This is a genomic window from Pseudonocardia sediminis (assembly GCF_004217185.1).
GTDB classification, from domain to species: Bacteria; Actinomycetota; Actinomycetes; order Mycobacteriales; family Pseudonocardiaceae; genus Pseudonocardia; species Pseudonocardia sediminis.
This window is the reverse complement of record NZ_SHKL01000001.1, coordinates 5,340,753-5,452,716: the sequence shown is the minus strand read 5'-3', so window position 1 is coordinate 5,452,716 and position 111,964 is coordinate 5,340,753. Positions and strand designations below refer to the sequence as shown.

The window sequence follows — 111,964 nt, the reverse complement described above, 5'->3', positions numbered from 1 at the left end:
CGAACCAGGCCCGCAGCTCCAGCTGACGTCGCGGGGCGGCCAGCAGGCCGAGCAGCCGCACCAGCTCGGGGTCGGGGCCGTCCGGTCCGGCCAGGCCCCGGTCGCGCAGCCCGGCCAGCCCGTCCGCGGCGATCCGGCGGCGCTCGGCCGCGGTCCGGCCGGGCGAGGGCAGGCGCAGCACGACCGGGGTGGGGCCCAGGCGCAGCTCCTCCCACAGCACGTCGAACTCGACGTCGGTCAGGACGTGCCGGGTACCCGTCGCGGTGAACGGGCCCGGGACGGACGGCCCGGGAACGATCTCGTTCCGAGCAGTCAGCGGCTCAGCCACGGTGACGCCAGGGGTCGTCCGGGCGCAGCACGGGCGGGGCTCCCGGGTCGGTGCGGCCGCTCCCGTCGTCGCCAGTCTCGGACGGCGGCGGCGCGGGCCGGTGGTGCCCGGACGCGGGGCCCGTTCCGGCACCACCGGGGTGTGCGGGGTCGTGGCCCGCGGGCCCGGGCAGGGCGCCGGCGTCGGCGGCGTGCCGGTCGACCATCGCGCGCCACGCCGGAGGCCGGCTGACCCGACCCGGGGCGCCCGGCGCCGCACCCGCTCCGCCGGGCGCCATCGGTGTGACGGCGTGGTCGCCGCCGCCCACGGCGGGGCCGCCTCCTTGTGCCGGGGAGCCGCCTCCCGGCGCCGTGGAGCCGCTTCCCGTCGCCGCCGGGCCCCCACCCGGGCCGGACGGTGAATGAGCCGCGCCGTGACCCGTCCCCGGGACGGTCGCCGAGCCGTGGCCGACCGTGGCGCCGGCGTCCGGGACGGTGTGCGAACCCGGCGTCGTGGTGGTGAGTGCGTCGGCGGCGATCCGTTCCGGCATGCCGGTCCCGTCCGCGCCGAGGGCGGCGGAGCCCGGAGCGGTGCCGGTGGACGACGGGCCGGTCCCACCGCCCTGCGGGCCGCGGCCGGTGGTGGTGGTGCGGTCCTTCGTGGACCGTCGGCTCCGGTCGGTGGCGGTTCCACCGGGGAGGCCGGACTGCCCGCGCTGCCCGCTCGTCAGGCGACGACCCGACGGCGGCCGGTGCGCCGCCCCGCTCGGGACGGTCGCGACCGCTGCTCCGGTCGAACCGGTGCCGCCCGCGACGGGGGCGGCTCCGGAGCCGGGGGCGGTCGTCGGGGTGCCGGGGGCGGTCGGGCCGGCCCCGGAGGGCTGCGGTGTCGTCGCCGCACCGGGAGCCTGCGCGGAGTTCGTGCCGGACGGCGCCGGACGAGCCGCCGTCCCTGTCGTGCCACCCGCCGTCGTGCCGCCTGTTGTCGCGCCGCTCGCGGTGCCGCCCGCCGTGGTCGCACCGCTGCCCGGAGGTACGTCCACGGTGGGGGAGACGCTCCGTCGCGCACCGGTGGCCGCGCCTCCGGTGACCACCCCGGCGGCCGCGCCCGCCGCTCCGGCCGCGACACCGCCCGCGGTGCCGCCCGCGCCGCCGGATCCGGACGACGGCGGTGTCGCAGTGCCTGCGTCGGCGCCCGACGCGGACACCGCCACCCTGATCCCCGGCCCGCCTGCGCCAACACCACCGGCCGCGACCACGACGGACACGGCGGGCGGGGCACCCCACGTCCCGAACGCCGCCCCGACCTCCCGGCTGTCCTCGGTGTAACGCTGCATCAGCTCCACGGCCCGTTGCGCGCCGTTGCCGGCGCTCGTGTCCGCGGCGGCCCAGTCGGTGAGCAGCGACGGGTCCGTCGCCGCCGGCGCGACGTCAGGTGGTGCCGCCGCGCCGGGGGCCGGCATCCGTGCCCGCAGATCCGCGGCCAGCCCGGCCTGCGCGCCCAGCCCGTCGGCGGTCCGGCGGGCGCCGTCGGCGGCCTGCCCGGCCCAGTCGGCCAGCCGGGACAGCCCACCGTGGGCGCCGTCCGCGGCGTCGCCCGCCCACCCGGCCGGCAGCGTGCGGGCCTGCCCGCCGAGGTCGAGGTGCAGGACGGCCAGCGTGGCGGCGGTGCTCCGCCAGGCCTGCTCGGCGCCGGCCGAGCCGGCGGCGCCCGGGCCGTCGGAGACCATGCGGTGGATCTCCTGGTGCGTCATCCCCTGCCAGCGCGGTTCGTCACCTGAGGATGCGACGCCCCCGGCGGGTGCGGGTGTGGGAACTGGTGCGGGCGGCGCCGGGGCGGTCATCGCGCGGTGTCCCAGGACGCGGCCACGGTGTCCTCCGCGGCGGTGTAGCTCCGGTCGGTCTCGCCCAGGCCGTCGCGGACCCGCTCCAGCTCGGCCCGGTAGGCCGCGATCGCGCCGAGTGCCGGGTCCGGGCCGTCGGTGCTGTGCCGGGCGTAGGCCGCCGCGCCGGCCGCGCTCACCGGGTCACCCAGCCAGGGGCGGGGCAGACGGGCGTCGGCCTCCAGACCGCGCACGGGAGTGGCGAGACGGGCCAGCGCGTCGTCGAGCGCGGAACGCAGCCGGGACACGGCCTGCGGGTCGACCCGCAGGTCGGGGGCCGGGGCGGCGGACGTCGGGGCGGCCGGGGAACGGTCGGGCATGGGTCCCTCGCAGAGGACGGGTGGACGGTCTGCGCCAGGCGCGCATCGTCACGGTCGGCGATGCGGGACCCACGCTAGGGCCGCACCCCGACGATTCCGGCCTCCCGGACCGATATCCGTAGCGATCGCGAACGGCCCGCGCCGGAGAACAGGGGCGACCGGGCCGGGCACGACGACGCCCCCGTCGGCCCGGTCGCGATCCGGGCCGACGGGGGCGTCGGTGTCGTGCGGTCCCGGCCCGCCTCGTCGGATGGACGGGCCGGGCAGGGGTCTAGCAGGCCGCGAGGACCAGCGGCTCCGGGCAGCACACCTGCAACGTGCACAGGGGTGTCGCGCGGATCCGGTCGTCCACCTCCGTGACGGAGGTCGTGCCCCTGAACGGCCACCGTCCGGCGAAGCGCTGGAGGTACCAGTAGCAGAACAGGTGGTCGGGCTCGTCCGGGTCGGTGACGAACACCGGTGCTCCGCCGAGCCCTTGGACCCAGCTCGCGTAGGCGTTCGTGACCTGTGCCGGCGGGCGCGCGGCCCGCCGGGTGCTGAGCCAGTCCTCCGCCCGGCTGCGCCAGTTCTCCAGCGCGGTCGGGTGCAGGGTGGCCCCGGGTAGCTCCCGGATGTTCGCGGAGAACGTGCTGACCACGGTCCCGTCCCCGGTGTGTGCGGCCGAGGCGAGTGTGAGCAGCGAGTGGGGGCCCGGGATCGGGCCGTCGGTGTGGATGTGGGTGGTGACGTAGAACTGCATGGGGGGCATGACGGATCCCAGTCGTCGAGAAGATGAGTCGATGACTGCTCACGGCGTGGCTGTGCCGACGTGGTGAGCGGATCCGCGGCGCGGTCCATCCCGCGTGGCGGAAGAAACCGGGCCCCGTGGAGCGGACACACGGGTCACTGCGATCGCTGTGTACTTGTGCAGTGCGACGCGAGGCAGTGGTTCGTACCTGGCGAGCGAAAACGTTAGGTCGCCTGCGGCACTTCGTCAACGATCGGGTACCGGAGATCGCGCAACGGGTACCCGGACGGCCACCGGTGGCTAGGGTGATCACGCCCGGCCACGCGAACCGACGGGGAGACGACCATGGACAGGCGCCGCCCCGACCCTGTGGAGCGGCCGTGAGCGGACGGCACCGGCGTCGCCGCCGGCGGTGGGTCCCGGCCGCGTGCGCCGCGGCGATCGCGGTGCTCCTGGCCGCCGCGGTCTACTCGGTGGTGACGCTGTCCTCGACGTCGACGGTCGCGGCGCCGGGTGACGCCGGCGAGCCCGGTGTGTTCGACCGGACCGCCACCGTCTCCGGGGTCGTCGACGGGGACTCGTTCACGATCGACGGCGGCGGCGTCGTCCGGGTGCTGGCCGCGGACTCCTGCGAGATGCGTACCGACGCTGGCCCGGCCGGCCGCGCCGACGCCGAGAGGGTGCTCCTCGGCGCGACGGTGTCGTTGCGCCGCGAGCCCGCCGCCGTGAACGACGCCGACCGCGACGGCCGTCTGCTGCGCTACGTCGAGGTCCCCGGGCTCGGCGACCTCGGCTCGTTCATGGTGCAGCGCCCGCACACGGGCGCCTACCGGGGCGTCAACGACGCCTCGCCGGAGTACCTCGACGGCCTGCGCGCGCTCGACCGTGACGGGAGGCGCTGCATCGCGAACCTGCCCGGCCCGGAGGAGAAGCCGCAGGTCGACTACCCGGACTGCGCCGCGGCCGCCGCGGCGGGCCAGGGCGCGATCTACGTCGGAGATCCCGGCTACAGCCGCCGCCTCGACGGCGACGACGACGGCGTCGCCTGCGAGTGAGGCCGCCCCGGGTGACTCCGTGTCGGGTGCCTGCGGGTCAGGTCTGCGGGTCGTCGGCCAGCAGACCGGCGACGAGGATGTCGCTGCGGACGTCGTCGGCCAGCCACGCGCCGCGCAGGCGTCCCTCCGGTACGAAGCCCAGCGACCGCGCGATCCGTTCGGAGGCGACGTTGGGCTCCGCCCAGCCGTAGCCGATCCGGGCCAGGCCCAGACCGCCGAAGCCGAACCGGACCACCGAGCCCACGGCCGTGCGGGTCATCCCGCGGCCGCGGGCCCGCTCCAGCGCCCAGCAGCTCACCTCGGCCGTACCCATCGGCAGGTCCAGGTGCTCCAGGGCGACCTCGCCGAGCATCTCGCCGGTGGTCGGCTCGCAGACCGCCCACGTGGCGCGGGTCTCGTCGGCCCAGCCGGCGATCCGCTCGGCGACGTAGGCGGCGACCGCCGCCGACGTCGGGTCGGGGCGGTGCCGCCAGCGCCGGATCTCCGGGTCGACCGCGGACTCCAGGACGGCCGGGCGGTCGTCCACCCGGTCGTCGGCCCGCAGTGCCCGGAGATACCAGGCCCCCGCATTGATCTCCACGGGGTCCATCGGCGTGTCCTGCCTCAGTCCTTGATCTCGCAGATCACGGTGCCCTGCGAGATCGAGGCACCGGACTCGGCGTTCAGGCCGGTGACGGTGCCGTCCTTGGTCGCGGTGACCGGGTTCTCCATCTTCATCGCCTCCAGGACGACGATCAGGTCGCCCGCGGAGACGGTGTCGCCGTCGGAGACCGCGACCTTGATGATGGTGCCCTGCATCGGGGCGGTGACGGCGTCGCCGGAGGCCTTCGCGCCGCCGCCCTTGCCGCCGCGCTTGCGCGGGGCCGCCTTCGCCGCGCCGCCGTTGCCGCCGCCCCCGCCGAGGGCGAGGTCCCCGGGCAGCGACACCTCCAGGCGTCGTCCACCGACCTCGACCACGACGGTCTGACGGTCCGAGGACTCCTCCTCGGCACCCTCGCCACCCTCGAACGGCGGGACGGTGTTGTTCCACTCGGTCTCGATCCAGCGGGTGTGGACGGTGAAGTCCTCGGCCGACTCCGAGGAGAACGCCGGGTCGGAGACGACGAGGCGGTGGAACTCCAGCACCGTCGCCATGCCCTCGACCTTGAACTCGTCGAGCGCACGACGGGCGCGCTCGATCGCCTGCTGACGGGTGGCGCCGCGAACGATCAGCTTGGCCAGCAGCGAGTCGAACTGCCCGCCGATCACCGAGCCGTCCTCGACGCCGGCGTCCATCCGGACACCCGGCCCGGCCGGGTACCAGATCTTGGACACGGTGCCCGGCGCCGGGAGGAAGTTCCGGCCGGCGTCCTCACCGTTGATCCGGAACTCGATCGCGTGCCCGACCGGCGTCGGGTCGCCGTCGATCTGGAGCTCCTTGCCCTCGGCGATCAGGAACTGCTGGCGCACCAGGTCGAGCCCGGTGGTCTCCTCGGAGACGGGGTGCTCGACCTGCAGGCGGGTGTTCACCTCCAGGAAGGTGATCATCCCGTCCTCGCCGACGAGGAACTCGACGGTGCCGGCGCCGTAGTAGCCGGCCTCCTTGCAGATCGCCTTGGACGCGTCGTAGAGCGTCTGTGTCTGCTCCTCGCTCAGGAACGGTGCGGGCGCCTCCTCGACGAGCTTCTGGAAGCGGCGCTGCAGCGAGCAGTCGCGGGTGCCGACGACGATCACGTTGCCGTGCTGGTCGGCCAGGACCTGCGTCTCGACGTGGCGCGGGCGGTCCAGGTAGCGCTCGACGAAGCACTCGCCGCGGCCGAACGCCGCGGTGGCCTCGCGGACGGCCGACTCGTAGAGCTCGGCGATGTCCTTCTCCTCGCGCGCGACCTTCATGCCGCGCCCACCACCACCGAACGCGGCCTTGATCGCGACCGGGAGGCCGTACTCCTTCGCGAAGGCGATCACCTCGTCCGCGTTGGCGACCGGGTCGTTCGTGCCCGGGACGAGCGGGGCGCCGGCGCGGGTGGCGATGTGCCGGGCGGTGACCTTGTCGCCGAGGTCGCGGATGGACTGCGGCGACGGGCCGATCCAGGTGATCCCGGCGTCGATCACGGCCTGGGCGAAGTCGGCGTTCTCGGACAGGAAGCCGTAGCCGGGGTGGATGGAGTCGGCCCCGGCCTGCTTCGCGGCGCCGATCACCTTGTCGAAGTCCAGGTACGACTCGGCCGCGGTGGAACCGCCCAGGGCGAACGCCTCGTCGGCGACGCGGACGAACATCGCGTCCCGGTCCGGGTCGGCGTAGACCGCGACACTGGCGAGGCCCGCGTCCTTGGCAGCACGGATCACCCGGACGGCGATCTCTCCACGGTTGGCGACGAGCACTTTGCGCAGTGCGGGCACTTTTCGATCTCCTCGCGGTCATGACGACTCGCCGGCCCGTAGCTCCGGCGCGTGGGTTACCGGGGAGTGTAGGAGTACGCCCCCGGTTCGCTCGCGACAGGAGATGTGGCGCTCACAACGTCGTACCCCGACGGGTGGCGCACGTCACGATCATGATCGTTTCAGAAGGTGCCGCAGGGCGGCGTCCGCGCGGGAGCGGCGGCGGGGCGCGGACACGCCGTCGTAGCGCAGCGCGGCCTCCCGGGCGGCGAGCTCCCGTGCCGCGCCGGGGGTGAACCGGGCGTCCGACCGCAGCTCGCGGGCCAGGTCCCAGCCCTCGCGCAGGGCGTCGGTGGGCGCGACGGCGTCGAACCGGGCGGCGAACGTCGGTGTCCAGTCGGGGCCGAGGGCGGCCGCGAGCAGTGGCCACGCGGCGGCGGCCTGCCCGGCGCGCTTGCGCAGCAGCGCCCGCCGGGTGGCGGCGAGGCGCTCCGGATCGAACCCGATCGGGTCGGGCCCGCCGGCGACGAGCGCCTCGACCAGCGCCGCCTGACGGGCCGCGAGGTCCCCGCTCATCCGACGAGCCCGGCGGTGTGCCCGTCCCCGGTCGGGGCCGGCGTTCCCGTGACGGCGGCGATCGCGGCCAGCTCGGCGCGCAGCTCGGTGGCCGGCGGGTAGCGGCCGTCGCGTTCGAGCATCACCGGCGGCACGGACGGGCACCGGTCCACCAGGTGCCCCAGCAGGTCGAGCACCGGTCCGGGCAGCGCGTCGGTGTGCGTGTCGTGGTAGAGCCCGTCGTGGACGGCTCCGCCCGCGACGTGGCAGTAGGCGACCCGGTCCAGCGGCATCGCGTCGAGCACCGCGCGGGCGTCCTGGCCGCGGTTGAGCGTGTTGGCGTGGATGTTCGCGACGTCGAGCAGCAGCAGCGCGCCGGTGCGGTCGAGCAGCCGGGTGAGGAACTCGGGCTCGCCGAACTCGTCGTCGGGCCAGTCGAACAGCGCCGCGATCGGTTCCACGGCCAGCGGGACGTCGAGCTCGGTCCGGGTGCGTGCGATGTTCGCGGCCAGCACGTCCAGGGCCTCGCGGGTGCGGGGCAGCGGCAGCAGGTGCCCGGCCTCGCGTCCGCCGGCCCGGACGAACGACACGTGCTCGCTGACCAGCGGCGCGTCGAGTGCCTCGGCGCAGGCGGCCAGGTGTGTCACCCGCCCCGCGTCGACGGGCTCGGTGCCGCCGAGCGACAGCCGAACGCCGTGCGGGATCACCGTCGTCCCGCCCGCGGCCAGCGACCGCAGCGGGACCGGCACGTCACCAGGGTTCAGGGATTCGGCGATGACCTCGCAGAACCCCAGCCCGGTCGTCCCGGCCAGGACGGACGCGATCTCCGGACGCCAGCCGACGCCGGTGCCCTCCGGATCCTTCGTCATCGTCGGTCCCCTTCCGATGGTGGCGACGACACCGCTCCCGCAACTCCACACCCCCCGGTGGCGGAGCTGCGGGAGCGGACCCCTCGTCGAGGCCGCGGCTCAGCCGCCGCAGCCCCCGCCTCCACCGCCGCAGCCGCCACCCCCGCCGCCGCAGCCACCCCCGCCGCCGCCTCCGAAGAAGCCGCCGCCGGAGTCACCACTGCCGACGTAGGTGCCGCCGGACCAGCCGCCCCCGCCGCCGAGCGCGGCACTCTGCTGGGCCTCGAGCTCCTCGGCGAACGCCGGCTGTGCGGCGACGAGCGCGCCGACGCCGAACACCCCGACGCTCAGTGCGGCCGCACCCGCGCCGACCGAGCCCCAGTCCGGGTGCATCGACGGCGAGAGCGCCGCGTGCCGCTCACGCTGCTCGGCCAGGACGACGTCGCCGGCCGACGTGCGCTCGGGCGTCCGGAGCAGCAGCGCCAGGAACACGCCCCCCACCAGCAGCATCGCCAGGATCATGTAGCCGACCGGGCGACCGTTCGCGGTCCCGGCCATCACGCGGACGAGCCCGAGCAGCAGGACCGCGAGCATCCAGAACGCGGTGCCGCGATGCCGGTTGCGCGCGGCCTCGGAGAGCAGCAGCCCGGTCCGGACGAGCCGGTCCCGGATCTCGTCGAGCTCGGAGTCGACCCCGGCGGCGTGGACGAGACCACGCCGGCGCGTGAGCCGGGTCGTCGCGGCGTGGATCGCGCGCTGCAGCCGGGTGCCGTGCGCCGGAACGGGCCCCCCGGCCCGGACCATGCCGGCGACGCCGTCGCCGGTGGTGATGCTGCCGTCGACGCGCATGGCGCTCAGCGCCGCGTAGACGGCCAGGTCCCGGCCGCCGTTGAGGTAGGCGACGTCTTCCGGCCGGCTGTCGAGCTCACCGCTGCCGGCCGGGACCCCGGCCCGCAGCGTGTGTCGTACCCGGAGGATCGCGCCCAGGGTCACCAGGGCGATCACCGCGTACACGAACAGGAACGTGGAGCCCGAGATCCCCCAGGTCTCACCGGTGAGGTTCGTACCCATCCCAACCACCCCCTGTGGTGTCGGTTGTTCGACACGTCACAGTGTGGGCGGGGACACGCCGACCCACGCCGAACTTCACCAAGCTTTGAGGTTCGGCGTGGGCCTTTCGCGTGGGGGAGTCGCCTGCGTCAGGCGGTCGCCGCGCGCACCTGGTTCTTGATCCGGGCGAGCATCGCGGAGATCCCACGCAGCCGCAGTGGGCTCACCGCCTCGCCCAGCCCGAGGTCGGTGTAGAAGTCGTCCGGCACGTCGAGCACGGCCTGTGCCGGCTCCCCGTCCAGACCGGTGACCATGATCGAGGCGAACCCGCGGGTGGTCGGTGCCTCCGGCGGGGCGGAGAAGAACAGGTGCACCGGGCGCTCGCCGCCCTCCTCGACCTCGACGGCCAGGAACAGCGGCGACTGGCACTCGTGCACCTGCTCCATCGAGTCCGCACGGTCGGCGAAGCGCTCGGGCAGGTCGGGCAGCTCCCGGGAGAGCTCGAGCAGCATCTGCAGCCGGTCCTTCGGGCCGACCGCGGAGAAGTCGTCGACGAGTTCGGCGAGCTGAGGGGGGAGGGTCACGCCGAGCCCCGCTCCGACCCCTGCACGATCGGGACGCGCACGGCGTTGCCCCACTCGGTCCAGCTGCCGTCGTAGTTGCGGACGGTGTCGAACCCGAGCAGGTGCGTCAGCACGAACCAGGTGTGGCTGGAGCGCTCGCCGATCCGGCAGTAGGCGACGACGTCGTCGGACGGCGTCAGCCCCTGCTCGGTCTGGTAGATGGCCTCCAGGTCGGCGCGGGACTTGAACGTCGCGTCCTCGGCCGCGGCCCGGGCCCACGGGACGCTCGCCGCCCCCGGGATGTGCCCGCCCCGGACCGCGCCCTCCTGCGGGTAGTCGGGCATGTGCAGCTTCTCGCCGGAGTACTCCTGCGGGCTGCGGACGTCGACCATCGCCCCCTTCCCCGAGGAGACGAGCCCGAGGTGGGCGACGACGTCGTCCTTGAACGCGCGGATCCTCGAGTCGTCACGCTCGATCACCGGGTAGTCGACCTGCTCCGGCTTCGGGGCGTCGGTGGTCATCTCGCGGCCCTCGTCGGCCCACTTGGCGCGGCCGCCGTCGAGCAGGCGCACATCCTCGTGACCGAACAGGGAGAACACCCAGAGGGCGTAGGCGGCCCACCAGTTGTTCTTGTCGCCGTAGACGACGATCGTGGTGTCGCGGGTGATGCCGCGCTCACCCATGATCTGGGCGAAGCGGGCGCCGTCGACGTAGTCGCGGGTCACCGGGTCGTTGAGCTCGGTGTGCCAGTCGACCTTGACCGCGCCCGGGATGTGGCCGGTCTCGTAGAGCAGCACGTCCTCGTCGGACTCGACGACGGCCAGGCCGTCGGAGCCGAGATTGTCGGCCAGCCACGCGGTGGTGACCAGGCGCTCCGGGTGCGCGTACTCGGCGAGCTTCGGATCGGTGTCGTTGGGCAGAGCCATGGCCGCGAGGGTAGTACCGGCTCCGCCGCGGTGCCCGCCGCCGCTCACCTTCGTCGCACGAGCGCTCCGTTCGCACGGCGGGGGTGGACGGGCGGAGCGCTCGCGCGGCTCCTCAGACGGGGATGTCGGAGATGTCGCCCTCGTCGCGGGGGCCGAAGATCCGGCGGTCGGACTCGGTGATCCGCAGGTCGTTGATGCTGGCCTCGCGACGGGCCATCAGCCCGTTCTCGGCGAACTCCCAGTTCTCGTTGCCGTAGCTGCGCCACCACCGGCCCTGCTCGTCGCGGCACTCGTACTGGAAGCGCACCGCGATCCGGTTGCCGCCGAACGTCCACAACGACTTGCGCAGCGCGTAGTCGAGCTCGCGGTCCCACTTGCCCTGTAGGAACTCCACGACGCCCTGACGTCCTTCGATCCAGGTGTCACGGTTCCGCCACACCGTGTCGACGGTGTAGGCGAGCGCGACCTTCTCCGGGTCGCGGGTGTTCCACGCGTTCTCGGCGGCGAGCACCTTGGCGCGGGCGCTCTCCTCGTCGAACGGCGGGAACGGGGGACGGGACTCCGACATCGGTTCTCCTCGGTGTGGCAGCCGGACGGATCATGCCCTCGCGCTCTCCCGGGTGGGTGAACGGCGTGTGACGGCTCAGCAAGCGACTCTCAGGGGTCGACGCTCGGCGGTCGGCTCTCGGGGGTCGGCTCTCAGCGGCGCCAGAGCTCGACCGGGCTCACCCCGACCCCGCCGAGCAGGCGGCGCAGCAGCGGCAGGCTGATCCCGATCACGTTCGACGGGTCGCCGTCGAGCCCTTCGACGAACCAGCCGCCGAGCCCGTCGAGGGTGAACGAGCCCGCGACCTGCAACGGCTCGCCGCTGGCCAGGTAGGCCTCCAGCTCGTCCGGGGTCGGATCGGCGAAACGCACCCCGGTGACGGCGTGGCCCTCGGCGACCCGGTCGATCTCGCCGTCGGACAGGCGCAGCACGGTGTGCCCGGTCAGCAGCTCCCCGGTCCGCCCGGCCATCGCCTTCCAGCGCTCGCGCGCGGTGTCGACGTCGTGCGGCTTGCCGACCAGGTCGCCGTCGATGTGCAGCATCGAGTCACAGCCGACGACCAGGGCGTCGGGGTGGTCGTCGCCGATCCGGCGGGCGACCGCGGTGGCCTTCGCCCCGCCCAGCAGCGTGACCTTCTGCTCCGGGGTGGCGTCCGGGTTCGCGTCGAGGAGGGCGTCCTCGTCGACATCGGAGACCTCGACGAGCGGATCCACCCCCGCCGCGCGCAGGACACCGAGACGGGCGGGGGAGGCGGACGCGAGGACGAGACGCACGACGACGGACCCTAGCGGTGGCGCACGACGGTCGTCGGATGCCGCCACGGTCCACCCGGATCCCGAGACCGCGGTTCCGGGCGCCGCGAACCCCGGTCAGACGGATCCCGGCCCTGCGATCGTCGCGAGGTGCGCGGGCCCGGCCCTGCTCACTCCCGTCGCCGTCACGGCCGGCCCGGCCCCGGCGGCAACGGTGCGGAGTCACCGGTCTTCCGGGCCACAGGATGATCGGCACTCCGGCAGCGATCCGCGACAGCCATGACGCTCATCGCCGCCGAGGATCCGATCATCGTCAAGCCGGGCGGAGGTCAGCCGCCGACGAGACCGTGCCGGTACGCGTAGCTGACGGCCTGGGCCCGGTCGCGCAGGCCGGCCTTGGCGAAGACGTGGTTGACATGCGTCTTCACCGTCGCCTCGCCGACCACGAGACGACGGGCGATCTCGGTGTTCGACAGGCCCTCGGCGATCAGCGCGAGCACCTCGATCTCGCGGGGGGTGAGCCCGTCCGGCGGCGGCCGGTCCACGGCGGGTCCGCCGGATCCACGTCCGGCCACGATCCGGGCCAGCACCCCGGCGTCCACGGTGGAGACGCCGTCGGCGGCCGAGCGCAGGGCCCGGCCGATGGCTTCGGCGTCGGCGTCCTTGGACAGCCAGCCCGCCGCGCCGGCCTGCAATGCGTCGAGGACGGACTCGTCGTCCACATAGGTCGTCAGCACCACGACCGCGGTCCCCGGGTGCGCGCTGCGGACGGCGGTGGTGGCCGCGACGCCGTCGCCCGCGGGCATCCGAAGGTCGGTCAGCAGTACGTCGGGGGACAGTTCGGCGACCAGCGCCACAGCCTCGTCGCCGCCGGACGCGGTGCCGACGACCTCGATCCCGGGCAGCAGGCCGAGCACGGTGGCCAGCCCGTCGCGGACGATCCGCTGGTCGTCGGCGAGCACCACGCGCAGGTCGGTCACGGGTCGATCCTGCCGGGCGATCCGGTCGCGCGTCCGGCGGCTGACGTCGCCCGGTCCGGGACGGTCCCGTGATCCACCGGACGATCCGGGACGGTCCCGTGCTCCGCCGGACGGTCCGGGACGGCCGGATGGGCCCGCCCGCGCCCGGGGATGCCGTCGACGGCGGGAGGAGCGCCATCGGTCGTGGTACCCGCGCCCTCGGCGCCGTCGCCCTCGGCTCTTCCGGTCGTCGCGGGGCCGGTCGCGAACCCGGTCGCGGCGGGCCCGATTGTCGCGGGGCCGGTCGCGGCGGGGACGCCGGTGTCATGGCAGGGCAACCGCAGGGTGACGCGCCAGCCGTCCGCGGTCGGCCCGGTCTCCAGCTCGGCGCCGACCAGCGCGGCCCGCTCGCCCATCCCGACCAGGCCGGACCCGTGTCCGTCGTCCGGAGGCGTGGGCTCGCCCGAGACGTCGACGACCTCCAGCTCGGCGATCCCGGCCCCGGACGCGGCGGGAGAGTCGCCCCGGCGCAGCCGCACCGTCACCGGAGCGCCGGGGGCGTGCTTGCGCGCGTTGGTCAGTGCCTCCTGCGCGGTCCGCAGGACGGCCTCGCCCTCCCGGGCACCGAGCCGGACCTCCGGGTCGATCTCGACGGTGGTGCACGGGTGCGCCTCGGCCAGCTCGCGCAGCTCCGCGCCGACGTCGACCGGGCCCGGCCCCTCCCGCAGCGCCCGCACCGCCCGCCGGGCCTCGGATATCCCGTCGCTGGTCAGGCGCTGGGCCCGCTCGATCTGCGCGATCGTGTCCGGCGCCGCACCGTCCCGGATCGCCATCAGCCGCGCCCCCTGCAACTGGACGGCGAGCGCGGAGAGTGAGTGCGCCAGGACGTCGTGGACGTCCCGGGCGACCCGGGCGCGGTCGGCGATCGCGTCGGCGCGGGCGTGCTCCTCGCGGGCCCGTGCGTCGGCGACGAGGGTCTGCTCGTGCTCCTCGGCCCGGCGCATCGCGTCCCGGCGGGCCATCCCGAACAACATCATCATGACGACGCTGCCGACGACGAGGAGTGCGTCCCAGAGCGACTCGTACGGGCCGACCACCAGGGCCAGGCAGACCGCGATCGCCGTGACGGCCCCGATCGCCCAGCGCCCGGGCAGCCGGATCCCGGCCACGAACGCCGCGAGCAACGGGAACGAGGCGGACGTCGTCCAGCCGGCGGAGCCGAACAGCAGGACCAGGCCCCCGCCGGCGACCGCGGCGACGGTCACCGCCGCCTGCGGGACGGGCAGCCGGGGCTGCCACGCGAACACGAGCCAGCCCGCGACCGCCGGGACCAACCCGAGGTAGAGCCAGGACGGCGACACCTGCTGCCCGCGGACGCCGAACAGGAGAACCAGGACGATCGGCAGCCAGAGCAGCATGATGATCCGGCGCGGCGCGCCGGCGAGCGGCGCGGAACCGTACGGTCGGTCTCGTCCCGGAGCAGCGGAGGACGGTGTCACCGTTTCACGATGACACAGTCCCTCGCCGGACGGTCGGATCACAGTGCGGCGCCGGCCCGACGTCCGGCGACCGGACGGACCGGGCGCCCGTCGGCGGCGACCCGGCGGCGCAGCACCACGGCCTGCACCGCGAGGCTGCCGCCGAACACCAGCGCCGACGTCGCGGCGATCAGGGCTCCGGCGCCGGCGGAGTCGCCCACGAGCGAGGCCCCGACCCGGACGGCGATCGTCAGCATCCACGCTCCCAGCAGCGCGGCCGACCCGCGGCGGTAGAGCCAGCCGTCCCGCGACTCCAGCCGGAACGCGTACCCGCGGACGATCCCGAGCCCGGCGGCCAGGACGAGCTCGACGGCCAGCAGCGCGATCCCGAGCCCGGTCACCGGTGGGTGTGTCGCGGCGAGCGTGGCCACGCCGATGCCGATGATCACGAACGGCAGGACGATCTCGCGGTTCCCGGCGGCGACGAACCGGCCGGAGAACTGCTTGTAGAGGACGAGCCCGACGATGGCGACGGTGACGAGAACGGTGGTGAGATCCATGCCGACCACGATCGCGCCGCAGGCCCCCCGACCGCGTCGGCCCGGGAGCCGATCCCGGGTGGAACCGGCCCTCCACCCCCGGGTGGACACCGGCCCCGGACGCACTCGTGGCGCCTCCGTGTCGTCGCGCGACACGGAAGCGCCATGAGTGGTCGGTCAGGGGAGGGCGGGCCTCAGCGGGGCAGACCGGAGGCGCGCCACGCACCGGGTCCTGCGTGCAGCGGGGCACGCAGCAGGGCCGCCGGGTGCGACCACAGGTCCGGTGCGGACGGTGCCGGGTCGCCCCCGGAGGCACTCGCCGCCGCGGCGACGACCGCCGTCAGCGCGGCCAGCTCCGCGTCGTCCGGACTGCCGCTGACCACCCGGAACAGCGCACGGCGCTCCTCCGGGGTGGCCTCGGCCGCGGTGTCCTCCGGAGCCGTCTCGTCGCCGCTCACAGTCTCGCCGCTCACAGGGGGATGTTCCCGTGCTTGCGCGTCGGGCCCTGCTCCCGCTTCGTCTCCAGCAGACGCAGCGAGCGGCCCACGTAGCCGCGGGTGTGCGACGGCGGGACGACGGCGTCGATGTAGCCCCGGTCGGCGGCGATGTAGGGGTTGCAGAGGGTGTCCTCGTACTCCTGCTGCAGCTCCGCACGCTTGGCCTCGAGCTCGTCGCCCTCCAGGCCCTTGAGCTCCTTGCGGTAGAGGATGCTCACCGCGCCGGACGCCCCGGTGACGGCGATCTGCGCGGTCGGCCAGGCGATGTTGACGTCCGCGCCGAGGTGCTTGGACCCCATCACGTCGTAGGCGCCGCCGTAGGCCTTGCGGGTGATCACCGTGATCTTCGGGACGGTCGCCTCGGCGTAGGCGTAGATCAGCTTCGCGCCGCGGCGGATGATCCCGTTCCACTCCTGGTCGGTGCCGGGCAGGAAGCCCGGGACGTCGACGAAGGTCAGGATCGGGATGTTGAACGCATCGCAGGTCCGCACGAACCGGGCGGCCTTCTCGGAGGCGTCGATGTTCAGGCAGCCGGCGAACTGGGTGGGCTGGTTGGCCACGATGCCGACGCTGCGGCCCTCGACCCGGGCGAACCCGATGACGATGTTGGGCGCCCACAGCTCCTGGACCTCGAGGAAGTCCTCCTCGTCGACCACCCGGTTGATCACCTCGCGGATGTCGTACGGCGAGTTCGCCGAGTCCGGGATGATCGTGTCCAGCTCGCGGTCGGTGTCGGTGACCGAGTCCTCGACCGATCCGCCGGTCGGCTCCGGCGCCGGGTACGACGGCGGCTCGGACAGGTTGTTCGACGGCAGGAAGCCCAGGAGCTCCTTGACGTAGTCGATCGCGTCCTGCTCGTCGGAGCCCAGGTAGTGCGCCACGCCGGACTTGGAGTTGTGGGCACGGCCGCCGCCGAGCTCCTCCATGTCGACGTCCTCACCGGTGACGGTCTTGATCACGTCCGGGCCGGTGATGAACATGTGGCTGGTCTCGTCGACCATCACGGTGAAGTCGGTCAGTGCGGGGGAGTACACCGCGCCACCGGCCGACGGGCCCATGATCAGCGAGATCTGCGGGATCACGCCGGAGGCGCGGACGTTGCGGGTGAAGATCTCGCCGTAGAGGCCGAGCGCGACCACGCCCTCCTGGATCCGGGCGCCGCCGCCGTCGTTGATGCCCACGACCGGGCAGCCGATCTTGGCGGCGAGGTCCATCACCTTGACGATCTTCTCGCCGTAGACCTCGCCGAGCGCTCCGCCGAACACGGTCGCGTCCTGGGAGAACACGGCGATCGGACGGCCGTCGATGGTGCCGGTACCGGTCACCACGCCGTCGCCGAACGGGCGCTTGTTCTCCAGGCCGAAGTTCGTCGACCGGTGCCGGGTCAGGGCGTCGAGCTCGACGAACGAGCCGGGGTCGAGAAGCTGGTCGATCCGCTCACGGGCGGTCTGACGGCCCTTGGCGTGCTGCTTCTCCACCGCCGCGTCGGACGTGGACCCCACCGCGTCGTCGAAACGCTGGTAGAGGTCGGCGAGCTTCCCCGCCGTGGTGTGGACATCAGGCTCGACGTCGGGGGCGGCGTCCGGGTCCCCCATCGGCTCCGTTGCGGCGCTCATGGCTGGGGAGCCTAACCCGGTGATCGCTTCCGCTCCGGGGTGACGTGCACCGCAGCCCGGGGAAGCACCCGGCTGCGTCACGTGGGTGACCAGAACGGGACCGATCGGACGGCTGCCGCTACGGTGCGCGGTGATGGACGCCGACCCCGCGCCGCTGGACCCCTGGTCCCTGCGCAACACCGTGCTCCGCCCGGCCGGCGGGTGGAACGCGCTCGACGTCGTCGAGCAGACCGGGTCCACCAACGCCGATCTGCTCGCGGCGGCCGCGCGCGGTGCCGAGGACCGCACGGTGCTGATCGCCGAGGAGCAGGTCACCGGACGGGGGCGGCTGGACCGCCGCTGGACGTCGAAGGCCCGGTCCGGTCTGACGATGAGTGTGCTGTGGCGTCCCGAGGGCGTCCCGGCCGACCGTCTCGGCTGGCTGCCGATGCTGGCGGGGGTGGCGCTGGCGGACGCGATCCGCGAGCTCGCCCCGGACCTGCAGGTCGGCCTCAAGTGGCCGAACGACCTGCTGCTCGGACCGGCCCGCGGCAAGGCCGCCGGGATCCTGGCCGAGATGACGGCCGTCTCCGGCGGTGGGCCCGGCGTGGTGCTCGGGATCGGGCTCAACGTCTCGGCGAGCGCCACCGACCTGCCGTGGGGCGCGACCTCGCTGGGCGCGCAGGGTGTGACGGCCGGACGTCCGGAGATCGCGACCACGCTGCTCACCCACCTGTACCGGCGGGAGGCCGGCTGGCGCGAGACCGGCGGCGACGCCGACGCGTCCGGGCTGCGCAGCGACTACCGGGCCCGGTGCGCGACGCTCGGGTCCCAGGTCCGGGTCGAGCGCCCGAACGGCGACGCGCTGCTCGGGACGGCCGAGGACGTCGACCCGCACGGACGCCTGCTGGTGCTGCCGGCCTCCGGTGACCGGGTCGCGGTCGCGGCCGGCGACGTGGTGCACCTGCGCCCCGCGGACCACCCCGACCGCTGACTCCCGCGGTCGGAGGGTTCACCCGACCCGTCCGCGCGCGTCACCGGCCTCCCACCCCGGGCGCGGCTACCGTGGGACACGTGGCCTATCCCGATGACCTGCTGGTCGAGGGCGAACGGGTCGCGCTGTACTCGCACCCGCACTGGCGGATCTGCGTCGGTCCGGCCGCGGTGTTCCTGCTCGCCGTCGCCGTCGCGTCGTTCGCCGGCGCGGTCGTGCGCCTGCAGACCTGGGCGCCGTTCGGCTGGCTGGCCCTGGCGGTGCTCGCGGCGGCCGCCGTCGCCCGCTGGACCGTCGTCCCGCTCGTGCGCTGGCGCAGCACGCACCTGGTGGTGACCAACCACCGTCTGCTGGTGCGGGAGGGGGTGTTCTCGCGCAGCGGGATCGACGTCCCGATCCACCGCGTCGACTCCGTCCGGACCCGTCGCACGCTGGGCGAACGCCTGGCCGGGTGCGGCACGCTGCTCGTCGACGCCGGGGGTGAGGAGCCGATGCGCTTCGCCGACGTCCCGGACGTCGAACGGGTGCAGGCCCTGCTGCACCGGGAGATCAGCCGCGACCTGGAACGACGGCGCGAGGCTGCGGTCGAACACGCGCCGGTGGAAAGATCGGCGTCGTGAGCCAGACCGGGCCGCGCGCCCTTCCGATGACGGTCGCCGAGCCGGGCCTGCCCGAGCGTGTCGAGATCTACGAGGTCGGACCGCGCGACGGGTTGCAGAACGAGTCCGCTGTCGTGCCGGTCGCGGTGAAGGCGGAGTTCCTCGACCGCCTCGCCGACGCCGGTCTGCGCACGCTGGAGGCGACGAGCTTCGTGCACCCGAAGTGGGTGCCCCAGCTCGCCGACGCCGCCGAGCTGCTCGACGTCCTGACCCGCCGCGACGGCCTCGACTACCCGGTGCTGGTGCCGAACGAGCGCGGCCTCGACCGCGCCCTGGAGGCGGGGGTGACGCACGCGGCGGTGTTCGCCAGCGCCACCGAGACGTTCGCGCAGCGCAACCTCAACCGCTCCCTCGACGAGCAGTTCGCGATGTTCGAGCCCGTCGTCACCCGCGCCGTGGAGAACGGGCTGCGGGTGCGTGCCTACGTCTCGATGGTCTTCGGCGACCCCTGGGAGGGCGGCGTCGACCCGGCGCAGGCCGCCGCGGTCGGCGAGCGCCTGATGGCCATGGGCTGCGACCAGCTCTCGCTCGGCGACACGATCGGCGTCGCCACACCGGGGCACGTCGGCGCCGTCCTCGACGCCTGCGGCGCCCTGGGCCTGGGGCCGGAGACGCTGGCCGTGCACTTCCACGACACCTACGGCCAGGCCCTGTCCAACACCCTCGCCGCACTGCGCCACGGCGTGACGACGGTCGACGCCAGCGCGGGCGGGCTCGGCGGCTGCCCGTACGCGGGGTCGGCGACCGGGAACCTCGCCACCGAGGACCTGGTCTGGATGCTCGACGGCCTCGGCATCGCTCACGGCGTGGACCTCGACGCCCTGGTCGCGACGAGCGTGTGGATGGCCGGGCACCTGGGGCGACCGTCGCCGTCGCGGGTGGTCCGGGCGCTCACCCCGGCCGCGGACCGAGGGCCGTACCCGGAGTAGGTCATATGCTCGGAGCATGCCGCCCGTCAGGTCCCGTCGCGCCGAGTACACCGAGTCCACCCGGGACGCGGTGCTCGACTGTGCGGCGACCCTGTTCTGCGAGAAGGGCTACGGGTCGACGTCCCTGGACGAGGTCGCGGCCGCCGCGCGGGTGACCAAGGGCGCGATCTACCACCACTTCGCGAACAAGGCCGCGGTGATGACGGCGCTGATCGACCGGCTGGAGCGGGCCGGTCACGACCGGCTGCACGCGCGTTTCGTCGAGCTCTCGGCGACCACCGACCCGGCGACGGCCGGCCTCGCGGTGATCGACGAGTTCCTCCTCATGTGCTCCGACCCGGTCTACGGCGGCCTGGTGTTCCGGGAGGCGCCGATCGCGCTGGGCTGGCAGGCCTGGCGGGCGTGCGAGGAGGAGTACGCGATCGTCCTGATCCGGAACGTCCTGCACGAGATGGAGCGCGCGGGCACGATCCCCGGTCCGGTCACCGGGACCCTGGTCAGCATGGTGTTCGGCATGCTCGGGACGACCGGTCAGCTCCTCGCCGAGACTGCGGAGTCCGAACGCCCGCGGGTGCGCGACGAGCTGCGGGCGACCTACGTGGCGTTCCTGGCCGGGCTGGCCCTGGGCGGCTCCTGAGCTCGTCTTGCCGATCCGGCAAGGCCCTTTGCGCAGCGGTGGCGTCGCGGACGAGGGTGGTGCCCATGACCGATGACATCGCAGCCGGACCGTCACCCACCGCCGACGGGTACGCCGGGGATCCGGCGGTGGCCGCGGAGTGGGACCGGATGTACGCCGACCGGGAGCAGCTCTGGAGCGGTGCGCCCAACGGGGCGCTGGTGGCCGAGGTCGCCGATCTCGCGCCCGGACGGGTGCTCGACGTCGGCTGCGGCGAGGGTGCCGACGCCGTCTGGCTCGCGCGCCGTGGCTGGGATGTGACCGCGCTCGAGGTCTCCGGCGTGGCGCTGGAACGGGCGGCCGGGCATGCCAGCGACGCCGGGGTGACCGTCCGCTGGGTGCACGCCGGGCTGGCCGAGTCCGGGCTCCCGCCGGCGTCGTTCGACCTGGTCTCCGCGCAGTACCCGGCCCTGCTCCGCACCCCCGACGCCGCCGCCGAGACGGCGTTGCTGGCGGCCGTCGCACCCGGGGGTCTGCTGGTGCTGGTCCACCACGCTGGGATGGAGGACCACGAGCCCGAGGACGGTCGCTTCGACCCGGCCGACTACGTCTGGCCGTCGATGGTCGCCGCCCTGCTCGGCGACGACTGGGCCGTCGAGGTCGACGAGGAGCGGCCCCGCGCCGACGCACCCGAGGACGGGGCCGGCGCGCACCACACCCACGACGTCGTCCTGCGCGCCCGCCGCCTGCGCTGACGCCGCCCTACCCGACCCGGGCGAACAGGGTGACGAACCGGGTGACGAGCAGCGACGTCGGGGGTGCGGCCGTGCCCGCGACGGTCGGGTCGGAAGACCTCGAAGTCCTCCGCCAGATCCGGCACGAGGGTGGCGAACACCCGCGAGTCGACGCCGCCGGGATGCAGCAGGACGAGCGGGTCGCCCGTCCCGGTGCGGTCGTAGTGGGTCTCCACCTCGCCGAGCATCACGTGGTCCGACATCTCGCCCCCGCCCCGCCTCGCCCGTCGCGCCGACTCCCGAACCCAGACCCGACGGGCACGACCGAGTTGCGCCGAACGGCCGTGCGGAGCACCGACGGCCGGTACTCTCCCGCCCGTGACCAGCCCGGTGCCCCGGATCACCAACCCGGCCCTGCAGTCCTCCGTCGACGACGTCCTCATGCAAGTCGATCGGGACACGGTGCTGAAAGCGCGCGACGTGCTCCTGACCGAGGCGGCCGAGTTGGACAAGCAGCTCAGCGTCGTCATGAAGAAGCCGGCGTCGACGCCGCTGCCGGGGCGAATGGGCGAGCCGGGGCACGGGGTGTGGATAGGGCGCTGCAGTGACGATCCGGTTTCCGGCCCGGCTCAGCTGTCGTTCAACACAAAGATCGAAGCGATGTTGCAGCCATGCTCGGCCTATATCGCCGATCTTCGACTGGCCGGTGAGCAGTTGGCCGAGGCTGCGAGGCAGTACGGACACACCGATGACGCCATCTACAAAGACTTCAAGAGGACTGACACCGGCAAGCTCGACGGACCCGTCTCGTGAGGATGCGAGGCTCGGTCGTCGGCGTCTTCCTGGTGTGCACGTTCCTGTCGGCCTGCTCCACTCCGGGGTCATCGAGTAGTCGGTTTCCTACCCGACCCGGTGAATTGCCCGTCGGAAGTACCACTGCCTGCGACACGCTGAACAACGCCCAGCGCGAGGTCCTCAACGCCGGGCCGGGCACCGTTGACCCATCTGAGGCTTCGGACCCAACAGCGAGCTCTTGCTCATGGGGGTCAAAGCAGGGTGAGTTCTGGAGCGTCCGCGTGCAGCCGCAGAACCCGATCGGTCAGTTCGATCCGCAGGATCCTCTTTTCGTCGGGCAGAGCGAGGGCTATCAGGACCCACAGATCATCACCGTCGATGGATACGGGGCCGTGCAGTTCCGGTATTCGTTGACGGGAGACGATCCGAGTTGCAACCTGGCGGTCGACGCCGCCCCTAACGCAACAGTCGTCCTGACATACTCCGACAACGTGACGAAGGCTCCCGGTCTGCCCACGACGGGGATCGAGCAGCGATGCGAGAAAGCCGCGCAGCTCGCATCGATGGTGATCACCACGATGCGCTCCCGCGCCGCGGGCTGACCCCGTTCAGACCTCTCGGACGCCGAACATCCCGGTGAACCGCGCGCGGTAGACCACGTCGTCACCGCGGTGCATGAAGGCCCGGAGCGTGATGAGCCCCATCTCCGGACGGCTGCGCGATCGGCGGGCCTCGACGACCTCCATCGAGGCGTGCAGCTCGTCCCCGGCGAAGACCGGGAGTGGCCAGGCGATCTCGTCGCCGCCGGGGGATCCGAGGGCGGTCGAGCGCAGGAGCAGCTCGTCGACGTAGGCACGCATCCACAGCGAACCGGTGAACCACCCGGACGCGGCGAGCTGCCCGAAGACGGACTCCTTGCCGGCGGCCTCGTCGAGGTGGAACGGCTGCGGGTCGAACCGCCGCGCGAACTCGATCATCTCGTCGCGGTCGATCACGACGGTCCCCAGGTCGAACACCCGGCCCGGGGTCAGGTCCTCGAAAGCGATCTCCGGCACGCCGGTCACGGTATCCGTGACGACGACGAACCGGTCGCGGAGGGGATCCGGATCACCGGACCGAGAGTCACGCCATGGTTGTCGCATCGCCATCTCGTGACACTCGACGTCGCGCCGCCGGCCCCTCGGGATCGAGCGTCACGAAGTGGTCGGGCGGTGCGCCGTTTCGTGACGCTCGGCGGGCGTCGGCGGGCCTACCGGCGTCGGGCCGACCTCCGGCGTCGGGCCCGGCGCCGGGTCAGGCCGAGCGCAGGGCGGCCAGGGCGGCGTCAGGCCGGGCGCAGGGCGGCGAGAGCGGCGTCGTGCAGGAGGCCGTTGCTGGTCAGGGCGTGGCCGCCGGTGACGGTGTCGGCGCCGGACAGGTCCGTCATCCGGCCACCGGCCTCGGCGACGATCGCGGCCGGTGCGGCCAGGTCCCAGGTGCTGGCGGCCGGCTCGGCGACCAGGTCGATCACTCCCTCGGCGACGAGGCAGTGCTGCCAGAAGTCGCCGAACGCGCGGGTCTCCCAGCAGGCGTCGGCCAGGGCGAGCCAGCCGGGTAGGGCGTCGTTCTCGCGGAAGGTGTTGAGGTTCGTGGTCGAGACGTAGGCGTCTGCGAGGTCGGCGACGCCGGACACGGAGATCCGTCGCGGCTCCTCCCCGGTCCCCGCGGCCCAGGCGCCGGACCCGGCCGCGGCCCACCAGCGCTGCCCGAGTGCCGGGGCGCTGACCACGCCGAGCGACGGCCGCCCGTCGACGGTCAGGGCGATCAGCGTGGCCCACACCGGCATGCCGCGGGAGAAGTTCTTGGTGCCGTCGATCGGGTCGAGCACCCAGCCGCGGCCGTTCGCCGAGGTGCCGGTGTCCCCGCGCTCCTCGCCGAGCACGGCGTCGGCGGGCCGCTCGTCGCCCAGCACGGCGCGCAGGGCGTCCTCGGCCGCGGTGTCGGCGTCGGTCACCGGGGTGCGGTCGGGTTTGCGGTCGACCTTCAGATCGGCGGCGCGGAAGCGGGGCAGCGTGATCGCGTCGGCGAGGTCGGCGAGCCGCAGGGCGAGCTCGAGGTCGTGGGTCAGCGAGGTGTCACGGGCGTCGTCCACGTCGGCCGAGCATGCCAGGCCCGTTCCGGCGCGCGGACGCCGCAGCGGCCTATGCTCGCCATCGTGACCACCGTCGTGCTGGCCGAGGACGACGCGGCCATCGCCGAACCGCTGTCCCGGGCCCTGCAACGCGAGGGCTACGAGGTGCAGGTCGTCGGCGACGGGCTCGCGGCGCTCGACCACGTCGGCCGCGTGCCGGTCGACCTCCTCGTGCTCGACCTCGGGCTGCCCGGCATGGACGGGCTGGAGGTGTGCCGGCGGATTCGCACCGACTTCGCCGACCTGCCGGTCCTGATGCTCACCGCCCGCACCGACGAGGTCGACTTCGTGGTCGGGCTCGACGCCGGCGCCGACGACTACGTCTCCAAGCCGTTCCGCCTGGCCGAGCTGCTGGCGCGGGTCCGCGCGCTGCTGCGCCGCCGCACCCAGGACGTCGTCGAGGTGGACGGGCTGCGGATGGAGCTCTCCGGCCGTCGCGTCCTGCTCGACGGTGACGAGGTGACGCTCGCGAACAAGGAGTTCGAGCTGCTCCGGGTACTGATGCTGCACTCCGGGCAGGTCGTGACCCGCGAGGAGATCCTGCACACCGTGTGGGGCGACGCGGACATGAAGTCGTCCAAGACGCTGGACATGCACATGTCCTGGCTGCGCCGCAAGATCGGCGGCGAACGGCGGATCGCGACCGTGCGCGGCGTCGGCTTCCGCTTCAACCACGACTGATCGGACGAGAGACGTGCGCCGGCGGATCCTGCTCTCCACGCTCCTCGTCGTCGCGATCACCGCGCTCGCACTCGGCGGCCCGCTCGTCGTGGCCACGTGGCGACTGGTGGAGGACTTCACCCGCGCCGAGCTGACCCAGCGCCTCGAGCAGCTCACCGAGAGCCTGGAGGACAACGTCGACCAGGTCCCCGACCCGGCGACGATCGAGCTGGCCATCCCCGCCAACAGCCGTCTGGAGATCGACCGGGTGGACCGGCCGTCACAGGTGTTCGGGGTCCCCGAGGTCACCGACCCGGTCGTCGAGTCGCTGCCGTTCGGACCCGGCGGGACGATCACCCTCGCCCAGCCGAAGTCGGTGATGCGGGCGCAGCAGACGCAGGTCGTCGCCGTCGTCGCGCTGCTGGTGCTGATCTCGGTGACGAGCGGGGCGATCGTCGCGACGCTGACCGCCCGCCGCCTGGCCGAGCCGTTGCGCGACGTCGCGGCCCGCGCCGCGCGCCTCGGGGCGGGGGACTTCCGCCGCGCACCGGCCCGCTACGACATCGCCGAGCTGGACCGCGTCTCCGAGGTGCTCGACAGCTCCGCGACGGCACTGGCCCAGCTCATGCAGCGCGAACGGGTGCTGGTCGGCGACGTCTCGCACCAGCTGCGCAGCCGGATCACCGCCCTGCAGCTGCGCCTCGACGAGCTCTCCACCCACCCCGACCCGGACGCCCGCCGCGAGGCCTTCGCCGCGATCGAGCAGACCGAGCGCCTCTCCGCCGTCCTCGACGAGCTCCTCGAGGCCGCCCGCGCCGCCCGCGCGGCGGGGGCCGAGCCGATGGATCTGAAGGAGGAGCTCGACGCCGTCGCCGACGAGTGGCGCGGCGCCCTCACCGCGGCCGGGCGGTCGCTGCGGGTGCGCGCCCCGGAGGGGATGCTCGCCCGGGTCACCGCCGCGAGGGTGCGCGAGGCGGTCGGCGCGCTCGTCGACAACGCGATCCAGCACGGCGAGGGCCCGGTGACGATCAGCGCGCGGGCCGGGGAGAACGCGTTGCTGATCGAGGTCAGCGACACCGGCCCCGGGGTCCCGCAGGACCTCGTCCCGCACGTGTTCGACCGGGGCGTCTCCGCTCAGTCGTCGACGGGTCTGGGACTGGCCCTGGCCCGGGCGCTGGTCGAGGCCGACGGCGGACGCCTGGAGCTCTCCCGCGCCCGCCCGCCGATCTTCCGCATCTACCTCCCGGCGGCGCGTACCGACGACGTCGTCGGCCAGGCGCACCAGGCCAGCAGCCCGCGCTGATCCGCGACGGGACGGGCCCGTCCGCGGCGGCGCCGACCCTAGGCTCGGGTCATGGACGAGGTGGTGCACGAGTGCGCCGATCTCCTGTTCGGCACGGTCGTCGTCGCGGTCGACGTCGGCCGGGGGATCGTGAGGGTGGAGGGCGAGGCCCTGCCGTCGGCCGTCATCGAGCGGACGGCCGAGGTGCGCCACCAGCCGTACGTGCCGCTCGGGACGCGGGACCCCGGCGCGGTACGGCTGACGGTCGGCGGGGCACGGGAGTGGGTGCGGCCCTCCCGCGGGCGGCTCAGCCGCCGTTCCTATCGCGTGCGCGCCCGGCTCGGCACGGCCGACCTGCTGTTCACCCCGTCGTCGCCGACGAGCTCGAGGCTGGTCCGCGGTACCTCCTACCGCGGGGACAACGAGCTCGGCGTGGCCGAGCGGATCACCGGCGGACTCGTGACCGTGGACTGGAGTCCGGAGGTCCGCGTACTCGGGGCGACGGTGCCCGCCGCGTCACCGAGCCCGGCCGAGGCGGCCGTCCTCTACGCGCTGGCCGCGGCCTTCGGCACCGGCGCCCGGTTCCTGCTCGGCGCGATGCTCGAGGGAGCCGGCGACGCCGCGACCCCCTGGTGACGCGAGGCCGTCGGTCGTGCGTCGATCTCAGTCCGGTGGCGGCGGGACCTGACGGCGGACGTTCTGGTCCGGGAAGACGTAGCGGCGGAACGCCCACCAGCGGAACGCCATCCCGACCAGCGTGCCCAGGATCTGCCCGGACAGGAAGTCCGCGACCTCCTGGGTGAGCAGGCTGACGAACGGCTCCTGCAGGTGGAACAGGTAGCGCGACGCGGCCAGCGGCGCGGTGTAGGCGACCACGCCGAGCCCGCTGATCACGAAGAACAGCAGTGCCTCGTGATGCCGCTCGCGCCCGCCGCGGGTCCGGAACGACCACTCGCGGTTGAGAACGTAGGAGACCATCGTCGCCACGAGTACCGCGATGATCTTGGCGGTGAGCGGCTTGGTGTCCAGGAAGGTGGTCTTGAGCAGCAGGAACACGACGGTGTCGATGATCCACGTGGTACCGCCGACGAACAGGAACTTGACCAGTTCGCGGTGCTTGATCGCGACGTCACGGTACGGCTGAGGGATGCGCGCGAGCGCCGTCTCCACCACCGTCACTCGAACGATCGTGCCAGAGCGCGCGATCACGACGCCGCCCGACCCGTGGCCCCCGGGTGCGCAGTGCCGCGCACCGCGCGCACTACGCTGGCCGTCTTGTGAGCAGCGCGAGCGGCAGCAGCCCGACGCCCGAGGGCGTACCCGAGCCACCCGGCGCACCCGGGGCGGTGCGTGATCCGGGGTCGATGCCGGTCGTCGGCATGGTCGGCGGCGGGCAGCTGGCCCGGATGACGGCCCAGGCCGCCGTCGCGCTCGGGCAGACCCTGCGGGTGCTCGCCGCGTCCCCCGGCGACCCGGCCGCCCGCGTCACCCCGGACGTCGTCACCGGCGACCCCGACGACGTCGCCGCGCTGCGACAGCTCGCCCGCGGCTGCTCCGCGGTCACGTTCGACCACGAGGGCGTCCCGCAGGCCTCGCTCGCCGCGCTGGAGGCGGCCGGGGTGCCGCTGCGCCCGTCGCCGTCGGCGCTGGAGCACGCGCAGGACAAGCTCGTGATGCGGCGGCGGCTGTCCGCGATGGGCGTGCCCGTCCCGGCGTTCGCGCCCGTGGAGGGCCCCGCCGACGTCGAGGCGTTCGGCGCGAAGCAGGGCTGGCCGGTCGTGCTCAAGGCCGCCCGCGGTGGCTACGACGGCCGCGGCGTCTGGTTCCTGCGCGAGCCGGACCCGGAGCTGGTGACGAGCCTGGTCGAGGCGGGCACGCCGCTGCTGGTCGAGCAGGCCGTCCCGATGCGCCGCGAGCTGGCCGCGCAGGTGGCGCGCTCGCCGTTCGGGCAGGCCGCGGTGTGGCCGGTCGTCGAGACCGTGCAGGTCGACGGCCAGTGCGCCACCGTCCTGGCCCCCGCCCCGGGCCTGGACGAGGACACCGCGCTGGCGGCCCAGTCCCTGGCACTGCGGGTCGCCCGCGAGCTGGACGTGACCGGGCTGCTCACGGTCGAGCTGTTCGAGACGGACGAGGGCCTGTCGGTCAACGAGCTGGCGATGCGCCCGCACAACTCCGGGCACTGGACGATCGAGGGCGCTCGGACCTCGCAGTTCGAGCAGCACCTGCGCGCGGTGCTGGACTACCCGCTCGGCTCCACCGCCCCGACCGCCAAGGCCGTGGTGATGGCCAACGTGCTCGGCGCACCGGAGGCGCCGTCGATGTCGATGGACGAGCGGCTGCACCACTGCTTCGCGCGCTTCCCGGACGCGCGGGTGCACCTCTACGACAAGGGCGAGCGCCCGGCCCGCAAGATCGGGCACGTGACGGTCCTGGGCTCCGACCTCGAGGCCGTGCGCACCCGCGCCGAGCTGGCTGCGACGTGGCTCGCCACCGCGACCTGGGCCGACGGGTGGTCGGTGCACGACGGCGTCGCCGGCACCCCGCCCGGCCACGAGATCGAGGAGTCCGGACGTGGCTGAGCAGGGTGCGCCCCGGGTCGGTGTGATCATGGGAAGCGACTCGGACTGGCCGGTGATGGGCGCCGCCGCCGAGGCGCTCGCCGAGTTCGACGTCGCCTACGAGGTGGGCGTCTACTCCGCGCACCGCACCCCGCAGCGGATGCTCGACTACGCGACGTCGGCCGTCGACCGCGGCCTGTCGGTGATCGTCGCCGGGGCCGGCGGGGCGGCGCACCTGCCGGGCATGGTCGCCTCGGCGACGCCGCTGCCGGTGATCGGTGTCCCGGTCCCGCTCACGACCCTCGACGGCCTGGACTCGCTGCTGTCCATCGTGCAGATGCCGGCCGGGGTGCCGGTGGCGACGGTCGCGGTCGGCGGCGCGCGCAACGCCGGACTGCTCGCGGTGCGGATCCTCGCCGCGACCGAACCGGCCCTGCGTGAGCGGATGGCGACGTTCCAGGCGGAGCTGGCGCAGTCGGTCCTGGAGAAGGACTCGGCGTTGCGGGACAAGGCTTCCGGCGCCTGATCCGTGGTTCGGAACGGGTGCCCGATGGGCCGTTCCGGTGATCCGCGGAGACGTCCGGATTTCCCGTGGCGCGCAGGCCGGATCCGGTCGTAGTGTGGCCGTACACAGGAGAGGAGGTGGTCCCGCGTTGAATAGCTGCAGGACGTGTGAGGTGGCTGTCCGCTAGCACCACGTTTGCTCCGGGGCTCTGCTCTACGGCGTAGGCCCCCGGCGACGGTCGTGGAAACCGGTGTGGTGCCGGTGAGTTCCAGGCGGTCACCCGTGATCCCCGGGTCCGAGCCTGTCCAGCTCGGTGACGCACCTGATGGTGCGGCCCGGGGATCACGCATGTCCGGGCCGGCGTCCTCTCAGCCGGTCCGCTGCTCCGGCGGCCGGCCCTCCAGCGCCCTCGCCGCACGCTCCAGACGTCGCGTCACGTCCTCGAGTCCCGGCTCGGCCCCGAGCGGCAGCATCGGCGCGACCCGGCGGAAGTGCTCCCGGCAGGCGTCGACGTCGGACGACCGGCCGCCGTCGGCCAGCCAGCGCCGCAGCGCCTGGTTGTGCGCGGCGACGATCGCGGCGGCGCTGACCGCGGCGCGCAGCTCGCCGTCCGGGACGTCGGTCAGGCGTGCGGTCAGCTCGCGGGTGAACAGCCGCCGGTAGTGGTGCACCGACGCGGCCTCCCGGTCGCGCAGCGCCGGCACGTCGTGGACCAGGCGGAACCGGCGGCGGGCGACCTCGGCGTCGTCGAGGTAGAGGTCGAACACGGTCTCCGCGGCCCGCAGGACCAGCGGGAGCAACGGCTCGGAGGGATGCGCCCCGGCGAAGACCTCGGCGATCCGGGCCAGGCCGAGCTCGTGGTCGGGGGAGAGCGCGTCCTCCTTGCCGCGGAAGTAGCGGAAGAACGTGCGCCGCCCGACGCCGGCCGCGGTCGCGATGTCGTCGACGGTCGTCTCGTCGTACCCGCGCTCGTCGAACAGCGCCGCGGCGGCGGCGACCAGCTCACGACGCACCTCGGCACGGCCCTCCGGGGACCGCCCGCGCCGTGTGTTGACCGTCTCAGTCATGGCACTGAGGGTAGCAATGACATTTGCTGGTGGCACGCAGTGCCGTTACTCTCGGTTGCAACTACACGTGACGACGACGAGGACAGGGCGAATGAACAGCGACTTCGACAGCTACCGGCTCAGCGACGAGCACGAGGCCCTGCGCGAGGCCGTGCGCGATCTGGCCGAGAAGGAGATCGCGCCGCACGCCGCCGAGGTCGACGAGCAGGGCCGCTTCCCCTCCGAGGCCAGGGACGCGCTGGTCAAGGCCGGTTTCCACGCGATCATCGTCCCGGAGGAGTACGGCGGCGAGGGTGCCGACGAGCTGGCCGGCTGCATCGTGATGGAGGAGGTCGCCCGCGTCTGCGCCTCGTCCTCGCTGATCCCCGGCGTCAACGGTCTGGGGCTGACCCCGATCCTGCTGTCCGCCTCCGACGAGCTGAAGAAGCAGGTCCTCCCGTCCATCGCCTCCGGCGAGTCGATGATCAGCTACGCCCTCTCGGAGCGCGAGGCCGGCTCGGACGCCGCCGCGATGAAGACCCGCGCCCGCCGCGACGGAGACGAGTGGGTCCTCGACGGCACCAAGTGCTGGATCTCCAACGCCGGCGAGTCGGACTGGTACACCGTGATGGCGGTGACCGACCCGGAGAAGAAGGCCAACGGCATCTCCGCGTTCGTCGTGCACTCCGGCGACCCGGGCTTCGAGGTCGGGCCGAAGGAGCGCAAGCTCGGCATCCACGGCTCGCCGACCCGCGAGATCTACTTCCAGGGCTGCCGGATCCCGTCCGACCGGATCATCGGCAAGGAGGGCACCGGCTTCAAGACCGCCCTCGCGACGCTCGACCACACCCGCCCGACGATCGGTGCGCAGGCCGTCGGCATCGCGCAGGGGGCCCTCGACACAGCGATCGCCTACGTCAAGGAGCGCTCGCAGTTCGGCAAGAAGATCGCCGAGTTCCAGGGCCTGCAGTTCATGCTCGCCGACATGGCGATGAAGGTGGAGGCCGCGCGCCAGCTCGTCTACGTGGCGGCCTCGCGCGCCGAGCGCGGCGAGAAGAACCTGGGCTTCATCTCCTCCGCCGCGAAGTGCCTCGCTTCGGACACCGCGATGAGCGTGACGACGGACGCGGTGCAGCTCCTCGGCGGCGCCGGCTACACCCGCGACTTCCCGGTCGAGCGGATGATGCGCGACGCGAAGATCACCCAGATCTACGAGGGCACCAACCAGGTCCAGCGCATGGTCATGGCGCGGTCGCTGCTCAAGTGACCCTGCCGTGAGGGGACCCTTCGGGACGCGTGCCGTCCCCGGGGGTCCCCTCGCGTCTGTCTAGCGGCGGAAGGACTCGACCGTCACCTCGTCGGCCGGGTCGAACCGGGCCGCCGACTCGGTGATCAGGTCCAGCGTCCGCCGCGACTGCGCGCAGCCGAACCCGTATTTGGCCTGCACCCGCTCGTCCGCGATCCGCATGCAGGTCCGGCTGCGGTCGAGGAAGTCGGAGACGGGGTAGCCGGAGCCCGCCGAGAAGTACTCCTCGACGATCAGCGACGGCGAGTAGTACGAGCGGGCCGACCCGTCCGGCCAGCGGACGTCGAACATCACCTCGGGCATGGACGCGACGGTAGATCGCCCGCATGACGACGACGTTTCGCCGGCCCCGCGGTCACCCGGAGGCGGGCTCGCGGAACGGGAACGAGTGGTGCTCGTGCGCGACCACCCAGCGGCCGTCGTCCTTGCGCAGCCCGAGGGTCAGCCGCAGGCGTTGCCCGGGGAGGGCGGCGAGTTCCTACCGGGGCGAGCCCACTTCGCACACGTTCGGTCGTCCGCGCACAGGGCAGAACCTATGCGAGGACACCAGAACCTGTGCGAGGTCGGACCGAGCGGCCCCGGCAGGGGCGGGCCGGCTCAGAGCAGGAAGCCGAACAGGGGGCTGTCCGGGGGAATGGGCTCGATGTGCGGGGGTGCCTCGTGCATGCGCTTGAGCAGGGCGGGGAGGTCATCGGGGGATCCCAGCTCGACGCCGACCAGGGCGGGCCCGGTCTCGCGGTTGCTGCGCTTGACGTACTCGAACAGCGTGATGTCGTCGTCCGGGCCCAGGACGTCGTCGAGGAAGCGGCGCAGTGCACCGGGCTCCTGCGGGAACTCGACGAGGAAGTAGTGCTTGCGGCCCTCGTGCACCAGGGCGCGCTCGACGATGTCGGCGTAGCGGCTGACGTCGTTGTTGCCGCCGGAGAGCAGGCAGACCGTCGTCGCGTCGCGGGGGATGTCGAGGGCGTCCGCGGCGGCGGGGGACAGGGCGCCCGCGGGCTCGGCGATGATCCCGTCGGACTGGTAGAGCGCCAGCATCTCCACGCAGATCCGGCCCTCGGGCACGGAGACGATCTCGGCGCCGGAGCCGTTGACCACGTCGAACGTGGCCCGGCCGACCTTGCGGACCGCGGCGCCGTCGACGAAGGGGTCGAGCTTCTCCAGCTCGACCGGCTCCCCGGCGGCCAGGGCCGCGGCCATGCTCGCCGCGCCGGCCGGCTCCACGCCGATCACCCGGACGTCCGGGGCGTGCTCGCGGAAGTACGTCAGCGCACCGGCGAGCAGCCCGCCGCCGCCGACCGGGACGACGAGCACGTCCGGCGGGTCGGCCAGCTGGGACAGGATCTCCCGGGCGATGGTGCCCTGACCGGCGACGGTGCGCGGGTCGTCGAACGCGGGGACCTGCGTCGCCCCGGCGGTCCCGGCGTGCTCGCGGGCCGCGGCGGCGGCCTCGTCGTAGGTGTTGCCGACGACCCGGACCTCGACGGCGTCCCCGCCGAGGCGGGCCACCCGGTCGCGCTTCTGTCGCGGCGTCGTCCCCGGCAGGTAGACGCGGCCACGGACGCCCAGGCGCTGGCAGGCGAACGCGACGCCCTGGGCGTGGTTCCCGGCGCTGGCGCAGACCACCCCGGCGGCGCGGTCGGCGTCGCCGAGCTGGGCGATCAGGTTGTAGGCCCCGCGGATCTTGTAGGACCGGACCGGCTGCAGGTCCTCGCGCTTGACCCAGACCTGCCCGCCCAGCCGGTCGGACAGGCGCGGGTTGAGCTGCAGCGGGGTCGGGCCGATGACGGTGCGCAGACGGCCGGCGGCCTCGTCGACGTCCTGGGCGGTCACCGGGTGCGGAGCGGGTGTAGCGGTCACGACCGCTTACGGTGCCACGCGGCCCGGCAACGGCCGCGACCAGGGCGGTTCAGGCGGACAGGCGCAGCGTGCAGCGCTCGGTCTCGGCCCGGTGGTCCAGGCGCGAGACGTCGGCGTGACGGCACTGCACCAGCGACGCGCCCGCGGCGAGCACCGCCAGCAGCCCCTCGCGCAGGCCCTCCGGGGTGTTCCACTCACGCGTCGAGAGCACCCGGTCACCGGCGCCCATGTCGAGTACGCCCGCGGCTTCGCGGGCGGCGGTCAGCACGTCGTCACCGGTGGCGCCGTCCCACACGACCGCGTCGGCGGGCACCGGCTCCCACGGCACGAACTCGTCGCCGTGCAGCCGCACCTCGGTCGCGAAGTCGATCACGCCCGCGGGCAGGCCGGTCAGGCCCTTGCCGAACGCGTCGAGCGACAGCGCGACCACGCCGCCCTCGGGCCCGGCGCCCAGCGCGGTGTCGAGGTGCTCGGAGTCGGTCAGCACCCACTGCGCCGTCGCCGGGTCGGTGACCAGCTCGGCGCCGCACGACCACAGCGCGAGCAGCACGCTGGCGGTCTGCCAGTGCGCGGGCAGCAGCAGCGCGACCCGGGTACCGGGCTCGACGTCGCACTCGTCGCGCAGCAGGTTCGCGGCCTTGGCCGCCCAGTTCGCGGTGGTGGTGCCGGAGAGCTCCATCCGCTCGCCGGTCGCGTCGTCGTAGTGCGTGACGAGCGGCTTGGCGGCGTTCGTACCGAGAGCGGGGGCCAGGAGGGCGTCGGTCAGGGACACGCCCGCAGGCTACGTGCACCGGCTCAGTCGATGCAGGGCACTCCGCCCGCGGTGATCGGCGGGGCGACGGGGGCGGCGGCCGGGGCCGCCGCGGCGCCCGTGGAGCCGGACGCCGACACCGCCGCGGTCCCGGAGCCGGCCCCGGGGAAGTCGGTGCCGATCAGCACCTGCACCCGTCCGGGCGCGACGCCGTCGGACTGCTCGACGCCGATCCCGCCGAGGGCTCCGGCGACCTTGCGGGCGCCCGCGTCGCCGTCGGCCCGGGAGTAGCGCACGACCGACGTGGCCCGGTCGGGCGCGTTCTCGACGGCGCCGGTCGTGATCCCGTTCTGGCTCAGCGTGCCCGCGACCTGAGCGGCCAGCCCGGTCGTCCCGGACCCGTTGCCGACGTCGGCGGTCACCGGAGCCGGCGCCGGGGCGTCGGAGGCCTCCTCGGCGGGCTCGTCCTCCGGCTCGGTCTGACGGGCGACGAAGTCGCGGACCTGGTTCTCGTCGATCGCGACGACGTCGCCGCGGGTGTTGTGCTCGCTGCCGCCGGTGGGGATGGTCAGGAAGTCCATCTTCCCGGCCGCGATGTCCGAGGCCTGCCGGGCGAACGACAGCAGGTCCCAGCCGGAGTCGATCACGACGGACTGCTGCACGACGCCGATCAGCGCGGAGAGCTTGTCCGAGTCGGTGAGCGTCCCGCCCGCGAGGATCTTGTTCGCGACGGCGGCCATGAACACCTGCTGGCGCTTGATCCGCGACAGGTCGCCGCCGGCGAGGCCGTGGCGCTGACGCACGAACGCCAGCGCGTCCGCGCCGGAGATCGTCTGCGGCCCGGCGGCGAAGTCCGCGCCGGAGAGCGGGTCCTTCGCCGGGGCCTTGAGGCAGACGTCGACGCCGCCGATCGCGTTCGTCAGGTTGTAGAAGCCGAGCAGGTTGACCTCGGCGTAGTGGTCGACGGTCAGCCCGGTCAGGTCCTGCACGGTCGCGATCAGCGAGCTGCGACCGGTCGCGGAGGACTGCTGGTCGACCTGCCTGGGGTCCTTCACCCCGTCGGCGACGAGCTTGCTCGCGGCCTCGGCCTTCGTCGCCGGGTACGCGGCGTTGATCTTGTCCTGGCGGTAGCCGGGGATGTTCACGTAGCTGTCGCGCGGGATGGAGAACGCCGTCGCGCTGGTGCCGTCGGCCGGCACGTGCACCAGGATGATCGTGTCCGAGTTCAGGACCCCGGAGTCGGCGCCGCTGCGCAGCTGGGCCAGGGCCTCCTTCGGCAGCGGGTTGCCCTGGGCGTCGGTCCGGCTGTCCACCCCGACCAGCAGGATGTTCTGGTCCCCGCCCGAGGAGCCGCCGGTGATCACGTTCGTGGTGGTGATCCCACTGGTCACGTCGTGGTAGAGCGACCACGCCGCACCGGTCACCGCGATCACGACCGCGGACGACACGGCGACGCCCACCCGCAGCCGGTGGGCCCAGCGGTCCCAGCCGGTGCCGGTCCGTGGCGGCGGTGCCGACGTGCGCCCGCGCGTCTCCCGGCGGGCGGCGGCGCGCGCCGCGGCGGCGGACCCGGCCGACGCGGTGCGCGAGGCGGAGCTCCGCGACGACGACGTCCGGACGGTGGCGGGCGAGGGCGGCCGGTAGGAGCCGGAGCGGCCCGGGAGCGGGTGCTCGGCCCGCCGGTCGGCGGAGCGCAGCCACGGGTCGCGGATATCGGTCACGGTGGTATCCGCCCCCTCTGCTGCGTCCCTTTACCGGATCACGGTCCCCGGCCGGATCATCAGGGTGCAGCATCGGCGCGCGCCCCGAGGCCCGTCCGGCCCGCGTGTCGGGACCACTCGCCCGGACGCGGGAGCGCACCCTGACTTGAGTGTGATCGGCGGTCTCGGTGGTGTCGACCGGATCGTCACTGGTCAACGGTGGTGTGGACGGGATGCGAGAGGGTGTCGGAACCACCCGGCGTCACCGTGTGTGATCTTCACGAAGGTGATCGGGTCACGGCCGCGTCGGGACCGTCGGACCCCGTCGCTAGGGTCCGGTGACGTGGACCCCTCAACCGTGGACGGCCCGGTGCGGACCTACGGCGACGAGCTGGCCGTCGTCACCGTCACCTACTCCCCGGGGAGGACCCTGGACGCGTTCCTCGACTCCCTGAACGCCGCGACCGACCGGCCGGTGCAGGTCGTGCTGGCCGACAACGGCTCCGTCGACGGCGCCCCGGAACGCGCCGCGGAGGCCCGGGAGAACGTGACGCTGCTGCGGATCGGGGAGAACGTCGGCTACGGCGCCGGGGCGAACCGGGGCGTGGCCGAGCTCGGCCCGGAGGTCGGCTGGGTGATCGTGGCCAACCCGGACCTGGAGTGGGGCCCCGGTTCGATCGACGCCCTGCTCGCCGCCGCGGCGCGGCATCCGCGGGCCGGCGCGCTCGGCCCGCTGATCCGCGAGCCCTCCGGCGAGGTCTACCCGTCGGCCCGGGAGCTGCCCTCGCTCGGCGCCGGCGCCGGGCACGCGGTGATCGGCACGGTGTGGCCGGACAACCCGTGGACGCGGGCCTACCGCCGCCCGGAGGAGCCGGCCGAGCGCACCGCGGGCTGGCTGTCCGGGTCCTGCCTTCTGCTGCGGCGCGCCGCGTTCGACTCCGTCGACGGCTTCGACTCCCGCTACTTCATGTACTTCGAGGACGTCGACCTCGGCGAACGGATCGGGAAGGCCGGCTGGCAGAACGTCTACGTGCCCTCGGCCGAGGTCGTGCACCTGGGCGGGGTGTCCACCGGCAAGCCCGAGGTGTCGGCCCGGATGCTCGCCGAGCACCACCGCAGCGCCTACCGCTACCTGGCCGACCGGCACCCCGGACCCCGGTGGGCACCGGTGCGTGCGGCGCTACGCGCGGGACTCGGGGTGCGGTCCCGTCTGGCCACCCGCTCGGCCGCCTGACGGGCCGTCGGCGGCGGGTAGGACAATCGCGTCACGAACACGTCACGGCCCGGGCATCGGGCCGCCGGGAGGGGAATCCGCGTGCAGGACGTCGAAGCGGTCGTGCTGGTCGGTGGCAAGGGGACGCGCCTGCGTCCGCTGACGCTGTCCGCGCCGAAGCCGATGCTGCCCACCGCCGGGGTGCCGTTCCTGGCGCACCTGCTGTCCCGGATCCGGGAGGCCGGCATCCGCCGTGCGGTGCTGGGCACCTCGTACCTGGCCGAGACGTTCGAGAGACATTTCGGCGACGGCTCCGAGCTCGGCCTGGAGCTGACCTACGTCGTCGAGGACGAGCCGCTGGGCACCGGTGGCGGCATCCGCAACGTCGCCGAGCACCTGACCACCGAGCACGTGATGATCTTCAACGGTGACGTGCTGGCGGGCACCGACCTGCGCGCCGTCGCCGAGACCCACCGCGAGACCTCCGCCGACGTCACCCTGCACCTGGTCCGGGTGCAGAACCCGCGCGCGTTCGGCTGCGTGCCCACCGACCGCGACGGCCGGGTGACGGCGTTCCTGGAGAAGACCGAGGACCCGCCGACCGACCAGATCAACGCCGGTTGCTACGTCTTCCGCCGCTCGGTGCTCGACACCATCCCGGCCGGACGCCCGGTGTCGGTCGAGCGTGAGACGTTCCCCGGCCTGCTCGAGGCCGGGGCCCGGGTCCAGGGCCACGTCGACGTCGCCTACTGGCGCGACATGGGCACCCCGGCCGACCTCGTGCACGGCTCGGCGGACCTGGTCCGCGGCGTCGCGCCGTCCGCGGCGCTGCCCGGGCCGTCGGGGGAGTACCTGCAGCTCGACGGGGCCGAGGTCGCGCACGACGCGTTCGTCTTCGGCGGCTCGACGGTCGGGGCCGGGGCGAAGGTCGGCTCCGGGGCGAAGGTCGAGGGCTCGATGCTGTTCGACGGCGCGGTCGTCGCCGACGGTGCGGTCGTGGAGAACTCCGTGGTCGGGGCCGGTGCGGTGATCGAGGAGGGCGCGAGCCTGCGCGACACCGTCGTCGGCGACCGGGCCGTGATCGGCGCGCACTGCGAGCTGCGGCACGGCATGCGGATCTGGCCCGACGTCCAGCTCCCCCCGCACGGTGTGCGGTTCTCCCCGGACGTGTAGGGGCGGACGTGTAGTGGCACAGCCCGATCCCGCCGGGCGAACCGGACGTCCGGTCGAGCGTGAGTGGCTCCCGCCGTTCGTCCTCGACCTCTACGGCGTGCTGTCCCCGCTGCGTCGCGGACGCGGCGACCCGACGTGGCGCACGGTCGCCGACGGCGCCACGATCTGGCGGGTCTCCACCACCCCGCAGGGCCCGGCGACGCTGGCGATCCGCCGCCGCGCCGACGGCACCGTCCGGGCCACCGGCTGGGGTCCGGGCGCGGCGTGGGAGATCGACGGGCTGCCGTCGCTGCTCGGCGCCGACGACGACCCGTCGTCGTTCACCGCGTACCACCCGATCGTCGCCGACGCCCGGCGGCGGATGCCCGGCATGCGCCTCGGCTCGACGCGCCGGATCTGGGACACACTGCTGCCGGCGATCCTGGAGCAGAAGGTCACCGGAACCGAGGCGCGCCGCTCGTTCCGCGAGCTGTGCCGCCGCTTCGGCGCCCCGGCGCCCGGGCCCGAGGGCGTCGTCCCGGCCGGGATGCGGGTGCCGCCGACCCCGGCCCGGATCCGCGCCGTGCCGGACTGGGAGTGGCACCGTGCCGGCGTCGACCACGCGCGGCGCCGCGCGATCCTGCACTGCGCCGTCGTCGCGCACCGCCTGGAACGGGCCGCCGAGCTGCGCGGCGAGGAGGGGCGGCAGCTGCTGCGGCGCGTCCCGGGCATCGGGGTGTGGACAGCGGCCGAGGTCGCGCAGCGCGCCTGGGGCGACCCGGACGCGGTCAGCTTCGGTGACTTCCACGTCCCGAACACGGTCGGGCACGCGCTGCTCGGGCACGACCTCGACGACGTCGGGATGCTCGAGGTGCTCGCGCCCTACGTCCCGCAGCGCCAGCGCGCCGTGCGCTACATCGAGGCGTCCGGTTTCCGGCGCCCGCGGTTCGGGCCGCGCTTCTCCCCGCGCGACTACCGCGACATGTGACCTGTCGCGAGACCCGACCCGCAGCGTCACGTGACCTGCAGGGTTGCCCTGCACGGTCGTCCACACGACACCGACGTAGGGTGCTGCGGGTGAAGGTCACCGTACTGGTCGGCGGGGTCGGCGGGGCCCGCTTCCTGATGGGCGTCAAGTCCGCGCTCGGGCTCCCCCCGGTGGGTGCCGGGCCCGAGGGCCACCCGCACTCCGTCGACGCCGTGGTCAACGTCGGCGACGACATCTGGCTGCACGGCCTGAGGGTCTGCCCCGATCTCGACACCTGCATGTACACCCTCGGCGGCGGCATCGACACCGAGAAGGGCTGGGGCCGGTCGTCGGAGACGTGGTCGGTGAGCGAGGAGCTCGCCGCCTACGGTGCCGACCCGCTGTGGTTCGGCCTCGGCGACCGCGACGTCGCCACGCACCTGGTGCGGACCCGGATGCTGCGCGCCGGCTACCCGTTGTCGCAGGTCACCGAGGCGCTGTGTCACCGCTGGGAGCCGGGCGTGCGGCTGCTGCCGGCCACCGACGACCGGGTCGAGACCCACGTCGTGATCGACAACCCGGACGCGGGCGGCGAGGACGCGCCTCCGCAGGTGGCGATCCACTTCCAGGAGTGGTGGATCCGGCACAAGGCCGGGCCGCCCGCGCACCGGTTCGCCTCGGTCGGCGCGGATGCCGCGAACATCCTCCCGGACGCCCGCTCCGCGATCGCCGACGCCGACGTCGTGCTCGTCGCCCCGTCCAACCCGGTCGTCTCGATCGGCACGATCATCGCCGTCCCCGGCGTGGCCCAGGCCCTCGTGGCGACGCCGGCGAAGATCGTCGGGCTGTCGCCGATCGTCGGCGGACGCCCGGTGCGCGGGATGGCCGACGCGTGCCTGGCCGCGCTGGGCGTCGAGACCAGCGCCGAAGGCGTCGGGCGGCACTACGGCGGGCGTGGGCAGGGCGGCCTGCTCGACGGCTACCTGGTGCACACCGGCGACACCGCCGAGGTCCCGGGCGCGGAGGTCCGCGAGGTCCCGCTGCTGATGACCGACACCGACGCGACCGCCGAGATGGCGCGCCGGGCGTTCGAGCTGGCCGGAACTCCCGTTGACTGATCCGATCGCGGCCGCGTTCCCCGACCACGCCAGCACCGGCGGGCTGACGATCCTGCCGATCCCCGGGCTGCCCGAGTTCCGTCCCGGCGACGACCTGGCCGCCGCCCTCGCCGACGCCGCGCCCTGGCTCGCCGACGGCGACGTCCTCGTCGTCACCAGTAAGATCGTGTCCAAGGTGGAGGGACGCCTGGTCCCCGCCCCGGAGGACCCCGACGAGCGCGACGTGCTGCGCCGCAAGCTCGTCGACCAGGAGACCGAGCGGATCCTGGCCCGGCGCGGCAAGACGCTGATCGTGGCCGGAAAGCTCGGCATCGTGCAGGCCGCCGCCGGGATCGACGGCTCCAACGTGCGCCGCGACGAGCTGGCCCTGCTCCCGGCCGACCCGGACGCCAGCGCCGCGGCCCTGCGCGGGGCGCTGCGCGAGCGTCTCGGGATCGACGTCGCCGTCGTCGTCACCGACACCATGGGCCGGACGTGGCGGATCGGGCAGACCGACATGGCGATCGGCTCGTCCGGCGTGCCGGTGCTGCACCGCTACGGCGGCGCCGTAGACGCCCAGGGCAACGACCTGCTCGTCACCGAGATCGCGCTGGCCGACGAGCTGGCCGCGGCCGCGGACCTGGTCAAGGGCAAGCTCGGCGCCGTGCCGGTCGCCGTCGTGCGCGGCATGCACCCCGCCGACGACGGCTCCGGCGCGCGCGAGCTGGTCCGCTCCGTCGACGAGGACATGTTCTGGCTCGGCACCGAGGAGGCGATCGGGCGCGGACGCCGGGAGGCGGTGCTGCTGCGCCGCAGCACCCGCGACTTCGACGACGAGGTCCCGGTCGATCCGGACGCGCTGCGCCGCGCCGTCGGCGTCGCGCTGACCGCCCCCGCGCCGCACCACTCGACGCCGTTCCGCTTCGTCTGGCTGCGCGACCCTGCGCGCCGGACCGCGTTGCTGGACGCCATGCGGGAGCGCTGGACCGCGGACCTGACCGCGGACGGGCGTCCCGCCGACGAGATCGAACGCCGGCTGGCCCGCGGCGACCTGCTGCGCCGGGCCCCGGAGCTGGTCCTCCCGTTCCGCACCGACGAGGGCACGCACGACTATCCGGACGCCGCCCGCTCCGCCGCCGAGCGGGACATGTTCACCGTCGCCGGGGGAGCGGCCGTGCAGTCGCTGCTGGTCGCCCTCGCCGCCGAGGGCCTGGCGTCGTGCTGGGTCGGCTCGACGATCTTCGTCCCGGATCTGGTGCGCGAGCATCTCGGCGTGGACGACGGCTGGCAGCCGCTCGGCGCCGTCGCGGTCGGGACGCCGGTGGAGCCGCTCGTCCCGCGCCCGCCGCGGGACCCGGCGCAGGGCCTGCTCGAGTGGTAGCCCCGGCCACCGCGGCCGCGGAGCTGTCGGCCTGGACGCCCGCCGGCGAGGCCCAGCTCGCGTTGCGGGAGGCGCTGCTGGCGTTCCTGGCCGCGCGCCCGGACGACGGCTGCGACCGCGCGTCGGTTCCCGGGCACCTGACCGCCTCGGCGCTCGTCCTCGACGCCACCGGCGAGCACACGCTGCTGACCCTGCACCCCCGCGTCGGGCGCTGGATCCAGCTCGGCGGGCACTGCGAGCCCGGTGACGCGACGTTGCGCGACGCGGCCCTGCGGGAGGCGACCGAGGAGTCCGGGATGACCGGTCTGGAGATCGCCGAGCACCCGCTGCACGTCGACGTGCACCCGGTGACGTGCTCGCTCGGCGTCCCGACGCGGCACCTCGACGTCCGGTACCTGGTGCGCGCCCCGGCCGGGGCGCGGCCGACGATCAGCGACGAGTCGCTCGACCTGGCCTGGTGGCCGGTGGACGCCCTGCCGGCGGACAGCGACACCGTCGCCACGATGGTCGCCGCCGCGCGCTCCTGAGGGACCTCGGCGCCGGAAGGAACGTCAGCGCCAGAAGAACAGGGCGCTGTAGCCGGTGGAGGCGAGCGCTGTGTCCCCGCCGACGGCGCCGAACAGGCTCAGCGCCCCGGAGAAGAACGCCGAGCTCACACCCGGCACGAACAGGATGAGCCCGAGCAGCACGAGCGGCGCCCACGGCCGCACCTGCTGGCCCAGCCGCTGCGCCGAGGCCGGCAGGTAGGGCTCCAGCGCGCCGTAGCCGTCCAGGCCGGGGATCGGCAGGATGTTCAGCACGAACGCGATCACCTGGAACAAGGCCAGCGCCGAGAGCGCGGCCGCGAGCACCAGGGGCATCGAGACGGTGATCACCAGGGCCGTCAGCACGATCCCGAGGAGCAGGTTCATCGCCGGACCGGCCACCGACATCGCCGACCGCCAGGCGCGCGAGCGGATCGCCCAGTGGTTGATCCACACGGCGCCGCCGGGCAGCGGGATGCCGCCGATCAGAAGAATGATCAGGGGCAGGACGAACGAGTAACCCACATCGGTGTATCGCCGGAAGTCGAGCGTCAGGTAGCCCTTCTGGGCGACGGAGGTGTCGCCGCCGCGGTAGGCGACGATCGCGTGCCCGAACTCGTGCAGGCACAGCGAGACGGCCCATCCACCGAGCACGACCAGCACGATCCCGGTGATCGCCAGCGCCTCCGACTGCGCGCCGGCCGCGACTACGCAGAGCACACCACCTATCACCGCAATGCCGACGAGAAGGAAAAACCAGGGACTGATGCGACGTGTGAGGGCGGGCATGTACCCAGTCTGCCGAATCGCCTAAACAAAGCTGGGTAAGGCATCACTCGTTCGGCAGAGCCGGCTTGCTTTCGACGAACCTCAGCGCTGTACTTACAGCGGTGTCATTCGCCGGTGTGTTGCGGGGAGGTGGGCGAGTGGACGACGTCGAGATGTTCATGCGCGGGATCCAGCCGAGTGGGTCCGTCGGGCTGGCCGTCATGGACCACACGGTCCAGGAGCAGGACGCGCAGGTGCTGCAGCTGCGTGATCTTCTGGAGGAGTCCTCGGGAGAGGAGATCCCGGACTGGCAGGAGCGTGCGCTCTGCGCCCAGACGGATCCCGAGGCGTTCTTCCCGGAGAAGGGTGGTTCCACCCGGGAGGCCAAGCGCATCTGCTCCGGCTGCGAGGTCCGGGCCGAATGCCTGGAGTACGCGCTGGCGCAGGACGAGCGCTTCGGCATCTGGGGCGGGCTGTCCGAGCGGGAACGCCGCCGGTTGCGTCGCGCCGCCGTCTGAGCGGGAGCGCGCAGGAGAACCGAGGTCCGGGCCGTCATTCGGTCCGGACCTTCTTCGTATCCGGGTGGCGTTCGCGCGGCTCGGAGACAACCGCGCGACGAGCGGGACGGTGCTAGTCGCCGCCGCCGTCGACCGCGTCCGGCTCGATGTTGAGGTACTCGGCGACCTGCTCGACGAGCACCTCGTGCACCAGGTCGGCCAGGTCCTCGCCGTCGCGCGCCCGCGCCTCGAGCGGGCGGCGGTAGAGCACGATCCGGGCCCGCGTCGGCATCCCGGAGTGGTCGACACCGGCCGGGACCAGGTGCGCGAGCGGCACCCCGACGTCGGCGAGCACGCCCGATCCCCACACGACCTCGTCCGGCGACGTGCTCTCCACGGCCGGCACGTCGTCGACGGCCAGGTCCAGGTCGGTGAGCTCGGGCCCCCAGCGGGACTCGATCGGCTCCAGCGCCTCGAGCACCTTCGCGTCGAACCGTTCGGCCCGTGTCCGGAACGCGGGCGTGGTGACCGGGAACATCATCCCGCGCAGCCCCCGGCCGCGGCGATCCCGGCGGCGAGGGGCGCGGCGGAGCACGCGATGTGCAGTGGACACCCGTGCAGTCTAGAGCCGTCTCCCGTTCCGCGGACCAGAGCGCGGGATCGCCCTCCGCGCGTCGGGGGGTCGGGAGCCGAACGGGCCCCGTCGCGGGCCCTGCGGTGCCCTGCGATGAACCACAGCGAGTCGCAGTGCGGCACTCGGGCGGGCAGGGGCTATCGTCGGGCGCGTGTTGAGTGTGCGGAGATGTTCACGGACGGGCTGCACCGAGCTCGCCGTCGCCACGCTCACCTATGTCTACGCCGATTCCACGGCCGTCGTCGGGCCGCTCGCCACGCAGGCCGAGCCGCACTCCTACGACCTCTGCACCCCGCACGCGCACAACCTGACCGCGCCGCGCGGCTGGGAGGTCGTCCGGTTCGAGGGCGAGTTCACCCCGCAGCAGCACGCGGCCGAGGACCTCACCGCGCTCGCCGACGCGGTACGCGAGGCGGGCAGGGTGGACCGGCCGGTGGAGATCGTCGCCGGCGCCGGGACGACGGGACGGCGCGGGCACCTGCGGGTCCTGCCCACCCCGGCCGACGACCAGTAGCCCTCACCCGCTCGGGGTACGGCTACCGGTAGGGTTCGGCGCCGTGCCTGACCTGTCGGCGATCGTGAAGGCCTACGACATCCGTGGTGTCGTGGGCGAGCAGCTCGACGAGGGCACCGCGCGTGCGCTGGGTGGGGCGATGGCCCGCCTGGTCGCGGCGGACGACCCGGCCCCGCGGGCGGTCGTCGTCGGACGCGACATGCGCGACTCGTCGCCGTCGCTCGCCGCCGCGTTCGCCGACGGCGTCACCGGGCAGGGCCTCGACGTCGTCGACATCGGTCTGGCCAGCACGGACATGCTCTACTACGCGGCCGGCTCGCTCGACCTGCCCGGCGCGATGTTCACCGCCAGCCACAACCCGGCGAAGTACAACGGGATCAAGCTGTGCCGCGCCGGGGCGACCCCGATCGGGCAGGACAGCGGCCTGGCCACGATCCGGGAGACCGCGGAGGCCGGCGTACCGGAGGGACCGGGCGGCGGCTCGGTCGAGACCCGGGACATGCTCGCCGGGTACGCCGACTACCTGCGCTCGCTCGTCGACCTGTCCGGGCTGCGCGAGCTGACCGTCGTCGTCGACGCCGGCAACGGCATGGGCGGGCACACCGTCCCGACCGTGTTCGACGGGCTACCGATCCGCGTCGTCCCGCTCTACTTCGAGCTCGACGGCGACTTCCCCAACCACGAGGCCAACCCGCTGGACCCGGCGAACCTGGTGGACCTGCAGAAGGCCGTCGTCGCCGAGGGCGCCGACCTGGGCCTGGCCTTCGACGGCGACGCCGACCGCTGCTTCGCCGTCGACGAGCGCGGTGAGGCCGTGAGCCCGAGCGCCATCACCGGGCTGGTCGCCGCCCGCGAGCTGGCCCGGGTCGCCGCCGACGGCGAGACCGACGTCGCGATCATCCACAACCTGATCACCTCGCGCGCCGTGCCGGAGATCGTCGCCGAGCGCGGTGGGCGCGCGGTGCGCACCCGCGTCGGGCACTCGTTCATCAAGGCGACGATGGCCGAGACCGGCGCCGTCTTCGGCGGCGAGCACTCCGCGCACTACTACTTCCGCGACTTCTGGAAGGCCGACTCCGGCATGCTGGCCGCGCTGCACGTGCTGGCCGCTCTCGGCGAGTACCGGGGCGCCGACCCGGCCGCGCCGCTGTCCGGGCTGATGGCCGCCTACGAGCGCTACGCCGCGTCCGGCGAGATCAACTCTACGGTGACCGACCAGGCCGCGCGCGTGGCCGAGATCGAGCGCATCTACGGCGCCCGCGACGGCGTCGAGCTCGACACCCTGGACGGGCTGACGGTCTCGCTGCCGGACGGCTCGTGGTTCAACCTGCGCGCGTCGAACACCGAGCCGCTGCTGCGGCTCAACGTCGAGGCGGCCGACGCCGGCGCCGTCGCGGCGCTGCGGGACGAGGTCCTGGACGTCGTCCGGGCGTGACGCCGCGCAGCGACCCGTACCCGCACTCCGGTGCGCCGTGGTGCGTGGAGCCGCTGACCGCGGGTAGACAGGGCCGTACCCGGTCGGCTGCCGCGCGCGTATGCGTGACGGTGGCAGCATCGGGTGGAGCAACGAACGAGGAGAACCGTGGCCGTACAGCTCGACCCCCAGCTGCTCGAGATCCTGGCGTGTCCGTGCGACGAGCACGCCCCGCTGCGGGTGGGCAGTCCGGACGACCCGTCGGCCGACGTGCTGACGTGCAGCTCGTGCGGCCGCCGTTTCCCCGTGGTGGACGGGATCCCGGTGCTGCTGCTGGAAGAGGCCCTGCCGGTCGGCGGCACGGCTCCCCGGGACGACGGGTGAGCCCGGTGCTCGACGACACGCTCCTGGCCGACCCGGGCGAGCTGGCCTCCCGCGACACCACCGGTGTGCTCCGCGCCGCCGCGACGGCCGGGGCCCAGGTCCGCTCGACCGTGCACGCCGCCGCCGAGGCGGGTCTGGACTCGCTGCGCGGGCACCGTCCGCGCGCGCTGGTGCTGCTGCGCCGCCCCGGCGTCTCCGGTGCCGTCGCCGACCTGGTGACGGCACTGCTCGGCCCGCGCTGCCCGGTCCCGGTCGTGCTGGCCGACGCCGTCCCGGGCTGGATCGGGCCGCTCGACGTCGTCATCGCCCACACCACCTCCGACAGCGACCCCGAGCTCGCCGAGTCCGTCGCCGTGGCCGTGCGCCGCGGCGCCGAGGTCGTGCTCTCCGCGCCGGACACCGGCCCGGTCGCGGCGGCCGGTGCCGGCCGGGCCCGACTGGTCGAGCCGCGGATCCCCGTGCCCGACGGCCTCGGGTTCGCCCACGTCCTGACGACGATGCTCGTCGCGGTCACCGAGATGGAGCTGCTCGAGCCGTCCCCGGCGGCCGGGCTCGAGGCCCTGGCCGACGCGATGGACGCCGAGGCCGAGCGCTGCCAGCCCGGGCACGAGCCCTTCGTCAACCCGGCGAAGCAGCTGGCCCTACGCCTGGCCGAGCACACCCCGCTGCTGTGGGGCACCGACCCGGTGGCCACCGCCGTGGCCCGCCACGGCGCGGTCGCGCTGGGTACCCAGGCCGGGGTCGTCGGGCACGCGGCGGACTTGGTCCAGGCCGGGACCGAGAGCGGGCTGTGCCGCGCGGTCGACCTCGGCGAGGCCGAGCACGACGTGTTCCGCGACCCCTTCGACGACCCGCCCGGCAACGAGGCCCCGCCTCCGCGTCTGGTGCTCCTGGGCACCGGCGAGGAGGATCCGCAGCAGGTCAGCCGGCGTCGTCTGGGCCGGGGGTGGCCGAGCGCCGACCTCGCGCACCCGATCGAGGAGGTGCCGCGCGGCACCCGGGACGCACCGCTGCTGCGCGCGGCCGTGCTCGCGGCACGGTTCGACATCGCCGCGGTGTATCTCGGCCTGGCGACGAACGCGACCGAACGGACCTGAGCCCGTACCCGCCCCGCCCGGCAGCGATACCGGGCGGGCGCGGAGCCGAGGCCGAGTAGCGAGGAGACCCGTGGAGCTGCTGGAGAACCCGGTGCGGTCCTACGCCTGGGGCTCGCGGACGGTGATCGCCGAGCTGCTCGGGCAGCCGGTGCCGTCGCCGCACCCGCAGGCCGAGCTGTGGCTCGGCGCGCACCCGGCCGCGTCGTCGACGGTGCGCCGCCGGTCCGGGGACGACGCCCGGCTCAGTGACGTCGTGTCCGCCGACCCGGCCGGGGTGCTCGGCCCCGACCGTCACGAGCGCTGGTCGGGCAAGCTCCCGTTCCTGCTCAAGGTGCTGGCCGCCGACGAGCCGCTGAGCCTGCAGGCGCACCCCAGCCTGGCGCAGGCCTCCGACGGGTACACCCGCGAGAACGCCGCCGGGATCGCGCTGGACGCACCGGACCGCAACTACCGCGACGCCAACCACAAGCCCGAGCTGATCTGCGCGCTCACCGAGTTCTCCGCGCTCGTCGGGTTCCGCGAGCCCGAACGCACCCTGGAGCTCCTCGCCGCCCTCGCCGTCCCGGAGCTGGACGGCTACGCCGAGCTGCTGGCCGGGCAGCCGTGCCCGGACGGGCTGCGCGCGCTGTTCACCACCTGGATCACGCTGCCGCAGGTGCTGCTGGACACGCTCGTCCCGGCGCTGCAGGACGGTGCGGTGCGGCTGGCGCAGGCCGACACCGGGTTCCGCGACGACGCCCGCACCCTGCTCGAGCTCTCCGAGCGCTACCCCGGTGACGCCGGCGTCCTCGCCGCGCTGCTGCTCAACCGGGTCACCCTCGCCCCGGGGCAGGCGATGTACCTGCCGGCCGGCAACCTGCACGCCTACCTCTCGGGTGCGGGGATCGAGCTGATGGCGAACTCGGACAACGTGCTGCGCGGCGGGCTGACGCCCAAGCACGTCGACGTCCCGGAGCTGCTGCGCGTCCTGGACTTCACCGCGCCCCCGCCGCCGGTGCGCTCCGGCGCGCCGGACGGGGACTGGCTGCGCTACGACACCCCGGCCGAGGAGTTCCTGCTGCGACGCTGGGAGGTCTCCGAACGGGCGAAGGTGCCGGTGCCCGGCAGCGGAGCGCGGATCATGCTGTGCACGGCCGGCAGCGCGGTCGCGACGGGACCGTCGGGCACGCTGACCCTGGACCGCGGCGTCGCGGTGTTCCTCGGCGACGCCGACACCGGTGTCGAGGTCTGCGCGGGCGAGTCCGGCGCCCACGTGTTCCTGGCCGGCGACGGGCTCTGACACCCGGCCCCGTCAGGGGTCCCCGGCGGCACGCGGGCGATAGTGTCACCGCGAAATCGCCACGACCGGGGGAGAGACACGTGTCCGCAAGCGGCGGTAACAAGGCCATCATCGCGGCGCTGCTGGCCAACGCCGGCATCGCGCTGGCGAAGTTCATCGGGTTCCTGGTCACCGGCGCCTCGTCGATGCTGGCCGAGGCGGTGCACTCGGTGGCCGACACGGCGAACCAGGGGCTGCTGCTGCTCGGCGGCAGGCGTGCCCGGCGGGAGGCGACCGAGGAGCACCCGTTCGGCTTCGGCCGCGACCGCTACTTCTACTCGTTCGTCGTCGCGCTGATGCTGTTCACCCTCGGCGCGGTGTTCGCGATCTACGAGGGCATCCACAAGCTGGAGGAGCCCGAACCGCTGACCAGCCCGATCGTCGCGCTGGTCATCCTGCTGGTGGCGATCGTGCTGGAGGGGTTCTCCTTCCGCACCGCCGTCACCGAGTCCCGCCCGCTCAAGGGCACCCGGAGCTGGTGGCGGTTCATCCGCCAGGCCAAGGTGCCGGAGCTGCCGGTGGTGCTGCTGGAGGACTTCGGCGCGCTGATCGGCCTGGCGTTCGCTCTCGGCGGCGTCGGCCTGACCGTGCTCACCGACGACCCGGTCTGGGACGCGGTCGGCACGCTGTGCATCGGCACCCTGCTCGGCGTCATCACGGTCATCCTGGTGATCGAGATGAAGTCCCTGCTGATCGGCGAGGGCGCGCTGCGGCCGGTCGTCGGCACGATCCGTCGCGAGCTCGAGGCCGGCGACGCGGTCGTCAAGTGCATCCACCTCAAGACCCAGTACCTCGGCCCGGAGGAGCTCCTGGTCGCGGCGAAGATCGCGCTGACGCCGGGGCTGCAGGTGGAGCAGGTCGCGGTCGCCATCGACGAGGCCGAGGCCCGCATCCGTGCCGCCGTCCCGGACGCGCGGGTGATCTACCTGGAGCCGGACCTGGATCGCACCCCCGTGGGCTGAGGCCGGCCTTCCGCTGCACGAACGGAGCTCCCGTCCGGCCCGAGTGCACGAGCGGAGCTCTCGTCCGGTCGTCAGTAGGTGTGCGGCGGGCGGTGGTGCTCGAAGATCAGGCTCGTGCGGGTACCGGCGACGTCGCGGTGCGCGTTGAGCGTGGTGACGAGGTCGCGCAGCGAGCCGGTGTCGGCGGTGGCCACGCGGAGCAGGTAGTCGTCCTCGCCGGCCAGGAAGTAGACGTCGCGCACCTCGGGCAGGCGCCCGACCCGCTCGACGAACTCGGCCAGTCGGCTGCGCGCGTCGGCCTGCAGGCGGACCGAGATCATCGCCTGCAGCGGGTGTCCGGTCGCCGCCGGGTCGACGTCGGCGTGGTAGCCGCGGATCACCCCGCGCTCGCGCAGCGCGCGGACCCGGCCCAGGCACGTCGACGGCGCGATCCCGACCTGCTCGGCCAGCGCGCTGTTCGGTGTGCGGGCGTCGCGTTCGAGCAGGCGCAGCAGGGCCCGGTCGGTGGCGTCGAGGGGATGCCGCACATCCTTCGGTCCGGCCTCTCTCTCGGACCCGGTTGTCGCATCATCGACGGGCACAGCGCTCTCCTGAGAATATTCGTCGGTTCTGTTGGCGTGAGACGAACACATCTTCATCCTGGAGGCAAATAGGACGACGTCCACGAGGATGAGGAGAAGCTGTGCGGGTCTCGGTGCCGAAGGAGATCAAGGACAACGAGTTCCGGGTGGCGATCACCCCGGCCGGTGTCCACGAGCTGGTCGGGCGCGGCCACGAGGTGGTCGTCGAGCGCGACGCCGGTGCCGGCTCGGCCATCTCCGACGCCGATTTCAAGGCCGCCGGAGCGCAGGTGCTCGACGACGCGGCGGAGGTCTGGGCGTCGGCGGACATGCTGCTCAAGGTGAAGGAGCCGATCGAGGCCGAGTACGGCTTCCTGCGGCCCGACCTGACGCTGTTCACCTACCTGCACCTGGCCGCGTCGCGTCCCTGCACCGACGCCCTGCTGGCCGGCGGCACCACCGCGATCGCCTACGAGACCGTGCGCACCGCCGACGGGCGGCTGCCGCTGCTGGCCCCGATGAGCGAGGTCGCTGGCCGTCTCGCGCCGCAGGCCGGGGCGTACCACCTGATGGCCAACCGCGGCGGGCGCGGCGTGCTGATGGGCGGCGTCCCCGGCGCTCCCGGCGCCGACGTCGTCGTTCTGGGGGCCGGTGTCGCCGGCGCCAACGCCGTCGCGATCGCGGTCGGGATGGGTGCGCAGGTCACCGTCCTCGACATCGACCTGGACAAGCTCCGCCACCTCGACGAGCGCTACTCCGGACGGGTCCGCACCGCCTACTCGACGACGCTGTCGGTGCGCGAGGCCGCCGAGCGGGCCGACCTCGTGATCGGCGCCGTCCTGGTGCCCGGGGCCAAGGCCCCGACCCTGGTGCCGAACGACCTGGTGGCACGGATGCGCCCGGGCGCGGTGCTCGTCGACATCGCGATCGACCAGGGCGGCTGTTTCGCCGACTCCCGCCCGACCACGCACGCCGACCCGACCTACCGGGTGCACGACACCGTCTTCTACTGCGTCGCGAACATGCCCGGCGCCGTCCCGCACACCTCCACCCGTGCGCTGACCAACGCGACGCTGCCCTACGTGCTGCGCCTGGCCGACGCCGGCTGGCGCGACGCCCTGGCCGCCGACCCGGCCCTGGCCCACGGCCTCAACGCCCACGGCGGCGAGCTGTACTCGGCGGAGGTGGCCGCGGCGCACGAGCTGCCGCACGCCGAGATCCCCGCGGCGGGCTGACGGGCGGTCCCCGCCCGGGCCGACCGGGCCGGGCGCGGTGCACCACTGTGTCCGAATCGACTTGAACCTCATGTTTTGCCCAGTTTCTCCCCGATGTCTTCCTCGGAGGCGGGGCGCGACGTAGGTTCCCGGTCCATGACGGATACCCGCCGTGGGAGCGGCATCTTCCGGACGAAGTCGGTCGAACAGGCCATCCGGGACACCGAGGAACCCGAGTTCCAGCTGAAAAAGGCCCTCGGGCCGGTCCAGCTGACGGTGATGGGCATCGGGGTGCTCATCGGCACCGGAGTGTTCGTGCTCGCCGGTGAGGCCGCCGCCCTCTACTCGGGCCCCGCGGTGTCGCTGTCGTTCCTGATCAGCGGCGTGGTGTGCGCACTGGCAGCCCTCTGTTACGCCGAGTTCGCCTCGACCGTGCCGGTCGCCGGCAGCGCGTACACGTTCTCCTACGCCTCGATGGGCGAGTTCATCGCCTGGATGATCGGCTGGGACCTGATCCTCGAGTTCACCCTGGGCGCCGCGACGGTGGCCAAGGGCTGGAGCGGGTACTTCGACAGCGTCCTCGGCGGCCTCGGGATCACCGTGCCCGAGGCGATCTCGGGCGGCCCCGGCAGCGGCGGCGTCATCGACCTGCCCGCCGTGTTCGTCGCGCTGCTGATGATGGTCGTCCTGATCATCGGCATCCGGCTCAGCGCCTGGGTGAACGCGACCATCACCTCGCTCAAGCTGCTGATCGTGGGCGCCATCATCGTGATCGGCGCCTTCTACGTGACCGGGTCGAACTGGACGCCGTTCATCCCGCCGTCGCAGCCCGCCGACTACAGCACCGACGCCGGCGTCCCGCTGCTCCTGCAGATCTTCGGTATCGACACCGGGTTCGGCCTCACCGGCGTGTTCACCGGCGCGGCGCTGGTGTTCTTCGCCTACCTCGGGTTCGACATCGTGGCGACCCTGTCCGAGGAGGTGAAGAACCCGCAGAGGACGATGCCGATCGGCATCCTGGCCTCGCTGGCCATCGCGACCGTGCTCTACATCGTCGTCTCGCTGATCTACACCGGGATCCTGCCCTACGACCAGCTCGGCGTGGAGGCTCCCGCCGCGGCGGCCATGGCGGCCACCGGCGTCCCGGCCGCGGAGTTCGTCATCTCGCTCGGCATCCTGATCGGGCTCACCGTCGTGATCATGACGCTGATGCTGGGCCAGACCCGGGTCGCGTTCGCGATGAGCCGCGACCACCTGCTCCCGCCGGCCCTGGCCAAGGTGCACCCGACGTTCCGCACCCCGTACCGGCTCACGATCATCACCGGTGTCGTCGCCGCGATCCTCGGCGGCTTCCTGGAGCTCACCGAGCTGGGCCAGCTGGTCAACATCGGCACGCTCGCCGCGTTCGTCCTGGTCTCGATCGGCGTGATCGTGCTGCGGCGGACCCGCCCGGACCTGCCGCGGGCGTTCAAGACGCCGTTCGTCCCGGTCCTGCCGATCGTCTCGGCCCTGGCGTGCCTGGCCGTCGCGCTGTTCCTGCCCGCCGGTACCTGGATCCGGTTCATCGGCTGGATGGTGCTCGGCGCGGTCGTCTACTACTTCTACGGACGCCGCCGCAGCCGCCTGGTGACCGGTGAGTCGGCCGGTGGGGTGGTCGGCGGCAGCGGCCAGACCGTCACGCGGCACCGCGACGACGACACCGACGGCTGAGAGGGGAGGCCGGGCCGGAACCTTATCGTTGCCTCAGGTCCGGCCCGGACCTCTTCCGTTGCGCGGGACAAGCGCCGTAGGTTCCCGACCCATGACGGTGACCAACCGCCCGGGGGGCGGGCGCCGGGTCAAATCGGTGGAGCAGTCGATCCGCGACACCGACGAGCCCGGCACGAAACTGAAGAAGGAACTGGGCACGCTCGACCTGATCGTGTTCGGCGTCGCGGTGGTGATCGGGGCGGGGATCTTCACCCTCGCCGCGAGCACCGCCGGCAACGTCGCCGGACCGTCGGTGTCGATCTCGTTCGTGCTCGCCGCGGTCGCCTGTGCGCTGGCCGCGCTCTGCTACGCCGAGTTCGCCTCCACCGTTCCGGTGGCGGGATCGGCCTACACGTTCTCCTACGCCACGCTGGGCGAGTTCGTCGCCTGGATCATCGGCTGGGACCTGGTCCTGGAGTTCGCGGTCGGCTCGGCCTACGTCTCCACGGGCTGGTCGGAGTACCTGCAGCAGGTGCTCGAGCTGGCCGGTCTGGACATCCCGACCAAGTTCGAGCTGGGCGGGTTCTTCACGTTCAACTGGGGCGCGCTGATCCTGGTGGTCGCGCTGGCCACGCTGCTCTACCGCGGCACGAAGCTCTCCAGCCGGGTCAGCCTCGTGATCACCACGATCAAGGTCGCGATCGTGCTGTTCGTGATCATCCTAGGCCTGTTCTACGTCCGTGCGGCGAACTACACGCCGTTCATCCCGGAGCCGGCGCCGGGGACCATCGAGTCCGGTGGCGGGATCAAGCAGTCGCTGCTGTCGTTCTTCGGCGGGGCGTCGGGCAGCGTCTACGGCTACTACGGGCTCTTCGCCGCCGCGGCCGTCGTGTTCTTCGCCTTCATCGGCTTCGACGCGGTCGCCACGACGGCGGAGGAGACGAAGAACCCGTCGAAGGCGCTGCCGCGGGGCATCCTCGGCTCGCTGGCCATCGTCACCGTGCTCTACGTCGCGGTCGCCCTGGTGCTCACCGGGATGGTGCCCTACACCGACCTCGCGACCCAGCCGGACGGCACGAAGGCGACGCTGGCCACCGCGTTCTCCTCGCTCGGGGTGGACTGGGCGGCGGCGATCATCGCGATCGGCGCCCTGCTCGGCCTCACCACCGTGGTGATGGTGCTGATGCTCGGCCAGATCCGGGTGCTGTTCGCGATGTCGCGCGACGGCCTGCTGCCGACCTCGCTGGCCAAGACCGGCTCGCGGGGAACGCCGGGCCGGGCCACCTGGCTGATCGGCACCGTGGTCGCGCTGATCGCGACGTTCTTCCCGGCCGAGGACCTCGAGCAGATGGTCAACATCGGCACGCTGTTCGCGTTCGTGCTGGTCTCGATCGGCGTGATCATCCTGCGCCGTACCCGCCCGGAGCTGCCGCGGGCCTTCCGCACCCCGCTGGTGCCGCTGGTGCCGATCCTCGCCGTCCTGGCCTGCGTCTGGCTGATGCTGAGCCTGTCGGTGGAGACCTGGCTGCGGTTCGTCATCTGGATGGTGCTCGGCGTCGCCGTGTACGTGTTCTACGGCCGCTCGCACTCGCTGGTCGGGATCCGTCAGCGCTCCGGTCAGGGGGAGGCCCCGCCGGAGACGGCCGAGCAGGACACGACCAGTCCCTGACCCCGGTCCACGCCTCAACGAGCGGCACCCTCGTCGCAAAGATTGCGACGAGGGTGCCGCTCGTTGGTTCTCGTACGGCTCAGGCGTCGGGCGCGGCGACCTGGTAACCGCCGAACTTCTCGCGCAGGGTCTTCTTGGAGAACTTGCCGACGCTGGTCTTGGGCACCTCGTCGATGAACTCGACGGCGTCGGGCAGCCACCACTTCGCCACCCGGGACTCGAGGAAGTCCAGGATCTCCTGCGCGGTGACGCTCTGCCCGTCCTTGACCACGACGCAGGCGATCGGGCGCTCGACCCACTTCTCGTGCGGGATCGCGATCACCGCGGCCTCGGCGACGGCGGGGTGGGCCATGATCTCGTTCTCCAGCTCCACCGAGCTGATCCACTCACCGCCGGACTTCACCAGATCCTTGGTGCGGTCCACCAGGCGGAACGAGCCGTGACGGTCGACCGTGGCGACGTCGCCGGTGCGCAGCCAGCCGTCGGCGGTGTACTGCTCGCCGCCGCCCTCGCCGCGGTAGTACTCCTTCGCGATCCACGGTCCGGCGGCCTGGATCTCCCCGGTCGCGGAGTCGTCCCAGGGCTGCTCTTCGCCGGTGTCGGGGTCGGCGATCCGCAGCTCCACCAGCGGCGCCGGGAAGCCCTGCCGCGCGCGGGCGTCGGCCTTGGCGTCGTCGGACCAGTCGTCCATGTGCGAGTTGATCGAGGAGACGGTCGCGATCGGAGAGGTCTCGGTCATGCCCCAGGCCTGCAGCATCGGGACGCCGAGCTTCTCGCGGTAGGCCTCCGACAGCGACTTCGGCACCGCCGACCCGCCGCAGAGCACGGACCGGATCGACGAGAGGTCGGCCCCGTCCAGGAGCGGGATCATGCCCATCCAGATCGTCGGCACGCCGCCGGTGACGGTCACCTTGTGCTCGGCGAGCAGGTCCACGATCGCCTGCGGGGTCATGTTCGGGCCGGGGAACACCACGCTCGCCCCGGCCAGCAGGCAGCCGTAGGGCAGTCCCCAGGCGTTCGCGTGGAACATCGGCACCACCGGCAGCACGACGTCGTGCTCGGACAGCGCGATCCCGTCGGCGACGAGGGTGATCAGCGAGTGCAGCAGAGCCGAGCGGTGGCTGTAGACCACGCCCTTCGGGTTCCCGGTGGTCCCGGACGTGTAGCACATGGCCGCGGCGCGGTTCTCGTCATCGACGGAGAAACGCCCGGCGAACGGCTCGGCCGCGGCGAGGAGCTCCTCGTAGTCGTGGATCCGCGGGTCGTCCGGGATCTCGGCGGACGCGCCGTCGTCGATCACCACGAAGTGCTTGACGGTCTCGAACTTCGCCACGTTCGGCCACAGCAGCGGCAGCAGGGACCGGTCGACGAACACGACCTCGTCCTCGGCGTGGTTGGCGATGTAGACGAGCTGCTCGGGGAAGAGCCGGATGTTGAGCGTGTGCAGGACACGGCCGGTGCACGGTGCGGCCAGGTAGAGCTCGAGGTGGCGGGAGGTGTTCCAGCAGAACGTCCCGACGCGGCCGTCGGCACCGATTCCGAGGGTGTCGAGCACGGTGGCCAGCCGGCGTACCCGGACCGCCCAGTCGGCGATGGAGATGGTGTCCTGACCGGTCGCGGTGGCGGTCACGATCTTCTTGTGCCCGAACAGCTGCTCGGCGCGGTGGAAGACGTGGGGCAGCGTGAGCGGCCGGTCCTGCATGAGGCCCAGCATGGGAGCACCTCCGGGTGTCGTGGATCACGGGAAACTACCGTCTCCGCGCCCCGGAATCACCGTCCGTTTAGTCCGATCTCGGTGTCCGGCAACCGGCCGTGTCGCAGAAATGGACGGTTCGGCTACTCACGGCGACGGCCCGGCGCCAGTAGGCTCGCTGCTCATGACCGATCCGAGTCCTGCCGACCCGATGGCGCCCGCGGTGTGCCTGGACGTCGGGTCGTGCTGGACGAAGGCCGTGCTGGTGCACCCGGACGGTTCGCTGGCCGGGTTCGCCGAGCACCCGACGACGGCCGAGGACGTCCTGGCCGGCGTCGACGCCGCCGTCGCCGGGGCGGCCGCGTCGTCGGGACGGCGGGGCTCGCCCGCGCCGGACGTGCTGGCCTGCTCCTCGGCCGGGGGCTCGTTGCGCCTGGCCGTCGTCGGCGTGGAGCGCCTGGCCGCGGTCGAGGCCGCGCACCAGGTCTGCCGCTCGGCCGGGGCGCGGGTGGTGCACGTGCACGCCGGACCGCTGGAGGGCGGGGCGGTGCGCGAGCTGCGCAGCAACCGTCCGGGCGTGGTGCTGCTCGTCGGCGGGTCCGACGGCGACGACCCGGAGGTCCTGCTGCACAACGCGAGCCGCCTGGCCCGGGCCCGCGGCCGCTATCCGGTCGTGCTGGCCGGGAACTCCTCGGCCCGCGACGACGCGCTGGGCCTGCTGCGCTCCACCGGGCGCACCGTCACCGCCTGCCCCAACGTCGCACCGCGGCCCGGGGAGATCGTCCCGGACGCCGCACGAGCCGCCGTCGCGGAGCTCTACTCCCGTCACGTGCTGGGCCTCGGGGCCGGACCGGGTGGTCCCCGGTTCCGCCGCCTTGTGCGCACCCGCACACCGGTCGCGGTCGGCGACGGGGTCCTCGCGCTGGCCCGGGCGGCCGGCACCGGGGTGATCGTGGTCGACGTCGGGTCCGCCACCACCGACGTCCACTCCGCGGGCCCCTACGACGCCGTCGGCCTGGCCACGGTGGAGGGCGACCTCGGGGTGCGCTCCAGCGCGGCCGGGGTACTGGTGGAGGCCCAGACCGAGGGCGTGGTGGACCCGGTGGAGGCCGACCTGCTCGCGCCCTCGGTCGCTGCGCTGGCGACGTCCGGGCCCTCGGTGCCCGCCGACCGCGGCAGTGCGGCGGAGGACCGGCGCCTGGCGGCGATCGCGTCGGTGGTGGCGCTGCGGCGGCACCTGCGCCGGCGCAGCGCCGACCCGCGTGCGGGTGAGATCGGTCTCGTCGTACTCACCGGCGGGGTGTTCCGCCAGCGTGACTCGGCGGGGCTGGCCGCGGTCGCCGAGACGGTCCGCCGCGACCCGGTGCTGATGGGTCCGCTGACCGGCGTCGCGGTCCGGGTGGACAGCGGGTCCGTGCTGGCACCGGCGGGGTTGCTGGCGTCACACGGCCGGGCCCCGGCCGCCGAGACGCTGCTGCGCGACCACCTGCTGGACTGACTCCGACCTGCGACGACGGCCCGCCCGCCGGTGGACGCGCCGGTGTCAAGGGCGTCGCCGGTACGGGTCACTTCCGGTTGACAGCACCCGGAACGTCTCGGGATCCTGGTACGGCAATCGCGTAGTCGACGGTCGAGAGGCGCTGCAGCGGGCACATGCCCGCCACGCTCGACCGATGGCCATTGCACAAGGGCGCCTGACTCGGAAGAGGAGGCTGCCCCGGTCGATGTTCCGGCCGTCCGGTCCACACCGGGCGCAGCCGAGGAACCCGGCACCGCCCCGGACCGTCTCCGGAGAGCGGGCCCGCTTCAGGGCCGGACGAGCACCACACGTGTGCCGCCGGCCGACGTTTGCCCTACGAGGAGGCGCACCAACCTTATGACCGCATCCGACACGACCAACCACCCGAAGCTGCAGCACGCGGGTGGTCTGGACTTCGCCGTCGCCGACATCAACGGCCACGAGGCCGGGCGCAAGGACATCCGCCTGGCCGAGAACGAGATGCCCGGTCTGATCGACCTGCGTCGCGAGTACTCCGAGGCCAAGCCGCTGCACGGCGCCCGGATCGCCGGTTCGCTGCACATGACCACACAGACCGCCGTGCTGATCGAGACGCTCGTCAGCCTCGGCGCCCAGGTCCGCTGGGTCTCCTGCAACATCTTCTCGACCCAGGACGACTCCGCCGCCGCCGCGGTCGTCGGCCCGAACGGCACCCCGGAGAACCCGCAGGGCGTCCCGGTCTTCGCTTGGAAGGGCGAGACCCTCGAGGACTACTGGTGGTGCACCGAGCAGCTGTTCAAGTTCACCGACGAGAACGGCAAGATCGTCGGACCGAACATGATCCTCGACGACGGTGGTGACGCCACCCTGCTCGTGCACAAGGGCGTCGAGTTCGAGCAGACCGGCGTCGTGCCGACGTTCGAGGACGACGACCTGACCGTCTCCGACGAGGAGCGCGTCGTGTTCGACACCCTGCGCCGCAGCCTCGCCGAGGACCCGCAGCGGTGGACCACGATCAACTCCGACATCCGCGGAGTGACCGAGGAGACCACCACCGGCGTCAACCGCCTCTACCAGCTGGCCGAGCAGGGCAAGCTGCTGTTCCCGGCGATCAACGTCAACGACTCGGTCACCAAGTCGAAGTTCGACAACAAGTACGGCATCCGGCACTCGCTGCTGGACGGGCTCAACCGCGCCACCGACGTCCTGATCGGCGGCAAGGTCGCGGTCGTGGCCGGCTACGGCGACGTCGGCAAGGGCTGCGCCGAGGCGCTGGCCGGTCAGGGCGCCCGCGTCCTGGTCTCCGAGGTCGACCCGATCTGCGCCCTCCAGGCGCTGCTCGAGGGCTTCCAGGTCGCCCGGATCGAGGATGTCATCCACACCGCCGACGTGGTCATCACCACGACCGGCAACAAGGACATCATCACCACCGAGCTCATGCAGAAGATGAAGCACCAGGCGATCCTGGCCAACGTCGGTCACTTCGACAACGAGATCGACATGGCCGGCCTGGGCCGCATCCAGGGCATCCGGAAGAACAACATCAAGCCGCAGGTCGACGAGTGGATCTTCCCGGACGGGCACACCATCCTGGTGCTCTCCGAGGGCCGCCTGATGAACCTGGGCAACGCGACCGGGCACCCGTCGTTCGTGATGAGCAACAGCTTCGCGAACCAGACGATCGCGCAGATCGAGCTGTTCACCAAGCACGACGAGTACAACAACGAGGTGTACCGCCTGCCGAAGCACCTCGACGAGAAGGTCGCCAAGGTGCACGTGCTGGCGCTCGGCGGCGAGCTGACCAAGCTCACCAAGGACCAGGCCGAGTACATCGGCGTGGACGTCGAGGGGCCGTACAAGCCGGAGCACTACCGCTACTGAGGTAGCCCCGCAGCTTCACCGCCGGCGCGGCGGTCGCGATCAGCGGCCGCCGCGCCAGCGTTTGCGTGATCCGCTCTCCCGGAACGTCGCCCGGGTTGGCAGGATCGACCCATGACGCCGCTCACGGTCGCCGCCGTCGACGACCACCCGGTCGTCCTCACCGGTCTGCGGGCGCACCTGACGACCCACGCCCCCGACGTCGTCTGGGTCGCGGCGGCCTCCACGGTGGACGAGCTGACGGTCGCCGCCGCGCAGGTGCCCGCCGTCGTGCTGCTGGACCTGCGCCTGGCCGACGGCAGCGACGTCGCGTCCAACGTCGAGCGCCTGCGCGAGTGGGGCGCCGCGGTGCTGCTGTTCACCACCGAGCACCGCCCCGCGCCCGTCCGCCGGGGGATCGAGGCCGGTGCGTCCGGCCTGGTGCTCAAGGGCGACCCGGAGGACCGGCTGCTCGAGGCGGTGCGGTCGGTCGCCCGCGGCGAGGCCTACGTCTCCGGCGAGCTCGCCCACCAGATCGTCAACGACCCCGCCGGGCGCGTCCGGCTCTCCGAACGCCAGCTCTCCGTGCTCGGGCTGATGGCACGCGGGCTCCCGCGACGGATGATCGCCGCGCAGCTGCACGTCACCGAGGCGACCCTGCAGACCTACCGCGAACGGGCGCTCGAGGCCTACGCCGCGCGGGGCGTCGTGTTCGACGAGCCCAAGGAACTGCCCTGGCGGGCCTACGCCGACGGGCACCTCGACCTGGACCGGGGATGAACTTCCGGGCCGGCGTCGAGGTCGGCCTGCAACGCGCCTACGCCGTCCTCCTGGTGCTGTTCGGGGCGAGCTGGGCGGCGCTGGCCGTGCAGGGACTGGGCGGGACCGGGCCGGTCGGCGGCGCGCCCCTGTCGACGGCGGCGGCCGTCGCGTTCGTGGTGACGTCGGCGGTGCTGGTGGTCCGCGGCCTCACGACCCGGCTCGGCCCGGCCGACGTCGCGGTGATGGCGCTGGTCGACGCCGCGGTGCAGGTGGCCTTCGTGCTGGAGGAGCCGGCGGGCCTGGTCGTCGGCTACCGGACGCAGCCGGGCGTCGCGGCACTGGTGCCGTTGCTGACGCTGGCGCCGCGGCGCTTCGGGATCCCCGGGGCGGCCGGGGTGGTGGGCCTGCTGGTCGTCACGTCGATCCCGGCCGACGGGGTCCTCGCCGCGTTCCTCAACGTCTGGCCGCTGCTCGTCGCGGGGTCGATCGCGGCCGGGATGGCGCCCGCCCTGCGCACGGCCGGCGCCCGGGCGGATGCCGCGGCGCGGGCCGAGCGTGACGCCCGGATCGCCGCCGACGTCGCGGGCGCGGAGCGGGAGGCCTCCGCCGAGTTCGCGCGGATCCTGCACGACGACGTCTCCGCGGCCCTGCGCGGCGCCGCCACGCCCACCGTCCCGGCCGACGAGCGCCGCGCCGAGGCCCGGCGCGCGGTCGAGGCGCTGGACGGGTCGCCGGGCACGGCGGCGGAGACCGGCGAGGTCGACCTGCGCGAGACCCTCGCCGGACTGACCGGGCACACGCCACGCCGGACGACGGTGCCGGACGCCCCGGTCCCGGTCCCCGCGGGCGTGGCCGACGCGGTCCTGGGCGCCACCCGCGAGGCGCTGCGCAACGTCGACCGGCACGCCGGTGCGAACGAGGTGGCGCTGCGGCTCGACGACGGTCCCCGTCCCCGGGTGACGATCTCCGACGACGGCGCGGGCTTCGACCCCGCGTCCACCGACGGCTCGGCGGGGATCGCCGGCTCGATCGTCGGGCGGATGGCCTCGGTGGGCGGGACGGCGACCGTCGGGAGCGCACCCGGCCGCGGGACGACGGTGACGCTGACCTGGGAGCCGGACGACCCGGAGCCGGGCCCGGCCCCCACCGGGCGGGTGGCGCTGCTGGTGGCGGCCACCGGCGACGTCCGCCGCCCGCTCTACGCGGTCACCGTCGGCTACCTCGCGATCATGGCGATGGTGGCGCTGCTGCAGCCCGGCCAGGTGCCGCAGGCCCGCTGGTTCCTGCTCTGGTACGCCGTGGTCTGCGCGCTCACCGTGCTGCTGATCGTGCGTTCCCGGACCGGGGTCGGGCCGGTGCCCGCACTGGCCGCGGCGGCGTTCGCCGTCGGCGGGGCGGTGCTCAGCGTGGCCGTCGTGCCGTACGAGGACCTGCTGACGTTCGCGTCCTGGCCGGTCGGGGCGGTGGCGCCGCTGCTGACCGTCCTGGTGATCGTGCGGCCGTCGCCGGAGGCGTTGCTCGCGGTGCTGGCGGAGCAGGCCGGCATCGTGCTGGTGCTCGCCATCGGGCCGATGGCCGGGACGGCGGTCGGTGACGTGGTCCTGTTCGCCCTGCCGATGCTGGTCGCGCCCGCGCTGGGGACGCTGATGGGCGCGCTGCTCGGGGTGACGATCCGCCGTCTGGGCCGGGCGACGATCGAGGCCAACGCCCGCCGCGCCGCCGTCGACGCCGGTGCCGCCGCGGACCGGGTCCGCAGGACGGTGCGCGACCGCCGGATCGCCGCGCTGCACGAGGAGGTGCGCCCGTTCTTGGCCTCCGTCGCGGCCGGGACCGACGACCCGGTGACCCGGCGGGCGACGGCGACCGCGCTCGAGATGGCGATCCGTGACGAGCTGCACCTGCCCGGCGTGCTCGACCGGGAGCTGCGCGCCGCCGTCGACGCCGCCCGCGCGACCGGGTGCCGGGTCGTGCTCCAGACCGCGGCGGGGGTGCGGTTCGACCCCGGCCTGGTCGCGGCCCTGCTGCGCCCGGTGCTCGGCGGGACGCCGCCCGGCGAGATCGTGCTGGGCCTGCACGACGATGACGGCGCCACCACGGCGAGCCTCGTCGTCGTGCCCGGCCGGGAGCTGGCCCCGCCGGACGGCGCGCGGGTCACCATGCGCGACGTGACCCCGGAGTACGCGTGGGTCGAGGTCGTCGTCTCCGCGTGAGCGCGCCGCCCGGTGCGGTCAGTCGTTGATCGGCGCGACGATCCGGATGTCGCGCTCGGCCCCGTTGTCGAACGCGTCGAGGGCCTTGCGGTAGCCCGCGCTCGCGTAGGCGGCCTCGGCCGCCTCCACGTCGTCGAACTCGATGATGACGACGCGGTCGCGCAGCCCGGCCTCGAACACCGCCGACGCCGTCGCGCGGGCGACGAACCGCCCGCCCTCGGCCTGCAGCGCCGGCCCGCCGAGCTCCCGGTAGGCCGCGACCTTGTCCGCGTCGTGCACCGCCCGGTAGATCGAGAGGAAGTGCGCGGCCCCCGGCGTCGCCGTCGTGCCCTCGTCGGCCTCGACGATCCGGATGTCGCGCTCGGCGCCGTCGCCCAGCGCGTCGAGGGCCGCGCGGTAGTCCGGGCTCTCGTAGGCGGCGACGGCCGCCTCGACGCTGTCGAACTCGATCAGCGTCGTGCGCTCGAGCCGCCCCGCCTCGTGGGCGCCGGCCGCCGGGCCACGGGCCAGGAACCGGCCTCCGGCCTTGCGCACCGCCGGTGCGCCCAGCTCGACGTAGGCCGCCAGCTTCTCGGGGTCGTGCACCTCGCGGAACGCGTTCACCCAGTACGCCCTGGTCATCGGTTCACCGTCTCCATCCAGTCGATGTGGTGGTCATAGGCCCACGCCGGGCCGCCGGTGGGCGGGCGGCGCTGCCAGTCGGTCAGTGTGGCGAGGCGGTCCCGGACGCGCGCGACGAGCCGGGCCGGGCCCCGCCGGTGGACCTTCGCCGCCCCGCCCAGGCCGAGGGCGACCACCGCCTCCACCCGCTCGCGGCGCAGGCGCTCGAACGCGGCGAACGCCTCCGCCGGGGAGGGCAGGTCGCGCAGGCACCGGCCCAGCACGACGCCGTCCTCGATCGCCATCGCCGCGCCCTGCTCCGACGCCGGCGGCGCGACGTGCAGCGCGTCGCCGATGACGACCATCCGGTCGGTGTGCCAGCGGGGGACGTGCGGGAGCGCGAGGTCGTCGAAGCCCAGCACGCGGTCGGCGTGCCGCACGGTGTCCCCGGCGGGGGAGTCGCCGAACAGCTCGTCGAGCAGATCCCGCGGGTCCCCGTCGCCCTCGCCGTCGGGGACGGGGATGTTGGTGAACCACGAGCAGCCCCCGGAGTGGGCGTCGCGGCGGGAGGCGAAGAACGCCCGGGCCCCCAGGTGGATGCGCAGCACCTCCGGGGGTGGCGGCTCGACCGGCGGGTCCGGGGTGAAGCCGTAGATCGTGCGGGTCCGCCCGCCCTGCGGCGCCGGGGCGTCCGGGTCGATCCACGTCCGCACCGCCGACCGCACGCCGTCCGCGCCGACGAGCGCGTCCGCGAGGACCTCGGTGCCGTCGTCGAGCCGGGCGACGACGCCGTCCTGGGTCTCGGAGGCGCCGACGACGCGGGTGTCGTGCCGGAACCGCGCCCCGGCCCGGACCGCCTCGTCGCGCAGGGTCGTCGCGAGCCGGGTCCAGAGCATCGACCGGGGCAGACCGCGGGGGGAGGCGGGGTCGGCCGCGAGCCGGTAGCTCAGCCGTTCCCCGGCGGGGGAGTAGACCTCGGTGCGCACGAGCGGGGCCGACGCGGCGATCACCGCGCCGTCGACGCCGATCGCGCGCAGCGCGTCCATCGCGTTCGGGTTCAGTCGGACGCCGGCGCCCCCGACGTGGTCGGCCGGCCGGGACTCCACGACCGTCGCCGCGATGCCGGCCCGGCGCAGCGCGAGCGCGGCCGCGTTCCCGGCGATGCCGCCCCCGGCGACCACGACGTGGGCGGTCACCGCGGCGACACCCCGCCCGCGGTGACGGTGACCGTGCTCCTCATGACCCGATGATCTCATCCCGGCCGGGTTACGGTGATCCGATGAACGGCTCGGGGGACGGCTGGGTCCGGTGCGCCCTCGGGCACCGGCACTGGGGGCTCTACGGCGCGGCCGGTCTGCTGGTGCGCCACCGCGACCCGGACTCCGGCAGCGAGTGGGTGCTGCTGCAGCACCGTGCGGACTGGAGCCACCACGGCGGCACGTGGGGCGTGCCCGGCGGTGCGCGCGACTCCGGCGAGACCGCCCGGGAGGCGGCGCTGCGCGAGGGCGCCGAGGAGAGCGACCTCGACCTGGACATGCTGCGCGAGGCGGACACCTTCGTCGACGACCACGGCGGCTGGAGCTACACCACGGTCGTGCTGCGCTCGCCGGCCGCGCCGCCGGTGGCGGTGCGGGGGATGGAGAGCACCGAGCTGCGCTGGGTGCGCACCGACCGTCTCGGCGAGCTGGACCTGCACCCCGGGTTCGCGGGGACCTGGCCGCGGGTGCGCGAGCTGGGCGCCTGAGCCGGACCGGTAGGTTCCCCGGCCGTGGGACGGCTGGTCGTGATCGAGGGTCTGGACGGGGCCGGCAAGCGGACGTTCGCCCGCGCCCTGGTCGCCGAGCTCGACACGCTCGGCGCCCGGACGACGTCGCTGGCCTTCCCCCGCTACGACGACGACGTGCACGCCGAGCTCGCCCGCGACGCGCTCTACGGCCGGATGGGCGACCTGGGCTCGTCGGTGCACGCGATGGCGGTGCTGTTCGCTCTGGACCGCCGGGCCGCGGCTCCCGAGCTGCGGACCGCCCTGGCCGGGCACGACGTCGTCCTGGTGGACCGCTACGTCGCCTCGAACGCCGCCTACAACGCCGCCCGCCTGGGCCAGGACGCCGCCGGTGAGGTGGTGGCGTGGGTGCGGGAGCTGGAGATCGACCGGTTCGACGTCCCGGTGCCGGACCACCAGCTGCTGCTCGCCGTGCCCCGGGAGGTGGCCGCGGCGCGGGCCCGGTCCCGCGAGCTCGCCGAGCCCGGCCGGGCCCGCGACGCCTACGAGAGCGACGACGGTCTGCAGGCCCGCACCGACGCCGTCTACCGGCAGCTGGCCGCCTCGTCGTGGCTGAGCCCGTGGACGGTCCTGGACGGAGCGGGGGATCCCGACACGCGTGCCCTGGCCGGGCGTCTGCTGGCCTGAGCAGCGGGGGTGGGATGCTGTGGACATGAAGTCGCGCGTGCTGGTGGTCGACGACGACCCGGCCCTGGCCGAGATGCTCACCATCGTGCTGCGGGGCGAGGGTTTCGAGACGGCGGTCGTCGCCGACGGCACCCGGGCCCTGCCCGCGGTGCGCGAGGTCGACCCCGACGTCGTCCTGCTCGACCTGATGCTGCCCGGGATGAACGGTATCGACGTCTGCCGGGCGATCCGGGCCGAGTCCGGCGTCCCGATCGTCATGCTGACGGCCAAGAGCGACACCGTCGACGTCGTCCTCGGGCTCGAGTCCGGCGCCGACGACTACGTGGTCAAGCCGTTCAAGCCCAAGGAGCTCGTCGCCCGGATCCGCGCCCGCGTGCGGCGCAACGAGTCCGAGCCGGCCGAGCAGCTGACCATCGGCGAGATCTCGATCGACGTGCCGGCGCACCAGGTCGTCCGGGAGGGCAGGCCGATCGCGCTGACCCCGCTGGAGTTCGACCTGCTCGTCGCGCTGGCCCGCAAGCCGCGCCAGGTGTTCACCCGCGAGGTGCTGCTCGAGCAGGTCTGGGGCTACCGGCACGCCGCCGACACCCGCCTGGTCAACGTGCACGTGCAGCGCCTGCGGTCGAAGGTGGAGCGCGATCCCGAGCGCCCCGAGGTCGTCCTGACCGTGCGCGGGGTGGGGTACAAGGCCGGCCCGCCGTGACAGGGTCGGCGCGTCCGTGATGCGCCGGCTGCTCCGCCGGATCGCGCGGCTCCCGCTGCTGCGACGGCTGGTCCGCGTGCTGGTCCCGGTGCGGGCGCAGGCGCACGAGCTGGGAGCGATCCTCTCGGCGTCCTGGCGGCGGTCGCTGCAGCTGCGTGTCGTCGTCTCCACGCTGGCGCTGTCCTCGGCCGTGGTCCTCGTCCTGGGCCTGGTGCTGCAGAGCGAGATCGCCGAGCGGCTGCTGCAGGGCAAGTTCGCCGGCGCGCTGGCCCAGGCCGAGGCCGGGCGGGTGGTGCTCGACAGCGACCTCTCCGGCGTCGACCCCGACCGTGAGGGCGCCCAGGACACGCTGACCAACGCGCTGCAGCGGCTGACGAACTCCGACGGCGCGAACCCCGGCTCGGCCGGTGCGGGCGAGTTCCGCGCCGCGCTGACCACCGGGGCGGGCAACGGCCCGGAGATCTCCGCGGGCCCGATCGACGACGTCACCCGCGAGCAGCGCGAGACCGTCGCCGAGGGCGGGGTGAGCCGGCAGTACACGACCGTCAACGGCGTGCCGACGCTGGTGATCGGCCAGCCGGTCGGGACCGCGGGCCGGGAGCTGCAGTTCTACCTGCTGTTCCCGCTGGACGCGGAGCAGAACACGCTCAACCTGGTCAAGTCGACGCTGATCGTCGGCGGCCTGGTGCTGATGGTGCTGCTCGCCGCGATCGCGAGCCTCGTGACCCGGCAGGTGGTGCGCCCGGTCCGCCAGGCCGCCGAGGTGGCCGAGCGTTTCGCCACCGGGCACCTGGACGAACGCATGCCCGCCCGCGGCGAGGACGAGGTCGCGCGCCTGGCCGAGTCCTACAACGAGATGGCCGGCAGCCTGGCCGCGCAGATCAAGCAGCTGGAGGACTTCGGCGCGCTGCAGCGCCGGTTCACCTCCGACGTCAGCCACGAGCTGCGTACCCCGCTGACCACGGTCCGGATGGCCGCCGACGTGCTCTACGCCTCCCGCGACGAGCTGCTCCCGGCGCTGCGGCGCAGCTCCGAGCTGCTGGTCAGCGAGCTGGACCGGTTCGAGGCGCTGCTGGCGGACCTGCTGGAGATCAGCCGCCTCGACGCCGGCGTCGCCGAGCTCGGCGCCGAACGGGTGGACATGGCCGGGGTCGTCGACAACGCGGTCGCCACCGTGCGCGGGCTGGCCGACGAGACCGGGACGCCGCTGGTGCTGATGCTGCCCGTCGGGCAGTACGTGGAGGCCGACCCGCGGCGGGTGGAGCGGATCGTGCGCAACCTGGTGGCCAACGCCGTCGACCACGGCGAGGGGCGCCCGGTCGAGGTCACGGTGGGCGGGGACGCCTCGGCGGTGGCGGTGCTGGTCCGCGACCGCGGCGTCGGCCTGCGCCCGGGCGAGGCCGACCTGGTGTTCAACCGCTTCTGGCGGGCCGAGGAGAGCCGGGCCCGGCGCAGCGGCGGCACCGGGCTGGGCCTGTCGATCAGCATCGAGGACGCGCGGCTGCACGGCGGCTGGCTGCAGGCCTGGGGCGAGCCCGGACGCGGGTCGGCGTTCCGGCTGACGCTGCCGCGCCACGTCGGCGGGCACATCTCGGCCAGCCCGCTGCCGCTGGGCCCGCCGGACTCCGACGACGAGGCGCCGCTCACCGACCCGGGCGCGGTCTCGTCGGTACCGACGCCGCCGTGGGGGACCCCCATCCCGGACCGGCCCCGGTCCCGTGACGACGACGACCGGCTGCAGCCCGCCGAGCGGGCGATCATGGACACGGGGGAGGACCGATGAGGAACAGGCTCGCGGGCGTCCTCGGCGTGGCCCTGACGGCGCTGGTGCTCGCCGGGTGCGCCAGCGTCCCGGGGCACACCTCGGTGCAGGTGCTGCGCCAGATCGGCGACAACGGCGCCGCGGCGGTGCCGTCCGGCCCGATCGACGACCGGGACCCGCTGGGCCTGGTCCGCGGCTTCGTCTACGCCTCCGGGCAGCCCGACGACCGGCACGCCTCCGCCCGCCGCTTCCTGGCGCCGCAGGCCTCGAACTGGGACGACGGCGCGTCGCTGACGATCCTCGACGAGCGGTTCGACACGGTGTTCTCCCCGGACGGGATCACCGGCGACCCGAACCGGGCCACCGTCCGGATCCGTGGCACCCGACTCGGCACGCTGGACCCGTTCGGCGCGTTCGAGGCGTCCCCGGCGCCGGTCGAGGTCGACGTCGGGGTGGTCAACCGGGACGGGACGTGGCGGATCGACGGCCTGCCCCCGGGCGTGCTGGTGCGCGGCTCGGACTTCCGGGCCAACTACCGCTCGCTCAAGGCCTGGTTCGTCGACCCGGTGCACAAGACCGTCCTGGCCGACCCGCACTACATCCCCAGTGCCCGGACCACGGCGCTGGCGACCCGCGCGGTCGAGGTGCTGCTGCACGGACCCTCGGCCGGGCTGCAGGGCGCGGCGACGACCGCGTTCCCGCCCGGGGCGAAGCTGCGCTCCAACCTCACCGAGTCCGCCGACGGCGTCGTCGTGCTCGACCTGGCCGGTGTGGACGGGCTCTCCGACACCGACCGCAGGCTGCTGGCCGCACAGCTCGCGCTCACCCTGGCCGAGGTCAGCGTCCCGCGGGTGCGGATCCTCTCCGACGGCGAGCCGCTGATCGCCGGGCGCCCGGACCTGGGCCGGGAGGACGTCGTCGACCTGGTGGCCGGGCCGCCGGCGAGCGCGCCGCTGGCCGCGATGGTGATCGAGAACGGGCGGGTGCGGATGCTCGGCGACGCCGGTGCGGACACCCCGCTGGCCGGGCAGGCGGGCAACGGGTCGTTCTTCGTGACCGACGCGGCGAGCTCGTCGCGGTCGAACCGGATCGCGGTGGTCTCCCGCGAGGAGACCGGCACCCAGCGGCTGCTGACCGGTCCGGTGGACGGGCAGCTCACCGCCACCCCGGTCTCCGGCGGGTCGCTGACCGCGGCCACCTGGAACGCCGCGGGCGACGAGGTGTGGGTGCTCGCCGACGGTGTCCCGCAACGGGTCCTGGTGCCGGCCGCGGGCCCGACGCGGCAGGCGTCGCTGGACGCGGAGGAGATCACCTCGCGGGGCCCGGTGCGCGACCTGGTGCTCTCCCGGGACGGGACCCGGGTCGCCGCGGTGGCCGGGGGACGCGCTCTCGTCGGCGCCGTGGTGACGCTGCCCGGCGGCGCGGTGTCGGTGCGCCAGGTGCGCGAGCTGCGCCCGGCGGAGCTGGACGGCGTGGTGGCGCTGGACTGGCGTGCGGGCGACCAGCTCGTGGTGGCCGCGAACTCCGACCGCCCGGTGTCGCTGGTGTCGGTGGACGGCCTGACGCTGGACCCGATGCCGAGCGTGAACCTGACCTCGCCGCTGCGGACGGTGGCCGCCGCACCCGGCCGGGCGATGTACGTGGCCGACCGGACCGGGGTGTGGAGCTTCGCCGGCGGCGACCTCGACGCGTGGCGCCAGTCGCTCGGGGCGACGTCGGACGCACGGCCGTTCTACCCGAACTGAGGTTACCCACGGGTTGTGGACAACTCCGGGGCGAGTGCCCCGGAGCGGGGAGGTCCGTCGGTCCGGCGGCGCATGCTCGCCGCCATGACCACACGGGAGCTCCTCGCCGGACTGACCGACCTCGTGCTGCCCAGCACCTGCGGCGGGTGCGGCGCGCCGGGCGGCGGCTGGTGCCCGGCCTGCGCCGACGCCACCGGCGGGCCGCTGACGGTGACGCTGCCGCGCGCCGGGCCGACGGCGGCGGCCGGCCGGTACCGCGGCCCGCTGCGCCGGGCCCTGCTCGGCTACAAGGAACGCGGCCGGCGTGATCTCGCGCCGTCGCTGGCCGGGCTGCTCGTGCCGCCGGTCGCCGCGGTGCTGCCGGTCTCGCCGCCGGGACCGGTGTGGCTGGTGCCGGCCCCGTCACGGCCGGGTGCGGCCCGGATGCGCGGCGGTGACCACGTGGCCCGGCTGGCGCGTGTCCTGGCCGTGCGCCTCGGCGCGGCCGGGCTGCCGGCGCACGTCGCGCCGGTGCTCGCCCTCGACCGGCGGGCCCGCGACTCGGTCGGCCTGGACCCGGCGCAGCGGGCCGCGAACCTGAACGGGGGCATGCGGTTCCGTCCACCCGGGGCCGGTGTCCAGGGTCCGGGGGCGGACGCCGTCGTCGTGCTCGTGGACGATGTGGTCACCACCGGCGCCACGCTGCGTGCCTGCCGAGACATGTTGCTTCGCAACGAGATCGCAGTGTCCGCGGCAATCGTGCTGTGCGATGCGACCGGGGGAGCGGCCGGGCGGGCCCCGGTGATCACCCGGGTGCCGGATAACGCTCACGGTGCGCGCCCGAAGTTGCTCCGGGATCGCTCGGGCGGGTCGGTGACAGGTATGTCCAGCGGGCGGACGAACCGCTAACGTCGTCTGAACTTCGACCCCTTATCACACGAGGAGGAGCCACCGATCGCCCGCCCGGGGCAATCGGGTCCCTGACCCCCGACCCGACCGATGAGATCAAGAACGATCAGACCTGCGACCGCTGCACGAGAGCGAGGGATGTCCGCGTGGAGATCACCGTAACCGGCCGGAACGTTGAGGTACCGGATCATTTCCGTGGCCATGTCGAGGAGAAGCTCAGCCGCCTCGAACGCTACGACCACAAGATCGTCGGGATGGAGGTCGAGCTCTTCCACGAGCCGAACCCCCGCCAGCAGAAGAGCTGCCAGAGACTCGAGATCACCGGACGCGGCGGGTGCGGTGCCGTCGCCCGCGCCGAGGCTGTCGCCGGTGACTTCTACGCCGCGCTCGACCTCGCCGTCGGCAAGCTCGCGAGCCGCCTGAGCCGCTCGCACGACCGCCGCAAGCCCAGCCGCCGGGACAAGGTGCTCGCCGGCCGCGCCGCGGCCACGCCGGGCGGTACCGCCCTGCTCGAGGAGGCTCCCCCGCTCGAGGACCTGGTGCCCGGGCCCCGGGGGCACGCCGAGCACCTCGACGACGAGTACCGGCCCGGCCGGATCGTCCGGGACAAGGTGCACGACGCCCGGCCGATGTCGGTGGACGAGGCGCTGTCGCGGATGGAGCTCGTCGGGCACGACTTCTATCTCTTCGCCGACGCCGAGTCCGGCCTTCCGTCGGTGGTCTACCGGCGGAAGGGTTACGACTACGGCGTCATCCGGCTGAACGGCTGACCCCGTGCGGTGGGGGGTCGGTCACGCCCCGCCCCCCACCGCCCACGGGGCGTCACGGTCTCCCGGTGCGACGTTCCGGCCGGTCCCGTCGCGGGGGCTGCGTACCATGACGGGAAGGTGGTGTCGCGGTACCGCGTCAGCGCGTCGCCGACGCTGCCTGCGATGACCTGACCGCGATCGTGAATGAGGTCGTGCAGTGCCCTTCCTGAGTCGTCTCCTCCGAGCCGGCGAGACCAAGCTGGTGAAACGGCTCGGCAAGATCGCCGCCCACATCGACACGCTCGAGCCGGAGATCCAGGCGTTGTCCGACGCCGAGCTGCAGGCCAAGACGGCCGAGTTCCGCTCCCGGCACGCCGAGGGCGAGGGCGAGTCGCTCGACGACCTGCTGCCCGAGGCCTTCGCCGTCGTCCGCGAGGCCGCCCAGCGCACGCTGGGCCAGCGCCCCTTCACCGTGCAGCTGATGGGTGGCGCCGCCCTGCACCTGGGCAACGTCGCCGAGATGCGCACCGGTGAGGGCAAGACGCTGACCTCGGTGCTCCCGAGCTATCTCAACGCGATCTCCGGCAAGGGCGTCCACGTCGTCACGACGAACGACTACCTGGCCAAGCGCGACTCCGAGACCATGGGCCGGATCCACCGCTGGCTGGGTCTCACGGTCGGGGTGATCCTGGCCGAGATGACGCCGGCCACGCGGCGCGAGCAGTACGCCGCGGACATCACCTACGGCACGAACAACGAGTTCGGCTTCGACTACCTGCGCGACAACATGGCGTGGAACGCCGTGGACATGGTCCAGCGCGGGCACAACTTCGCCATCGTCGACGAGGCGGACTCGATCCTGATCGACGAGGCGCGGACCCCGCTGATCATCTCCGGCCCGGCCGAGCAGAGCGCCCGCTGGTACCAGGAGTTCGCGCGGCTCGCCCCGATGCTGACCAAGGACATCCACTACGAGGTCGACGAGCGCAAGCGCATGGTCGGCATCACCGAGGACGGCGTCACCCTCGTCGAGGACCAGCTCGGCATCGACAACCTCTACGAGTCCGCGAACACCCCGCTGGTCGGCTACCTGAACAACGCCGTCAAGGCCAAGGAGCTGTTCAAGAAGGACAAGGACTACATCGTCAACGACGGTGAGGTCCTGATCGTCGACGAGTTCACCGGCCGCGTGCTGGCCGGGCGCCGCTACAACGAGGGCATGCACCAGGCCATCGAGGCCAAGGAGAACGTCGAGGTCAAGGCGGAGAACCAGACGCTGGCCACGATCACCCTGCAGAACTTCTTCCGGCTCTACGACAAGCTCTCGGGGATGACCGGTACGGCCCAGACCGAGGCCTCCGAGCTCAACGAGATCTACAAGATGTCCGTGGTCACGATCCCCACGAACAAGGACATGGTCCGTCAGGACCAGCCGGACCTGATCTACAAGACCGAGCCCGCCAAGTTCGAGGCGCTCGCCGACGAGATCGCCGAGAAGCACCGGGCGGGCCAGCCGGTGCTCGTCGGTACGACGAGCGTCGAGAAGTCGGAGTACCTGGCGCAGCTGTTGCTCAAGCGCGCCATCCCGCACGAGGTCCTGAACGCGAAGAACCACGCGCGCGAGGCGACGATCATCGCCCAGGCCGGGCACGCCGGGTCGGTCACGGTGGCCACGAACATGGCCGGTCGCGGTACCGACATCATGCTCGGCGGCAACCCCGAGTTCCTGGCCGACCTGGAGCTGCGCAGCCAGGGCCTGGACCCGGTGGAGACCCGCGAGGAGTACGAGCAGGCCTGGGACGCGGTCCTGTCCCGGATGCGCAAGCAGGTCCAGGCCGAGGCCGAGGAGGTCAAGTCCGCGGGCGGTCTCTACGTCCTGGGCACCGAACGGCACGAGTCACGGCGGATCGACAACCAGCTGCGCGGCCGGTCCGGGCGTCAGGGCGACCCGGGCGAGTCCCGGTTCTACCTCTCGCTCGGCGACGAGCTGATGCGCCGGTTCAACGGCCAGGTCGTCGAGTCGATCATGAACCGGTTCAACCTCCCGGACGACGTGCCGATCGAGGCCGGCATGGTCACCCGCGCGATCCGCAGCGCGCAGACCCAGGTCGAGCAGCAGAACTTCGAGATCCGCAAGAACGTCCTCAAGTACGACGAGGTCCTCAACCAGCAGCGCAAGATCATCTACGACGAGCGCCGCCGGGTCCTCGACGGCGAGGACGTCCAGAGCCAGACGCGCAACATGCTGGCCGACGTGATCCACGGCTACGTCCAGGGCGCCACGTCCGAGGGCTACTCCGAGGACTGGGACCTCGACAAGCTCTGGACCGCGATCGGCGGCCTCTACCCGGTCTCGGTGGGCTGGCGGGAGATCGCCGACTCCGAGGACGGGCTCGAGGAGCTCTCCGCGGAGGCGCTGGAGAAGGCGATCCTCGACGACGCCGAGGCCGCCTACGCCCGCCGCGAGGCCGAGATCGACGCCCTCATCGGAGCCCAGGGCGGGATGCGCGAGCTCGAGCGCCAGGTCCTGATGCAGGTCATCGACCGCAAGTGGCGCGAGCACCTCTACGAGATGGACTACCTCAAGGAGGGCATCGGGCTGCGCGCGATGGCCCAGCGCGACCCGGTGATCGAGTACCAGCGCGAGGGCTTCGACATGTTCGCCGCGATGCTCGAGGGCATCAAGGAGGAGACGATCGGGCACCTGTTCAACGTCACCGTGCAGGTGGCCGAGCAGGAGCCGGTGGAACCCGCCGCCGACGGCGCGGCCGCCGTGGCCGAGGCCCCCGGGCCGCCGCGGGAGGACGACACCACCGAGATCCCGGTCATCCCGGCCCGTCCGCCGATCGGTGGCGCCCGCCGCCGGGTGCCGGACGAGGACCCGAACGAGCAGACGACCGTCCTGCCGAACCTGTTCCGTTCCGGGCCGCCGCAGAACCTGCAGTACAGCGGCCCGACCGAGGACGGCGACGTCGCCCGCCGCGGCGAGGCCGCCGCGAACGGGAACGGCCGCGCGGCCGGCAACGGCTCCACCGGGGCCGGAGCCAACGGCGCCGGCGGGGCGAGCGCCGCCGACGGCGACGCGAGCGTCAACCGCGCCGAGCGTCGCCGCCAGCAGCGGGCCGCGGAGAAGGCGAACCGCCGCCGGCGCTGAGCCGTTCGACGACGACCCACGACGCCGCCCCGGGCCACGGTCCGGGGCGGCGTCGTCGTCCCGGTGCCGGAGGGTCAGATCAGGCGCACGGCCGTGCACACCCAGGTGTCCTGCCGGGCCGTGGCCGTGGTGCCCCGGCCCTGCCGGGCGGCGGTGCGACCGGCGGGGACGACATCCAGGCGCAGGGTCAGCGCACGGATGCGGTCACCGACCCGGCACACCGTCACCACCTCGGCCGCGCCCGGGTGCGGCTGCGCGACGTGCACCCGGCCGGGCGCGACCGCCCGCACCGTCGACGGCCGGCTCGCGCCCAGGTAGCGCAGCACCTCCGGGGTGACGGCGGCGGCGAGCTGCCCCGGCTGCCGTCGTCCGGCCAGTACCTCGAGCATCGACCGGACCAGGGCTCCGGCCCGCGCGTGCGGTGGCGGACCGTCCGCTGCCGCACCGGCCTTCGGGACCGGGCCGCCGGGCCCGCCCGCCGGGCCGGAGTCCCGGCCGGGAGCGGTGCCGGTGCCGGCGGCGGGCGACCCCGTGCACTCCCGGGACCAGACGTGACGGCGTGGGTGCACGGCGCCGACGGCGAGCGGTTCCGGCTCGTGCCCGGGCGCCCGCAGCCGCGGCGGCCGGGGAGCGGGAGGCGGTCCCGGAACCCGGGGGACCGGTGCCGGAGCCAGGTTCGGCGGGTCCGCGACGGGCTCGGCCGGGACGCGGGTCAGGGGTGCGACGGTCACCGGTCCAGCGTCGCTCCCCGGCCGTCGCCGGCCGCCGATCCGCGATAGTTCGTCACCATACGATAGTGCGACGAATCGTTCGGAGACGTACGGTCTGCGCCGTGAGCGACCCCTTCTTCGAGTCCCGGCCGGAACACATGCCGCTGGGCAAGCTCGTCTCGTGGGTGGGCGGGGCGATGCAGAGCTACTACCGCCGCAGCGTCGCCCGGCACGGCGTGACCGGCACCGCGATCGGTGTGCTGGGCGCCCTGGCGCACGCCGAGGGACTGTCCCAGCGCGAGCTCGCCGGGCGGGTCGGCGTCACCCCGGCGACACTGACACCGGTGCTGGACACCCTCGAGCAGGAGGGCCGGATCGGGCGCGAGCGCGACACCTCGGACCGTCGCATCGTCCGGCTCTGGATCACCGACGACGGCCGGACGCACCTGAGGACGGTGTTCACCGAGGTCGCGGCCACGTTCCGGGCGCAGATGCCGCAGCCGCCGCCGGAGCACGAGCCGATCATCCGGGAATACCTCGTCGCGGTGCTGGCCGCGGTGAGCCAGGATTCGGGATCCGGTCCGGGGCGTCACGCCGCCGGGGACGAGCCCACAGGGAAGGGAGCGGAGCGATGAGCAGCGTCGCCGTCGAGGTCACCGACCTCGTCAAGCACTACCCGAAGGCGTCCGGCAACGCCGTCGACGGTCTCTCGTTCACCGTGGGGGAGGGCGAGGTCTTCGGCCTGCTCGGGCCGAACGGTGCCGGCAAGACGACCACCGTCGGCGTGCTGACCACGCGGGTCGTACCGACCTCGGGTTCCGCCCGGGTGGCGGGGCTCGACGTGAGCGCCGACGCCGTCGCCGTGTGCGCGAAGCTGGCGGTGGTGCCGCAGCGGGTGAACCTGGACCGGTCGCTGACCGTGCGGGACAACCTGCGCTTCCACGCCGCGTACCACGGTGTCGGGCGCGCCGAGCGCAACGCCCGCGCCGACGAGCTGCTGGAGCGGATGGGACTGGCCGACAAGGCGAAGTCGATCAGCGACAACCTCTCCGGCGGGCAGGCGCAGCGGGTGATGATCGCCCGCGGGCTGATGCACCGCCCGGAGGTGCTGTTCCTCGACGAGCCCTCCACCGGGCTGGACCCGCAGGCCCGGCTGTTCGTCCACGACCAGATCGCGACCCTGCGCGACGAGGGCGTCACGGTCGTCCTGACCACGCACGACATGGACGAGGCGCACAAGCTCTCGGACCGCGTCGGCATCGTCGACCACGGCAAGCTCCTCGCCCTCGACACCCCGGACGGGCTGATCCGCTCGCTGCCGGGCGAGGCCACCGTGGAGCTCACCGTCCTGCCCGGCGGCGAGGGTGCAGACCCGCTGCTCACGGCCCTGCGGGAGCTGCCCGAGGTCGAGCGGGCCGAGGCGCTGCCCGGGTCCGGTGACGCCGCCGGGGTCCGCCTGCGCCTCTACGTCTCGGCCGACCCGTCCATGCTGCTCGCGCCCGTCGTCGAGACGGCGGGACGCCACGGTGCGTCCGTGCGGGACGTCTCGCTGGGCACGCCGACGCTGGAGGACGTGTTCATCTCGCTCACCGGAAGGGACCTGCGATGACCGCGCAGCCGACCACCCGCACCGCGCCGGGCCCGGCCCCGTCCACCCCGGGGGTGACGACGGCGCCACCGCGCCCGGGCCTGGCCTTCCTGGCCGTGCTGCGGCGCGATCTCTACGTCACCGTCCGGGAGCTGCCCTCGTTCCTGGCCCAGACGCTGATCCAGCCGTTCTTCTTCCTGCTGGTGTTCGTCACCGTGCTCGGGCGGACCGGGCTGGTCTCGCCCGAGTACGGCTCGATCATGCTGCCCGGCCTGATCGCGCTGAACGCGATGTTCGGTGCGCTGCAGGCCGTCACGCTGCCGCTGGTGTTCGAGCTGTCCTGGACCCGGGAGATCGACGACCGGCTGCTCGCCCCGATGCCGGTGTGGGCCGTCGCGGTGGAGAAGGTCGTGTTCGCCGCCGGACGGGGGCTGCTGGCCAGCCTGCTGATGGTGCCGATCGGCGTGGTCATGGTGCACGTGGACTGGCCGGCGTCCGGGCTGCTCCCGGCGTTCCTGATGGTCGTGCTGGGTGCGCTGCTCGGCGGGGCGATGGGCCTGACGATCGGCACCGCCGTGCCGCCGCGGCGGATCAACATCCTTTTCGCGGTGATCTTCACGCCGCTGCTGTTCACCGGCTCGGTGCAGTACCCGTGGCCGACGCTGTCGGACCTGCGCTGGTTCCAGGTGCTCTCCGCGCTGAACCCGCTGACCTACGTCAGTGAGGGGATCCGGGCCTCGCTGGTGCCGGCCGTGCCGCACATGCCGCTGTGGGTCTGCGTCGTCGTCCCGGTGGCCGCGATCGCGCTGTTCACGCTGCTGGGCATCCGCGGGTTCCTGCGCCGCGCCCTGGACTGAGCGGGCGTTCGTACCGCTAGCGTGCGGGACGTGCCGGAACAGGAGACCCCGAGTGGGCTGATCGTGGACTACGGCGGCGTGCTGGACGAGGGGCCGCTGGTCCTGGAGTACGCGCGCCGCGCCCGGGCGGCCGGGATCCGGACGGCGGTGTTCTCCGGCGGGCACGCCGTGCCGGACGAGTGTCACGAGGTGTTCGACCTGGTGCTGCTCGGCGCCGTGCGCGGGGCCCGCAAGCCGTCACCGGAGTCGTTCGCGGCCGCCGCGGCGGAGCTCGGCGTCCCGCCGGAGCGCTGCGTGGTGGTCGACGACATCCCGGTCAACGTCCGCGGCGCCGCGGCCGCCGGGGCGATCGGTGTCCACCACGACGACGCCTACACCACGCTCGCCGAGCTGGAGACGCTGCTCGGGGTCCCCGCCGACCCGGCCTGACGTCCGTTCTGCCCGTCGCGAGGGGACCCCTCGGGTCGCGACGGCGGGCGAGGGGACCCCTCGGGCATCCGGTCGCGCCCCTGCACACGACGACGGCGCCGCCCGCGGATGCGGACGGCGCCGTCGGTGGTCACGCCGGTGGCGTGGGTGTGCCTACTGCTGCGGCGGGGGCGGCGGAGCCTGACCCGGGGGCGGCGGCGGGGGCGCCTGCCCCGGCTGCTGCCCCGGCTGGCCCTCGCCGGGCGGCGGCCCGGCCTGCTGCGTGGTGTCACCCTCACCGGTCCGGCCGCGGGCGAACTCCGTCGCCTTGTCGATGTGTGCGTCGTGACCGGCGAACTTCGTCTTCGCCGCGTCACCGATCTTGTTCAGACCCTGATCGACCTTGTCGTCGTGCTGGCCGAGCAGGTCCTTGGCCTTGTCCAGGAAACCCATGCGGGCCATAGTGGCCCCTCCGTCAACCCCCTGCAGCCCGGGGACGTCACCCGATCGGGCGGAGGCGCGCGTGCTGCGGACGGAGGTCGTCGACCCTCGTGACGCCGATCAGCTGCATCGTCCGCTCGATCTCGGCGGTGAGGATCTCGACGCTGCGCCGCACCCCGAGCTGCCCGCCGGCCATCAGGCCGTAGAGGTAGGCGCGCCCGACCAGCGCGGCCCGCGCTCCGAGCGCGAGGGCCGCGACGACGTCGCCGCCGTGCATGATCCCGGTGTCGACGAGCACCTCGGCCTCGTCGCCGAGCTCCTGCACGACCGGCTCGATCAGCTCCGCCGGGACCGGTGCCCGGTCGAGCTGGCGGCCGCCGTGGTTGGACAGCAGGACGGCGTCCGCGCCCGCGTCGGTGACCCGCCGCGCGTCCTCGACGCTCTGGATGCCCTTGACGACGAGCTTGCCCGGCCAGGTGTCGCGCAGCCAGGTCACGTCGTCCATGGTCAGCGCGGGGTCGAACACCCGGTTGATCAGGTCGGCGACGGTGCCGTCGCTCGACTCGAGGCTGGCGAACGTCAGCGGCTCGGTGGTGAGCAGGTCGAACCACCAGTGCGGGTGCCGGGCGCCGTCGAGGAACGTCTTGAGGCTCAGCGCGGGCGGCACGGACAGGCCGTTGTGCACGTCGCGGCGCCGGTTGCCGCCGACCGGGGTGTCGACGGTCAGCATCAGCGTGTCGTAGCCGGCCGCCTCGGCGCGGGCCACCAGGTCCTTGGCCACGCTGCGGTCGCGCCAGAGGTAGAGCTGGAACCAGTGCCGCCCGTCCGGCGCGGCCGCGGCGGTGTCCTCGATCGTCGTCGTCCCCATCGTGGACAGGGCGTAGGGGATGCCCGCGTCGCGGGCGACGGGGGCGACCGCGCGCTCGCCCTCGGTCCCCATCATCCGGGTGAAACCGGTCGGGGCCAGCGCGAACGGCAGCGCCGAGCGCTTCCCGAGGATGTCGCGGGAGAGCTCGACCGAGGACACGTCGCGCAGCACCGACGGGGTGAACTCGACCGATCCCCACACCTGCCGGGCGCGGTTCAGGCTGCGCTCGTCCTCGGCTGCGCCGTCGGTGTAGTCGAACACCGCGCGCGGGGTGCGCCGCCGCGCGATCTCGCGCAGGTCGTGGATGCTCGTCGCGCGAGCCAGCCGTCGTTCGGCGGCGTCGCGGAGGAACGGGGCCGGCCGCAGCAGCGGCGCCAGATCGGACGGGCGGGGGAACCTGCGCTGCACCATGGCCCCACCCTAGGTCGGCGCGCGGCCCGCGCCGACCCGCCGGACGGGCGTCAGCGGCGGCGCAGCAGCTCGTAGGCCGCGACGGCGCCGGCGCTGGCGACGTTGAGGCTCTCCACCCCGCCGAACATCGGGATCGACAGGATCCCGTCGCACTGCGCGGCGACGGCGTCGGTGAGCCCGTCGGTCTCGTTGCCCAGCACCAGCGCCACCCGGTGGCCCAGCTCGGCGTCCATCAGCGACTCGCCCCCGGCGGCCAGGCCGTACACGGCGAAACCGGCCTCGCGCAGCTGCGCCACGCCCTGCTCGGCGGTCGGCGCGCGCAGCACCGGGGCGCTGAACGCGACCCCGGCCGAGGCCTTGACCACCAGCGGGTCGATCGCCGGGACGCCGTGGCGGGGGAGCAGCACCCCGTCCAGACCGGCGGCGGTAGCGCTGCGCAGCAGCATCCCGACGTTCGACGGGTTCGTCACCGCGTCCAGGACCAGCACCGACGCGCCGCGCCGCTCGCCGAGGTCGGACAGGAACACCGGCAGCGGCGCCATCCGCGGCGCGACGACGTCGGCGAGCACGCCCTGGTCGTGGCGGCCGTTGCCGGCCAGCACCTTCACCCGGTGCGCGCTGGCCCGCTGCAGCTCGACGCCGCGTCCGCGGCACGCGTCGGAGATCTCCCGGGCGGACCCGCCGCGGACGGTGTCGGCCAGGATGACCTTGTCCACGGTCAGGTCGGGGTCCGACAGCGCCTCGAGCACCGGCTTGCGCCCGTAGACGGTCACGAAGCGGTCCTTGGGGGAGGTCGGCTCTGCCACGCCGAGCAGCCTTGCACGCCCACGAGCGGACCCGGACGGCGCACGTAGGATCACGGCCATGCCGTCCCGGCTCTCCGCGCTCGACGCCTCGTTCCTCTACCTGGAGGAGTCCACGACCCCGATGCACGTCGGCGGGGTCTCCATCTTCCGACGCCCGAACAGCGGCTTCGACTACGACCGGCTCGTCGAGCTGATCGAGCAGCGGATCGCGCTCGTGCCGCGCTACCGGCAGAAGGTCCGTGGCGTCCCGGGCAACCTGGCCCGCCCGGTCTGGGTCGACGACGCCGAGTTCGACATCGCCTACCACGTGCGCCGCTCCGCGCTGCCGCACCCGGGCAGCGAGGCCCAGCTCACCGACCTGGTCGCGCGCCTGATGTCGCGCCCGCTCGACCACACCCGGCCGCTGTGGGAGATGTACCTGATCGAGAACCTGGAGCCGTCCGGGCGGGGGAAGACCGGCCGGATCGCGGTGCTGACCAAGACCCACCAGGCGATGGTGGACGGGATCTCCGCGATCGACATCGGTCAGGTGATCCTGGACGTCTCCGCGCAGCCCCGCGACGTCCCGGACGAGCTGTGGATGCCCCGCCCGGAGCCCTCGGACGGGCAGCTCGTGCTCGACGCGCTCGGCGAGGCCGTCACCCGTCCCGGCGAGGTGGTGGACAACGTCCGCGCCGCGGCCGGCGACGCGATGGCCACCGCGACGAAGGTCGTCGGCGCCGCCGGGAAGATCCTGACGATGGCGCGCACCGCCAGCCGCCGCGCGCCCGGGCTGCCGCTGAACGCCGAGATCTCCACCCAGCGCCGGTTCGCGGTCGCGCGCACCGACCTGGAGGACTACCGCAAGGTCCGCAGCGCCTACGGCTGCGACGTCAACGACGTCGTCCTCGCCGTGATCTCCGGCGCGCTGCGGAACTGGCTGCTCTCCCGCGGCGAGCCGGTGGTCGGGTCGTCGTCGGTGCGGGCGATGGTGCCGCTGTCGGTGCGCGGCGAGGGCGACGTGCCCAGCTCCGCGGCGGGCGGGTCGCTCGGCAACCGGGTGGCCTCGTTCCTGGTCGACCTGCCGGTCGGCGAGCCGAGCCCGCTGGTGCGCCTGCACCAGGTCTCGCACTCCATGCGCGAGCACACCGACACCGGGCGCTCGGTCGGCGCGGACACGCTCGTGCGGATCGGCGGGTTCGCCCCGCCCACGCTGCACGCGCTGGGTGCGCGGGCGGCGAGCGTCATGTCGCGGCACATCTTCAACCTGGTCGTGACGAACGTGCCCGGGCCGCAGTTCCCGCTCTACGCGGCCGGCGCGCAGATGCTGGAGATGTTCCCGGTCGTGCCGCTGGCCAAGGGCCAGGCCGTCGCGATCGGTCTGACCAGCTACGACGGCGGTGTCTACTACGGTCTCAACGGGGACCGCGACGCCATGCCGGACCTGGACGTCCTCGCCGGGATGGTGCAGGAGTCCCTCGACGAGCTGCTCGGCACGCTCCGTACCTGAGCGCAGCCCCCCGACACCTGGAGTGCCCGTGCGGATCTACCTTCCGGCCACCTGGCCGATGCTCGAGCGGATGGTCTCGACCGGGACGTTCGAGCCGCTCGGCGGCACCGCGTTCGCGCTCACCCCGAAGCTGCGCGAGTCCTACGTCGCCGGTGACGACGAGGAGCTGGAGTACGCCGCGATGAGCGAGGCCGCGCGGGCGTCGCTGCGGCTGCTCTCGGTGGAGATCGGCCTCGGCGAGACCTCCACGCCCGTGCGACGGGTCGTCGTCGCCGCCGACACCGACGACGTCACGCTGCGCCCCGACCTCGACGACGGCGCCGTCCGCGTCACCGGCGCGATCGGGATGGAGAAGATCGCCGCCGTGCACGTCGACCTGCCCGAGGCCGAGCACGCCGTCGGCGAGGCCGCGGGAGCCATCGACAAGGCCGACCTCGGTGACCTGGACGCGGAGTTCCTCGTCGGCGAGGCCGAGGACCACGACCTCGCCTGGTACGCCCCGAGCGAGGTCGCGTTCCTGGTCCAGCTGGGCTGACCCGGACCGTCAGCTCCCGGCCGCGGGGACGAGCGGGACGGGGAGCAGGCCGACCGTCTGCGCCCGGCACACGGCACCGAGCCGGTCGGACACGCCGAGCTTGGCGTAGATCCGCTGCAGATGCTTCTGGACCGTGCGCTCGGAGACGCCCAGGCGGCGCCCGATCGCGGCGGCGGTGAGGGTCCGGGCGAGCAGGCCCAGGACGGCGAGCTCCCGCGGCGTCAGGCGCAGGGCGTCCGCGGCCTCGGCGCCGGCGCTCCCGGCCGGGCCCGACCAGCGGGCGAACGCGCCGACCTGGTGGTCCAGCCCGGTGAGCAGCATCTGCAGCCGCCGCAGCGTCGCCATCTCCTGGGCGGTGAACGGGTCGCTGCGACCGAGCAGGAACCACCGGCGGTCCCTGGGCAGGAACCGGACGGGGATCGACACCTGCTCCTGCACGCCGCCCCACCGCCGGCCGAGCGCTCGCCAGTCCCGCACCGTGCGACGGTCGGCGATGCCGGACGGGACCTCGTCGACCTGCAGGCAGGACCCCAGGCCGGTCAGCCGGTGGTACCGCATGAGCGGGTGCCGGGCGTCCGACTCGTGCACGGCCCAGTGCGTCTGCTCCTCGATGTGGGGGGCGAAGTGCTCCGGGGGCCAGACCCGGCCGCCGAGCGGCCCGCCACCGTGCTGGAAGTGGAACACCGAGCCGGGGGCGTCGAAGGTCCGGACCAGCAGGCGGCACACCTTCTCGTCGGGCAGACAGGTCAGTGGTTGCGTGAGGAGGTCGGCGACGAGGTCGAGCCACTCGCCGTCGCGCTGTGCCGTGCGTGTGCCCATCGGCCGACCTCCGGCGGGCCATCCTCCGCGCCCCGCGACCCTCCCGTCGTCACCACGATTGACGAGGTTCGACGGGCCGCTGATCAGCGGTTCGGCACCGGTCGTGGCCGTCGGTGGCGCCGATCGGGACCCGCCCGGCGATCACCGGGCCGGGCCACGGAGGCCGACCCTCAGACGGGGTCAGTGAACACCGGCGTCCGCTGCTCGAAGCGGGCGGTGACGGCCTCGGCCTGGTTCGGGCTGCCGATCAGGGCGCCGATCTCGGTCTGCTCGGCGGCGAAGCCGGTTCGGAGGTCCTGACGTCCGGCGCCGTCGAGCAGGCGCTTGGCCGCGCGGACGGCGTGCGGGTTGAACCCGGCGATCTCGGCGGCCATGGCCAGGGCCTCGGCGCGCGGGTCGTCGGAGACGCGGGTGCCCAGTCCGAGCGCGACGGCCTCGGTGCCGCTCACCCGGCGTCCGGTCAGTGTGAGCTCCTTGGCGACGTCGCGGCCGACGAGCTCGGGCAGCAGCTGCGAGCCGGTCATGTCCGGGATCAGGCCCCAGCGGATCTCCAGCACCGACAGCACCGCGTCCGGGTGCACGAGCCGGATGTCGGCGCCGAGCGCGATCTGCAGCCCGCCGCCGAGCGCGTGCCCCTGCACCGCGGCGATCACCGGCACCTCGACCGCGGCCCAGGCGTGCGCGGCGCGCTGCCCGGTGGCCTGCGCCGGGCCGTCGGAGGGCGGGAGCGCGACCGAGGCCGACATGCGCTCGCCGGAGCGCATCGCCTTGAACGCGCCGAAGTCGAGCCCGGCGCAGAAGTCCGGGCCGTCCCCGGAGAGCACCACGACCCGCACGCCCGGCGCGGTCCGCAGCGCCTCGCCGGTGTGCACGATCGCGGAGAACATGCCGGCGTCGAGCGCGTTGCGCTTCTCCGGGCGGGACAGCCGGACGTCGGCGACGCCGTCGGTGATCGTGGTGGTGACGCGGGACGGGTCGATGTCGGGTAAGACCGTGTCGGTCATCGGGCTCCTCCTGCTCGGCGGCGGTGCCGTGCCCGCCCGGCGTGCGCCGAGACGATCACCCGTTGCATGCTAGGACCGACCTGCCGACGCCGCGAGGGAGCGACGCATGACCGAGACGCCCGTCCTGCACGAGGTCACCCGCGGCCTGGGGTTCCCGGAGGGCCCGGTCGCGCTCGCCGACGGCTCGGTGCTGCTGGTGGAGATCCGCCGCCGGACGCTGTCGAAGGTGCACCCGGACGGGCGGATCGAGGTCGTCGCGGAGACCGGCGGCGGCCCGAACGGCGCTGCGATCGGCCCGGACGGCGCCGCCTACGTCTGCAACAACGGCGGCTTCGACTGGATCGACCGGCCCGACGGCGTCACCGCACCCGGCCCGCAGCCCGACGACTACATCGGCGGCCGGATCCAGCGCGTCGAGCTGACCGGGCCGGACGCCGGCACCGTCACCGACCTCTACACCTCCTGCGACGGCCGTCCGCTGCGCGGCCCGAACGACATCGTCTTCGACGCCGACGGCGGGTTCTGGTTCACCGACCTGGGCAAGCGCCGCGAGCGCGAGACCGACACCGGCGCGCTCTACCACGCACGCGCCGACGGGTCCGGGATCACCGAAGTCGTGCACCCGCTGACCACGCCGAACGGCGTCGGGCTCTCCCCGGACGGGACCCGGCTCTACGTCGCTGAGACCGTCACCGGGCGGGTCTGGTGCTGGGACGTCATCGGGCCCGGGACGCTCGCCCCGCCGTCCGGGATCGACGGACCGGTCGGGCCGGGGGAGTCCGGGCTGCTGCACGGGTTCGGCGGCTACCAGGCGCTGGACTCGCTCGCCGTCGACGGCGCCGGGAACGTCTGCGTCGCCACGCTGGTCACCGGAGCGGTCAGCGTCATCGCCCCGGACGGGACGCTGCTGGACCAGGTCCACCCGCCCGAGCCGGACCCGTTCGTCACCAACATCTGCTTCGCCGGGGCGGGGTCGCGCACCGCGTGGGTCACCTCGTCCGGGCTCGGACGGCTCTACCGCTGCGAGTGGCCCGAACCCGGTCTGGACCTGGCGTTCTCGGCCTGAGCCCCGGGCGGGGGCGTCAGCCCGCCGCGGGCGGCGGGTCGACGCTGACCGGCGTGCCCCAGGAGCGGTAGCCCGCCAGGAGGTCCAGCGTCCCGGCGCCGGGGAGCTCCTGGCGGACGCGGGCGCGCACCGGGCGCTGGTCGGCGTCCACCCAGACCGTGGCGCTGATCCGGGTCAGCCCGCCGCTGACCTGGTTGGTGAGCTGGGTGCGCATCGCCGGGTCGGTCTCCGCGGCGGAGGCGCGGACCAGGTCGACGACGATCGTGTAGCGCACGGTCCGTACGCCGTCGACGTCCTCGTCGACGGCGTCGGAGACGAGGCTCGCGTCGGCGTAGCGCGACACCCCGGACAACGGGTCGGCCGTCCCGGCGAGGTTCGTGGCCAGCGTCGCGTCGGCCCGGTCGGCCGGCGGGATCTCGGCGACGCCGACCTCCAGCCAGCGTCCTGCCGCGCCGGGCACCCGGACCCACGTCCGCCCGCCGGTGCGGACCAGGCCGGTCGTGCGCGGCGTGGCGCCCTCCGGCCCGACCCGCTGGTCGAAGCGGACGGAGACGGCGGCGCCGTCGAACCGCACCGCGCCGTCGCCGGTCACGGCCTGACGGCCGGACGGGCCGTCGAGGGTCCCGTCGAGCGTGGTCAGGGCGCCGCCGTCGGAACGCTGACGGGCGGCGACGGCGGCGAGGAGCGCCCCGGAGTCGTAGTACTTCGGCAGGGCGTTCGGAGCGGCGGCCTGCGGGGGAGTGTCCGGTGTGGCGGCGCAGCCGGCGACCGGGGCCAGAACGAGACCGAGCGCGAGCGCGAGCCGGAGCGCCCCGGACCGGGGACCGCGGGAGCGCCATGATCGACGCGGCACCTCCGACACCCCCTCCCGCACAGGGCCTGACCAGCCCCGGATCAGCGCAGTATCGACACGTGGCTCCGCAGGCTACGCACTCAGTGCCACGAGGATCCGGCGCAGTGCACCGAGTCTGCCGGGCGCCAGACCCCCGGCCGACACCAGGTCGTCCAATGCGCACTCAGGATCGGCGGGCGGCCCGAGATGACCACATCCACGTGGACAGTCCTCGATCGCCGCGGCCAGGTCACCGAACGCGGCGACGACGTCGTCGGCGCTGACGTGCGCGAGCCCGAACGAGCGGACGCCCGGGGTGTCGACGACCCAGCCGTCGGCCAGCGGCAGCGCGATCGCCCCGGTGGTGGTGTGGCGTCCCTTGCCGACGCCCGACACCCGCCCCGTGCTCTGGTCGGCCTCCGGGACGAGTGCGTTCACCAGCGTCGACTTGCCGACGCCGGAGTGCCCGACCAGCGCGCACACCCGCCCCGACATCTCCGCGCCGAGCGCGGCGAGCCCCTCCTCGACGCGGTCGCGTCCGGTGACGACGACCGGGAAGTCCAGGTCGGCGTACTGCGCCGCGAACGGCGCCGGGTCGGTCAGGTCGGACTTGGTCAGGCACAGGACCGGGGTGAGGCCGCCGGCGTAGGCGGCGACCAGGCAGCGGTCGACGAACCCGGAGCGCGGCACCGGGTCGGCCACCGCCGTCACGATGATCAGCCGGTCGGCGTTGGCGACGATCACCCGCTCGAACGCGTCGGTGTCGTCGGCGGTGCGGCGCAGCAGGGTGCGCCGGTCGTGCACCCGCACGATCCGGGCGAGCGTGTCGGTCTCGCCGGAGAGGTCCCCGACGACGTCGACCCGGTCGCCGACGACGATCGGGGTGCGGCCCAGCTCGCGGGCCCGCATGGCGGTGACCGGCGGTCTCGACGGGTCGGCGTCCGGCGCGCAGGTCCAGCGGCCCCGGTCGACGGCGGTGACCATCGCCGGCGAGGCGTCGGCGTGGTCGGGGCGGCGCTTGCTGCGGGGACGGCTACCGCGCCGCCCGGGCCGCACCCGGACGTCGGTCTCGTCGTACTCGCGCGCCTTGCCGCTCATCCGTGTGCCCTGCGCGAGCTCATCCGGTGAGCAGGGCGGACCAGCGCCCCGGGAAGTCCGGGATGGTCTTGTCGGTGCACCCGATGTCGTCGACGACGACGCCGGGCACCCGCAGCCCGACGATCGCGCCGGCCGTCGCCATCCGGTGGTCGGCGTAGGCGCGCCAGGCCCGGTCCGGACGTCCGGCCAGCGGCTTCGGGGTGATCTCCAGGCCGTCCTCGGTCTCGGTCACCGCGCCGCCGAGCTCCGTGATCTCGGTGGCCAGTGCCGCGATCCGGTCCGTCTCGTGGCCGCGGATGTGGGCGATGCCGCGGATCCGCGACGTGCCGTGGGCGAGCGCGGCCAGCGCCGCGACGGTGGGGGCGAGCTCGCTGGCCTCGTGCAGGTCGACGTCGACGCCCTCGAGGTGCTCGGGCCCGGTCACGGTGACGCCGGCCGGCCCGGTCTCGACGCGCGCGCCGAACCGTTCGAGTACCGGCAGGATCTCGACGCCGGGCTGGGTGGTCTCGTCCGGCCAGCCGGAGACGGTGACGGTGCCCCCGGTCGCGGCGGCCGCGGCCAGGAACACCGCGGCGTTGGACAGGTCCGGCTCGATCGTCCAGTCCCGCACGGCGACCGGGCCGGGGTGCACCCGCCAGACGTCGGGTCCGGCGCCGGTGCTGCGGTCCTCCACGGTGACGCCCGCGGCGCGCAGCATCGCGACCGTCATGTCGATGTGCGGCTGCGACGGGACGGGCTTGCCGTCGTGCAGGACGGTGACGCCCTCGTCGTACCCGGCGCCGGAGAGCAGCAGCCCGGAGACGAACTGCGACGACGCCGACGCGTCGATGGTCACCGTCCCGCCGCGCACCGACCCGGTGCCGTCGATCAGGAACGGCAGCGCGTCGTGCTCGCCCTGGCGGGTGACGGCGACGCCGAGGTCGCGCAGCGCGCCGAGCACCGTCGCCATCGGCCGTTCGCGGGCGTGCGGGTCGCCGTCGAACCGGACGGCGCCCGTGGCCAAGGCCGCGGCCGGCGGCACGAACCGCATGACGGTCCCGGCCAGACCGCAGTCGACGTCGGCCGGAGCGCCGTCGCCACCACCGCGGAACCCGTCGTGCGCGCCGATCCGGACCTGCTCACCGTGCACGTCCACCGGCACGCCGAGGGCGGCCAGCGCTCCCGTCATCAGCGCGGTGTCGCGGCTGGCCGGGACGCCGTCGACGACGCAGTCACCGCCGGACAGGGCGGCGAGCAGCAGCGCGCGGCTGGTCACCGACTTCGAGCCGGGCGCGAAGACGGTGCCGCTCACGGGGCCGTCGACGGTGGGGGCGGGCCAGCCGGCGGCGGTGGCGCCGGTGCTGTCGGTTCGGGGGACGTCGGTGCGGGGACCTGCGGGGACGGTCACCCGGTCATGATGGCCCATCGGCCGCCCGGGCGATCGGACCAGGTCACCGGGTCGCCCGGTCGTGCCAGGATGGGGAGCATGTGCGGCCGCTACGCCTCCACCAAGGCGCCCACCGATCTCGCCGACGAGTTCCACGCCGTCGACGCCACCGAGGAGTCCTCGGCGCGCGCCGACTACAACGTCGCTCCGACCAAGGACATCACCGTCGTCGTCGAGCGCCACCCGCGCGACGACGACGGCAACCAGGACCCGGACTCCACCGAGCGGACGCTGCGCACGGTCCGCTGGGGCCTGGTCCCGTTCTGGTCCAAGGACCCCTCCGCCGGTGCGCGGATGGTCAACGCCCGCTCCGAGACCGCCGCCGAGAAGCCCTCGTTCCGGCGCGCGCTGGCCTCGCGGCGTTGCCTGTTCCCGGCCGACGGCTGGTACGAGTGGCAGCGCCGCGACGCCGTGCCCGACGCCGACGGGAAGAAGGGCAAGCCGACCAAGCAGCCCTACTTCACCCACTACGCCGACGGGGCCTCGCTGGCCATGGCCGGGATCTGGGAGTTCTGGAAGCCCAAGGACGGCGACCTGGCCGAGCAGTACCCGGACGGCCTGGTCACCGCGTCGGTCCTGACCACCGAGGCGGTCGGGCCGCTGGCACAGGTGCACGACCGGATGCCGCTGGTGCTCGACCCGTCCGCGTGGGAGTCGTGGCTGGACCCGGACGCCGACGCGAAGGACGAGCGGATCACCTCGCTGCTGGTCCCGCCCTCGCCGGAGCTGGTGGCGCGCTTCGAGATCCGGCCGGTGTCCTCGCAGGTCAACAGCGTCCGCAACAACGGCCCCGAGCTGCTGGACCGCCTGCCCGACAGCGAGGTGCGCGAGCCGCTGCAGCTCGACCTGCTCTCGTGAGCCGGCGCACCGCCGACGTGCTCCGTCCCGCGGAGGCACGACGTGCTCCGTCCCGCGGAGGCGCCATGAGCACCGCCGACGTGCTCCGTCCCGCGGAGGCGGCATGAGCACCGCCGACGTGCTCCGTCCCGCGGAGGCGCCATGAGCACCGAGCCGGTCGGGATCGACACCCCGCACGGACCGGCCCGGGTCACGCTGCACCGGGCGACGGGCCGGGCCCGTGCCCTGTTCCTGCTCGGCCACGGCGCCGGTGGCGGGGTGGGCGCACCCGACCTCGTCGTCGCCACGCGGACCGCGACGGCCCGGGGCGTGCACGTCGGACTCGTCGAGCAGCCCTACCGTGTCGCCGGCCGTCGTGCCCCGGCCCCGGCGAAGCAGCTCGACGCGGCGTGGCTGGCCGTCGTCGCCGCGGCGCGGGCGGGGGAGCTGGGCGTGGACAGGCGCGGCCGGTTGCCGCTGCTCGCCGGTGGCCGCAGCTCGGGAGCCCGGGTGGCCTGCCGGACGGCGGGCGGGGCCGGGGCGTCCGGCGTGCTCTGCCTGGCCTTCCCGGTGCACCCGCCGGGCAAGCCGGACAAGGACCGGATGCCCGAGCTGGACGGCGTCGAGGTGCCGGTACTGGTCGTGCAGGGCCGCCGCGACCCCTTCGGATGCCCGGAGCCCGCCGCGTCCCGCGACGTCGTCGTGCTCGACGGCGACCACTCCCTCAAGGCCGACCCCGACGGCGTCCGCGACGCGATCGACACCTGGCTCACCCACCTCCTCCCCTGAGCGCCCCGCCCGGTGCCCCGCTCCCTGAACCGGGACCGGGTGGGCGGCGGGGAGGGGTCAGGTCGCGGCGATGGGGGCGACCGTGGCGGTGGTGAGGGCGATCAGGTCGTCGGGGGCGAGCTCGATCTCCAGACCCCGGCGGCCGCCGCTGCAGTAGAGCGTCTCGTGATCGCGGACCGAGGCGTCGATCACGGTGGGCAGGCGCTTGCGCTGACCGAGCGGGGAGATCCCTCCCGCGACGTAGCCGGTGGTGCGTTCGGCGTCGGTGACGTCGGCCATCGTCGCCCGCTTTCCGCCGACGGCCGCGGCCAGAGCCTTGAGGTCCAGCGTGCTGGTGACGGGCACGATCCCGACCGTCATCGTGCCGTCCACCAGCGCGACGAGGGTCTTGAACACCCGTCGCGGATCCTGGCCGAGCGCGTCCGCGGCCTCGGTCCCGTAGACCGCCCCGTCGCGGTGGGTGTACGTGTGCACCCGATGGGTGATCTTCTTCGTGGTCAGCAGTGCCGTCGCCGGCGTGCCCCGTCCCGCCATCGTGCTCCCTCCGTCGCCGGACAACCTAGGACGTCGGCGGATGCGGAGTCGCGGGGAATGTGCGGGGGCACCGGGTGGTTACACCTGACGTGAGCAACGCTGTGATGGAGGCGCCGTCGACCGGCCGTCGGCGGCGTGTACGCGTACCCTCTGAGCGGTCCGGGACGGCGGGAACACCGCCGGTCACCGTGCGGGGGATCGCCTCGAGCGGCCCCGCGTCGCTGGAGAGGGGTTCGGTGCCGGAGAAGGAACAGGCGGGTACCGCCGAGGAGCCGCGTGGGGTCGACGTCGTCGACGCCCCCGAGGAGACCCCGGAGGTCGAGGAGACCGAGTCGGAACGGGTCGCGCGGTTCGAGCGCGACGCCATGCCGTTGATCGACCAGCTCTACGGCGCCGCGCTGCGCATGACGCGCAACCCGGCCGACGCCGAGGACCTGGTGCAGGAGACGTTCCTGAAGGCCTACTCGGCGTTCAGGACGTTCCGCCGGGGCACCAACCTCAAGGCCTGGCTGTACCGGATCCTGACCAACACCTACATCAACGGGTACCGGAAGAAGCAGCGTCAGCCGCTGCAGTCGCCGACCGACGAGATCACCGACTACCAGCTGGCCCAGGCCGGGGAGCACAGCTCCACCGGGCTCCGCTCGGCCGAGGTCGAGGCGATGGACGCGCTTCCGGACACCGACGTGAAGGCCGCGCTGCAGCAGTTGCCGGAGGACTTCCGGATGGCGGTCTACCTGGCCGACGTCGAGGGGTTCGCCTACAAGGAGATCGCCGAGATCATGGGCACGCCGATCGGGACCGTGATGTCCCGGTTGCACCGTGGCCGGCGCCAGCTGCGCGACATGCTGACCGACGTCGCGCGCGAGCGTGGCTTCGCGCGGGGCGCGCAGGAGGTGACGACGAGGTGAGCGCGAGCGACGAGACCCCGTCCTCCGAGCGGGGACAGGGCGACGAGACCGGACCCTGCTCGGCGGGGTCGCCCGGGGCGAAGGCCCAGAACCCCATGGCTCGCCATCCGATGACCGGCGGTACCGGTTGCTCGGAGGTGCTGGCCGAAGTGTGGCTGTTCCTGGACAGGGAGTGCGACGACCACCGGCGCGCGGTGCTCGAGCAGCACCTCGACGAGTGCGCACCGTGCCTGTCCGAGTACGGGATCGACGAGAAGCTCAAGGCGCTGCTGGCCCGCAAGTGCGGTGGTGAGCTGGCGCCGGACGGGCTCAAGGACCGGCTGCGCTCCCAGATCCGCTCCGCGGTGCTGGAGCAGGCCTCGGTCAGCGTCGAGTCCGGCCCCGACGGCACCACGGTGGCCGTGACCACCAGCCGGATCGAGCAGCACCGGCTCTAGCCCGCGCGGGCATCACGAACGACGAACGGCGGGCGGCACCCCTCACAGGGTGGCCGCCCGCCGTTCGTCGTGTGTGAGGCGAACTCAGGTGTTCGGCTTCTTGCCGTGGTTCGCCTTCTTCTTGCCGCGGTCGCGACGCTTGCGGGCGCGCTTCGACATGCGTGCTCCCTCCCTCTGGAACGACCCGACCCTGTTCGGCGAGTTCGGTACCCATTCTCGCATGTGATGGGATGGCGGCCGTGACCACGCTGAGCGAGCTGCTCGCCGAGCACACCCGGATGCACGGCGAGACCGTCGACCACCTCCAGCGGGTGGTGTCGGAGTGGCAGTTGCTCGCCGACATGTCGTTCGCCGACTTCCTGCTCTGGGTGCCGCTGGACGAACCCTCCACACCGGACGGCGCCGACGCCCCGCCCCGCGCTGCGGGCAGCGCCTTCCTGTGCGTGGCGCAGGCCAGGCCCACCACGGCCCCCACCGCGCACCCGGACGACGTGGTGGGCAAGCGCGCGGCCGCGGTCGAGGTCGGGCAGCTGCGCCGCGCCGTCACCGAGGGCCGGATCTGCCGCGACGACGACCCGCGCTGGCACCTGGAGGTTCCCGTCCGCCGGGAGACGATCCCGGTCCGCCAGGGCGGGCGCACCGTCGCCGTCCTGTCCCGCGACACGAACCTGGCCACCCCGCGGGTCCCGAGCCCGTTGGAGATCGCCTACCTGGGCAGCGCGTCCGACCTGTGCCAGATGATCGTCGACGGCACGTTCCCGCAGTCCGTGCCGCTCGGCAGCACCGAGGGCAGCCCGCGCGCCGGGGACGGCCTGGTCCGGCTCGACGTGCACGGCAACGTCGCCTACGCCAGCCCGAACGCGCTCTCGGCGTACCACCGGATGGGGCACGCGAGCGACGTCGCGGGCACCGAGCTGGCCGTGGTGACCCGCCGGCTGGTGCTCGACCCCTTCGAGGCCGCCGACGTCGCCACGAAGATCACCGAGGCGCTGGAGGGCAAGGCGTCACCCCGGATGGAGATCCGCGGGCGCCGGGCGTCGATGGTGGTCCGTTCGCTGCCGCTGCGCCCGCGTGGCGACCCCGCGGGGGCGTTGGTGCTGGTCCGTGACGTCACCGACCTGCGCCGGCGGGACATGGCCCTGCTCAGCAAGGACGCGACGATCCGGGAGATCCATCACCGGGTCAAGAACAACCTGCAGACGGTCGCGGCCCTGCTGCGGATGCAGTCGCGGCGCAGCGCCCACCCCGAGGCCACGCGTGCGCTCGAGGAGAGCGTCCGGCGGGTCACCTCGATCGCGCTGGTGCACGAGGCGCTCGCCTACTCCGTCGCCGAGACCGTCGAGCTCGACGCGCTGCTGGAGAAGGTGCTGCCGGCCATCCGCGACGGCGCGACGGCCGAGGCCCGGGCCCGCGTGCGGGTCGAGGGCGGGTTCGGCACCCTGCCCGCCGGGCGGGCCACACCGCTCGTCCTGGTGCTCACCGAGCTGGTGCACAACGCGCTCGCGCACGCCTACGACCAGGGCGAGTCCGGCGAGGTCGTGGTCTCGGCGCGCCGCTCCGCGGGCTGGCTCGAGGTGGCGGTGTCCGACGACGGGCACGGCATGCCGGAGGGCTTCGACGTGGAGACGGCGCAGGGACTGGGCCTGCAGATCGTGCGCACGCTGCTGACCTCCGAGCTCGAGGCCACGCTCCGGATGGGCGCCCGCGAGGGCGGCGGCACCGAGGCGCTGATCAGGCTGCCCCTGGGCGGGTCGCCGAACGGCAGCGGATAGGCTCTCCCCATGACCGATGACCCCGGTGCCGAGGTCGCGCCGGCACCGTGTTCATCGGTTCGTTCCGGGGGTGGCCCTAGCAGAAAGGGCGCTACACCGACCCGGAACGAGAACCGCGGGCCCGCTGCCGGTGGCATCCGGCTGCGGGCCCGCGGTGGGGGAGCGTTCTGTTCTTCGTACGACTCGAACTGTTCAGGCGATTCCGCCCGGTTCGAGGGTCCCTCAGGCAGTGTAGGAACGGGTGCGGGTGCTGCGCCGCTTCAGGGCGCGCCGCTCGTCCTCGCTCATACCGCCCCAGACTCCCGCGTCCTGGCCGCTCTCGAGCGCCCAGGCCAGGCAGGACTCGGTCACCGGGCAGCGCCGGCAGACCGTCTTGGCCTCGGCGATCTGCATCAGGGCGGGGCCGCTCGTCCCGACAGGGAAGAACAGCTCGGGGTCCTCGTCGCGGCAGATCGCGTCGTGACGCCAATCCATGATTTCTGTGCTCCTCGTTGTGCGCGATCGGGGTCGCGCCGATCGACTGCGTACTTACGGTCTTTCCGCCGCTTGTGAATGGTTTCACGAGCGCGGTCCGTCTTCAAGGGAAACGGACTGGTTCAAGCGTGAGCGGCCTCACCGGCACTCACATGCCGGGTGGTCGGAACTGTGCTGTTCCGTCCGGGCCAAGCTCTTCCCAGTGTCCCCGCCCAACAGCGAAACGGCTACCCGAATCCCTGTAGGACCAAACACCCCGGGCCTCGCTGCCCGTGGTCCCTTGCTGCGTAGGACCACCTTGGATCACCGTTTGGCCAGGTGCGAGCCCCAACGGGATCGGCGGTCCACGTCCATCGGTGAATGGTGTTGTGGTCACCCCAGTGAGTGATCACCGGCCCCCGACTGCGGCGAACTGCCTATCTCACACGACGACGCGTAACGAAGCGGGCACGCTGAGGAACTCCACATCGGTGCGTTCTCCCAGGTGGTCGCCATCGAGCTGCAGCGCCAGCGGAGTGTCACTGGTGATCCGGACGAGCGGTACCGCGTCCTGTCGAACGACGTGGCGGCCGTGCGGATTCCCGTCGCTGGACAGGATCTGGCCCAGAACGGCTGCGATCGTGCGCGGGCCGAGGCTGCGCAGGGCGAACAGCCCCAGCCCGCTGCCGAACGACGAGCGGGGGTTGGTCCGGACGGCCCGCCCGGACAGGAACGTCCACGGATCGGTGTTGCTGACGAACGCGAGCTTGACCCCGGGCAGCGGGTCGGCGCCCGGGATGTGCACCGTCATCGACGGCGGGCGGCGCAACTGAGCGAGGTACTGGGCGAGCGCGGTGACGGCGTACCGCCCGGGGCTCGCCTCGTGCCCCTGGGCCCGGGCGCGCTCGACGGCGGCGACGACGTCGGCGTCCCACCCCATCCCGGCGTTGAACGTGAACCACCGGTCGTCGGCGTGCCCGAGGCCGACCATTCGGTGCCGGCGGGCGGCCAGGGCGCTGAGCACGTGCCCGGTGGCCTCCACCGGGTCGCGCGGCATGCCCAGGGCGCGGGCGAACACGTTGGCCGAGCCGCCCGGGACGACGGCGAGCATCGCGGTCGCCTCGGCGTCCGGGCGCGGGGCGGTGGTGCCGGTGCCGGTCTGGTCGGCGAGCAGGCCGTTGACGACCTCGTTGACGGTGCCGTCGCCACCGAGGGCGACGACGAGCTCGACGCCGTCGCGGACGGCGGCGGCCGTGCCCTCGGCCGCATGCCCCCGGTAGCGCGTCTGCAGCACCTCCAGCTTGAGCTCGCTGGCCAATGCGTGCGTCAGCACGTCCCGCCCGGCGGCGGTGGTCGACGTGGCCTGCGGGTTGACCACGAGCAGCGCGCGCACCCGGCGAGGGTAGCGCCGCCTATTCTCGAGCCATGACTACCGGCAGCCCCCGCATGCCCGACGTGGCGCCGCAGAACGTCCGTGTGGCCGGCGCGCTGGTCGCCGCCCAGGGTGCCGTCGCCGTCGTGTTCGCGGTGGTGCTCGCCGTCCGGGCCTTCGGTGCCGGGGGGCAGGCGATGTCCCTGGGGCTGGCCGAGGGGGCGTTCTTCCTGCTCGTGGGGGCCGCGGTGGTGGCGATCGGCCTCGGGCTCGTCCGCGGGAAGCGCGGTGTCCGCACGCCGGCGATCGTGATCCAGCTCCTGCTGCTGCCCGCCGTCTACAGCCTGATCGGCCCATCGGGGCAGCTGCTGCTCGGGATCGTCGCCGGGGTCGTGGTGATCCTCACGTTCCTGCTGCTGATCAGCGACCAGGCCCGCCGGTGGTCGATGGGTGACGACTATCCCGACGAGGCCTGAGGCCCCGCCCGCTCCGACCCGCCCGCTCCGACCCGCCCGCTCCGACCCGCCCGCTCCGACCCGCCCGCTCCGGCCCGCCCGCTCCGGCCCGGCGCGACGGGAAGGGGCGTCGGCGGGCTTCGTCGCGGGCCCCGTCGTGGGGTCCGGGCGCCCCGATCCCGCGGATCCGGTCGGGGCGCGCGCGAATAATGCGCGTCCGAACGGGTGAGCGTCATGGGCCGATCGCCGCGTCGCACGGGCGATGCCGGGTGGGCGCGGGCCCGCCCCGAGCCCCTCGCCCGCGGCGTCGGTCCTGCTCGGAAGGGTGACACCCGGTCGGGTGCCCTCAGGCGGCCGCCGCCGGCGCCCCGCGCCCGGCCATTCCGAATATTCCGGTGCTCCGGAATGGCTCGGAACCACGTAACCACTCCGTACGGACTTCGTTTTCCTAGTACGGGCCCGCACCAACCGGCCCGACATCGCCGGAGAATTCGGTGATCCCAGAAGAATCCGTACCGAGATCGCATTGTGATCGAACGTGCGGGACGAGTCGAGGAGATTTTCGAATGCGTAAGACGATCGACATCGCGGACCTGGCCGGCGTCGTGGGCGAGGTCCTGCCCGAGCGGACCGTCATGTCCACCGTCACCACCCCCTTCAACAACGCCGGTGGCGGCGACGGGGGCTCCAGCAGCGCGGCGGCCGCGGCGGCCGGCGGGCAGGGTGGCGACTCGAGCGGGACCACGGCCCTCAACGGCCAGCAGGGCACCGTCTCCCAGGGCACCCCGGGCCTGCTGGGCTCGCTGGGCCTCGGCTCCAACAACCCGGGCTCCACCCTGACCTCGACGCCGGGCGCGGTCTCCGGGCACTGAGATGAACCGGGCCCGGCCGGGCCCCGTCCCTGACGGGGTCCCGGGCCCCTCGGCCCGGTCCACGGCGCACACCCCCGAGTCGCGCCGCGCTGCTCGACGCCGGTCATCGACTTTCCCGTGTATCGCACAGGCATGGGTGCCGTTATCGGTGAGAGTGAGCGAGGATTCGAGTCACAACGGGATCGGCCCCGGCGTCGGCGACAATGTCGACGCCGGGCCGGCCCGCTCCATTCCTATTCCATTCTTGTGCCGGGCGGCGCACGTCGTCCGGTGAGACGCGTGAAGAGGTGAATGTGGTGGCCATGGTGAACCAGGCTGACCTGGACATGCTGGTGGGCGAGGTCCTGCCGCAGCGGACCGTGCTGTCGACGGTGACGACACCGTTCAACAACGCCGGCGGCGCCGGCGGCGGGCCGAGCAGCGCGGCGGCCGCCGCGGCCGGCGGCGCCGGTGGCGACTCGGGCGGGACGACCGCCCTGTCGTCGTGCCAGACGACCTACAGCGCGGGCACCCCCGGCCTGCTGGGCTCGCTCGGCCTGGGCTCGGCGAACCCGGGCAGCACGACGACCTGTGTCCCGACCGCCGTGTCGGGTCACTGATCCCCGACATGCGGCCCGACGTGGACCTGGCCGGGCTGAACGCGCTGTGCGCCGAGGTGTTCCCCCGGCGCACGGCCCTCTCGGTCGTCGACCTGACGTTCAACAACGGCGCCGGTGCCGGCGCCACGAGCACCCCGGCCCCGTCGTCCGACGGCGGTGGGGGCGGCTCGACGGTGGCCTCGAGCTGCACCACCACCTCGAGCCCCGGGACCCCGGGTCTGCTCGGCTCGCTCGGCCTGGGCTCGAGCCAGCCGTACACGAGCGTGACCTGCGTTCCGACCGCCGTGTCCGGGCACTGAGTACCCGGCATCCGGTGCCGAACGCCCGGGCCGCGGAGGGGGAACCCGTCCACGGCCCGGGCGTTCGCACGTCCGGCGGCGACGGTGACGACGACGAGATCCAGCACGACCGGTACCGCCGAGAACCCGGTACCGCGAGACCCGGGACCGCGAGACCCGGCACGGCGAGCCCCGGCAGGGCGTGGAGGCGATGGCATGACCAGCACGGTGGAGCGCGGGTACCGGCGGGAACCGGCCCGGCGACAGGACGCCGGCGCGGACCGGCGCGCTCGGTCGTCCCGCCGTCCGGCTCCGGACCCGCGGGTGCCGAGCCCGCCCCGGCGCCTGCCCCCCGGGATGCACCCGGCCGAGGTGACCGGGCCGACCCAGCTGATCGAGGCCCCGGCGCCGACGCTGCTGCCCGGCGTCGAGGCGGTCGGGGAGTTCGAGGGGTCGGGCTACAAGCAGCCCCCGCAGCTGGTGTGCCGGGCCGACGGGCAGCTCGTCCGCCTGCCCCCGTTGCTCTACCTGCTGGTGACCCTGCTCGACGAGCGCAAGGAGCTCTTCGTCGACGAGGGCCGCCCGGCCACCCACCGCACCCTGCACAGCGTCGCGGCCGCGCTCCGGTTCGAGACCGGCGACGGCTACCTCGCCGAGCACGTCGCGTTCCTGGTGGACCAGAAGCTGGCCCCGCTGGGCGTGACCACCTACTCCGACGGCACCGTCCCGGAGATCGAGCGGTCGGACCCGTTCCTGGCACTGCGCTACAAGTTCACCGTCGTCTCGGAGAAGCTGAGCTGGCGGCTCGCCGGGATGGGCTCGTGGCTGTTCCACCCCGTCGTGATGGCCGCGGTGCTGTCCGGCTTCGTGATCGCCGAGGCCTGGGCCCTGCTGTACCAGGACATGGGCTACGCCCTGCAGCAGGTGCTGCTCAACCCGGTGGACCTGCTGCTGGTGGTGGTCATCTCGTTCGCCTCCACCGGATTCCACGAGATCGGGCACGCCGCGGCCTGCCGCTACGGCGGGGCTCGCCCGGGCACCATGGGGTGCGGGATCTACCTGGTGTGGCCCGCGTTCTACACCGACATCACCAACTCCTACCGGCTCGGCCGCGGCGGCCGCGTCCGCGCCGACCTGGGCGGGGTGTATTTCAACGCGCTCGGTGTCGTCGTGCTGGCCGCCTGCTACGGCTGGACGGGCAACCCGTTGTTCCTCGTCGCGCTGCTCTCGACGAACCTCGAGATCGTCCAGCAGCTGCTGCCGTCGCTGCGCTTCGACGGGTACCACATCATGGCCGACCTGGTCGGCATCCCGGACCTGTTCAAGTACATCGGGCCGATCCTGCGCCGGGTGATCCTGCGCCGGCCGGCCGAGCCGCTGCTCGACGAGCTCAAGCGCTGGCCGCAGATCTTCATCTCGGTCTGGGTCCTGTTCGTGATCCCGGCGCTGTTCCTGCAGCTGGGGCTGATCGTCGTCCAGCTCCCGGACCTGGTCCGCAACGTCGTCGCGAAGTCCGAGCGGCTCGTCGGCGAGCTCGGCGGGTCGGGCAACGTCGTGCTGGACGGGGCCTCGGCGTTCGTGCAGATCGCCCTGATGGCCATCCCCGTCCTCGGTGTCGCGCTGGTGCTCTGGCAGCTGACCCGCTCGCTGCTGCGGTGGGCCGTGCCGAAGATCCGCGGCCGCGTCGGCGCCGGGGCGTCCGGGGACGGGTCCGCCCCGCGCCCGGCGGCGACCACGGGGGGCCGGAACTCCGGGCGGCACCGCCTGCCTCGCAAGTGGTCCGACTGCGCCGACGGCCAGGCCTGGCGCGAGGCGACCACGTACCGGGTGGGCGCCGACGGCGGCTCCCGCAAGTGGGCGGACCATCTCCTGCGGGTGGACGCCCGGGGCGCCGGCGGTGCGCTTGTGATGGTGCGGGCCGGATGCAAACATGATCACTGACGTGCGGCGCCTCCGGAGCCGGCGGGCGACGAGGAACGGGAGTCGGGCGGACCGTGTCGCACGGGGAACCGGGAGCGGATCCGGCGCACGAGCTGGCCGCGGGACTGCGGGCCCTGCGCCGCGACGCGTTCCCGTCGGCGACGGCCCTGGCCGCCGCTCTCGGTTGGTCGCAGCCGCGGGTGTCGAAGCTGGAGACCGGGCGTAGGCGGTGCGGCGAGGCCGAGCTGCGCGCCTGGTGCGAGGCGACCGGGGCCGGCGCCGAGACCGCCGCCCGGCTCGACGCCCTGCTCAGGCGCGCCGGCGGGCGTCCCGCCGCGCCCGGCCGGTCGGCCGGTGCGGAGGCCGCGCCCGGGGAGCCGTACGACCCCGCGCCGGACGCCGGCTGGACCGGCGGCTACTACCCGTTGACGCTGCCCCTGCAGCTGGCGACCGGGGCCTACCTCGCGGCCACCTCGTTCGCGCCGGCGGACCCCGGCGGTGCCGATGGTCTGCTGGAGCGTCGCCAGCGGGCGCGGGTCCGGCAGCAGGCCGCGTTGTACCGGCCGGAGAGCCGCGTGGAGCTGGTGCTCGCCGAGCCTGCATTGCACCTCGGACCGGCGCCGACCGCGGTGAAGCTGGGCCAGCTCGACCGGCTGGGTGAGCTGGCCCGGCTGGACAACGTGGCGGTGTCGGTGCTGAGCGAGGCCGACGCCGCGCAGGTCCCGGCGCCCACGCACTTCACGATCCGGATCCCCCCGCAGCGGGTGCTCGTCGGGGGCCTGACCCGCGAGCACCGGGTGGACGACCCGGGGGAGGTGGCGGCCTACCAGGCGATGTTCGACGCCGTCCGCGCCGCGGCCCGCCACGGCGAGCAGGCCCGGGAGGTCGTGTCCCGCGTCCGTGCGCGGCTGGTGCGGGCCGACCCCGGCGCCGCGACGACCTGACGCCCCACGTTCCGGCGTCGCCGCGTCCCGCTGTGGTGGGGCGGATCGTGCTCAGCCCTCGTCGCGGATGCGTTCGAGCAGGGCGGCGGCCTCGTCGCCGTCGACCGAGGCCTCCCAGAGCCGGGTGAAGGCCTCGGAGTAGAACCGCACGTCGTCGGCACGGGAGAACCACAGGTCCCCGGCCAGCGCCGGGATCAACACCCGTTCCGGGTAGGCCGTGAACGACGACAGCGGTGCGCAGGGCAGCGCGGCCGTGCGCGGCAGCACGGCCAGGCGGGCCGCCCCCTGCTCGCGCACCACGGCGCACAGCCGGTCGAGCTGGCCGCGCAGCAGCGACGGCGGCCCGACCGGGCGGCGCAGCGCACCCTCGTCGACGACGATGCGGCCCACCTCGGTCGCCTCGTAGACCAGCGCCTGGTGGCGCACGTGCAGGGCGGCCATCTCGGCGAGTGTCTGGTCGAGGTCCTGCCCGGTGGCCCCCGGAGGTACCGCCCGCCGCACGCTCTCGGCGAAGAACTCACGGGTCTGCAGCAGGCTCGGGACCGTGCCGAGGCTGAAGGCCCGGAACGGACCGGCGGTCTCGTCGAGCTCGATCAGCTGCCGGTAGCGCTCGGGCCAGGTGCGCCGCCGCCGCGGGCGGTCCGGCTCCGGCCGCGGTCCCTTGTCCCCGAGCGCCGTCGTGCGCAGCCCGCTGAGCTGGGTGCCGAGACGGGCCCGGAGAGCCTCGTCGTCCACCGTGCACTCGAGCCAGCGCGTCACGTCCTCCTCGGACGGGAGGGTGGCGCCGGTCTCGATCTTGGACACCTTGGACTGCGACCAGCCGGCGGCCCGGGCGAACCCGGCCCCGGTCGGCCAGCGCGAGAGGCGCCACCGGCGCAGCTCGGCGGCCAGGCGGTCGGCCGGGGGCGCGGTCGGGGAGGCGGTGAGGGTGTCGTCCGGGTGCGCCGCGGGGCCCGTGTGCCGGCGGTCGGTCATCGGTCGTGGCTCCAGGCGGTTCGGGGCGTGCGCGTGCCTGCACTCCGTTCATGATCTCGAACAAAGATCGCATGATCGCGGTCACTCGCGCGAGTCGTGCAGTTGCGCAACGTGATCGGTGTCCCCGACCGTCGTCAGGGCGTGGCCGGACCCGCCGGGTGGTCCCGGGGCACTCCGCCGGCGCCGACGCGGGCCAGCGCGGGCCCCGTCAGCCGGTAGGTCGTCCAGCCCTCGTTCGGCACCGCTCCCACGGAACGGTAGAAGCCGATCGCGGGGGCGTTCCAGTCCAGGACGTTCCACTCCAGGCGGGCCCAGCCCTCGGCCCGGCACCGGGCGGCCAGGGCGGCGAGGAGCGCGCCGCCGTACCCCGACCCGCGGTGCTCCGGGCGGACGTAGAGGTCCTCCAGGTGGATGCCCGCCACGCCCTCCCAGGTGGAGAACGTGCGGAACCAGATGGCGCAGCCGACGGCGTCCCCGCCGTCCCCGCCGGCGACCGCGACGTGCGCGTACGCCGAGGGATCCGCCCCGAACAACGCGGTGTGCAGCTGCCCGGCGGTCAGGTGGCACTCGTCGCGCGCCTTCTCGTAGTCGGCGAGCTCGTGGACCAGGGCCACGATCGCGTCGACGTCGCGGGGCCCGGCCTGCCGGATCACCGGAACGACCCGGTCACTCGGGCTGCACCACGTTCACGGCGTCGAGGCGGGGAGCGCCGCGTTCGTCACCGAGGACGGTGACCGCGGCGGCGTCCATCCGCAGGTGCACCCCGCCGGTCGCCGGCAGGCCGATCCAGCGGGCGGCCAGCACCCGGCCGAAGTGGCCGTGCCCGACGAGGACGACGTCGCCGTCGGCGGTGAGCTTCCGGGCGTCGACGAGAACCGAGTCCGCGCGGGCACCGACGTCGTCGGGGGTCTCGCCGCCGGTCCACGGACCGTCCCAGATCGTCCAGCGGGGGTGGCGTTCGCGGATCTCCGGCGTCGTCAGTCCCTCCGCCTCGCCGTAGTCCCACTCGGCGAGGCGGTCGTCGACGGCGTCGACGTGCAGGCCGGCCAGCTCGGCGGTGAGCCGCGCACGCGAGCGCGGGCTGCACAGCACCCGCGCCGGGGGAGGAGCGTCGATGCCGCGCAGGAACTCCAGCGAGTGCCGGGAACGTCCGGCCGCGGCCCGCCCGGCGTCGGTGAGGGGGATGTCGGTGTGGCCGGTGTGCCGGCCGTTGGCGGACCACTCGGTCTCGCCGTGACGGAGCAGGAAGACCCGGCCGGGCGGGCTGACGTCGTCGGACACGATCCGGCACGGTAGTCGCCGCACCGCCCCCTCGCAGGGGCCGTACGGCTCCGGTGGCGGCGCGGCGGCACCGGACACGGTGGAGTGACGGGAGAACAACGACCCGAACGTGACGGTGACGGTCCGGGACGCGGGTCGTTCTTCCGGGTACGAATGCGGGCGGGGTCGCGCCAGGCGGGACGAGGCCCCGTGGACAGGAGAAGAGGAACCCCATGTCTCGTGCACTGCGGAGCGGACGCCGGATCGTCGGCGTCGGTGTCGTGCTGGGCCTGGCCTCGGCGGCCGCGCTCGCCGCCCCCATGGCGGCCTCGGCCGCCCCCGTCGCGACCTTCGCCCCGGCGACGACCGCCGCGGTCGGGCCGGGCGTGCAGATCGCCACCCCGCTGCCGCGCGGAGCCGAGCTGTGCACGGCGAACTTCCTCTACACCGACGCCGCCGGCTCCGACGGCCACGCCGACGGCGGCCGGCGCGGCAAGGACGGCGAGCACCAGTCCGCGCACACGGAGTCCGGCGCGGGCGTCCCGGACGGGAAGGTCTACCTGGGCGCGGCCGCGCACTGCAACGCCGCCGAGGACGCCATGTCCTCGGTGGACGGCTGTCGCGAGCCGGTCATGCCCGTGGGGACCGCGGTCGTGATCCAGGGCCGGGACGGCGAGAACTACGCCGGCCGCGTCGCCTACAACTCCTGGGCCACGATGCAGGCCCGCGGCGAGACCGACCCGGAGCTGTGCAACCTCAACGACCTGGAGCTGATCGAGCTCGGCGACGCCGCGGTCGCCGCGTCGAACCCGACGGTGCCCGGCTTCGGCGGCCCGACCGGCCTGGACGCGGACGGGACCGGGGAGGGCGAGAAGGTCTACAGCCACCAGCCCAACCAGCTCGTCGCGACGCCGAACAAGCAGGGGATCAGCCTCGGTCAACCGGAGGGTCCGCGCACGCACGTCGTGGCGACGACGCCCCCGGGCGTGCCCGGTGACTCCGGAAGCGGCTACCTCGACGCCGAGGGCAGGGCGTTCGGCGTGCTGAGCAGCCTGATGGCCCCGACCACGACCAACGGTGTGGCCGACATCGCGCAGGCGCTGGACTACGCCGACGAGTTCGGCGGCGTCGGCCGCGTCTCGGTGATCGAGGGTGACCGGCCGTTCGCGCCGACCGCGCTGCCGCTGAGCGAGGAGCCGACCGGCCCGGCGCTGCCCGCGCTGCCGCTGCCGGAGCTGACGCCCACCCCGCTGCGCTGATCCCTCTGCGCTGACCGGCGTGTGTGTGCCGCACGACACGTGCGGCACCCGGGCGTGGGCGGGGGCCGCTCCGGTTACGATCCATCGCGTACCCGACAGCCGAGTCCCGGGACGTCCCGCCGCATCCTGCGTGGACTCCCGTGGTGGCCGTCCGGCACCGCGAACTGGTTGACGACACCCGCGACCTCCGGTGCAACGGCAGGTGGCGCGCCTCCGGCGTGCCCCGCATCGCCCATCCGTGAGGAGCCCCCGTCATGACCCTTGCCGACCAGACCGAGACCCGTGCGACGACCGTCCCGACCCGCGACGAGGTCTTCGGTGCGCACGAGGGCGGCAAGCTCAGCACCGGCCTGACCGCCCCGCTGGGCAACGCCCGCGACCTCGCCATCGCCTACACCCCCGGTGTCGCCGACGTCAGCCGCGCGATCGCCGCCGACCCGTCGCTGGCCGCCCGCTACACCTGGTCCAACCGGCTCGTCGCGGTCGTCAGCGACGGCACCGCGGTGCTCGGCCTCGGCGACATCGGCCCGCGGGCGGCGCTGCCGGTGATGGAGGGCAAGTCGGCGCTGTTCAAGTCCTTCGCCGGGCTGGACTCGATCCCGGTCGTGCTCGACACCACCGACGTCGACGAGATCGTCGAGACGATGGTGCGGATGCGGCCCACGTTCGGCGCGGTCAACCTCGAGGACGTGTCGGCGCCGCGCTGCTTCGAGCTGGAGCGCCGGCTGATCGAGGCGCTGGACTGCCCGGTCATGCACGACGACCAGCACGGCACCGCGATCGTGCTGCTGGCCGCCCTGCGCGGGGCCTGCGCGGTGCAGAACCGGCCGCTGTCCGGTCTGCGGATCGTCGTGTCCGGGGCCGGGGCGGCCGGGGTGGCCTGCACCCGCATCCTGCTCGCCGCCGGCGCGACCGACATCGTGCTGCTCGACTCGCGCGGCATCGTCGACGCCGGGCGCGGCGGGGTGAAGGCCGATCTCGCCGCCGTCACCAACCCGCGCGGGGTCACCGGTGGCGTGGGCGAGGCGATGGCCGGCGCGGACGTGTTCGTCGGTCTGTCCAGCGCGACGCTGCCCGAAGAGATCCTGTCCACCATGGCTCCGGAGGCGATGGTGTTCGCGCTGTCCAACCCGGACCCCGAGGTGCACCCGGACGTCGCCGCGCGGCACGCCTCGATCGTCGCGACCGGACGCAGCGACTTCCCGAACCAGATCAACAACGTGCTGGCGTTCCCGGGTGTCTTCCGCGGAGCGCTGGACGCCGGTGCCCGCCGGATCACCGAGCGGATGAAGCTCGCCGCCGCGGAGGCGATCTTCTCGGTGGCCGCCGACGACCTCGCGACGGACCGGATCGTGCCGAGCCCGTTCGACCCGCGGGTCGCCCCGGCGGTCTCCGCCGCCGTCGCACACGCCGCCGACACGCCGGAATGATGATCACGTTCCGTGTATGCGCCGAAACGCAGAGCAGCCTTCGGTGAACGGCAGTCGCTGTCGGTCAACTCCATAGTGGCCACTGGGCGACAGTCGGTGACCCTTCGGCGCGTGGATCTTCGATTACCGCCGAGTATTCGCAAACGGCAGATCGTCCGTTAGGCTGAACAGGCCCATCACGCCCTGTGTAGCCTGGCTCGATCGGGCTACCTGGGCGGATCGCCCGGGCCGGTGGCTCGTTGGTTCTGATGCACGGAGTCGATCAGAACGGAGGCGGGCGTGGGCGACCTGGAACCACGCGGGGGCGACCGCTCGTCCGGTAACCCGGGCGGGGCCGTACCGCGCTCGGGAACGGTGATGGGAGCCGAGATGCGGCGACCCGGCGACGGCGACCGTCCGGCCGGTTCGGGATTCGCCGGCGATCTCGCCCGCGCCTTCACCGACACCCGGCGGCCCGCGCCGTTCGCGGACGAGGAGGAGCCGGCGCTCCCGCCGATCGTGGTGCCGGACATCTCCGACGTCGTCCTCCCGCACGCCCCGACGATGCTCTGCGACCGCTCCGGCACCGTCCTGCGCACGAACCCGGCCCTGCGCCGCCTGGCCGGGTCCGCGGACCCCACCGGGATGCGGCTGCCGCAGCTCCTGGTCGGTCCCGACTCCGACGCCCGGCTGGTCCGCGCCGACCGTCAGCTCGCGCGGGTGCGGGTCGTGCGATGGGCGCAGCCCGGTGAGCGCACGGCCGTCGTGCTGGTCCCGTTCCCGGAGGCCGAGACCGCGCCGTCCGACGAGGCGCCCGCCCTGGACCTGGAGCGCGCCACCCGGTCCGGGACCTGGACGTTCGACCTCAACGCCGGGACGCTGACCCGCAGCGAGGGCCTGGTCGAGCTCTACCGCTCGCTCGAGGTCCGCCCGGACGGGCCGGAGGGCCCGATCGAGGGCGAGCAGGTCGAGCGCGTCTGCCGGCTGCTGCGCCGCGACTCGCCGTCGGGGACCGGCGACCCCGGGGGTGCCGCGGACACCGGCACGCACTCCGCCGAGCTCCGCCCCGCGGGCGACGGCCCGGGCGCACCGGTGCTGAGCTGCCGGACCCGGATCGAGCGCACCGCCGGGGGCGGGCCGCTGCGGCTGATCGGCACCGTCGCCGACGTCACCGACCGCCGCCGCGCCGAGCACCGGGCCCAGCGGGCCGGGCAGCGCTTCGCCGACCTCGTCGCCACCATCACCACCGGTGTCGCGATGCTCGACGACCGCGGCCGGGTCGTCGACGCCAACCCGGCCATGTGCGCGCTTCTCGACGCCGACCTGGAGACGCTGCGCGGGGTACCCGCCCGCAGCCTGACCGCGGACCCGCAGCGGACGTCGTCGGAGCTGCCGGACTGGCTGCGCGACCCGTCGGACCCGCAGCCCAACTACCGGATCGACTCGCTCGCGCTGCTGCGCGCCGACGGCACCCGGGTCGACACCGAGATCGTCGTCAACGCCTCCCCGGCCGACGACGGACGCCCGTTCTGGCTGCTGGTCTGCACCGACGTCGGCGAGCGGAACCGGGCCGCCGGCGTGCTGCGCGACGCCGACACCGTGGACGCGCTGACCCGGCTGCCGAACCGCGCCGCCGCGCTCGCGCACGCCGACCGTCTGCTGTCCGGGCCCGGTGCGGACCGCGTCGCCCTGGTCGTCGGCGACGTCGACGACTTCGCCCGCGTCAACACCTCCCTCGGGCACGACGTCGGCGACGCGCTGCTGGTCGAGCTCGGCGCCCGGCTGCAGCGCGAGCTCCCGGTGTCCTGCACCGCCTCGCGCCTGTCCGCCGACGAGTTCGCGGTGGTCTGCGCCGACGTCACCGAGGTCGGCGGCGCCGCGCGGCTCGCCGGCATGGTCGCGGAGCTGTTGCGCGGCAGCGTCTCCGTGCACAACCGGCCGGTCGCGATGACGGCCTCGGTCGGGATCGCCACACCGGACGTCCTGCGGGCCGGGACCGGCTCCGCCGAGGCCCCCCGCGGGGCCGACCTGCTGCGCTACGCCGAGGTCGCGATGCGCGACGCGAAGAAGCGCGGCCGCGGCGCCGTCGCGGTGGCCGATGCGCGCAGCGGCGACGCGGCCACCCGCCAGCTGGAGATGGAGGCCGAGCTCCGCGCCGCGATCGAGAACGACGGCCTGCGACTGGAGTACCAGCCGGTCGTCGGCCCGGACGGCACGGTCCTCTCGGCCGAGGCGCTGCTGCGCTGGTCGCACCCGGTGCACGGCGAGGTCACGCCGGGGCAGTTCCTGCCGGTCGCCCAGCGCGGTGGGCTGCAGCGCGACCTCGACATCTGGGTCCTGCGCACCGCCGCGACCGAGGCCGCGAGCTGGCCGCGGTTCGGCCAGCAGATCTCGGTGGCGGTCAACCTGGCCGGCCTGCTGCCGGCCGACCCGGACTTCCTCGACGTCGTCACCTCGACCGTGACCGGCTCCGGGCTGGGCTGGGACCAGCTGGTGCTGGAGCTGGTGGAGACCAGCCTGGTCTCGCTGCCCCAGCCCGCCCTGGACGCGATGAGCGAGCTCGTCCGCCGCGGCGTCCGCTTCGCCGTCGACGACTTCGGGACCGGCTACTCGTCGCTGGCGCGGCTCAAGGAGCTCCCGGCGCAGACGGTGAAGGTCGACCGCGCGTTCGTCACCGGCGTCGGCACCGACCCCGCGGACTTCGCGCTGGCCCGCGCCGTCGTCGAGGTGGCGCGGGCGATGGGCCGCGGCACCGTCGCCGAGGGGGTGGAGACCGCGGAGCAGTTCCACGTGCTGCGCGGCCTCGGGGTCAACGCGTTCCAGGGCTGGTTGTTCGCCCGCTCGCTGCGCCCGGACGAGCTGCACCGGATCCTGCGCGGCGGCGGCCTGCCGACACCGGCGACGGCCGCCGGCGGACCGCCGGACGCTCCGCGACCGGGCGCACCCGGACAATGGTGACGGTCCCCGGACGGACCCGTCCGTGTGGATCCGGGTTCAGCCGGTGCTCGCGTTCTTCGTCCTCGGAACCCTGGTTTGGTGGACACCATCACGAGATCGAGCGGTTCGGTCGCCGATGCGTTCTCGACGTGGTGGAACAGGTCCCGGCGGCGCGAACACCCGGTCACCTTGTTCCGCGGTGAACGATCGTTCCCCGGCGTCCGCGTTCATCGGCGGTGCCTCTCGATCGTGAGGTCACCCGCGGACACGGCGCGGGCGTGGTCGCCGGCGAGCAGATCGTGCGGGTACCCGAGGTCGATCGCGCTGACGGAGTCGAGACGGGCGAGCTGCTCGGCGGTGAGGTCGACGTCCAGCGCTCCGAGGTTCCCCAGCAGCTGCTCGGCGGTTCGAGCGCCGATGACCGGAGCCGTCACACCGGGGTTGTCCAGTACCCAGGCCAGCGCGATCTGGGCGGGCGTCCGATCCGTCTCGGAGGCGATGTCCCCGACGACGTCGGCGATCGTGAGGGTGCGCTCGGTGACCATGCCGAGGCCCGCGTTGAACGTCTTCCGGTTGCTCTCACCCGGCCTGGTGCCGGCGGCCCCGGCGAGGTCGGCGCGGGTGTACCTGCCGGCGAGCACGCCGCCGCCGACCGGAGAGAACGGAGTGACCCCCAACCCCATCTCCCGTGCCATCGGGATCAGGTCGCGTTCGGCGGCGCGGTTGATCAGGCTGTACTCGGGCTGCAGCGCGACCAGCGGGGTCCAGCCGCGCAGGTCGGCGATCGCCTGCATGCGTGAGATCTCCCAGGCCGGGACGTTGGACATCGCCACGTAGTGGACCTTGCCCTGCCGGACCAGGTCGTCCAGGCCGCGCAGGATCTCCTCGACCGGTGTCGTGAAGTCCCAGACGTGCAGGTACAGCAGATCGATGACGTCGGTGCCCAGCCGACGCAGGCTGGCCTCGACCGAGGCGAACAGGCTCTTGCGGTGCGGGCCACCGGAGTTCGGGTCCCCCGCCGTGCGCAGGGTCGTGTACTTCGTCGCCACGACCAACCGCTCGCGGTGCTCGCGGATGAACTCGCCCAGCAGCCGCTCGGAGCTGCCGTCGGTGTAGGTGGAGGCGGTGTCGACGAAGTTGCCGCCGTGCTCGACATAGGTGTCGAACAGGGCTCGCGCCTGTTCCTTCTCCGCGCCCCACCCCCACTCGGTGCCGAACGTGGCCGTACCCAGCGCCAGCGGGGAGACCCGCAGCCCGGATCGCCCCAACAGCCGGTAGGTGTCGAGGGTCGTTGACATGGTGTCCTCCTGCGATCGCGATCGACGTCGACCGCCAGGATGTGACCGCCGCAGGGCACGGACAACGGAGCCGGTTTCCTAGGAATAGCGGTCCTATCGACCCGGTTGCACCGTTCGTGATCACCGGCACCGTGGACGCGACGCGGGAGCTGGCCGTGTTCCTGCGGTCGCGACGCGAGAGCCTCGATCCCCGGGATCTCGGCCTGCCGTTGCGTCGGGGAGCCCGCAGGACGCCGGGGCTGCGCCGGGAGGAGGTCGCCGAGCTGGCCGGGATCAGCACCGACTACGTCATGCGGCTGGAGCAGGCCCGGGGGCCGCGCCCGTCGGCCGACGTGGCGGAGGCTCTGGCCGCCGCACTGCGACTGGCCCCCGACGAGCGTGCCTATCTCTTCGGCCTGGCCGGGCGGCGTCCACGCACCGCCGACGAGCCCGCCACCGTCGCCGCGCCGCCGCTGGCGCAGCTCGTCGCCGATCTCTCACCCCGCCCGGCCATGCTGCTGAACCACCGCTACGACATCCTCGCGTGGAACCTCGAGATGGCCGGGTTGATGCTGGACTTCGACACGCTGCCTCCGTTACAGCGCAACGCGATCCGGCTGTGCTTGTTGGACCCCCGAATGCGTGAGTCCCACCTCGATCGCGAGGCCGTCGTCCGGGACGGGGTCGCCCACCTGCGTACGGCGTGGGCCGCGCACCCCGACGACCAGACCCTCGACGACCTCATCGCAGAGTGCATCGCCGGCGACGAGGACGTCGCACGGTGGTGGTCCGAGCCGGCCGTCACGCTCACCGGTCGAGGCCGCAAGGTCGTGCGCCATCCCGATCACGGCGTGATCGCGACCGATTTCGAGGTGCTCGTGCCGCTCGGCGACCCGGACCAGGTCGTGGTGGTCCATCGTGGCGCCGACGACGGGAGCCGGGCGGCGTTGAACCGCTTGGGTCCCGGGTAGAGCGATCGGCTCAGCGGACGAACGCGCTGTGCCCGGTCACGTTCTTGCCGACGATCAGCGTGTTCATCTCCCGGGTGCCCTCGAACGAGAACATCGCCTCGGCGTCGGAGAAGTAGCGGGCGATGCCGTTGGCCACGATCACGCCGTTGCCGCCGACGAGCTGACGCGACCAGGCGACCGTCTCGCGCATCCGGCTCGCGCAGAACTCCTTGACCAGCGACGAGTGTGCGTCCGAGCCGCGGCCCTCGTCGAGCAGCTGGGAGTTGCGCACCGCCATGCCGAGCGAGGCCGACACGTTGCCCAGCATCTTGACCAGCAGGTCCTGCATCAGCTGGAACCCGGCGATCGGGCGTCCGAACTGCTCGCGCTCCTTCGAGTAGGACAGTGCCAGCTCGTAGGCGGCCATCTGCACCCCGACCGCGCCCCACGACGCGTTGGCCCGGGTGCGCTGCAGGACGGTGCCGGCGTCGGCGAACGTGCCCGTGCCCCCGGAGAGCCGGTGCGACTCCGGGACCCGGACCTGGTCGAGCAGGATGTCGGCGCTCTGCACGATCCGCAGCGACGTCTTGCCCTCGATCTTGGTGGTGGTCAGGCCGGGGGTGCCGCGCTCGACCACGAACCCGCGCACCGCGCCCTTCGCCTCGGGGTCGGTGTCCCGCGCCCAGATCACGATCAGATCGGCGAACGTGGCGTTGCCGATCCAGCGCTTCTCCCCGTCCAGGACCCACTCGTCGCCG

115 protein-coding genes and 1 riboswitch (2 of these 116 only partly in view) are annotated in these 111,964 nt (G+C 73.7%); of the genes, 64 read left to right on the top strand and 51 right to left on the bottom strand.

Annotated features, from left to right (window positions below; translation table 11 throughout):
* The 4 genes from EV383_RS31445 to EV383_RS25495 form a co-directional block, all read right to left on the bottom strand.
* On the bottom strand, positions 1 to 328 hold the start of the coding sequence (locus EV383_RS31445; RefSeq protein WP_165438500.1) for an ESX secretion-associated protein EspG. Its footprint begins 518 nt before the window's first position; the window shows 328 of its 846 coding nt (coding positions 1–328); it begins with the start codon at positions 326 to 328; the stop codon falls past the left edge of the window.
* Positions 321 to 2,060, bottom strand: a complete 1,740-nt coding sequence (locus tag EV383_RS31440) for a hypothetical protein (protein ID WP_165438499.1) — start codon at positions 2,058 to 2,060, stop codon at positions 321 to 323. Before EV383_RS31440 ends, EV383_RS31445 begins: the two co-directional genes overlap by 8 nt.
* Positions 2,061 to 2,146: 86 nt before the next feature.
* A complete protein-coding gene (locus EV383_RS25500) occupies positions 2,147 to 2,509 on the bottom strand; it encodes a hypothetical protein (RefSeq protein WP_130292274.1) in 363 nt (120 codons plus the stop codon).
* 271 nt (positions 2,510 to 2,780) lie between these two features.
* Positions 2,781 to 3,257, bottom strand: a complete 477-nt coding sequence (locus EV383_RS25495; protein WP_207223659.1) for a hypothetical protein — start codon at positions 3,255 to 3,257, stop codon at positions 2,781 to 2,783.
* 359 nt (positions 3,258 to 3,616) lie between these two features.
* Between EV383_RS25495 and EV383_RS32435 the strand changes: the two genes are divergently transcribed.
* Entirely contained in the window at positions 3,617 to 4,291 is a 675-nt protein-coding gene (locus tag EV383_RS32435; protein ID WP_242623309.1) for a thermonuclease family protein, read from the top strand.
* Positions 4,292 to 4,328: 37 nt separating this feature from the next.
* On the opposite strand, the gene EV383_RS25485 is transcribed toward EV383_RS32435, so the two are convergent.
* The 14 genes from EV383_RS25485 to EV383_RS25420 form a co-directional block, all read right to left on the bottom strand.
* Complete coding sequence (locus EV383_RS25485) at positions 4,329 to 4,880, bottom strand: GNAT family N-acetyltransferase (RefSeq protein WP_130292273.1); 552 nt, start codon at positions 4,878 to 4,880, stop codon at positions 4,329 to 4,331.
* Between the two features lie 14 nt (positions 4,881 to 4,894).
* Positions 4,895 to 6,670 carry an acetyl/propionyl/methylcrotonyl-CoA carboxylase subunit alpha gene (locus tag EV383_RS25480; protein WP_130292272.1) on the bottom strand — a complete coding sequence of 592 codons (1,776 nt, stop codon included), beginning with the start codon at positions 6,668 to 6,670 and terminating at the stop codon, positions 4,895 to 4,897.
* A gap of 150 nt (positions 6,671 to 6,820) precedes the next feature.
* Positions 6,821 to 7,225, bottom strand: coding sequence for an SCO6045 C-terminal-like domain-containing protein (locus EV383_RS25475; protein WP_130292271.1), 405 nt, complete (start codon positions 7,223 to 7,225; stop codon positions 6,821 to 6,823).
* A complete protein-coding gene (locus EV383_RS25470) occupies positions 7,222 to 8,073 on the bottom strand; it encodes an MbnB/TglH/ChrH family RiPP precursor modification enzyme (protein WP_130292270.1) in 852 nt (283 codons plus the stop codon). The genes EV383_RS25475 and EV383_RS25470 overlap by 4 nt, the downstream gene beginning before the upstream one ends.
* A 99-nt stretch (positions 8,074 to 8,172) precedes the next feature.
* A complete protein-coding gene (locus EV383_RS25465) occupies positions 8,173 to 9,123 on the bottom strand; it encodes a TIGR04222 domain-containing membrane protein (protein WP_130292269.1) in 951 nt (316 codons plus the stop codon).
* A gap of 128 nt (positions 9,124 to 9,251) precedes the next feature.
* Entirely contained in the window at positions 9,252 to 9,686 is a 435-nt protein-coding gene (locus tag EV383_RS25460; protein ID WP_130292268.1) for a SufE family protein, read from the bottom strand.
* Positions 9,683 to 10,591: a sulfurtransferase gene (locus EV383_RS25455; protein ID WP_130292267.1), complete on the bottom strand. Its 909-nt coding sequence runs from the start codon at positions 10,589 to 10,591 to the stop codon at positions 9,683 to 9,685. Before EV383_RS25455 ends, EV383_RS25460 begins: the two co-directional genes overlap by 4 nt.
* Before the next feature lie 112 nt (positions 10,592 to 10,703).
* Entirely contained in the window at positions 10,704 to 11,159 is a 456-nt protein-coding gene (locus EV383_RS25450; protein ID WP_130292266.1) for a nuclear transport factor 2 family protein, read from the bottom strand.
* A gap of 131 nt (positions 11,160 to 11,290) precedes the next feature.
* Complete coding sequence (locus tag EV383_RS25445) at positions 11,291 to 11,911, bottom strand: Maf family protein (protein ID WP_130292265.1); 621 nt, start codon at positions 11,909 to 11,911, stop codon at positions 11,291 to 11,293.
* A gap of 308 nt (positions 11,912 to 12,219) precedes the next feature.
* On the bottom strand, positions 12,220 to 12,870 hold the full coding sequence (locus EV383_RS25440) for a response regulator (RefSeq protein WP_242623308.1): 651 nt from the start codon (positions 12,868 to 12,870) through the stop codon (positions 12,220 to 12,222).
* Positions 12,867 to 14,267 (bottom strand): histidine kinase, encoded by a 1,401-nt coding sequence (locus EV383_RS25435; protein WP_130292263.1) that lies wholly within the window; start codon positions 14,265 to 14,267, stop codon positions 12,867 to 12,869. The genes EV383_RS25440 and EV383_RS25435 overlap by 4 nt, the downstream gene beginning before the upstream one ends.
* A 119-nt stretch (positions 14,268 to 14,386) precedes the next feature.
* Complete coding sequence (locus EV383_RS25430; RefSeq protein ID WP_130292262.1) at positions 14,387 to 14,887, bottom strand: hypothetical protein; 501 nt, start codon at positions 14,885 to 14,887, stop codon at positions 14,387 to 14,389.
* 173 nt (positions 14,888 to 15,060) lie between these two features.
* Complete coding sequence (locus EV383_RS25425) at positions 15,061 to 15,258, bottom strand: acyl-CoA carboxylase epsilon subunit (RefSeq protein ID WP_130295011.1); 198 nt, start codon at positions 15,256 to 15,258, stop codon at positions 15,061 to 15,063.
* Between the two features lie 77 nt (positions 15,259 to 15,335).
* On the bottom strand, positions 15,336 to 16,979 hold the full coding sequence (locus tag EV383_RS25420; protein ID WP_130292261.1) for an acyl-CoA carboxylase subunit beta: 1,644 nt from the start codon (positions 16,977 to 16,979) through the stop codon (positions 15,336 to 15,338).
* Positions 16,980 to 17,112: 133 nt separating this feature from the next.
* Between EV383_RS25420 and EV383_RS25415 the strand changes: the two genes are divergently transcribed.
* The 7 genes from EV383_RS25415 (at position 17,113) to EV383_RS25385 (ending at position 22,287) form a co-directional block, all read left to right on the top strand.
* Positions 17,113 to 17,952: a biotin--[acetyl-CoA-carboxylase] ligase gene (locus EV383_RS25415; RefSeq protein WP_130292260.1), complete on the top strand. Its 840-nt coding sequence runs from the start codon at positions 17,113 to 17,115 to the stop codon at positions 17,950 to 17,952.
* Positions 17,953 to 18,032: 80 nt separating this feature from the next.
* Positions 18,033 to 18,572: a PH domain-containing protein gene (locus EV383_RS25410; RefSeq protein WP_130292259.1), complete on the top strand. Its 540-nt coding sequence runs from the start codon at positions 18,033 to 18,035 to the stop codon at positions 18,570 to 18,572.
* A 26-nt stretch (positions 18,573 to 18,598) separates the two neighbouring features.
* Positions 18,599 to 19,540, top strand: a complete 942-nt coding sequence (locus tag EV383_RS25405; protein WP_130295009.1) for a hydroxymethylglutaryl-CoA lyase — start codon at positions 18,599 to 18,601, stop codon at positions 19,538 to 19,540.
* 16 nt (positions 19,541 to 19,556) lie between these two features.
* Complete coding sequence (locus EV383_RS25400) at positions 19,557 to 20,177, top strand: TetR/AcrR family transcriptional regulator (protein ID WP_130292258.1); 621 nt, start codon at positions 19,557 to 19,559, stop codon at positions 20,175 to 20,177.
* 65 nt (positions 20,178 to 20,242) lie between these two features.
* On the top strand, positions 20,243 to 20,911 hold the full coding sequence (locus EV383_RS25395) for a class I SAM-dependent methyltransferase (RefSeq protein ID WP_130292257.1): 669 nt from the start codon (positions 20,243 to 20,245) through the stop codon (positions 20,909 to 20,911).
* A gap of 357 nt (positions 20,912 to 21,268) precedes the next feature.
* Positions 21,269 to 21,703, top strand: a complete 435-nt coding sequence (locus EV383_RS25390; protein WP_130292256.1) for a hypothetical protein — start codon at positions 21,269 to 21,271, stop codon at positions 21,701 to 21,703.
* Between the two features lie 2 nt (positions 21,704 to 21,705).
* Positions 21,706 to 22,287: a DUF3558 family protein gene (locus EV383_RS25385; protein ID WP_130292255.1), complete on the top strand. Its 582-nt coding sequence runs from the start codon at positions 21,706 to 21,708 to the stop codon at positions 22,285 to 22,287.
* Positions 22,288 to 22,293: 6 nt separating this feature from the next.
* Here EV383_RS25385 and EV383_RS25380 read toward each other — a convergent pair whose 3' ends face one another.
* Positions 22,294 to 22,740 carry a MaoC family dehydratase gene (locus EV383_RS25380; protein WP_207223658.1) on the bottom strand — a complete coding sequence of 149 codons (447 nt, stop codon included), beginning with the start codon at positions 22,738 to 22,740 and terminating at the stop codon, positions 22,294 to 22,296.
* A 269-nt stretch (positions 22,741 to 23,009) separates the two neighbouring features.
* Positions 23,010 to 23,816, bottom strand: a complete 807-nt coding sequence (hisN, locus tag EV383_RS25375) for a histidinol-phosphatase (protein ID WP_242623307.1) — start codon at positions 23,814 to 23,816, stop codon at positions 23,010 to 23,012.
* A gap of 51 nt (positions 23,817 to 23,867) precedes the next feature.
* Between hisN and EV383_RS25370 the strand changes: the two genes are divergently transcribed.
* From EV383_RS25370 to EV383_RS25360, 3 genes are read left to right on the top strand one after another with little or no spacing between them, the layout of a single operon-like run.
* Complete coding sequence (locus tag EV383_RS25370) at positions 23,868 to 24,536, top strand: response regulator transcription factor (RefSeq protein WP_207223657.1); 669 nt, start codon at positions 23,868 to 23,870, stop codon at positions 24,534 to 24,536.
* 13 nt (positions 24,537 to 24,549) lie between these two features.
* On the top strand, positions 24,550 to 25,818 hold the full coding sequence (locus tag EV383_RS25365) for a sensor histidine kinase (protein ID WP_130292252.1): 1,269 nt from the start codon (positions 24,550 to 24,552) through the stop codon (positions 25,816 to 25,818).
* A gap of 51 nt (positions 25,819 to 25,869) precedes the next feature.
* Positions 25,870 to 26,433, top strand: a complete 564-nt coding sequence (locus EV383_RS25360) for a hypothetical protein (protein ID WP_130292251.1) — start codon at positions 25,870 to 25,872, stop codon at positions 26,431 to 26,433.
* 27 nt (positions 26,434 to 26,460) lie between these two features.
* On the opposite strand, the gene EV383_RS25355 is transcribed toward EV383_RS25360, so the two are convergent.
* Positions 26,461 to 26,976: a GtrA family protein gene (locus tag EV383_RS25355; RefSeq protein ID WP_130292250.1), complete on the bottom strand. Its 516-nt coding sequence runs from the start codon at positions 26,974 to 26,976 to the stop codon at positions 26,461 to 26,463.
* Positions 26,977 to 27,161: 185 nt separating this feature from the next.
* Between EV383_RS25355 and EV383_RS25350 the strand changes: the two genes are divergently transcribed.
* Together EV383_RS25350 and purE are read left to right on the top strand one after the other, a co-directional pair.
* On the top strand, positions 27,162 to 28,376 hold the full coding sequence (locus EV383_RS25350) for a 5-(carboxyamino)imidazole ribonucleotide synthase (protein ID WP_130295005.1): 1,215 nt from the start codon (positions 27,162 to 27,164) through the stop codon (positions 28,374 to 28,376).
* The gene (gene purE / locus EV383_RS25345; RefSeq protein ID WP_278044849.1) at positions 28,369 to 28,881 is read left to right on the top strand and encodes a 5-(carboxyamino)imidazole ribonucleotide mutase; all 513 of its coding nucleotides are present in this window, start codon (positions 28,369 to 28,371) and stop codon (positions 28,879 to 28,881) included. Before EV383_RS25350 ends, purE begins: the two co-directional genes overlap by 8 nt.
* A 347-nt stretch (positions 28,882 to 29,228) precedes the next feature.
* On the opposite strand, the gene EV383_RS25340 is transcribed toward purE, so the two are convergent.
* Positions 29,229 to 29,927, bottom strand: coding sequence for a TetR family transcriptional regulator (locus EV383_RS25340; protein ID WP_130292249.1), 699 nt, complete (start codon positions 29,925 to 29,927; stop codon positions 29,229 to 29,231).
* A 91-nt stretch (positions 29,928 to 30,018) separates the two neighbouring features.
* Here EV383_RS25340 and EV383_RS25335 point away from each other — a divergent pair, with 91 nt between their 5' ends.
* Complete coding sequence (locus EV383_RS25335) at positions 30,019 to 31,173, top strand: acyl-CoA dehydrogenase (protein ID WP_130292248.1); 1,155 nt, start codon at positions 30,019 to 30,021, stop codon at positions 31,171 to 31,173.
* Between the two features lie 60 nt (positions 31,174 to 31,233).
* Here EV383_RS25335 and EV383_RS25330 read toward each other — a convergent pair whose 3' ends face one another.
* The 5 genes from EV383_RS25330 to EV383_RS25310 all read right to left on the bottom strand — a co-directional run bounded on the left by EV383_RS25330 (position 31,234) and on the right by EV383_RS25310 (position 35,544).
* Entirely contained in the window at positions 31,234 to 31,515 is a 282-nt protein-coding gene (locus EV383_RS25330; protein ID WP_130292247.1) for an MSMEG_0570 family nitrogen starvation response protein, read from the bottom strand.
* Positions 31,516 to 31,567: 52 nt separating this feature from the next.
* Positions 31,568 to 31,657: a nuclear transport factor 2 family protein gene (locus EV383_RS25325; protein ID WP_341273756.1), complete on the bottom strand. Its 90-nt coding sequence runs from the start codon at positions 31,655 to 31,657 to the stop codon at positions 31,568 to 31,570.
* A 152-nt stretch (positions 31,658 to 31,809) separates the two neighbouring features.
* Positions 31,810 to 33,045: a threonine ammonia-lyase IlvA gene (ilvA, locus tag EV383_RS25320; RefSeq protein WP_130295001.1), complete on the bottom strand. Its 1,236-nt coding sequence runs from the start codon at positions 33,043 to 33,045 to the stop codon at positions 31,810 to 31,812.
* A 76-nt stretch (positions 33,046 to 33,121) separates the two neighbouring features.
* Positions 33,122 to 33,844, bottom strand: a complete 723-nt coding sequence (locus tag EV383_RS25315; protein WP_130292246.1) for a TIGR03089 family protein — start codon at positions 33,842 to 33,844, stop codon at positions 33,122 to 33,124.
* Positions 33,845 to 33,867: 23 nt separating this feature from the next.
* The gene (locus tag EV383_RS25310) at positions 33,868 to 35,544 is read right to left on the bottom strand and encodes an LCP family protein (protein ID WP_242623306.1); all 1,677 of its coding nucleotides are present in this window, start codon (positions 35,542 to 35,544) and stop codon (positions 33,868 to 33,870) included.
* A 322-nt stretch (positions 35,545 to 35,866) separates the two neighbouring features.
* Between EV383_RS25310 and EV383_RS25305 the strand changes: the two genes are divergently transcribed.
* The 6 genes from EV383_RS25305 to EV383_RS25280 all read left to right on the top strand — a co-directional run bounded on the left by EV383_RS25305 (position 35,867) and on the right by EV383_RS25280 (position 41,860).
* Complete coding sequence (locus EV383_RS25305; RefSeq protein WP_242623305.1) at positions 35,867 to 36,757, top strand: glycosyltransferase family 2 protein; 891 nt, start codon at positions 35,867 to 35,869, stop codon at positions 36,755 to 36,757.
* Positions 36,758 to 36,838: 81 nt separating this feature from the next.
* The gene (manB, locus tag EV383_RS25300) at positions 36,839 to 37,909 is read left to right on the top strand and encodes a mannose-1-phosphate guanylyltransferase (protein ID WP_130292245.1); all 1,071 of its coding nucleotides are present in this window, start codon (positions 36,839 to 36,841) and stop codon (positions 37,907 to 37,909) included.
* Positions 37,910 to 37,922: 13 nt separating this feature from the next.
* A complete protein-coding gene (locus tag EV383_RS25295; RefSeq protein ID WP_130292244.1) occupies positions 37,923 to 38,876 on the top strand; it encodes a DNA-3-methyladenine glycosylase family protein in 954 nt (317 codons plus the stop codon).
* Positions 38,877 to 38,965: 89 nt separating this feature from the next.
* Entirely contained in the window at positions 38,966 to 39,973 is a 1,008-nt protein-coding gene (gene cofD, locus EV383_RS25290; protein WP_130292243.1) for a 2-phospho-L-lactate transferase, read from the top strand.
* Positions 39,966 to 41,333 (top strand): coenzyme F420-0:L-glutamate ligase, encoded by a 1,368-nt coding sequence (locus EV383_RS25285; protein ID WP_242623304.1) that lies wholly within the window; start codon positions 39,966 to 39,968, stop codon positions 41,331 to 41,333. Before cofD ends, EV383_RS25285 begins: the two co-directional genes overlap by 8 nt.
* The gene (locus EV383_RS25280) at positions 41,327 to 41,860 is read left to right on the top strand and encodes an NUDIX hydrolase (RefSeq protein ID WP_130292242.1); all 534 of its coding nucleotides are present in this window, start codon (positions 41,327 to 41,329) and stop codon (positions 41,858 to 41,860) included. The genes EV383_RS25285 and EV383_RS25280 overlap by 7 nt, the downstream gene beginning before the upstream one ends.
* Positions 41,861 to 41,884: 24 nt before the next feature.
* Here the strand turns inward: EV383_RS25280 and EV383_RS25275 are convergent, their stop codons facing one another.
* Positions 41,885 to 42,577, bottom strand: coding sequence for a site-2 protease family protein (locus EV383_RS25275; RefSeq protein ID WP_423213665.1), 693 nt, complete (start codon positions 42,575 to 42,577; stop codon positions 41,885 to 41,887).
* Between the two features lie 302 nt (positions 42,578 to 42,879).
* On the opposite strand from EV383_RS25275, the gene EV383_RS25270 reads away from it, so the two are divergent.
* Positions 42,880 to 43,143 (top strand): WhiB family transcriptional regulator, encoded by a 264-nt coding sequence (locus EV383_RS25270; RefSeq protein WP_207223868.1) that lies wholly within the window; start codon positions 42,880 to 42,882, stop codon positions 43,141 to 43,143.
* 112 nt (positions 43,144 to 43,255) lie between these two features.
* Here EV383_RS25270 and EV383_RS25265 read toward each other — a convergent pair whose 3' ends face one another.
* Positions 43,256 to 43,735 (bottom strand): metallopeptidase family protein, encoded by a 480-nt coding sequence (locus EV383_RS25265; protein ID WP_242623303.1) that lies wholly within the window; start codon positions 43,733 to 43,735, stop codon positions 43,256 to 43,258.
* A 181-nt stretch (positions 43,736 to 43,916) separates the two neighbouring features.
* Between EV383_RS25265 and EV383_RS25260 the strand changes: the two genes are divergently transcribed.
* The 6 genes from EV383_RS25260 to EV383_RS25235 all read left to right on the top strand — a co-directional run bounded on the left by EV383_RS25260 (position 43,917) and on the right by EV383_RS25235 (position 49,445).
* On the top strand, positions 43,917 to 44,270 hold the full coding sequence (locus tag EV383_RS25260; protein WP_130294991.1) for a DUF3499 domain-containing protein: 354 nt from the start codon (positions 43,917 to 43,919) through the stop codon (positions 44,268 to 44,270).
* Positions 44,271 to 44,313: 43 nt separating this feature from the next.
* Complete coding sequence (locus EV383_RS25255) at positions 44,314 to 45,705, top strand: phosphomannomutase/phosphoglucomutase (RefSeq protein ID WP_130292239.1); 1,392 nt, start codon at positions 44,314 to 44,316, stop codon at positions 45,703 to 45,705.
* 147 nt (positions 45,706 to 45,852) lie between these two features.
* Entirely contained in the window at positions 45,853 to 46,068 is a 216-nt protein-coding gene (locus EV383_RS25250; RefSeq protein ID WP_130292238.1) for a Trm112 family protein, read from the top strand.
* Positions 46,065 to 47,165, top strand: coding sequence for an SIS domain-containing protein (locus tag EV383_RS25245; RefSeq protein ID WP_242623302.1), 1,101 nt, complete (start codon positions 46,065 to 46,067; stop codon positions 47,163 to 47,165). Before EV383_RS25250 ends, EV383_RS25245 begins: the two co-directional genes overlap by 4 nt.
* Positions 47,166 to 47,235: 70 nt before the next feature.
* Entirely contained in the window at positions 47,236 to 48,444 is a 1,209-nt protein-coding gene (gene manA, locus EV383_RS25240; protein ID WP_130292237.1) for a mannose-6-phosphate isomerase, class I, read from the top strand.
* An 80-nt stretch (positions 48,445 to 48,524) separates the two neighbouring features.
* Positions 48,525 to 49,445 (top strand): cation diffusion facilitator family transporter, encoded by a 921-nt coding sequence (locus tag EV383_RS25235; RefSeq protein WP_130292236.1) that lies wholly within the window; start codon positions 48,525 to 48,527, stop codon positions 49,443 to 49,445.
* 71 nt (positions 49,446 to 49,516) lie between these two features.
* On the opposite strand, the gene EV383_RS25230 is transcribed toward EV383_RS25235, so the two are convergent.
* Entirely contained in the window at positions 49,517 to 49,972 is a 456-nt protein-coding gene (locus EV383_RS25230) for an Lrp/AsnC family transcriptional regulator (protein ID WP_242623301.1), read from the bottom strand.
* Between the two features lie 155 nt (positions 49,973 to 50,127).
* Here EV383_RS25230 and ald point away from each other — a divergent pair, with 155 nt between their 5' ends.
* From ald to EV383_RS25215, 3 genes are all read left to right on the top strand, one after another.
* Positions 50,128 to 51,240 (top strand): alanine dehydrogenase, encoded by a 1,113-nt coding sequence (ald, locus tag EV383_RS25225; RefSeq protein ID WP_130292234.1) that lies wholly within the window; start codon positions 50,128 to 50,130, stop codon positions 51,238 to 51,240.
* Positions 51,241 to 51,375: 135 nt separating this feature from the next.
* A complete protein-coding gene (locus EV383_RS25220; protein ID WP_130292233.1) occupies positions 51,376 to 52,929 on the top strand; it encodes an amino acid permease in 1,554 nt (517 codons plus the stop codon).
* A 91-nt stretch (positions 52,930 to 53,020) separates the two neighbouring features.
* Entirely contained in the window at positions 53,021 to 54,577 is a 1,557-nt protein-coding gene (locus EV383_RS25215) for an amino acid permease (protein ID WP_130292232.1), read from the top strand.
* A gap of 79 nt (positions 54,578 to 54,656) precedes the next feature.
* Here the strand turns inward: EV383_RS25215 and EV383_RS25210 are convergent, their stop codons facing one another.
* A complete protein-coding gene (locus tag EV383_RS25210) occupies positions 54,657 to 56,291 on the bottom strand; it encodes a long-chain fatty acid--CoA ligase (protein WP_130292231.1) in 1,635 nt (544 codons plus the stop codon).
* Between the two features lie 163 nt (positions 56,292 to 56,454).
* Here EV383_RS25210 and EV383_RS25205 point away from each other — a divergent pair, with 163 nt between their 5' ends.
* The 4 genes from EV383_RS25205 (at position 56,455) to EV383_RS25190 (ending at position 62,597) form a co-directional block, all read left to right on the top strand.
* A complete protein-coding gene (locus EV383_RS25205; protein WP_207223656.1) occupies positions 56,455 to 57,768 on the top strand; it encodes a glutamate mutase L in 1,314 nt (437 codons plus the stop codon).
* 128 nt (positions 57,769 to 57,896) lie between these two features.
* Positions 57,897 to 57,973: riboswitch (S-adenosyl-L-homocysteine riboswitch) on the top strand.
* A 173-nt stretch (positions 57,974 to 58,146) separates the two neighbouring features.
* Positions 58,147 to 59,649 carry an adenosylhomocysteinase gene (gene ahcY / locus EV383_RS25200; protein ID WP_130292230.1) on the top strand — a complete coding sequence of 501 codons (1,503 nt, stop codon included), beginning with the start codon at positions 58,147 to 58,149 and terminating at the stop codon, positions 59,647 to 59,649.
* 111 nt (positions 59,650 to 59,760) lie between these two features.
* Positions 59,761 to 60,405: a response regulator transcription factor gene (locus EV383_RS25195; RefSeq protein WP_130292229.1), complete on the top strand. Its 645-nt coding sequence runs from the start codon at positions 59,761 to 59,763 to the stop codon at positions 60,403 to 60,405.
* Entirely contained in the window at positions 60,402 to 62,597 is a 2,196-nt protein-coding gene (locus EV383_RS25190; protein WP_130292228.1) for an ATP-binding protein, read from the top strand. Before EV383_RS25195 ends, EV383_RS25190 begins: the two co-directional genes overlap by 4 nt.
* A gap of 18 nt (positions 62,598 to 62,615) precedes the next feature.
* Here EV383_RS25190 and EV383_RS32430 read toward each other — a convergent pair whose 3' ends face one another.
* Together EV383_RS32430 and EV383_RS25180 are read right to left on the bottom strand one after the other, a co-directional pair.
* The gene (locus tag EV383_RS32430; RefSeq protein WP_242623300.1) at positions 62,616 to 63,218 is read right to left on the bottom strand and encodes a DUF1330 domain-containing protein; all 603 of its coding nucleotides are present in this window, start codon (positions 63,216 to 63,218) and stop codon (positions 62,616 to 62,618) included.
* Complete coding sequence (locus EV383_RS25180) at positions 63,215 to 64,393, bottom strand: FAD-dependent oxidoreductase (RefSeq protein WP_165438498.1); 1,179 nt, start codon at positions 64,391 to 64,393, stop codon at positions 63,215 to 63,217. Before EV383_RS25180 ends, EV383_RS32430 begins: the two co-directional genes overlap by 4 nt.
* An 83-nt stretch (positions 64,394 to 64,476) precedes the next feature.
* Here EV383_RS25180 and EV383_RS25175 point away from each other — a divergent pair, with 83 nt between their 5' ends.
* From EV383_RS25175 to secA, 8 genes are all read left to right on the top strand, one after another.
* Entirely contained in the window at positions 64,477 to 64,941 is a 465-nt protein-coding gene (locus EV383_RS25175) for an NUDIX hydrolase (RefSeq protein ID WP_130292226.1), read from the top strand.
* A gap of 24 nt (positions 64,942 to 64,965) precedes the next feature.
* Positions 64,966 to 65,607 (top strand): dTMP kinase, encoded by a 642-nt coding sequence (locus EV383_RS25170; protein WP_130292225.1) that lies wholly within the window; start codon positions 64,966 to 64,968, stop codon positions 65,605 to 65,607.
* Between the two features lie 25 nt (positions 65,608 to 65,632).
* On the top strand, positions 65,633 to 66,310 hold the full coding sequence (gene mtrA / locus EV383_RS25165; protein ID WP_130292224.1) for an MtrAB system response regulator MtrA: 678 nt from the start codon (positions 65,633 to 65,635) through the stop codon (positions 66,308 to 66,310).
* A 19-nt stretch (positions 66,311 to 66,329) separates the two neighbouring features.
* Entirely contained in the window at positions 66,330 to 68,093 is a 1,764-nt protein-coding gene (mtrB, locus tag EV383_RS25160) for an MtrAB system histidine kinase MtrB (RefSeq protein ID WP_130292223.1), read from the top strand.
* Positions 68,090 to 69,817 carry an LpqB family beta-propeller domain-containing protein gene (locus tag EV383_RS25155; protein WP_130292222.1) on the top strand — a complete coding sequence of 576 codons (1,728 nt, stop codon included), beginning with the start codon at positions 68,090 to 68,092 and terminating at the stop codon, positions 69,815 to 69,817. The genes mtrB and EV383_RS25155 overlap by 4 nt, the downstream gene beginning before the upstream one ends.
* 84 nt (positions 69,818 to 69,901) lie before the next feature.
* Positions 69,902 to 70,705, top strand: a complete 804-nt coding sequence (locus tag EV383_RS25150) for a ComF family protein (protein WP_207223655.1) — start codon at positions 69,902 to 69,904, stop codon at positions 70,703 to 70,705.
* 146 nt (positions 70,706 to 70,851) lie between these two features.
* On the top strand, positions 70,852 to 71,475 hold the full coding sequence (gene hpf / locus EV383_RS25145; RefSeq protein ID WP_130292221.1) for a ribosome hibernation-promoting factor, HPF/YfiA family: 624 nt from the start codon (positions 70,852 to 70,854) through the stop codon (positions 71,473 to 71,475).
* A gap of 196 nt (positions 71,476 to 71,671) precedes the next feature.
* Positions 71,672 to 74,608 (top strand): preprotein translocase subunit SecA, encoded by a 2,937-nt coding sequence (gene secA / locus EV383_RS25140; RefSeq protein WP_130292220.1) that lies wholly within the window; start codon positions 71,672 to 71,674, stop codon positions 74,606 to 74,608.
* Positions 74,609 to 74,682: 74 nt separating this feature from the next.
* On the opposite strand, the gene EV383_RS25135 is transcribed toward secA, so the two are convergent.
* Positions 74,683 to 75,339, bottom strand: coding sequence for an Rv3235 family protein (locus tag EV383_RS25135; protein ID WP_130292219.1), 657 nt, complete (start codon positions 75,337 to 75,339; stop codon positions 74,683 to 74,685).
* Positions 75,340 to 75,440: 101 nt separating this feature from the next.
* On the opposite strand from EV383_RS25135, the gene EV383_RS25130 reads away from it, so the two are divergent.
* The 4 genes from EV383_RS25130 to EV383_RS25115 are packed head-to-tail and all read left to right on the top strand — an operon-like array spanning position 75,441 to position 78,192.
* The gene (locus tag EV383_RS25130; RefSeq protein ID WP_130292218.1) at positions 75,441 to 75,953 is read left to right on the top strand and encodes a MarR family winged helix-turn-helix transcriptional regulator; all 513 of its coding nucleotides are present in this window, start codon (positions 75,441 to 75,443) and stop codon (positions 75,951 to 75,953) included.
* Complete coding sequence (locus tag EV383_RS25125; protein WP_130292217.1) at positions 75,950 to 76,927, top strand: ABC transporter ATP-binding protein; 978 nt, start codon at positions 75,950 to 75,952, stop codon at positions 76,925 to 76,927. The genes EV383_RS25130 and EV383_RS25125 overlap by 4 nt, the downstream gene beginning before the upstream one ends.
* Positions 76,924 to 77,763, top strand: coding sequence for an ABC transporter permease (locus EV383_RS25120; RefSeq protein ID WP_130292216.1), 840 nt, complete (start codon positions 76,924 to 76,926; stop codon positions 77,761 to 77,763). The genes EV383_RS25125 and EV383_RS25120 overlap by 4 nt, the downstream gene beginning before the upstream one ends.
* Before the next feature lie 30 nt (positions 77,764 to 77,793).
* Positions 77,794 to 78,192 carry an HAD-IA family hydrolase gene (locus EV383_RS25115; protein ID WP_207223654.1) on the top strand — a complete coding sequence of 133 codons (399 nt, stop codon included), beginning with the start codon at positions 77,794 to 77,796 and terminating at the stop codon, positions 78,190 to 78,192.
* A gap of 153 nt (positions 78,193 to 78,345) precedes the next feature.
* Here the strand turns inward: EV383_RS25115 and EV383_RS25110 are convergent, their stop codons facing one another.
* Genes EV383_RS25110 through EV383_RS25100 form a run of 3 tightly spaced genes read right to left on the bottom strand, consistent with a single transcriptional unit; the run spans position 78,346 to position 80,757 of the window.
* Positions 78,346 to 78,624 (bottom strand): antitoxin, encoded by a 279-nt coding sequence (locus tag EV383_RS25110; RefSeq protein ID WP_130292214.1) that lies wholly within the window; start codon positions 78,622 to 78,624, stop codon positions 78,346 to 78,348.
* Positions 78,625 to 78,670: 46 nt separating this feature from the next.
* Complete coding sequence (locus tag EV383_RS25105) at positions 78,671 to 79,891, bottom strand: alpha-hydroxy acid oxidase (RefSeq protein ID WP_130292213.1); 1,221 nt, start codon at positions 79,889 to 79,891, stop codon at positions 78,671 to 78,673.
* A gap of 50 nt (positions 79,892 to 79,941) precedes the next feature.
* On the bottom strand, positions 79,942 to 80,757 hold the full coding sequence (locus tag EV383_RS25100) for a TrmH family RNA methyltransferase (RefSeq protein ID WP_130292212.1): 816 nt from the start codon (positions 80,755 to 80,757) through the stop codon (positions 79,942 to 79,944).
* Here EV383_RS25100 and EV383_RS25095 point away from each other — a divergent pair.
* Together EV383_RS25095 and EV383_RS25090 are read left to right on the top strand one after the other, a co-directional pair.
* On the top strand, positions 80,756 to 82,186 hold the full coding sequence (locus EV383_RS25095) for a WS/DGAT/MGAT family O-acyltransferase (RefSeq protein WP_130292211.1): 1,431 nt from the start codon (positions 80,756 to 80,758) through the stop codon (positions 82,184 to 82,186). The two genes, EV383_RS25100 and EV383_RS25095, sit on opposite strands and share 2 nt — an antisense overlap.
* Positions 82,187 to 82,214: 28 nt before the next feature.
* The gene (locus tag EV383_RS25090; protein ID WP_130292210.1) at positions 82,215 to 82,721 is read left to right on the top strand and encodes a DUF6912 family protein; all 507 of its coding nucleotides are present in this window, start codon (positions 82,215 to 82,217) and stop codon (positions 82,719 to 82,721) included.
* Between the two features lie 9 nt (positions 82,722 to 82,730).
* Here EV383_RS25090 and EV383_RS25085 read toward each other — a convergent pair whose 3' ends face one another.
* Both EV383_RS25085 and EV383_RS25080 read right to left on the bottom strand, forming a co-directional pair.
* On the bottom strand, positions 82,731 to 83,540 hold the full coding sequence (locus tag EV383_RS25085) for a helix-turn-helix transcriptional regulator (protein ID WP_207223653.1): 810 nt from the start codon (positions 83,538 to 83,540) through the stop codon (positions 82,731 to 82,733).
* Positions 83,541 to 83,710: 170 nt separating this feature from the next.
* Complete coding sequence (locus tag EV383_RS25080; RefSeq protein WP_130292209.1) at positions 83,711 to 84,544, bottom strand: crotonase/enoyl-CoA hydratase family protein; 834 nt, start codon at positions 84,542 to 84,544, stop codon at positions 83,711 to 83,713.
* Positions 84,545 to 84,650: 106 nt separating this feature from the next.
* Here EV383_RS25080 and EV383_RS25075 point away from each other — a divergent pair, with 106 nt between their 5' ends.
* Entirely contained in the window at positions 84,651 to 85,610 is a 960-nt protein-coding gene (locus tag EV383_RS25075) for an SMP-30/gluconolactonase/LRE family protein (RefSeq protein ID WP_207223652.1), read from the top strand.
* 16 nt (positions 85,611 to 85,626) lie between these two features.
* Here the strand turns inward: EV383_RS25075 and EV383_RS25070 are convergent, their stop codons facing one another.
* The 3 genes from EV383_RS25070 to aroA form a co-directional block, all read right to left on the bottom strand.
* Entirely contained in the window at positions 85,627 to 86,463 is an 837-nt protein-coding gene (locus EV383_RS25070) for an SCO4651 family lipoprotein (protein ID WP_130292208.1), read from the bottom strand.
* Positions 86,464 to 86,535: 72 nt separating this feature from the next.
* Entirely contained in the window at positions 86,536 to 87,540 is a 1,005-nt protein-coding gene (gene rsgA / locus EV383_RS25065) for a ribosome small subunit-dependent GTPase A (protein WP_130292207.1), read from the bottom strand.
* Positions 87,541 to 87,559: 19 nt separating this feature from the next.
* On the bottom strand, positions 87,560 to 88,831 hold the full coding sequence (aroA, locus tag EV383_RS25060) for a 3-phosphoshikimate 1-carboxyvinyltransferase (RefSeq protein ID WP_242623509.1): 1,272 nt from the start codon (positions 88,829 to 88,831) through the stop codon (positions 87,560 to 87,562).
* 174 nt (positions 88,832 to 89,005) lie between these two features.
* Between aroA and EV383_RS25055 the strand changes: the two genes are divergently transcribed.
* Entirely contained in the window at positions 89,006 to 89,824 is an 819-nt protein-coding gene (locus EV383_RS25055; protein ID WP_130292205.1) for an SOS response-associated peptidase, read from the top strand.
* Positions 89,825 to 89,965: 141 nt separating this feature from the next.
* Entirely contained in the window at positions 89,966 to 90,592 is a 627-nt protein-coding gene (locus tag EV383_RS25050; RefSeq protein WP_130292204.1) for an alpha/beta hydrolase family protein, read from the top strand.
* A gap of 57 nt (positions 90,593 to 90,649) precedes the next feature.
* On the opposite strand, the gene ybaK is transcribed toward EV383_RS25050, so the two are convergent.
* On the bottom strand, positions 90,650 to 91,126 hold the full coding sequence (gene ybaK, locus EV383_RS25045; RefSeq protein WP_130292203.1) for a Cys-tRNA(Pro) deacylase: 477 nt from the start codon (positions 91,124 to 91,126) through the stop codon (positions 90,650 to 90,652).
* 236 nt (positions 91,127 to 91,362) lie between these two features.
* Here ybaK and EV383_RS25040 point away from each other — a divergent pair, with 236 nt between their 5' ends.
* Together EV383_RS25040 and rsrA are read left to right on the top strand one after the other, a co-directional pair.
* Positions 91,363 to 92,037, top strand: a complete 675-nt coding sequence (locus EV383_RS25040; protein WP_130292202.1) for a sigma-70 family RNA polymerase sigma factor — start codon at positions 91,363 to 91,365, stop codon at positions 92,035 to 92,037.
* The gene (gene rsrA, locus EV383_RS25035; RefSeq protein WP_423213664.1) at positions 92,034 to 92,474 is read left to right on the top strand and encodes a mycothiol system anti-sigma-R factor; all 441 of its coding nucleotides are present in this window, start codon (positions 92,034 to 92,036) and stop codon (positions 92,472 to 92,474) included. The genes EV383_RS25040 and rsrA overlap by 4 nt, the downstream gene beginning before the upstream one ends.
* Positions 92,475 to 92,558: 84 nt before the next feature.
* On the opposite strand, the gene EV383_RS33205 is transcribed toward rsrA, so the two are convergent.
* Positions 92,559 to 92,633 carry a 50S ribosomal protein bL37 gene (locus EV383_RS33205; protein WP_372447449.1) on the bottom strand — a complete coding sequence of 25 codons (75 nt, stop codon included), beginning with the start codon at positions 92,631 to 92,633 and terminating at the stop codon, positions 92,559 to 92,561.
* An 80-nt stretch (positions 92,634 to 92,713) separates the two neighbouring features.
* Here EV383_RS33205 and EV383_RS25030 point away from each other — a divergent pair, with 80 nt between their 5' ends.
* Positions 92,714 to 94,246, top strand: coding sequence for a sensor histidine kinase (locus tag EV383_RS25030; protein WP_130292201.1), 1,533 nt, complete (start codon positions 92,714 to 92,716; stop codon positions 94,244 to 94,246).
* 222 nt (positions 94,247 to 94,468) lie between these two features.
* Here the strand turns inward: EV383_RS25030 and EV383_RS25025 are convergent, their stop codons facing one another.
* Positions 94,469 to 94,720 (bottom strand): WhiB family transcriptional regulator, encoded by a 252-nt coding sequence (locus EV383_RS25025; protein ID WP_130292200.1) that lies wholly within the window; start codon positions 94,718 to 94,720, stop codon positions 94,469 to 94,471.
* Between the two features lie 421 nt (positions 94,721 to 95,141).
* Complete coding sequence (locus EV383_RS25020; protein ID WP_130292199.1) at positions 95,142 to 96,092, bottom strand: diacylglycerol/lipid kinase family protein; 951 nt, start codon at positions 96,090 to 96,092, stop codon at positions 95,142 to 95,144.
* Positions 96,093 to 96,124: 32 nt separating this feature from the next.
* Here EV383_RS25020 and EV383_RS25015 point away from each other — a divergent pair, with 32 nt between their 5' ends.
* The 6 genes from EV383_RS25015 to EV383_RS24990 all read left to right on the top strand — a co-directional run bounded on the left by EV383_RS25015 (position 96,125) and on the right by EV383_RS24990 (position 101,139).
* Complete coding sequence (locus EV383_RS25015; protein WP_130292198.1) at positions 96,125 to 96,547, top strand: hypothetical protein; 423 nt, start codon at positions 96,125 to 96,127, stop codon at positions 96,545 to 96,547.
* Positions 96,548 to 97,092: 545 nt separating this feature from the next.
* The gene (locus tag EV383_RS25010; RefSeq protein ID WP_130292197.1) at positions 97,093 to 97,398 is read left to right on the top strand and encodes a hypothetical protein; all 306 of its coding nucleotides are present in this window, start codon (positions 97,093 to 97,095) and stop codon (positions 97,396 to 97,398) included.
* 302 nt (positions 97,399 to 97,700) lie between these two features.
* Positions 97,701 to 97,997: a hypothetical protein gene (locus EV383_RS25005; protein ID WP_207223651.1), complete on the top strand. Its 297-nt coding sequence runs from the start codon at positions 97,701 to 97,703 to the stop codon at positions 97,995 to 97,997.
* An 8-nt stretch (positions 97,998 to 98,005) separates the two neighbouring features.
* Positions 98,006 to 98,296: a hypothetical protein gene (locus tag EV383_RS25000; RefSeq protein WP_130292195.1), complete on the top strand. Its 291-nt coding sequence runs from the start codon at positions 98,006 to 98,008 to the stop codon at positions 98,294 to 98,296.
* Between the two features lie 195 nt (positions 98,297 to 98,491).
* Positions 98,492 to 100,216 (top strand): zinc metalloprotease, encoded by a 1,725-nt coding sequence (locus EV383_RS24995; protein WP_130292194.1) that lies wholly within the window; start codon positions 98,492 to 98,494, stop codon positions 100,214 to 100,216.
* Between the two features lie 53 nt (positions 100,217 to 100,269).
* Positions 100,270 to 101,139, top strand: a complete 870-nt coding sequence (locus tag EV383_RS24990) for a Scr1 family TA system antitoxin-like transcriptional regulator (protein ID WP_130292193.1) — start codon at positions 100,270 to 100,272, stop codon at positions 101,137 to 101,139.
* Between the two features lie 51 nt (positions 101,140 to 101,190).
* On the opposite strand, the gene EV383_RS24985 is transcribed toward EV383_RS24990, so the two are convergent.
* The 3 genes from EV383_RS24985 to EV383_RS24975 all read right to left on the bottom strand — a co-directional run bounded on the left by EV383_RS24985 (position 101,191) and on the right by EV383_RS24975 (position 103,395).
* On the bottom strand, positions 101,191 to 102,114 hold the full coding sequence (locus EV383_RS24985; protein WP_130292192.1) for a Scr1 family TA system antitoxin-like transcriptional regulator: 924 nt from the start codon (positions 102,112 to 102,114) through the stop codon (positions 101,191 to 101,193).
* Between the two features lie 134 nt (positions 102,115 to 102,248).
* The gene (locus EV383_RS24980; RefSeq protein ID WP_130292191.1) at positions 102,249 to 102,767 is read right to left on the bottom strand and encodes a GNAT family N-acetyltransferase; all 519 of its coding nucleotides are present in this window, start codon (positions 102,765 to 102,767) and stop codon (positions 102,249 to 102,251) included.
* A gap of 13 nt (positions 102,768 to 102,780) precedes the next feature.
* Entirely contained in the window at positions 102,781 to 103,395 is a 615-nt protein-coding gene (locus tag EV383_RS24975) for a histidine phosphatase family protein (RefSeq protein ID WP_130292190.1), read from the bottom strand.
* A 212-nt stretch (positions 103,396 to 103,607) separates the two neighbouring features.
* Here EV383_RS24975 and EV383_RS24970 point away from each other — a divergent pair, with 212 nt between their 5' ends.
* The 3 genes from EV383_RS24970 (at position 103,608) to EV383_RS24960 (ending at position 109,000) form a co-directional block, all read left to right on the top strand.
* Complete coding sequence (locus tag EV383_RS24970; RefSeq protein ID WP_130292189.1) at positions 103,608 to 104,633, top strand: serine protease; 1,026 nt, start codon at positions 103,608 to 103,610, stop codon at positions 104,631 to 104,633.
* A 254-nt stretch (positions 104,634 to 104,887) separates the two neighbouring features.
* Positions 104,888 to 106,063, top strand: a complete 1,176-nt coding sequence (locus tag EV383_RS24965) for an NAD(P)-dependent malic enzyme (RefSeq protein ID WP_130292188.1) — start codon at positions 104,888 to 104,890, stop codon at positions 106,061 to 106,063.
* Positions 106,064 to 106,432: 369 nt separating this feature from the next.
* A complete protein-coding gene (locus EV383_RS24960; protein ID WP_165438497.1) occupies positions 106,433 to 109,000 on the top strand; it encodes a putative bifunctional diguanylate cyclase/phosphodiesterase in 2,568 nt (855 codons plus the stop codon).
* Positions 109,001 to 109,206: 206 nt separating this feature from the next.
* Here the strand turns inward: EV383_RS24960 and EV383_RS24955 are convergent, their stop codons facing one another.
* The gene (locus EV383_RS24955) at positions 109,207 to 110,277 is read right to left on the bottom strand and encodes an aldo/keto reductase (RefSeq protein ID WP_130292186.1); all 1,071 of its coding nucleotides are present in this window, start codon (positions 110,275 to 110,277) and stop codon (positions 109,207 to 109,209) included.
* 116 nt (positions 110,278 to 110,393) lie between these two features.
* Here EV383_RS24955 and EV383_RS24950 point away from each other — a divergent pair, with 116 nt between their 5' ends.
* On the top strand, positions 110,394 to 111,227 hold the full coding sequence (locus tag EV383_RS24950) for a helix-turn-helix transcriptional regulator (protein ID WP_130292185.1): 834 nt from the start codon (positions 110,394 to 110,396) through the stop codon (positions 111,225 to 111,227).
* 10 nt (positions 111,228 to 111,237) lie between these two features.
* Here EV383_RS24950 and EV383_RS24945 read toward each other — a convergent pair whose 3' ends face one another.
* On the bottom strand, positions 111,238 to 111,964 hold the 3' portion of the coding sequence (locus EV383_RS24945; RefSeq protein ID WP_130292184.1) for an acyl-CoA dehydrogenase family protein. 503 nt of this gene lie beyond the right edge of the window; only the last 727 of its 1,230 coding nucleotides appear in the window; its start codon lies off the right edge, out of view; the stop codon is at positions 111,238 to 111,240.

Excerpts from the sequence above, each read along its gene's own strand:
- EV383_RS31440 (WP_165438499.1), bottom strand. The coding sequence starts at position 2,060 with ATGACGCACCAGGAGATCCACCGCATGGTCTCCGACGGCCCGGGCGCC.
- EV383_RS25500 (WP_130292274.1), bottom strand. The coding sequence starts at position 2,509 with ATGCCCGACCGTTCCCCGGCCGCCCCGACGTCCGCCGCCCCGGCCCCC.
- EV383_RS25495 (WP_207223659.1), bottom strand. The coding sequence starts at position 3,257 with ATGCCCCCCATGCAGTTCTACGTCACCACCCACATCCACACCGACGGC.
- EV383_RS25485 (WP_130292273.1), bottom strand. The coding sequence starts at position 4,880 with ATGGACCCCGTGGAGATCAATGCGGGGGCCTGGTATCTCCGGGCACTG.
- EV383_RS25475 (WP_130292271.1), bottom strand. The coding sequence starts at position 7,225 with ATGAGCGGGGACCTCGCGGCCCGTCAGGCGGCGCTGGTCGAGGCGCTC.
- EV383_RS25470 (WP_130292270.1), bottom strand. The coding sequence starts at position 8,073 with ATGACGAAGGATCCGGAGGGCACCGGCGTCGGCTGGCGTCCGGAGATC.
- EV383_RS25465 (WP_130292269.1), bottom strand. The coding sequence starts at position 9,123 with ATGGGTACGAACCTCACCGGTGAGACCTGGGGGATCTCGGGCTCCACG.
- EV383_RS25455 (WP_130292267.1), bottom strand. The coding sequence starts at position 10,591 with ATGGCTCTGCCCAACGACACCGATCCGAAGCTCGCCGAGTACGCGCAC.
- EV383_RS25450 (WP_130292266.1), bottom strand. The coding sequence starts at position 11,159 with ATGTCGGAGTCCCGTCCCCCGTTCCCGCCGTTCGACGAGGAGAGCGCC.
- EV383_RS25435 (WP_130292263.1), bottom strand. The coding sequence starts at position 14,267 with ATGCTGCTCTGGCTGCCGATCGTCCTGGTTCTCCTGTTCGGCGTCCGC.
- EV383_RS25430 (WP_130292262.1), bottom strand. The coding sequence starts at position 14,887 with ATGGATCTCACCACCGTTCTCGTCACCGTCGCCATCGTCGGGCTCGTC.
- EV383_RS25420 (WP_130292261.1), bottom strand. The coding sequence starts at position 16,979 with ATGAGCGCCGCAACGGAGCCGATGGGGGACCCGGACGCCGCCCCCGAC.
- EV383_RS25415 (WP_130292260.1), top strand. The coding sequence starts at position 17,113 with ATGGACGCCGACCCCGCGCCGCTGGACCCCTGGTCCCTGCGCAACACC.
- EV383_RS25405 (WP_130295009.1), top strand. The coding sequence starts at position 18,599 with ATGACGGTCGCCGAGCCGGGCCTGCCCGAGCGTGTCGAGATCTACGAG.
- EV383_RS25400 (WP_130292258.1), top strand. The coding sequence starts at position 19,557 with ATGCCGCCCGTCAGGTCCCGTCGCGCCGAGTACACCGAGTCCACCCGG.
- EV383_RS25395 (WP_130292257.1), top strand. The coding sequence starts at position 20,243 with ATGACCGATGACATCGCAGCCGGACCGTCACCCACCGCCGACGGGTAC.
- EV383_RS25385 (WP_130292255.1), top strand. The coding sequence starts at position 21,706 with ATGCGAGGCTCGGTCGTCGGCGTCTTCCTGGTGTGCACGTTCCTGTCG.
- EV383_RS25370 (WP_207223657.1), top strand. The coding sequence starts at position 23,868 with ATGCTCGCCATCGTGACCACCGTCGTGCTGGCCGAGGACGACGCGGCC.
- EV383_RS25360 (WP_130292251.1), top strand. The coding sequence starts at position 25,870 with ATGGACGAGGTGGTGCACGAGTGCGCCGATCTCCTGTTCGGCACGGTC.
- EV383_RS25350 (WP_130295005.1), top strand. The coding sequence starts at position 27,162 with ATGCCGGTCGTCGGCATGGTCGGCGGCGGGCAGCTGGCCCGGATGACG.
- EV383_RS25340 (WP_130292249.1), bottom strand. The coding sequence starts at position 29,927 with ATGACTGAGACGGTCAACACACGGCGCGGGCGGTCCCCGGAGGGCCGT.
- EV383_RS25335 (WP_130292248.1), top strand. The coding sequence starts at position 30,019 with ATGAACAGCGACTTCGACAGCTACCGGCTCAGCGACGAGCACGAGGCC.
- EV383_RS25330 (WP_130292247.1), bottom strand. The coding sequence starts at position 31,515 with ATGCCCGAGGTGATGTTCGACGTCCGCTGGCCGGACGGGTCGGCCCGC.
- EV383_RS25220 (WP_130292233.1), top strand. The coding sequence starts at position 51,376 with ATGACGGATACCCGCCGTGGGAGCGGCATCTTCCGGACGAAGTCGGTC.
- EV383_RS25215 (WP_130292232.1), top strand. The coding sequence starts at position 53,021 with ATGACGGTGACCAACCGCCCGGGGGGCGGGCGCCGGGTCAAATCGGTG.
- EV383_RS25210 (WP_130292231.1), bottom strand. The coding sequence starts at position 56,291 with ATGCTGGGCCTCATGCAGGACCGGCCGCTCACGCTGCCCCACGTCTTC.
- EV383_RS25205 (WP_207223656.1), top strand. The coding sequence starts at position 56,455 with ATGACCGATCCGAGTCCTGCCGACCCGATGGCGCCCGCGGTGTGCCTG.
- ahcY (WP_130292230.1), top strand. The coding sequence starts at position 58,147 with ATGACCGCATCCGACACGACCAACCACCCGAAGCTGCAGCACGCGGGT.
- EV383_RS25195 (WP_130292229.1), top strand. The coding sequence starts at position 59,761 with ATGACGCCGCTCACGGTCGCCGCCGTCGACGACCACCCGGTCGTCCTC.
- EV383_RS25190 (WP_130292228.1), top strand. The coding sequence starts at position 60,402 with ATGAACTTCCGGGCCGGCGTCGAGGTCGGCCTGCAACGCGCCTACGCC.
- EV383_RS32430 (WP_242623300.1), bottom strand. The coding sequence starts at position 63,218 with ATGACCAGGGCGTACTGGGTGAACGCGTTCCGCGAGGTGCACGACCCC.
- EV383_RS25175 (WP_130292226.1), top strand. The coding sequence starts at position 64,477 with ATGAACGGCTCGGGGGACGGCTGGGTCCGGTGCGCCCTCGGGCACCGG.
- mtrA (WP_130292224.1), top strand. The coding sequence starts at position 65,633 with ATGAAGTCGCGCGTGCTGGTGGTCGACGACGACCCGGCCCTGGCCGAG.
- mtrB (WP_130292223.1), top strand. The coding sequence starts at position 66,330 with ATGCGCCGGCTGCTCCGCCGGATCGCGCGGCTCCCGCTGCTGCGACGG.
- EV383_RS25155 (WP_130292222.1), top strand. The coding sequence starts at position 68,090 with ATGAGGAACAGGCTCGCGGGCGTCCTCGGCGTGGCCCTGACGGCGCTG.
- EV383_RS25150 (WP_207223655.1), top strand. The coding sequence starts at position 69,902 with ATGACCACACGGGAGCTCCTCGCCGGACTGACCGACCTCGTGCTGCCC.
- EV383_RS25125 (WP_130292217.1), top strand. The coding sequence starts at position 75,950 with ATGAGCAGCGTCGCCGTCGAGGTCACCGACCTCGTCAAGCACTACCCG.
- EV383_RS25120 (WP_130292216.1), top strand. The coding sequence starts at position 76,924 with ATGACCGCGCAGCCGACCACCCGCACCGCGCCGGGCCCGGCCCCGTCC.
- EV383_RS25110 (WP_130292214.1), bottom strand. The coding sequence starts at position 78,624 with ATGGGTTTCCTGGACAAGGCCAAGGACCTGCTCGGCCAGCACGACGAC.
- EV383_RS25105 (WP_130292213.1), bottom strand. The coding sequence starts at position 79,891 with ATGGTGCAGCGCAGGTTCCCCCGCCCGTCCGATCTGGCGCCGCTGCTG.
- EV383_RS25095 (WP_130292211.1), top strand. The coding sequence starts at position 80,756 with ATGCCGTCCCGGCTCTCCGCGCTCGACGCCTCGTTCCTCTACCTGGAG.
- EV383_RS25100 (WP_130292212.1), bottom strand. The coding sequence starts at position 80,757 with ATGGCCGTGATCCTACGTGCGCCGTCCGGGTCCGCTCGTGGGCGTGCA.
- EV383_RS25085 (WP_207223653.1), bottom strand. The coding sequence starts at position 83,540 with ATGGGCACACGCACGGCACAGCGCGACGGCGAGTGGCTCGACCTCGTC.
- EV383_RS25080 (WP_130292209.1), bottom strand. The coding sequence starts at position 84,544 with ATGACCGACACGGTCTTACCCGACATCGACCCGTCCCGCGTCACCACC.
- EV383_RS25075 (WP_207223652.1), top strand. The coding sequence starts at position 84,651 with ATGACCGAGACGCCCGTCCTGCACGAGGTCACCCGCGGCCTGGGGTTC.
- rsgA (WP_130292207.1), bottom strand. The coding sequence starts at position 87,540 with ATGAGCGGCAAGGCGCGCGAGTACGACGAGACCGACGTCCGGGTGCGG.
- EV383_RS25055 (WP_130292205.1), top strand. The coding sequence starts at position 89,006 with ATGTGCGGCCGCTACGCCTCCACCAAGGCGCCCACCGATCTCGCCGAC.
- EV383_RS25050 (WP_130292204.1), top strand. The coding sequence starts at position 89,966 with ATGAGCACCGAGCCGGTCGGGATCGACACCCCGCACGGACCGGCCCGG.
- ybaK (WP_130292203.1), bottom strand. The coding sequence starts at position 91,126 with ATGGCGGGACGGGGCACGCCGGCGACGGCACTGCTGACCACGAAGAAG.
- EV383_RS25025 (WP_130292200.1), bottom strand. The coding sequence starts at position 94,720 with ATGGATTGGCGTCACGACGCGATCTGCCGCGACGAGGACCCCGAGCTG.
- EV383_RS25015 (WP_130292198.1), top strand. The coding sequence starts at position 96,125 with ATGACTACCGGCAGCCCCCGCATGCCCGACGTGGCGCCGCAGAACGTC.
- EV383_RS25010 (WP_130292197.1), top strand. The coding sequence starts at position 97,093 with ATGCGTAAGACGATCGACATCGCGGACCTGGCCGGCGTCGTGGGCGAG.
- EV383_RS25005 (WP_207223651.1), top strand. The coding sequence starts at position 97,701 with ATGGTGAACCAGGCTGACCTGGACATGCTGGTGGGCGAGGTCCTGCCG.
- EV383_RS25000 (WP_130292195.1), top strand. The coding sequence starts at position 98,006 with ATGCGGCCCGACGTGGACCTGGCCGGGCTGAACGCGCTGTGCGCCGAG.
- EV383_RS24995 (WP_130292194.1), top strand. The coding sequence starts at position 98,492 with ATGACCAGCACGGTGGAGCGCGGGTACCGGCGGGAACCGGCCCGGCGA.
- EV383_RS24985 (WP_130292192.1), bottom strand. The coding sequence starts at position 102,114 with ATGACCGACCGCCGGCACACGGGCCCCGCGGCGCACCCGGACGACACC.
- EV383_RS24970 (WP_130292189.1), top strand. The coding sequence starts at position 103,608 with ATGTCTCGTGCACTGCGGAGCGGACGCCGGATCGTCGGCGTCGGTGTC.
- EV383_RS24965 (WP_130292188.1), top strand. The coding sequence starts at position 104,888 with ATGACCCTTGCCGACCAGACCGAGACCCGTGCGACGACCGTCCCGACC.
- EV383_RS24960 (WP_165438497.1), top strand. The coding sequence starts at position 106,433 with ATGCGGCGACCCGGCGACGGCGACCGTCCGGCCGGTTCGGGATTCGCC.
- EV383_RS24955 (WP_130292186.1), bottom strand. The coding sequence starts at position 110,277 with ATGTCAACGACCCTCGACACCTACCGGCTGTTGGGGCGATCCGGGCTG.